General features: G+C 37.3%; 98 protein-coding genes, 2 rRNA genes, 1 pseudogene and 1 other annotated feature (2 of these 102 cut by a window edge). Of the genes and pseudogenes, 22 read left to right on the top strand and 79 right to left on the bottom strand.

Annotated features, from left to right (window positions below):
- The 14 genes and pseudogenes from AC4BD1_RS11475 to pth form a co-directional block, all read right to left on the bottom strand.
- A 23S ribosomal RNA gene (locus AC4BD1_RS11475) occupies window positions 1-1,845 on the bottom strand (it extends 1,069 nt beyond the left edge of the window).
- 229 nt (window positions 1,846-2,074) lie between these two features.
- A 16S ribosomal RNA gene (locus AC4BD1_RS11480) occupies window positions 2,075-3,634 on the bottom strand.
- The 16S and 23S rRNA genes sit together here, the layout of an rRNA operon.
- A gap of 693 nt (window positions 3,635-4,327) precedes the next feature.
- A complete protein-coding gene (gene lysS / locus AC4BD1_RS11485) occupies window positions 4,328-5,824 on the bottom strand; it encodes a lysine--tRNA ligase (RefSeq protein ID WP_206910856.1) in 1,497 nt (498 codons plus the stop codon).
- Between the two features lie 116 nt (window positions 5,825-5,940).
- Window positions 5,941-6,939 (bottom strand): tRNA dihydrouridine synthase DusB, encoded by a 999-nt coding sequence (dusB, locus tag AC4BD1_RS11490; RefSeq protein WP_206910853.1) that lies wholly within the window; start codon window positions 6,937-6,939, stop codon window positions 5,941-5,943.
- A complete protein-coding gene (hslO, locus tag AC4BD1_RS11495; protein ID WP_206910850.1) occupies window positions 6,940-7,827 on the bottom strand; it encodes an Hsp33 family molecular chaperone HslO in 888 nt (295 codons plus the stop codon).
- A 241-nt stretch (window positions 7,828-8,068) separates the two neighbouring features.
- Window positions 8,069-10,222 carry an ATP-dependent zinc metalloprotease FtsH gene (gene ftsH / locus AC4BD1_RS11500; protein ID WP_490466610.1) on the bottom strand — a complete coding sequence of 718 codons (2,154 nt, stop codon included), beginning with the start codon at window positions 10,220-10,222 and terminating at the stop codon, window positions 8,069-8,071.
- Window positions 10,223-10,310: 88 nt separating this feature from the next.
- The gene (gene hpt / locus AC4BD1_RS11505) at window positions 10,311-10,856 is read right to left on the bottom strand and encodes a hypoxanthine phosphoribosyltransferase (protein ID WP_206898982.1); all 546 of its coding nucleotides are present in this window, start codon (window positions 10,854-10,856) and stop codon (window positions 10,311-10,313) included.
- Window positions 10,850-12,258, bottom strand: a pseudogene (gene tilS / locus AC4BD1_RS11510) (tRNA lysidine(34) synthetase TilS). Before tilS ends, hpt begins: the two are co-directional and overlap by 7 nt.
- Window positions 12,259-12,405: 147 nt before the next feature.
- Window positions 12,406-12,888 (bottom strand): S1 domain-containing RNA-binding protein, encoded by a 483-nt coding sequence (locus AC4BD1_RS11515; RefSeq protein WP_206898984.1) that lies wholly within the window; start codon window positions 12,886-12,888, stop codon window positions 12,406-12,408.
- Window positions 12,889-12,932: 44 nt separating this feature from the next.
- Complete coding sequence (locus AC4BD1_RS11520; RefSeq protein WP_206910838.1) at window positions 12,933-13,358, bottom strand: FtsB family cell division protein; 426 nt, start codon at window positions 13,356-13,358, stop codon at window positions 12,933-12,935.
- Window positions 13,359-13,429: 71 nt separating this feature from the next.
- Entirely contained in the window at window positions 13,430-13,696 is a 267-nt protein-coding gene (locus tag AC4BD1_RS11525; protein ID WP_206910836.1) for an RNA-binding S4 domain-containing protein, read from the bottom strand.
- 9 nt (window positions 13,697-13,705) lie between these two features.
- Window positions 13,706-15,304 carry a putative polysaccharide biosynthesis protein gene (locus tag AC4BD1_RS11530; RefSeq protein WP_490485628.1) on the bottom strand — a complete coding sequence of 533 codons (1,599 nt, stop codon included), beginning with the start codon at window positions 15,302-15,304 and terminating at the stop codon, window positions 13,706-13,708.
- 15 nt (window positions 15,305-15,319) lie between these two features.
- Window positions 15,320-18,841 carry a transcription-repair coupling factor gene (mfd, locus tag AC4BD1_RS11535; RefSeq protein ID WP_490485629.1) on the bottom strand — a complete coding sequence of 1,174 codons (3,522 nt, stop codon included), beginning with the start codon at window positions 18,839-18,841 and terminating at the stop codon, window positions 15,320-15,322.
- 14 nt (window positions 18,842-18,855) lie between these two features.
- Entirely contained in the window at window positions 18,856-19,416 is a 561-nt protein-coding gene (pth, locus tag AC4BD1_RS11540) for an aminoacyl-tRNA hydrolase (RefSeq protein ID WP_490466613.1), read from the bottom strand.
- A gap of 344 nt (window positions 19,417-19,760) precedes the next feature.
- On the opposite strand from pth, the gene AC4BD1_RS11545 reads away from it, so the two are divergent.
- Together AC4BD1_RS11545 and AC4BD1_RS11550 are read left to right on the top strand one after the other, a co-directional pair.
- The gene (locus tag AC4BD1_RS11545) at window positions 19,761-20,732 is read left to right on the top strand and encodes an L-lactate dehydrogenase (RefSeq protein WP_206898990.1); all 972 of its coding nucleotides are present in this window, start codon (window positions 19,761-19,763) and stop codon (window positions 20,730-20,732) included.
- Window positions 20,733-20,933: 201 nt separating this feature from the next.
- Window positions 20,934-22,334 (top strand): L,D-transpeptidase family protein, encoded by a 1,401-nt coding sequence (locus AC4BD1_RS11550; RefSeq protein WP_490485630.1) that lies wholly within the window; start codon window positions 20,934-20,936, stop codon window positions 22,332-22,334.
- Window positions 22,335-22,382: 48 nt separating this feature from the next.
- Here AC4BD1_RS11550 and AC4BD1_RS11555 read toward each other — a convergent pair whose 3' ends face one another.
- Both AC4BD1_RS11555 and AC4BD1_RS11560 read right to left on the bottom strand, forming a co-directional pair.
- Window positions 22,383-23,108, bottom strand: a complete 726-nt coding sequence (locus tag AC4BD1_RS11555) for a YebC/PmpR family DNA-binding transcriptional regulator (RefSeq protein ID WP_206910828.1) — start codon at window positions 23,106-23,108, stop codon at window positions 22,383-22,385.
- Window positions 23,109-23,176: 68 nt separating this feature from the next.
- On the bottom strand, window positions 23,177-23,683 hold the full coding sequence (locus AC4BD1_RS11560; protein ID WP_490466614.1) for a VanZ family protein: 507 nt from the start codon (window positions 23,681-23,683) through the stop codon (window positions 23,177-23,179).
- 119 nt (window positions 23,684-23,802) lie between these two features.
- Between AC4BD1_RS11560 and AC4BD1_RS11565 the strand changes: the two genes are divergently transcribed.
- Window positions 23,803-25,620 (top strand): M3 family oligoendopeptidase, encoded by a 1,818-nt coding sequence (locus AC4BD1_RS11565; RefSeq protein ID WP_490485631.1) that lies wholly within the window; start codon window positions 23,803-23,805, stop codon window positions 25,618-25,620.
- Between the two features lie 122 nt (window positions 25,621-25,742).
- Here the strand turns inward: AC4BD1_RS11565 and AC4BD1_RS11570 are convergent, their stop codons facing one another.
- The 18 genes from AC4BD1_RS11570 to AC4BD1_RS11655 form a co-directional block, all read right to left on the bottom strand.
- The gene (locus tag AC4BD1_RS11570) at window positions 25,743-27,290 is read right to left on the bottom strand and encodes a C40 family peptidase (protein WP_490485632.1); all 1,548 of its coding nucleotides are present in this window, start codon (window positions 27,288-27,290) and stop codon (window positions 25,743-25,745) included.
- 174 nt (window positions 27,291-27,464) lie between these two features.
- Window positions 27,465-27,974, bottom strand: a complete 510-nt coding sequence (gene mreD, locus AC4BD1_RS11575) for a rod shape-determining protein MreD (protein ID WP_206910823.1) — start codon at window positions 27,972-27,974, stop codon at window positions 27,465-27,467.
- Window positions 27,975-27,977: 3 nt separating this feature from the next.
- The gene (gene mreC, locus AC4BD1_RS11580) at window positions 27,978-28,835 is read right to left on the bottom strand and encodes a rod shape-determining protein MreC (protein WP_490485633.1); all 858 of its coding nucleotides are present in this window, start codon (window positions 28,833-28,835) and stop codon (window positions 27,978-27,980) included.
- Window positions 28,836-29,002: 167 nt separating this feature from the next.
- Window positions 29,003-29,641, bottom strand: coding sequence for a thiamine diphosphokinase (locus AC4BD1_RS11585; RefSeq protein WP_206910820.1), 639 nt, complete (start codon window positions 29,639-29,641; stop codon window positions 29,003-29,005).
- A gap of 1 nt (window position 29,642) precedes the next feature.
- On the bottom strand, window positions 29,643-30,293 hold the full coding sequence (gene rpe, locus AC4BD1_RS11590) for a ribulose-phosphate 3-epimerase (protein WP_206910818.1): 651 nt from the start codon (window positions 30,291-30,293) through the stop codon (window positions 29,643-29,645).
- A gap of 11 nt (window positions 30,294-30,304) precedes the next feature.
- Entirely contained in the window at window positions 30,305-31,201 is an 897-nt protein-coding gene (rsgA, locus tag AC4BD1_RS11595; RefSeq protein ID WP_490466617.1) for a ribosome small subunit-dependent GTPase A, read from the bottom strand.
- A gap of 183 nt (window positions 31,202-31,384) precedes the next feature.
- Window positions 31,385-33,433, bottom strand: coding sequence for a Stk1 family PASTA domain-containing Ser/Thr kinase (gene pknB / locus AC4BD1_RS11600; protein WP_490466618.1), 2,049 nt, complete (start codon window positions 33,431-33,433; stop codon window positions 31,385-31,387).
- Window positions 33,430-34,170, bottom strand: coding sequence for a Stp1/IreP family PP2C-type Ser/Thr phosphatase (locus AC4BD1_RS11605; protein ID WP_206910813.1), 741 nt, complete (start codon window positions 34,168-34,170; stop codon window positions 33,430-33,432). Before AC4BD1_RS11605 ends, pknB begins: the two co-directional genes overlap by 4 nt.
- A gap of 12 nt (window positions 34,171-34,182) precedes the next feature.
- Window positions 34,183-35,541, bottom strand: coding sequence for a 16S rRNA (cytosine(967)-C(5))-methyltransferase RsmB (gene rsmB / locus AC4BD1_RS11610; RefSeq protein ID WP_490485634.1), 1,359 nt, complete (start codon window positions 35,539-35,541; stop codon window positions 34,183-34,185).
- Window positions 35,541-36,482, bottom strand: coding sequence for a methionyl-tRNA formyltransferase (gene fmt / locus AC4BD1_RS11615; protein WP_490485635.1), 942 nt, complete (start codon window positions 36,480-36,482; stop codon window positions 35,541-35,543). Before fmt ends, rsmB begins: the two co-directional genes overlap by 1 nt.
- Window positions 36,475-36,966: a peptide deformylase gene (def, locus tag AC4BD1_RS11620; RefSeq protein ID WP_206910808.1), complete on the bottom strand. Its 492-nt coding sequence runs from the start codon at window positions 36,964-36,966 to the stop codon at window positions 36,475-36,477. Before def ends, fmt begins: the two co-directional genes overlap by 8 nt.
- Before the next feature lie 13 nt (window positions 36,967-36,979).
- Window positions 36,980-39,388, bottom strand: coding sequence for a primosomal protein N' (gene priA / locus AC4BD1_RS11625; protein WP_490485636.1), 2,409 nt, complete (start codon window positions 39,386-39,388; stop codon window positions 36,980-36,982).
- A 181-nt stretch (window positions 39,389-39,569) separates the two neighbouring features.
- Window positions 39,570-39,875 carry a DNA-directed RNA polymerase subunit omega gene (gene rpoZ, locus AC4BD1_RS11630; protein WP_490466622.1) on the bottom strand — a complete coding sequence of 102 codons (306 nt, stop codon included), beginning with the start codon at window positions 39,873-39,875 and terminating at the stop codon, window positions 39,570-39,572.
- A gap of 4 nt (window positions 39,876-39,879) precedes the next feature.
- On the bottom strand, window positions 39,880-40,494 hold the full coding sequence (gene gmk / locus AC4BD1_RS11635; RefSeq protein ID WP_206899008.1) for a guanylate kinase: 615 nt from the start codon (window positions 40,492-40,494) through the stop codon (window positions 39,880-39,882).
- A gap of 231 nt (window positions 40,495-40,725) precedes the next feature.
- Window positions 40,726-41,010: a hypothetical protein gene (locus tag AC4BD1_RS11640; RefSeq protein WP_206910804.1), complete on the bottom strand. Its 285-nt coding sequence runs from the start codon at window positions 41,008-41,010 to the stop codon at window positions 40,726-40,728.
- 32 nt (window positions 41,011-41,042) lie between these two features.
- Window positions 41,043-41,933: a YicC/YloC family endoribonuclease gene (locus tag AC4BD1_RS11645; protein WP_206910801.1), complete on the bottom strand. Its 891-nt coding sequence runs from the start codon at window positions 41,931-41,933 to the stop codon at window positions 41,043-41,045.
- A gap of 16 nt (window positions 41,934-41,949) precedes the next feature.
- Entirely contained in the window at window positions 41,950-42,168 is a 219-nt protein-coding gene (locus tag AC4BD1_RS11650) for a YdbC family protein (RefSeq protein ID WP_067484668.1), read from the bottom strand.
- Window positions 42,138-43,850 (bottom strand): patatin-like phospholipase family protein, encoded by a 1,713-nt coding sequence (locus tag AC4BD1_RS11655; RefSeq protein ID WP_490485637.1) that lies wholly within the window; start codon window positions 43,848-43,850, stop codon window positions 42,138-42,140. Before AC4BD1_RS11655 ends, AC4BD1_RS11650 begins: the two co-directional genes overlap by 31 nt.
- A 264-nt stretch (window positions 43,851-44,114) precedes the next feature.
- On the opposite strand from AC4BD1_RS11655, the gene AC4BD1_RS11660 reads away from it, so the two are divergent.
- A complete protein-coding gene (locus AC4BD1_RS11660) occupies window positions 44,115-44,891 on the top strand; it encodes a hypothetical protein (protein WP_206910798.1) in 777 nt (258 codons plus the stop codon).
- A gap of 172 nt (window positions 44,892-45,063) precedes the next feature.
- Here the strand turns inward: AC4BD1_RS11660 and AC4BD1_RS11665 are convergent, their stop codons facing one another.
- The 6 genes from AC4BD1_RS11665 to AC4BD1_RS11690 all read right to left on the bottom strand — a co-directional run bounded on the left by AC4BD1_RS11665 (window position 45,064) and on the right by AC4BD1_RS11690 (window position 51,086).
- Window positions 45,064-46,032: a ribose-phosphate diphosphokinase gene (locus AC4BD1_RS11665; RefSeq protein WP_067484661.1), complete on the bottom strand. Its 969-nt coding sequence runs from the start codon at window positions 46,030-46,032 to the stop codon at window positions 45,064-45,066.
- A gap of 92 nt (window positions 46,033-46,124) precedes the next feature.
- Window positions 46,125-47,498, bottom strand: a complete 1,374-nt coding sequence (glmU, locus tag AC4BD1_RS11670) for a bifunctional UDP-N-acetylglucosamine diphosphorylase/glucosamine-1-phosphate N-acetyltransferase GlmU (protein ID WP_490466624.1) — start codon at window positions 47,496-47,498, stop codon at window positions 46,125-46,127.
- A gap of 157 nt (window positions 47,499-47,655) precedes the next feature.
- On the bottom strand, window positions 47,656-48,477 hold the full coding sequence (gene purR / locus AC4BD1_RS11675) for a pur operon repressor (protein WP_206899014.1): 822 nt from the start codon (window positions 48,475-48,477) through the stop codon (window positions 47,656-47,658).
- Window positions 48,478-48,640: 163 nt separating this feature from the next.
- Window positions 48,641-49,468, bottom strand: a complete 828-nt coding sequence (locus AC4BD1_RS11680; protein ID WP_490466625.1) for a metal ABC transporter permease — start codon at window positions 49,466-49,468, stop codon at window positions 48,641-48,643.
- Window positions 49,441-50,121, bottom strand: coding sequence for a metal ABC transporter ATP-binding protein (locus AC4BD1_RS11685; protein WP_206910794.1), 681 nt, complete (start codon window positions 50,119-50,121; stop codon window positions 49,441-49,443). The genes AC4BD1_RS11680 and AC4BD1_RS11685 overlap by 28 nt, the downstream gene beginning before the upstream one ends.
- Before the next feature lie 20 nt (window positions 50,122-50,141).
- Window positions 50,142-51,086: a metal ABC transporter substrate-binding protein gene (locus AC4BD1_RS11690; protein WP_490466626.1), complete on the bottom strand. Its 945-nt coding sequence runs from the start codon at window positions 51,084-51,086 to the stop codon at window positions 50,142-50,144.
- Window positions 51,087-51,422: 336 nt separating this feature from the next.
- Between AC4BD1_RS11690 and AC4BD1_RS11695 the strand changes: the two genes are divergently transcribed.
- Complete coding sequence (locus AC4BD1_RS11695; protein WP_490485638.1) at window positions 51,423-52,631, top strand: multidrug effflux MFS transporter; 1,209 nt, start codon at window positions 51,423-51,425, stop codon at window positions 52,629-52,631.
- Between the two features lie 220 nt (window positions 52,632-52,851).
- On the opposite strand, the gene ispE is transcribed toward AC4BD1_RS11695, so the two are convergent.
- Together ispE and mprF are read right to left on the bottom strand one after the other, a co-directional pair.
- Window positions 52,852-53,703, bottom strand: a complete 852-nt coding sequence (gene ispE / locus AC4BD1_RS11700; protein ID WP_206910791.1) for a 4-(cytidine 5'-diphospho)-2-C-methyl-D-erythritol kinase — start codon at window positions 53,701-53,703, stop codon at window positions 52,852-52,854.
- Window positions 53,704-53,875: 172 nt separating this feature from the next.
- On the bottom strand, window positions 53,876-56,449 hold the full coding sequence (gene mprF / locus AC4BD1_RS11705; protein ID WP_206910790.1) for a bifunctional lysylphosphatidylglycerol flippase/synthetase MprF: 2,574 nt from the start codon (window positions 56,447-56,449) through the stop codon (window positions 53,876-53,878).
- 143 nt (window positions 56,450-56,592) lie between these two features.
- Here mprF and proC point away from each other — a divergent pair, with 143 nt between their 5' ends.
- Window positions 56,593-57,408, top strand: coding sequence for a pyrroline-5-carboxylate reductase (gene proC, locus AC4BD1_RS11710; protein WP_206910788.1), 816 nt, complete (start codon window positions 56,593-56,595; stop codon window positions 57,406-57,408).
- A 41-nt stretch (window positions 57,409-57,449) separates the two neighbouring features.
- Here proC and rny read toward each other — a convergent pair whose 3' ends face one another.
- From rny to yfmF, 8 genes are all read right to left on the bottom strand, one after another.
- The gene (gene rny / locus AC4BD1_RS11715; RefSeq protein WP_206910768.1) at window positions 57,450-59,006 is read right to left on the bottom strand and encodes a ribonuclease Y; all 1,557 of its coding nucleotides are present in this window, start codon (window positions 59,004-59,006) and stop codon (window positions 57,450-57,452) included.
- 482 nt (window positions 59,007-59,488) lie between these two features.
- Window positions 59,489-60,535 (bottom strand): recombinase RecA, encoded by a 1,047-nt coding sequence (gene recA / locus AC4BD1_RS11720; RefSeq protein WP_490485639.1) that lies wholly within the window; start codon window positions 60,533-60,535, stop codon window positions 59,489-59,491.
- A 104-nt stretch (window positions 60,536-60,639) separates the two neighbouring features.
- Entirely contained in the window at window positions 60,640-61,884 is a 1,245-nt protein-coding gene (locus AC4BD1_RS11725; RefSeq protein ID WP_490485640.1) for a competence/damage-inducible protein A, read from the bottom strand.
- A 95-nt stretch (window positions 61,885-61,979) separates the two neighbouring features.
- The gene (pgsA, locus tag AC4BD1_RS11730) at window positions 61,980-62,558 is read right to left on the bottom strand and encodes a CDP-diacylglycerol--glycerol-3-phosphate 3-phosphatidyltransferase (RefSeq protein ID WP_206910762.1); all 579 of its coding nucleotides are present in this window, start codon (window positions 62,556-62,558) and stop codon (window positions 61,980-61,982) included.
- Window positions 62,559-62,712: 154 nt separating this feature from the next.
- A complete protein-coding gene (locus tag AC4BD1_RS11735) occupies window positions 62,713-63,597 on the bottom strand; it encodes a helix-turn-helix domain-containing protein (RefSeq protein WP_490466629.1) in 885 nt (294 codons plus the stop codon).
- A gap of 22 nt (window positions 63,598-63,619) precedes the next feature.
- Window positions 63,620-64,345: an elongation factor P 5-aminopentanone reductase gene (gene ymfI / locus AC4BD1_RS11740; RefSeq protein WP_206910758.1), complete on the bottom strand. Its 726-nt coding sequence runs from the start codon at window positions 64,343-64,345 to the stop codon at window positions 63,620-63,622.
- 1 nt (window position 64,346) lies between these two features.
- The gene (gene yfmH, locus AC4BD1_RS11745) at window positions 64,347-65,639 is read right to left on the bottom strand and encodes an EF-P 5-aminopentanol modification-associated protein YfmH (RefSeq protein WP_490466630.1); all 1,293 of its coding nucleotides are present in this window, start codon (window positions 65,637-65,639) and stop codon (window positions 64,347-64,349) included.
- On the bottom strand, window positions 65,632-66,900 hold the full coding sequence (gene yfmF, locus AC4BD1_RS11750) for an EF-P 5-aminopentanol modification-associated protein YfmF (RefSeq protein ID WP_490485641.1): 1,269 nt from the start codon (window positions 66,898-66,900) through the stop codon (window positions 65,632-65,634). Before yfmF ends, yfmH begins: the two co-directional genes overlap by 8 nt.
- 149 nt (window positions 66,901-67,049) lie before the next feature.
- Between yfmF and mscL the strand changes: the two genes are divergently transcribed.
- Window positions 67,050-67,514, top strand: coding sequence for a large conductance mechanosensitive channel protein MscL (gene mscL, locus AC4BD1_RS11755; protein ID WP_490466631.1), 465 nt, complete (start codon window positions 67,050-67,052; stop codon window positions 67,512-67,514).
- 40 nt (window positions 67,515-67,554) lie between these two features.
- Here the strand turns inward: mscL and AC4BD1_RS11760 are convergent, their stop codons facing one another.
- From AC4BD1_RS11760 to AC4BD1_RS11815, 12 genes are all read right to left on the bottom strand, one after another.
- Entirely contained in the window at window positions 67,555-67,986 is a 432-nt protein-coding gene (locus AC4BD1_RS11760) for a GNAT family N-acetyltransferase (RefSeq protein ID WP_206910750.1), read from the bottom strand.
- 87 nt (window positions 67,987-68,073) lie between these two features.
- Complete coding sequence (locus AC4BD1_RS11765; RefSeq protein WP_067484607.1) at window positions 68,074-68,319, bottom strand: Veg family protein; 246 nt, start codon at window positions 68,317-68,319, stop codon at window positions 68,074-68,076.
- A gap of 105 nt (window positions 68,320-68,424) precedes the next feature.
- A complete protein-coding gene (locus tag AC4BD1_RS11770; RefSeq protein WP_206910747.1) occupies window positions 68,425-69,006 on the bottom strand; it encodes a sigma-70 family RNA polymerase sigma factor in 582 nt (193 codons plus the stop codon).
- Between the two features lie 75 nt (window positions 69,007-69,081).
- Window positions 69,082-69,612 (bottom strand): NYN domain-containing protein, encoded by a 531-nt coding sequence (locus AC4BD1_RS11775; protein WP_067484601.1) that lies wholly within the window; start codon window positions 69,610-69,612, stop codon window positions 69,082-69,084.
- Window positions 69,613-69,616: 4 nt separating this feature from the next.
- Window positions 69,617-70,474, bottom strand: a complete 858-nt coding sequence (gene rlmB / locus AC4BD1_RS11780) for a 23S rRNA (guanosine(2251)-2'-O)-methyltransferase RlmB (RefSeq protein WP_490485642.1) — start codon at window positions 70,472-70,474, stop codon at window positions 69,617-69,619.
- A complete protein-coding gene (locus AC4BD1_RS11785) occupies window positions 70,467-70,862 on the bottom strand; it encodes a Mini-ribonuclease 3 (RefSeq protein ID WP_206910738.1) in 396 nt (131 codons plus the stop codon). Before AC4BD1_RS11785 ends, rlmB begins: the two co-directional genes overlap by 8 nt.
- Window positions 70,859-72,271 carry a cysteine--tRNA ligase gene (gene cysS / locus AC4BD1_RS11790; RefSeq protein WP_490485643.1) on the bottom strand — a complete coding sequence of 471 codons (1,413 nt, stop codon included), beginning with the start codon at window positions 72,269-72,271 and terminating at the stop codon, window positions 70,859-70,861. The genes AC4BD1_RS11785 and cysS overlap by 4 nt, the downstream gene beginning before the upstream one ends.
- A complete protein-coding gene (epsC, locus tag AC4BD1_RS11795; RefSeq protein ID WP_206898077.1) occupies window positions 72,268-72,804 on the bottom strand; it encodes a serine O-acetyltransferase EpsC in 537 nt (178 codons plus the stop codon). Before epsC ends, cysS begins: the two co-directional genes overlap by 4 nt.
- Before the next feature lie 79 nt (window positions 72,805-72,883).
- Window positions 72,884-73,095: a binding site (T-box leader), on the bottom strand.
- Window positions 73,092-74,552, bottom strand: a complete 1,461-nt coding sequence (gene gltX, locus AC4BD1_RS11800) for a glutamate--tRNA ligase (protein WP_206910733.1) — start codon at window positions 74,550-74,552, stop codon at window positions 73,092-73,094. (Overlaps the previous feature by 4 nt.)
- Window positions 74,553-74,727: 175 nt before the next feature.
- Complete coding sequence (locus tag AC4BD1_RS11805; RefSeq protein WP_206910730.1) at window positions 74,728-75,879, bottom strand: PIN/TRAM domain-containing protein; 1,152 nt, start codon at window positions 75,877-75,879, stop codon at window positions 74,728-74,730.
- Window positions 75,880-75,907: 28 nt separating this feature from the next.
- Window positions 75,908-77,281 carry a DNA repair protein RadA gene (radA, locus tag AC4BD1_RS11810; RefSeq protein WP_206898080.1) on the bottom strand — a complete coding sequence of 458 codons (1,374 nt, stop codon included), beginning with the start codon at window positions 77,279-77,281 and terminating at the stop codon, window positions 75,908-75,910.
- A gap of 40 nt (window positions 77,282-77,321) precedes the next feature.
- Window positions 77,322-77,855 (bottom strand): dCTP deaminase/dUTPase family protein, encoded by a 534-nt coding sequence (locus AC4BD1_RS11815; RefSeq protein WP_206910728.1) that lies wholly within the window; start codon window positions 77,853-77,855, stop codon window positions 77,322-77,324.
- 237 nt (window positions 77,856-78,092) lie between these two features.
- Here AC4BD1_RS11815 and proB point away from each other — a divergent pair, with 237 nt between their 5' ends.
- The 3 genes from proB (at window position 78,093) to AC4BD1_RS11830 (ending at window position 80,662) form a co-directional block, all read left to right on the top strand.
- Entirely contained in the window at window positions 78,093-78,893 is an 801-nt protein-coding gene (gene proB, locus AC4BD1_RS11820; protein ID WP_490466633.1) for a glutamate 5-kinase, read from the top strand.
- Between the two features lie 59 nt (window positions 78,894-78,952).
- Window positions 78,953-80,200 carry a glutamate-5-semialdehyde dehydrogenase gene (locus tag AC4BD1_RS11825; protein ID WP_206910725.1) on the top strand — a complete coding sequence of 416 codons (1,248 nt, stop codon included), beginning with the start codon at window positions 78,953-78,955 and terminating at the stop codon, window positions 80,198-80,200.
- A 117-nt stretch (window positions 80,201-80,317) separates the two neighbouring features.
- Window positions 80,318-80,662 (top strand): hypothetical protein, encoded by a 345-nt coding sequence (locus AC4BD1_RS11830; protein ID WP_206910723.1) that lies wholly within the window; start codon window positions 80,318-80,320, stop codon window positions 80,660-80,662.
- 47 nt (window positions 80,663-80,709) lie between these two features.
- On the opposite strand, the gene AC4BD1_RS11835 is transcribed toward AC4BD1_RS11830, so the two are convergent.
- Entirely contained in the window at window positions 80,710-81,039 is a 330-nt protein-coding gene (locus tag AC4BD1_RS11835) for a hypothetical protein (protein WP_490466634.1), read from the bottom strand.
- Window positions 81,040-81,495: 456 nt separating this feature from the next.
- Window positions 81,496-82,692, bottom strand: a complete 1,197-nt coding sequence (locus AC4BD1_RS11840) for an MFS transporter (protein ID WP_490485644.1) — start codon at window positions 82,690-82,692, stop codon at window positions 81,496-81,498.
- Between the two features lie 111 nt (window positions 82,693-82,803).
- Here AC4BD1_RS11840 and AC4BD1_RS11845 point away from each other — a divergent pair, with 111 nt between their 5' ends.
- Window positions 82,804-83,319, top strand: a complete 516-nt coding sequence (locus AC4BD1_RS11845; protein WP_206910717.1) for a PadR family transcriptional regulator — start codon at window positions 82,804-82,806, stop codon at window positions 83,317-83,319.
- A 40-nt stretch (window positions 83,320-83,359) separates the two neighbouring features.
- Here AC4BD1_RS11845 and AC4BD1_RS11850 read toward each other — a convergent pair whose 3' ends face one another.
- From AC4BD1_RS11850 to AC4BD1_RS11870, 5 genes are all read right to left on the bottom strand, one after another.
- On the bottom strand, window positions 83,360-83,803 hold the full coding sequence (locus AC4BD1_RS11850) for a DUF2798 domain-containing protein (protein ID WP_206908433.1): 444 nt from the start codon (window positions 83,801-83,803) through the stop codon (window positions 83,360-83,362).
- Between the two features lie 119 nt (window positions 83,804-83,922).
- Window positions 83,923-84,552: a nitroreductase family protein gene (locus tag AC4BD1_RS11855; RefSeq protein ID WP_206908436.1), complete on the bottom strand. Its 630-nt coding sequence runs from the start codon at window positions 84,550-84,552 to the stop codon at window positions 83,923-83,925.
- Complete coding sequence (locus AC4BD1_RS11860; RefSeq protein ID WP_490466637.1) at window positions 84,553-84,993, bottom strand: MarR family winged helix-turn-helix transcriptional regulator; 441 nt, start codon at window positions 84,991-84,993, stop codon at window positions 84,553-84,555.
- A gap of 285 nt (window positions 84,994-85,278) precedes the next feature.
- Window positions 85,279-85,956, bottom strand: a complete 678-nt coding sequence (locus AC4BD1_RS11865; protein ID WP_490466638.1) for a type 1 glutamine amidotransferase domain-containing protein — start codon at window positions 85,954-85,956, stop codon at window positions 85,279-85,281.
- 1 nt (window position 85,957) lies between these two features.
- Window positions 85,958-86,287 (bottom strand): ArsR/SmtB family transcription factor, encoded by a 330-nt coding sequence (locus AC4BD1_RS11870; RefSeq protein ID WP_206908455.1) that lies wholly within the window; start codon window positions 86,285-86,287, stop codon window positions 85,958-85,960.
- A 183-nt stretch (window positions 86,288-86,470) separates the two neighbouring features.
- Here AC4BD1_RS11870 and AC4BD1_RS11875 point away from each other — a divergent pair, with 183 nt between their 5' ends.
- A complete protein-coding gene (locus AC4BD1_RS11875; protein ID WP_490485645.1) occupies window positions 86,471-89,023 on the top strand; it encodes an HAD-IC family P-type ATPase in 2,553 nt (850 codons plus the stop codon).
- Window positions 89,024-89,035: 12 nt separating this feature from the next.
- Here the strand turns inward: AC4BD1_RS11875 and mafR are convergent, their stop codons facing one another.
- The 3 genes from mafR to rplM form a co-directional block, all read right to left on the bottom strand.
- Window positions 89,036-90,484, bottom strand: coding sequence for a global transcriptional activator MafR (mafR, locus tag AC4BD1_RS11880; protein ID WP_490485646.1), 1,449 nt, complete (start codon window positions 90,482-90,484; stop codon window positions 89,036-89,038).
- 433 nt (window positions 90,485-90,917) lie between these two features.
- A complete protein-coding gene (gene rpsI, locus AC4BD1_RS11885) occupies window positions 90,918-91,310 on the bottom strand; it encodes a 30S ribosomal protein S9 (RefSeq protein ID WP_067484493.1) in 393 nt (130 codons plus the stop codon).
- A gap of 15 nt (window positions 91,311-91,325) precedes the next feature.
- Complete coding sequence (gene rplM / locus AC4BD1_RS11890) at window positions 91,326-91,754, bottom strand: 50S ribosomal protein L13 (RefSeq protein ID WP_306294856.1); 429 nt, start codon at window positions 91,752-91,754, stop codon at window positions 91,326-91,328.
- Window positions 91,755-92,133: 379 nt separating this feature from the next.
- Between rplM and AC4BD1_RS11895 the strand changes: the two genes are divergently transcribed.
- Complete coding sequence (locus AC4BD1_RS11895) at window positions 92,134-93,348, top strand: argininosuccinate synthase (protein WP_490466641.1); 1,215 nt, start codon at window positions 92,134-92,136, stop codon at window positions 93,346-93,348.
- Window positions 93,349-93,433: 85 nt separating this feature from the next.
- Window positions 93,434-94,828, top strand: coding sequence for an argininosuccinate lyase (gene argH / locus AC4BD1_RS11900; RefSeq protein ID WP_490466642.1), 1,395 nt, complete (start codon window positions 93,434-93,436; stop codon window positions 94,826-94,828).
- A 110-nt stretch (window positions 94,829-94,938) separates the two neighbouring features.
- On the opposite strand, the gene AC4BD1_RS11905 is transcribed toward argH, so the two are convergent.
- Window positions 94,939-95,406, bottom strand: a complete 468-nt coding sequence (locus tag AC4BD1_RS11905; protein ID WP_067484481.1) for a Dps family protein — start codon at window positions 95,404-95,406, stop codon at window positions 94,939-94,941.
- A gap of 221 nt (window positions 95,407-95,627) precedes the next feature.
- On the opposite strand from AC4BD1_RS11905, the gene AC4BD1_RS11910 reads away from it, so the two are divergent.
- Window positions 95,628-96,308: a prepilin peptidase gene (locus AC4BD1_RS11910; RefSeq protein WP_206908557.1), complete on the top strand. Its 681-nt coding sequence runs from the start codon at window positions 95,628-95,630 to the stop codon at window positions 96,306-96,308.
- Window positions 96,309-96,373: 65 nt separating this feature from the next.
- Here AC4BD1_RS11910 and msrA read toward each other — a convergent pair whose 3' ends face one another.
- The 3 genes from msrA to rpoB form a co-directional block, all read right to left on the bottom strand.
- The gene (gene msrA, locus AC4BD1_RS11915) at window positions 96,374-96,919 is read right to left on the bottom strand and encodes a peptide-methionine (S)-S-oxide reductase MsrA (protein WP_206908566.1); all 546 of its coding nucleotides are present in this window, start codon (window positions 96,917-96,919) and stop codon (window positions 96,374-96,376) included.
- Window positions 96,920-97,230: 311 nt separating this feature from the next.
- Window positions 97,231-100,887 (bottom strand): DNA-directed RNA polymerase subunit beta', encoded by a 3,657-nt coding sequence (gene rpoC / locus AC4BD1_RS11920; protein WP_067484475.1) that lies wholly within the window; start codon window positions 100,885-100,887, stop codon window positions 97,231-97,233.
- Window positions 100,888-100,966: 79 nt separating this feature from the next.
- Window positions 100,967-104,584 (bottom strand): DNA-directed RNA polymerase subunit beta, encoded by a 3,618-nt coding sequence (gene rpoB / locus AC4BD1_RS11925; RefSeq protein ID WP_206908569.1) that lies wholly within the window; start codon window positions 104,582-104,584, stop codon window positions 100,967-100,969.
- Window positions 104,585-105,303: 719 nt separating this feature from the next.
- On the opposite strand from rpoB, the gene AC4BD1_RS11930 reads away from it, so the two are divergent.
- From AC4BD1_RS11930 to AC4BD1_RS11945, 4 genes are all read left to right on the top strand, one after another.
- Window positions 105,304-106,275 carry an ABC transporter substrate-binding protein gene (locus AC4BD1_RS11930; RefSeq protein ID WP_206908571.1) on the top strand — a complete coding sequence of 324 codons (972 nt, stop codon included), beginning with the start codon at window positions 105,304-105,306 and terminating at the stop codon, window positions 106,273-106,275.
- Window positions 106,276-106,297: 22 nt separating this feature from the next.
- Window positions 106,298-107,203 (top strand): ABC transporter permease, encoded by a 906-nt coding sequence (locus AC4BD1_RS11935; RefSeq protein ID WP_490485647.1) that lies wholly within the window; start codon window positions 106,298-106,300, stop codon window positions 107,201-107,203.
- A complete protein-coding gene (locus tag AC4BD1_RS11940) occupies window positions 107,200-108,003 on the top strand; it encodes an ABC transporter ATP-binding protein (RefSeq protein ID WP_490485648.1) in 804 nt (267 codons plus the stop codon). Before AC4BD1_RS11935 ends, AC4BD1_RS11940 begins: the two co-directional genes overlap by 4 nt.
- 110 nt (window positions 108,004-108,113) lie before the next feature.
- The gene (locus tag AC4BD1_RS11945) at window positions 108,114-109,082 is read left to right on the top strand and encodes a biotin--[acetyl-CoA-carboxylase] ligase (RefSeq protein WP_490485649.1); all 969 of its coding nucleotides are present in this window, start codon (window positions 108,114-108,116) and stop codon (window positions 109,080-109,082) included.
- 54 nt (window positions 109,083-109,136) lie between these two features.
- Here the strand turns inward: AC4BD1_RS11945 and menA are convergent, their stop codons facing one another.
- From menA to pplA, 3 genes are all read right to left on the bottom strand, one after another.
- Window positions 109,137-110,090 carry a 1,4-dihydroxy-2-naphthoate polyprenyltransferase gene (gene menA, locus AC4BD1_RS11950; RefSeq protein WP_490466646.1) on the bottom strand — a complete coding sequence of 318 codons (954 nt, stop codon included), beginning with the start codon at window positions 110,088-110,090 and terminating at the stop codon, window positions 109,137-109,139.
- A gap of 10 nt (window positions 110,091-110,100) precedes the next feature.
- Complete coding sequence (locus AC4BD1_RS11955; RefSeq protein ID WP_206908594.1) at window positions 110,101-111,198, bottom strand: FAD:protein FMN transferase; 1,098 nt, start codon at window positions 111,196-111,198, stop codon at window positions 110,101-110,103.
- Window positions 111,199-111,324: 126 nt separating this feature from the next.
- A complete protein-coding gene (gene pplA / locus AC4BD1_RS11960) occupies window positions 111,325-112,257 on the bottom strand; it encodes an extracellular electron transfer flavoprotein PplA (protein WP_206908602.1) in 933 nt (310 codons plus the stop codon).
- 277 nt (window positions 112,258-112,534) lie between these two features.
- Here pplA and AC4BD1_RS11965 point away from each other — a divergent pair, with 277 nt between their 5' ends.
- The 3 genes from AC4BD1_RS11965 to AC4BD1_RS11975 all read left to right on the top strand — a co-directional run.
- On the top strand, window positions 112,535-114,469 hold the full coding sequence (locus tag AC4BD1_RS11965) for an NAD(P)/FAD-dependent oxidoreductase (protein ID WP_490485650.1): 1,935 nt from the start codon (window positions 112,535-112,537) through the stop codon (window positions 114,467-114,469).
- Window positions 114,470-114,568: 99 nt separating this feature from the next.
- Window positions 114,569-114,979, top strand: a complete 411-nt coding sequence (locus AC4BD1_RS11970) for a NusG domain II-containing protein (protein WP_206898144.1) — start codon at window positions 114,569-114,571, stop codon at window positions 114,977-114,979.
- A gap of 11 nt (window positions 114,980-114,990) precedes the next feature.
- Window positions 114,991-115,343: the 5' portion of a Gx transporter family protein gene (locus AC4BD1_RS11975; RefSeq protein ID WP_071869254.1), read on the top strand. 214 nt of this gene lie beyond the right edge of the window; the window shows 353 of its 567 coding nt (coding positions 1-353); the start codon lies at window positions 114,991-114,993; its stop codon lies beyond the right edge, outside the window.

Here is a 115,343-nt window from a genome sequence, read left to right on the forward strand (position 1 = left end):
CGTCAGCCCCTATACTTCATCTTACGATTTTGCAGAGACCTGTGTTTTTGATAAACAGTCGCTTGGGCCTATTCACTGCGGCTGATCTGACGATCAGCACCCCTTCTCCCGAAGTTACGGGGTCATTTTGCCGAGTTCCTTAACGAGAGTTCTCTCGCTCACCTTAGGATTCTCTCCTCGACTACCTGTGTCGGTTTGCGGTACGGGCCATTGTTTTCTCACTAGAAGCTTTTCTTGGCAGTGTGACATCAGGAACTTCGGTACTATTATTTCCCTCCCCATCACAGCTTGTCCTTAAAAGATTAAGCATTTGACTCAACCTAAGACTTACTGCTTGGACAGACATTTCCAATCGTCTGCTTTCCTTAGCCTCCTGCGTCCCTCCATTGCTCAAACAAAAACAACGGGTACAGGAATATCAACCTGTTATCCATCGCCTACGCCTTTCGGCCTCGGCTTAGGTCCCGACTAACCCTGGGCGGACGAGCCTTCCCCAGGAAACCTTAGTCATTCGGTGGACAGGATTCTCACCTGTCTTTCGCTACTCATACCGGCATTCTCACTTCTAAGCGCTCCAGTAGTCCTCACGATCTACCTTCAACGCCCTTAGAACGCTCTCCTACCATAACACCATAGGTGTTATCCACAGCTTCGGTAATATGTTTAGCCCCGGTACATTTTCGGCGCAGGGTCACTCGACTAGTGAGCTATTACGCACTCTTTAAATGGTGGCTGCTTCTGAGCCAACATCCTAGTTGTCTGTGCAACCCCACATCCTTTTCCACTTAACATATATTTTGGGACCTTAGCTGGTGGTCTGGGCTGTTTCCCTTTCGACTATGGATCTTATCACTCACAGTCTGACTCCCGGATATGAATGAATGGCATTCGGAGTTTATCTGAATTCGGTAACCCGAGATGGGCCCCTAGTCCAAACAGTGCTCTACCTCCATCATTCTCAATTCCGAGGCTAGCCCTAAAGCTATTTCGGAGAGAACCAGCTATCTCCAAGTTCGTTTGGAATTTCTCCGCTACCCACACCTCATCCCCGCACTTTTCAACGTACGTGGGTTCGGTCCTCCAGTGCGTTTTACCGCACCTTCAACCTGGACATGGGTAGATCACATGGTTTCGGGTCTACGACTACATACTCAAACGCCCTATTCAGACTCGCTTTCGCTACGGCTCCGTCTCTTCGACTTAACCTCGCATGCAATCGTAACTCGCCGGTTCATTCTACAAAAGGCACGCCATCACCCATTAACGGGCTTTGACTTGTTGTAGGCACACGGTTTCAGGTTCTATTTCACTCCCCTTCCGGGGTGCTTTTCACCTTTCCCTCACGGTACTGGTTCACTATCGGTCACTAGGGAGTATTTAGCCTTGGGAGATGGTCCTCCCGGATTCCGACGGAATTCCTCGTGTTCCGCCGTACTCAGGATCCTCCTAGGTGCTTTCCAAATTTCATCTACGGGGTTTTTACCCTCTTTGACTGACTTTTCCAAGTCATTCGATTATCTGAAAAAACTACCATATCGGAGTCCTACAACCCCAACAAGCAAGCTTGTTGGTTTGGGCTTTTCCCGTTTCGCTCGCCGCTACTCAGGGAATCGAATTTTCTTTCTCTTCCTGCAGGTACTTAGATGTTTCAGTTCTCTGCGTCTACCTCAAATATGCTATGTATTCACATATTTGTAACATCCTATAAAAGATGCTGGGTTCCCCCATTCGGAAATCTCTGGATCATAGCTTACGTACAGCTCCCCAAAGCATATCGGTGTTAGTCCCGTCCTTCATCGGCTCCTAGTGCCAAGGCATCCACCGTGCGCCCTTATTCACTTAACCTTATCAACCTTACGGTTGGGTTTTGACTTCATTTCTAGCGATAGAAACGTGTCAAGAAAAATAAGCAATTGAACTTATTAAAAAACTCATTCAACGCGGTGTTCTCGGTTTGTTTTGATCTTACTTCAAATATCCAGTTTTCAATGAACAAAATGTTTTGAGAGTAAACCTCTCAAAACTGAACAAAGTAATAATGACAAACCTGTGTAGTCTCCGTAATATTCCTTAGAAAGGAGGTGATCCAGCCGCACCTTCCGATACGGCTACCTTGTTACGACTTCACCCCAATCATCTATCCCACCTTAGGCGGCTGGCTCCAAAAGGTTACCTCACCGACTTCGGGTGTTACAAACTTTCGTGGTGTGACGGGCGGTGTGTACAAGGCCCGGGAACGTATTCACCGCGGCGTGCTGATCCGCGATTACTAGCGATTCCGGCTTCATGTAGGCGAGTTGCAGCCTACAATCCGAACTGAGAGAAGCTTTAAGAGATTAGCTTAGCCTCGCGACTTCGCGACTCGTTGTACTTCCCATTGTAGCACGTGTGTAGCCCAGGTCATAAGGGGCATGATGATTTGACGTCATCCCCACCTTCCTCCGGTTTGTCACCGGCAGTCTTGCTAGAGTGCCCAACTTAATGATGGCAACTAACAATAAGGGTTGCGCTCGTTGCGGGACTTAACCCAACATCTCACGACACGAGCTGACGACAACCATGCACCACCTGTCACTTTGCCCCCGAAGGGGAAGCTCTATCTCTAGAGTGGTCAAAGGATGTCAAGACCTGGTAAGGTTCTTCGCGTTGCTTCGAATTAAACCACATGCTCCACCGCTTGTGCGGGCCCCCGTCAATTCCTTTGAGTTTCAACCTTGCGGTCGTACTCCCCAGGCGGAGTGCTTAATGCGTTAGCTGCAGCACTGAAGGGCGGAAACCCTCCAACACTTAGCACTCATCGTTTACGGCGTGGACTACCAGGGTATCTAATCCTGTTTGCTCCCCACGCTTTCGAGCCTCAGCGTCAGTTACAGACCAGAGAGTCGCCTTCGCCACTGGTGTTCCTCCATATATCTACGCATTTCACCGCTACACATGGAATTCCACTCTCCTCTTCTGCACTCAAGTCTCCCAGTTTCCAATGACCCTCCCCGGTTGAGCCGGGGGCTTTCACATCAGACTTAAGAAACCGCCTGCGCTCGCTTTACGCCCAATAAATCCGGACAACGCTTGCCACCTACGTATTACCGCGGCTGCTGGCACGTAGTTAGCCGTGGCTTTCTGGTTAGATACCGTCAAGGGATGAACAGTTACTCTCATCCTTGTTCTTCTCTAACAACAGAGTTTTACGATCCGAAAACCTTCTTCACTCACGCGGCGTTGCTCGGTCAGACTTTCGTCCATTGCCGAAGATTCCCTACTGCTGCCTCCCGTAGGAGTTTGGGCCGTGTCTCAGTCCCAATGTGGCCGATCACCCTCTCAGGTCGGCTATGCATCGTGGCCTTGGTGAGCCGTTACCTCACCAACTAGCTAATGCACCGCGGGTCCATCCATCAGCGACACCCGAAAGCGCCTTTCAAATCAAAACCATGCGGTTTCGATTGTTATACGGTATTAGCACCTGTTTCCAAGTGTTATCCCCTTCTGATGGGCAGGTTACCCACGTGTTACTCACCCGTTCGCCACTCCTTTTCTTTCGTTGGAGCAAGCTCCGGTGAAAGAAAAAGCGTACGACTTGCATGTATTAGGCACGCCGCCAGCGTTCGTCCTGAGCCAGGATCAAACTCTCATAATAAAAGTTAGAACAATCTTTCGATTGTTAAGCTCAATTTGTTTGCTAGCATATTGCTTGCTGTTTAAAAATGTTTGTTGTCTTGAATTGAATCAAGACGCCCTACACATTTGGTTTGTCTTACTTTGTTCAGTTTTCAAAGGTCTACTTGAATTGCCGTAGCAACTTTCATATCATATCAGAGCGACGTTTAAATGTCAACTCTTTTTTGAAAAAGTTTTTTCGATTTCGTTTAAGAAATCTTTCAGCAACTCATTTATCATATCGCATCGTTTGTTATTTGTCAAGAACTTTTTTGAAGTTTTTCTTGATGAAATCAAGCTTCATAAGAGGTTCTTTCTAAACGACTTAGTTATCTTATCATGTGATAACTCACACGTCAATAACTTTTTGAAATTTATTTTCTGAAAAAACTTTCATCTTTCAGTGGTTGTCCGTCTTACGAACAAATAATAATATACCAACTAAAACAAGTCGGGTCAATGAATTTTTTTGTTTTTTTTCGTTTTTTTTATTTGTCCGATCATTACTATTTATAATGTATTTTTCGTTCGCTTTTCAACCAAATATCAATGATATCAATTTAAATAAAGAGATAATTTTCGTTAAAACTATTTTTAAATTCTTGAACGACAAAAAAGACAGCTATCTGGATAATCAGACAGCCATCTTCTATTATTTATTTTACTATTTGGCTTAGCGCATTGTCGGGAACAACAAAACATCGCGGATTGATTGTGCATCTGTAAGCAACATTACCAAGCGATCAATTCCAATTCCTAATCCACCAGTTGGTGGCATTCCGTATTCTAAAGCTTCCAAGAAATCTTCATCTACACCATGCGCTTCATCATTACCTAGTTCACGCTCTTTTTCTTGCGCTTCAAAGCGTTCTCTTTGATCAATTGGATCATTCAATTCAGTAAAGGCATTTGCAAATTCTCTACCAATGATAAACAATTCAAAGCGATCAGTAAAACGTGGATCTTCAGGATTTTTCTTCGCTAATGGTGAGACTTCAACTGGATGTCCATAAATAAAAGTTGGTTGTGTCAAGGTTTCTTCAACAAATTCTTCAAAGAATTCATTGATTACGTGTCCCACACCCATTGCATCTGTTACTTCCACGTTATGTTCTTTAGCAATTGCAAGAGCCTCATCTAATGTCATTTCTTTCCAGAAATCAACCCCAGTTTGTTCTTTAATTGCGTCTACCATATGAACACGTTTGAAGTCACTTTCAAGGTCAACTGCTTGACCATCATAAGTAATACGCGCTGTTCCTAAAACTTTTTCAGCTGCATTACGAATAATTCCCTCAGTTAGATTCATGACATCGCGATAATCTGTATAAGCAGTATAAGCTTCTAACATTGTGAACTCAGGGTTATGTGTTGTATCGATTCCTTCATTACGGAAAACTCGACCAATTTCATAAACTTTTTCCATTCCACCAACAATTAGACGTTTCAAGTGTAACTCTAGTGCAATACGTAAATATAAATCAATATCTAGAGCATTGTGATGTGTAGTAAATGGACGGGCTGCCGCTCCACCAGCTTCATTGTGTAAAACAGGTGTTTCTACTTCAATGTAGCCATTTCCATCTAGATAACGGCGAATTTCACTAATGATTTGACTGCGTTTCATAAAACGATCAAAGCTTTCACGATTACTAATCAAATCTAAGTAGCGCTGACGGTAACGTTGCTCAATGTTTGTCAATCCGTGATATTTATCAGGTAATGGACGTAATGCTTTTGAAAGAATTGTAAATTCTGTTGCTTTGATCGTTACTTCACCTGTATCAGTCTTCATAATTTGACCTGTAACTCCGAAGAAGTCCCCTAAGTCAGCATGTTTAAAAATCTCATAAGCATCATCACCCACTTGATCTTTACGCACGTAAATTTGGATTTGGCCTTCACGATCTTGAAGATGCGCGAAGCCCGCTTTCCCTTTTCCACGGCGAGTCATCATTCGTCCTGCTACGCTAGCAGTCAAACTCATCTCAGCTAATTCTTCTTTTGTTCTTGAATCAAATAATTCATGTAACTCTTCTGAGTTATGTGTACGTTCAAATCGCTTCCCGAACGGATCGATTCCAGTTTCTCTTAGTTCTTCCATCTTTTGGCGGCGAACAAGCATTTGATCATTTAAATCTTCTACTTGATGTTGTTGTTCCTCAGTCACAAAAGTTCCTCCATTCTCCTAGTAGTTCTCAGTTCTAATAATGCCAATGAAACACAAAAAAAGCAAGCCGAACTTAAATTTTCGGCTTGAAATTCACAAAAATCTTAGAAATCAGTTTAATGTTTTACAGCAACCTTTTCTGTTTTTTCTAAAAAAGCGTCAAGCAAATCATTGATCTCTCGTTGGTTTTCAGAATGATTGATTGCTACTTTTACTTTAGCTGCGCGAGGAATTCCTTTTAAATAGTAGGAAGCATGTGTTCGGAATTCACGACATGCTATTTGTTCACCTTTTAAATCAGCCAAACGTCGCAGATGAAGTTTCGCTGTTGCGATTTTCTCAGCAGGTGTTGGCTCAGGAATCAGCTCACCTGTTTCCAAATAATGTTGCGTACGATGAATCATCCAAGGATTGCCTAAAGCTGCACGCCCAATCATCACACCATCTGCTCCGACATACTCCAACATACGTTTCGCATCTTCAGGCGTTTTTACGTCCCCGTTTCCCATAAAAGGAATCGTCAAATGTTGTTTGACTTCTTTCAAGACTTCCCAATCAGCTTGTCCTTCATACATTTGCACTCTAGTACGACCATGCATAGCAATCGCACCTGCACCAGCTGACTCTGCAGCTAAGGCATTTTGAACGGCAAAAACGTGTTGATTATCCCAACCAATTCGCATCTTAACTGTGACAGGTATGTCTACAGCAGCAGAAACAGCATGAACCATTTCATAAACCTTATCTGGATCAAGTAACCACTTAGCTCCCGCTTCTGCCTTGATCACTTTGTTTACTGGACATCCCATATTGATATCAATAATATCTGCCGTTGTATTTTCTTGAACAAATTGTGCCGCTTCAACTAAGCTGTCTTTATTGCCGCCAAAAATTTGGACGCTTAGTGGATGCTCTGCCTCTTCAATATGAAGCATCTCTAGCGTTTTTTTGTTCCGAAAATGGATGCCTTGATCACTAATCATCTCACAAACGACTAGTCCTGCACCAAATTCTTTAACCGTTACTCGAAAAGCAGAGTTACTAATTCCAGCCATTGGTGCAACAACTACACGATTTGGAATTTCAACATTCCCAATTCTCCATTGATGTTCCAACTAAATTCCTCCTACTGCTTCTGCCTTCAGATCTAATAGTTCTTGTTCAGAATACTCATATTTATTATTACAAAATGAACAAACAGCTTCTGCCCCATGATCTTCATCGATCATCGCCTGAATTTCTTCTGTACCTAGTGCAATGATTGCCTCTGCAAATTTTTCTTTTGAACAATCACAAGCAAATTGAACAGGCATTTTTTCTAAAATATTTAATTCTTCTGTTCCCAGTAACCCTTTTAAAATTTCTTCAGGTGTGTGCCCTTCATCAAGCAATGTTGAGATTCTCGGTGTTGTTTTCAGTTGTTCTTCGATTTTAGAAATCATTTCTTCATCCGCACCAGGCATGATTTGAATCATAAATCCACCAGCAGTTTTAATACTGTCATCTGTATTCACTAAGACGCTTAGACCAACCGCTGATGGAATTTGCTCAGAAATAGCTAAATAGTAAGTAAAGTCTTCTGCGATTTCACCCGAGACGATGGGAGTTTGCCCAGAGAAAGGTTCTTTTAATCCCAAATCCTTAGTTACTGTGAACATCCCTTGTGTTCCCACTGCACCACGGACATCAATTTTCCCCTCGGGGTTCAACGGTAAGCTTAAATGCGGGTTTTTAATATATCCTTTTACATCACCTTTCCCATTTGCATCAACAACAATTCCAACAGCTGGACCGTCTCCTTGAATACGAACCGTTAATTTATCTTCACCTTTTAGTGTCGCTCCTAATAATAAACTACCAACTAGTGTGCGACCTAACGCTGCCGACGATGTATGCCATGTATCGTGGCGACGCTGTGCTTCTGCGACTGTATTTGTTGCTTGTACTGCATAAGCACGAACAAAACCATCATGTGCTAGTGCTTTAACTAAATAATCTTCCATTATTGTATGTACCCCTTTTTTGGTTTTTCAGCTCCTAGTGAATCATACTAGCAACTTTCATTTTTTTCAACTTTTGAAATCAGAGCTTAATAATAAATCAAATTAAACAAAAGAGAAAACAATTTTTTACATATAAGTTTTTGCTTCAATTTGCTTCAAGCTGCTCAATAGAAAACTAAATTGAATGGATTCAAAGAAAAAAAGCTGGGACATTGATTTGTCCCAGCTTCAAAACATTTTACTATTTATAACGATCTTCAAAGTTGTTTTTGTCGTAATCAGACTTTTTGTCTTTTTCTTCTTTTGCAACTTCCGAACCAGTTTCTTCACTAGCCAATTTTACTTCTTCGGCTTCATCTTTTAGTTCTTGTTTTGTTTCTTCAAAATCTTGTTTTTCTTCTGCTTGTTTTTCCGCATCTTTCTCTTCTAAAGCACGTTTTGCTTCTTCAAATGTTTGTGCTTCTTTTTCACTTGGATAATCAGCAGATTCTGTTCCTTCTGGCATCACACCATGTTCGAACAATGATTTAATTGCTTTTGCATCCAGTGTTTCAAATTCAAGAAGTTTTTCTGCGATCAATTTATGTTGTTCACGGTGTGCTTCGATAATTTCATGTGCTTTTTGATGAGCATCCATCAAAATCTTGCGAACTTCTTGATCGATTTCAAATGCAACTTGTTCAGAGTAAGCTTTTGTTTGACCATAATCACGGCCAACAAATACTTGATGGTTTCCTTCGTATTGAACTGGTCCAAGTCGATCACTCATTCCATATTCAGTAACCATGCTTCTAGCTAATGAAGTCGCTTGTTCAAAGTCATTTGAAGCACCTGTTGATTGAACGCCAAAAATAATTTCTTCAGCTGTACGACCACCAAGTAATCCAACGATTTGTTCAAACATATCTTCTTTGGTCATCAAGAATTGATCTTCTTTTGGTAAAGCAATCATGTACCCGCCAGCACGACCACGAGGAATGATTGTTACTTTATGAACGATACGTGCGCGACTTAAGACTAAACCAACGATTGTATGTCCAGCTTCATGGTAAGCAACCATTTCGCGTTCTTTTTTGTTGATTACGCGATCTTTCTTAGCAGGACCAGCGATAACACGATCTTCTGCTTCATCAATATCAGATGCGTCAATTTTCTTTTTATTACGACGAGCAGCTACTAAAGCAGCCTCGTTTAAAACATTTTCTAAATCCGCACCAGCAAATCCTGGTGTTTGTTGTGCAACAACTTTTAAATCAACGTCGTCAGCTAAAGGTTTATTTTTAGCATGAACACGTAAAATGGCTTCGCGACCTTTGACATCTGGACGACCGACCAAAATTTGACGGTCAAAACGACCTGGGCGTAACAACGCTGGATCTAAGACATCTGAACGGTTCGTTGCAGCAATCACAATTACGCCTTCATTTCCATCAAATCCATCCATCTCCACCAATAATTGGTTCAATGTTTGTTCACGTTCATCGTGTCCGCCACCCATACCTGCTCCACGTTGACGACCAACAGCATCAATTTCATCAATGAAAATGATTGCTGGTGCATTTTTCTTCGCTGTTTCAAACAAATCACGTACACGACTTGCTCCAACACCGACGAACATTTCAACGAAATCAGAACCAGAAATTGAGTAGAAAGGTACACCAGCTTCACCGGCAACAGCTTTCGCTAATAACGTTTTACCTGTTCCTGGAGGTCCTTCTAAAAGAACACCAGCTGGAATTCTTGCACCTAATTCAACAAATCGACGAGGATCTTTCAAAAACTCAACGACTTCAACAAGTTCTTGTTTTTCTTCTTCCGCACCAGCAACATCAGAAAAACGAACACGGTTCGCTTTTTTGTCGGCTTCTTTGGCTTTTGATTTACCGAAGTTCATCACTCGGCCACCGCCGCCACCGCCACCGCCTTGTTGACCCATCATCATATAGAAGAAGAAAATGATGATTACAATTGGCAAGAAGCTTAATAGTAGAGATACCCAAATACCACTACTTGACTCTTCTTTAATTGTTGTTCCTACATCATGTTGTTTTGCCAAATCTGTTACCTGACTTAACGTCGTGTCATTTGGCAAAATGATTGTTGTGAAGTGTGTTGTTGATACATCAGTTGAGCCTAGGATTGCTAAACCGCCACTGTTGCTGACTGTTTGTTTCTCCTTGTATTCACCAGTGATTTTATACACACCATTTGCAGGTTGAACACTAAATTCTTTGATTTTCCCTGACTCTAATTGTTCAGTGAATTTTGAGTACTCGATGTCTGACGACTGCTGGCCATTGTTACCAAAGATAAAATAGACCACCATGACCATCGCCAAAATCACGAGGACATAATATAAGGCATTTTTCATCATGCCGTTATTCTTTTTGTTCATAGTTACCCTCCTTAAACACTAATTTGATTTAGAAATTTTTATCAATCCTGACCATTTCATTGTAACATAACTCATTTCAGAAAAGGCACTAATTTGACTGATAAACACTAGGTTTTAAGACCCCAACATAAGGAAGGTTTCGATAAGCTTCTGCATAGTCCAAACCGTAGCCTACAACAAATTCATTAGGCACATTAAACCCAACATAATCAGCTTCAATGTTCACAACGCGTCCTTCTGGTTTATCTAATAAAGTAACGATTTTCACGGAATTGGCTTTACGATATTTAAAAAGATCAACTAAGTACGCAAGTGTTCGACCACTGTCGATGATATCTTCAACAATCAGCAAGTCGCGACCTTCTACATTTGTATCTAAGTCTTTTACGATTTTTACTTCACCGGAAGACACAGTAGCATTTCCGTAACTTGAAACATCCATGAAATCTAGCTCTAAATAAGTGTCAATTGAGCGCACGATGTCCGCCATAAAAGGAACGGCTCCTTTTAATACGCCGACTACTAGTGGATTTTTATCACGATAAGTTTCAGTTAATTCTTTGCCCAGTTCTTCACAACGAGCTTGTATTTCTTCTTTTGAAATCAAAACTTTCTCAATATCCTTTTCTAACATTGGGTTCTCCTTCCAGTTGCTTCTTTTGATATTTGTAAAGAAGTATGTAGTGTATTTTATCAGTTTCTTTGGCAATACTCAAATAAGAAAAGACAAAAGGAGCAACACTATACACGTTTCTTTGTTCATCTGTAATCAAGTACGCTTGTTTCCTTTGTACATCAGGGATTTTTTTGTCGATAAAGTAACGAGAAATTTTTTTCGTAAGCGTTTCAGTCAAACGAATCCGATCACCAGGTTGTCGTTGATCTACCTGAAGTTCTGTTCCCTTTTCGAGCCACAAATCGTGTCTAAATTCTGACCAATCAGCAAGATTTTCTGGTACAGCTATTTTGTCACTCGAAAACAAGCCAATCCATTGTGAATCACTTAAATAAATCGGTTGGTTTGGAAGCAGATCTCTTGGTGTGAAACTTTGCACTGGTCGTGACTGTTCAATTCTTACATTCATATATTCTTTTTTGAACACCCAACCTTTACCTAGATCAACCTGCCATTGGCTTTTTTCACTTTGCCACTGATTGACTAGAAATAAAATTTGTTGCTCTTTTACTGCGACAGTCGTTTCGTTGAACAACCGTTCGAAAAGTGTGTGGAGAAAAAAGTAACGTTCACTTTCAGCCATTGCCGAAATGTTTGTCGCGGAAATTGCCCAGCCATTAGCTAATGGTTGAAGAAGTTCAGTTACCTTTTTACTCATCTGTTTTCGGATCAATTCATCTGCCCATTGAATCTGATTTGAAAATCGTTGGAAATGACGTAAAGCTTGTGTATTTTCTTCTTTTAATTGTGGAACAACTAAATGACGCAGTCGATTTCTTTGTATATCTAATTCCTGATTTGTTGCGTCTTCAAAATAAATCAGCTGTTGTTCGTTCGCATATTCATATAATTGTTCCTTGCTATAACTTAGTAATGGACGAATCAATTTTCCTGTTGCGAACGGTTGAATTTCTTTGATTCCAGCAAAACTATTCAATTGTCCCCCTCTTAAAATTTTCATCAAAATCGTTTCAATTTGGTCATCTCCATGATGGGCGGTCATCAACGTGTCATACCCTTTCTCGTACATGATACGAGAGAAGGTTTGGTAACGAAATTGCCGTGCAGCTGTCTCAACACCAGTTTCAGCAGGTAGCTCCCACGTAACGGAATAAAAAGGAAGATTCTTTTCTTTCGTATACTTTTGTAAATACTGTTCTTCCTCAACAGATTCTACCCGTAATTGATGATTGACATGAACAACGCCCAAAGTAAAGGAATCTTTTTGTTGTGCAGCTAACAATAAATCCAACAAAACCATTGAATCTACTCCGCCAGAAACAGCAACTAAAATTTTGGTTTTTTCTGACCAGAAATGTTTTTGTTGTCCTAATTGGCCAAACCATTCTTTCAAGACAATCTTCCTCCTTTCAAAAAAGAAAAGCCGAGACAAAACGAAGCCAATGTTTTGTCCCAGCTATATTTTTATTTGGTACGAATAATGATGTGTTCAATAAATGTTCACCTTAGCTAGTAAGAAAAACGTTAGGGTGATTATTCATCTTTATTAGCTACGACGTCCGCCGCGACCACCACGTTTTCCTTCAGTGTTACGTTTTAGTGAAGTTAGTCGATCATCACTATCTTTCAAAAATGAACTCATCAATGAATCGAAGTCTTCTTTCGTATTTGAAGGTTGACTGCGAGAAAAAGATTTTTTTTGTGTTGAGCGCGTACGATTTTCCCGAGGTTCCTTATTTTGATGTTGAAATTTCTTTGCATTATGATTTGTTTCTTTACCAGCACTTTCTGGTTGTTCTTGTGCTTTACGAATGGATAATCCAATTTTTCCGTCATCACCAACAGATGTAACTTTCACTGTCACCTCATCGCCAACACTTAATACATCATGAATATCTTTTACAAAACCGTTTGATACTTCACTGATATGGACTAAACCTGTTTTACCAGAACCTAAATCAATAAATGCACCAAAATTTGTAATACCTGATACTTTTCCTTGCAGTTTTGCTCCTACCTCGATTGACATAAAAAAAATGTTCCTCCTATTTATTACCCAATTTATATTCCTGCTTATTTTGCAGTTGTAGAACTCGTTGATTGGTTTGTTCCTTCTGTTGAACTGCTTGTATTAGATTCCAATACTGGATAAACTTGCTCGCCTTCTTTGGAATAAAAGAATTTGCTTCTGGCAAGTTTTGCCACATAGTCGTCATCCTTCAGCAGCGAGACATCTGCTTTTAATTGCGTGACGTCTGCTTTGACTTCTTTCATTTCCGTGGTAGCTTCGACCTTTAACTCGGCTAGTTTATCTAGACGTTGCATATCCCGGAAAATTTGCACACCAATGATTGAAAAAATGAACAAAGCGCCTAATAAGATGACCGCTAACCGACGTCTACGAAAAACGAGCTGTCGTTGTTGCTTTTGAAATTCAGCATATTTTTTCTTTGTGTAATCTGTATCTAACGCAGCAATTTTATTGCCTTTTTTTGCCACTTGCTTTCGCTCCAATCTGTTTTGGCTTGTCTTTTCTATTATACCAATATCAATAAAGCTTGTCTAATCTATTAATTTGTGTTTTCTGTTCTTGTTTCTGAAATAATTTCATACATTTTTTGTGCATCTTCTTTTTTTGTTGATTCGTGAAGTTCATTGACTTTGACTTCCATTGTTTTGTTTCCAAACTGGATTTTTAATATATCGCCAACTTTGACATCACTCGAAGATTTTGCTAACTTACCATTCACCTGAATTCTACCTTTATCAGCCACTTCTTTTGCTACGGAACGTCGCTTGATAATACGAGAAATTTTCATAAATTTATCTAATCGCATAATATATCCTCACTTTTTCTTGAATTTTTGATTGAATCGTAGAATTTTTTTACCAAAAGGCAACAACAACCATTCCCGAATCGTAAAAACTTTCAACGAGATGACCGCAAAGACAAATGTTAATCCGCCAATCACGACACCAATAAGGCTGATGAATAATGCACCTGAACGATGTGTGACTGGTCCGACAATTACTTGGATCACTCCATAATAAGTGAATAGCACAAAGATCATCCAAGCTAAACTCTGTAATAATTTTTTTCCAAAAGCCCGTTCTTTCCAAAAAGCATTTACTTCAGTTGTTTCTATATGAATAAAATACCAAAGAGTCACGACTAGACCAAGCAAGGTTGATAAACTTGCTCCAACCGTCCCAAACCATTGAGTAAATACTGCCGTTGTTAATAATTTGACTAATAGTCCCCAGCCCGCACCTTTCAACGATGGACGAAAAGAGTTTTTGCTTTGCGCAATGCTTTGATAAGCTTGAATCACAGCTGTTAAAACAATCGCAAACACAAACAACACTAAAGTAGCATTCCCAGCGTAATCTTTAAACAACGCATAGTTGATATAAGGAAGCAGCATTGCTAGACCAGCGGAAGCCGCCAAAGCTAATGCCGTCGTTAATCGCAAATACATCTTAGCAGTCTTCACGAATTGTCCATAGACGGAGCCTGCTAAATACCTAGTCAATGTCGGTAAAAAAGTAGCACTTAATGCCGTTGCAATGACCAGTCCTAATTGTACTAATGGCTGTCCACGATCGTAAACCCCTTTAGCTATTTTAGACGCATGTTCACTTAAGCCATAGATTTGTAACGCATTCTTTACAAAAAATGAATCAATTAATTGAAAGAAAATCAATAACCCACTGTAAATCGAAACTAAACCACCCTCAACCAAGAAACGACGTATCAACCATTTACTCGGTTGTGAGAAGATGGGAAAACTTCGGAAACTCATTGCTCCTCCATGAATTTTTTGTTCATAATAATAAAGAACAAGGTATGCACATAGCCCACCTGCCACAGCGCCACTCATTGCTGCTGTGCCAGTTTCATAAACATTCCAACTATACTGTTTAAATGCGAATGCGCTAAACACGATAATCGACACGCGAACGATTTGTTCCACCACTTGTGATATAGCAGTTGGTTCCATCAAAAAATGTCCTTGGAAATTCCCTCGATAAAAAGATAACCCTGGCATCAATAGAAATGTGAAAGAAACGACTTCAATCAAAGGTTTCAGTTGATAATCACCCATCATTTGTGCTAAAACACCACTAAATAACCAGACACCTAGCCATAAACAAACACCTGTCCAAAAGACCAAAGGGTATAATTCTTTTAACGCCTCTCGTTGTTTCAATGGCTCCTTTTTTTCTGCGACATATTTTGAAATGAATTGGGGTAACCCTGATAAAGCCAAGGTCATCGCGATTCCATAAATCGGATATACTTGTTGATAAACGTAAAATCCTTCATCACCAACCAAATTTTGAAGGGGAATTCGATAAAGCGCGCTTAAAACTTTAGCAATAAAAGAAGCTACGGTCAAAATCACCGCTCCTTGCATCACTTGACGCATTTCTTTGTGGTCCAAGGGAATCGCTCCTTCCTATACCGACAAATATTTTTGTTGTCGTAATGCTTTAACAAATTGTTGGATTTCTAATAACCAAACAGCTTCGTTCATTGTTTTTGGGATGGTTAAACGGATAACCATCTTTTCCTTTTCCACACCTAATCCTGCTTTCAACGTTGTTTCACTTAATGCTTCAAACAATTGTTCAACAGAATAACGCTTTGTGCCTACCTTACTTAACGTGAAGACCACTGTATCTTGTTGCTTACGCATCGTTTCTAGCAGTGCACGATCTCCGTCCATTTTTAATTGTCCGACTGTTAATAAATGGGCAACTTCTTCAGGATATTCACCGAAACGATCCAATAGATCATCTTCAAGCTCGTCCAACATTTCTTGTGATTCAAGTTCCCGGATTCGTTTATAGATTTCAATTTTTTGGCGTTGATCTGAAACGTAAGTATCTGGTAAATAAGCGTCCACACCAAGGTCGATTTCCACCGTTGTTTTTTCAACTTGATTATTTTTCCCTTGTTTACGAGCAACAGCTTCACTTAACATTTGTGAATACATATCGAAACCAACCGCATCAATAAAGCCATGTTGTTGTGCACCTAATAGGTTTCCAGCACCACGAATCGATAAATCACGCATGGCAATTTTAAAACCTGATCCTAGTTCTGTAAAATCTTTGATTGCTTGCAATCTTTTTTCACTCACTTCATTGAGAATCTTTTGTGGTTCATACATAAAGTAAGCATAAGCTACTCGATTGCTTCGCCCTACTCGACCTCGTAACTGATAAAGAGTTGATAATCCCATATAATCAGCATTTTCAACAAATAAAGTATTCGCATTGGGAATATCTACACCTGTTTCAATAATTGTGGTCGTTACTAACACATCGTATTGTCCTTCAATAAAATCAAATAATGTATTTTCTAATTGAACTTCTGTCATTTGACCATGAGCGTAGCCAATCCTCGCTTCTGGAACTAACTCTTGGATTTCTTCCACTTTTTGCTCAATCGTTTCCACTCGATTATAAAGATAAAAAACTTGCCCGCCTCGTCCCATTTCACGATGAATTGCTTCTCGTATTGCTCCAGGATTCTTCTCCATAACGTAAGTTTGAATGGGGTAACGATTTGCCGGTGGTGTTTCAATAACTGATAAGTCTCGTACGCCAAGCATCGACATATGCAGTGTTCTTGGTATTGGTGTCGCTGTCAACGTCAGTACATCTACTTGCGCCCGAAGCTGTTTCAATCGTTCTTTATGCTTCACGCCAAATCGTTGTTCTTCATCTATAATCAATAAGCCCAAGTCACTAAATTCAATATCTTTTGATAAAATACGATGCGTTCCGACAACAATATCTACTTGCCCTGTACGCAATTGTTCAATCGTTTCTTTCTGTTGCTTTTTCGTTCGAAAACGGCTCAACAAACCAATATTAATTGGAAAACCTTCAAAACGTTCCAGCATCGTCTCGTAATGTTGTTGTGCAAGAATGGTTGTTGGAACTAAAAATGCCACTTGTTTACTTTCTTTCACTGCTTTAAAAGCAGCACGCAAAGCGACTTCTGTCTTACCATACCCTACATCGCCTACAAGCAAACGATCCATCGGTTTTTCTTTTTCCATATCACGTTTGATTTCTGAAGAACTACGCAATTGATCATCCGTTTCAGAATAAGGAAACGCTTCTTCAAATTCTTTTTGGTAACCATCGTCTGGGCCAAAAGCATAGCCGATCTCAGATTCTCTAGCTGCGTATAGTTTGATTAGATCATCCGCGATATCTTCAATTTTAGAAGAAACCTTACGTTTGGTTTTCGTCCACTCACTACCACCTAGCTTATTAACTCGTGGAGCTTTTGATTCAGACGCAACATATTTTTGAATCAAATTTAATTGAGTGACAGGAATAAATAATTTGTCATCATTTTGGTATAGAATCGTCATGTAATCTTGATGGACGCCATCAACTTCGAGCGTCTCCATCCCAATATACTTTCCAATCCCATGATTTGCATGAACAACATAGTCACCAGCTTTTAATTCATTATAACTTTTTAATCGTTCTGCATTCGTAACTGTTTGTCGGCGAGCTCGTTTTTTCGTTGTCTTTTGGAAAATTTCTTTTTCAGTAATAACCACGATTTTTTCTTGTGGTAATTCAAAACCATTTTGTAATGCACCTTCAACTAACTGTACTTGACCAACGATTAACTCATCACTTGCCGTTTCAATGGCTAAAATGTCATCGTCGCGCAATAATTCTTCTACTTTGCGAATTCGTTCTTTGGTTGGAATGTAGATTATAACTGTCTGTTTTTGCTTACGCCAACGATCGATTTCCGTTTTCAATAAAGGCATTTGCCCAAAAAATTGCTGCATCGTTCGATATTGGAACGAATGAATGGCATGAAACTTCAAATTGCCCATCCCTTTTTGGAACAAAGCAAAAAAAGTTGTCGAAAAATGTTCTTTTTGGATCAATTTATGAACATCTATAACAAAAACTTGTTCAGAAAAAACACGCAGTTCACTAATTTTTTGTGTCTGCCATTCGGCGGCTTCTCGTTCAATTTCTCGATTTGTTTCCATCATTCTCGGATAATCATCCACCATCAACAAACTATCAGATTGAAAATAATCTAAAATCGTGGTTGATGTTGGATAAAGCAGATCTGTGTAAAGTTTTGCCTCCTCCGTCGGTACTCCCGCTTGCCAATTTGACAAAATTTGTCCGAAATAGTCTTGTAAAAATACTTGATCGACCTTTTCAACAGTTGTAGCTAATCTTTTTTCAAGTAATTTTTCTAACTCTTTCATCCCATGTTCCAAATCAGTTTCTGTATAGACTTGCTCTGATGTTGGCGAAATCCAAATTTCTTCTGTTGGCCCAATAGAGCGTTGCGTTTCTGCTTCAAAGTAACGCATCGAATCAATTTCAACATCAAACAATTCGACTCGTACAGGATGTTCCATCGTTAAAGGATAAATATCGACAATGCTTCCACGAATACTAAATTCACCCGGTTTTGCAACCATTTCTTGTCGCTCATATCCCATTAGGACTAATTGACGTGGTAGGTTTTCTGCATTAATCTCATCGCCAACTTTCCAGTTGAGTTGTGCTTCAATCCAAGACTTCTTACTTGGTAATTTCTTGTGTAACGCAGCTACTGGCAAAAGATAAATTCCTGTACGATTTTCTTGTAATGCATTTAACGTTGCTACTCGTTCTGCTCTTGCTTCTGGTGAAGAAAAAGCCATCTCTGCAGACAAAACTTCATCCACTGGAAACAAATGAATGCTATTTGGGTCAACGATGTGTTGTAAATCTTCCGCTAATTGATTTGCGTAATATAGATTTGGTAACAAAACAATTATATTTTTGTCCGTTTTTTCGAAAACGTGAGCAATCAGCAATGTTTTAGCAGAACCTGCTAGCCCAGTAATCAATTGCCGTGGCGTATTTGCTTCTAATTGAGCCACCCATTCTTTTACTTGAGGTTCTTGGCCCACTAATTGAACAATATCCATTATGTTTCTCCTTCTTAGTTAAACTGATTCATTGTATCAATAAATGAATGCCCATCGAGAACAAAATTGATTGCTTGAACCGATCGATGAATACTTTCTTCTATTAAAGGTTGTGTTTCTTTGCTAAATGGGCTAAGCACATGTGAAACCACCGTTTTCTTACCTTCTGGTCGACCAATCCCAACTTTTACACGATCAAAAACATTCGTATCCAAGTGTGAAATAATACTTTTCATTCCATTGTGGCCGCCAGCACTTCCTTTTTGACGCAAACGAATCTTTCCGATTGCTAAATCCAAATCGTCATATACAACAATCAATTCCTCTGGGTAAATACCAAAGTAAGTCATTAACGGTCCAATTGAACGACCCGATTCATTCATAAACGTTTGTGGTTTTACAAGTAAAATCTTTTCTCCTTTGTAAAAAAATTCTGCGACTTCCGCCTCAAAACTATTTTTTTTAAATGTTGCTTGATGCTCTTTTGCAAGACGATCAACAACCATAAATCCAATGTTGTGTTTTGTTTGTTCATACTTCGTTCCTGGATTACCTAATCCTACGATCATTTTCATTTGTTTATTCACCTAATTCTAAAGAACACAAAATGCTGGACAGCTAACGAGCAGTCCAGTTAAAAGGTTCATTCTTCTTTTTTATTTTAAAAACAGTATAACACATAAACAGCTGTTTCGACTAAAACAGAATGTTTAATAAATGATAAAAATATTAAAAAATTCTTCAAAACTTAATGAAATCATTGGTTTCAAGAAATAGTGAAATAACGCACATGTAAGCTTTTACATATGATACAACCTTGTTATCTGTTATATTTCCTGGCCAAATAGCGTGACAGCAAGCCTGATCCATGATAGCATAGTCAAGGGAAAAACAAATCAATGGAAGGATTGATACACATATGACTGCAACTGCAGAAATTAAAGATCACAAAAAAGTTATTCTTGTTGGAGACGGTGCCGTAGGTTCTAGTTATGCTTTCGCTCTAGTTACTCAAAATATCGCTCAAGAAGTTGGAATTGTAGATATTAACACAGCTAAAACTGAAGGAGACGCATTAGACTTAACTGATGCTCTTGCTTGGACACAGCCTAAAAAAATCTACTCAGCTACTTATGCAGATGCACATGACGCTGACCTTGTAGTTATTACTGCTGGTGCTCCACAAAAACCAGGTGAAACTCGTTTAGACTTAGTAAACAAAAACTTAAAAATCAACCGCGACGTTGTTACACAAATCGTTGAATCAGGTTTCAATGGTATTTTCTTAGTTGCTGCTAACCCAGTTGATATCTTAACTTACTCAACTTGGAAATTCTCTGGATTCCCTAAAGAACGCGTTATTGGTTCAGGTACATCTCTTGATTCAGCTCGTTTCCGTCAAAAGATTGCTGAATTAGTTGATGTTGATGCTCGTAACGTTCATGCTTACATCCTTGGCGAACATGGTGACTCAGAATTCCCAGTTTGGTCACACGCAAACGTTGCTGGACTACAAATTTACGAATGGGTTAAAAATAATCCAGAAGTAGATGAAGAAGCATTAGTAAATATCTTCTTCGGCGTACGTGACGCAGCTTATACAATCATCGAGAAAAAAGGCGCTACTTTCTATGGTATCGCAGTTGCATTAGCTCGTATCACTCGTGCTATCCTTGATGATGAAAATGCTGTATTACCTTTATCAGTTTACATGGAAGATCAATATGGATTGAATGACATCTATATCGGTGCACCTGCTGTTATCAATGCTCAAGGTGTTCAAAAAGTTATCGAAATTCCTTTATCTGATGCAGAACAAGATCGTATGAACGCTTCAGCTAAACAATTAAAAGAAATTTTAGACGAAGCATTCTCAAAATTAGAAGACTAATTACTTTCTTTTTTGTAAAAATTAACTATCTAGTCGGGACAAATGATTGTCTCGGCTTTTTTAGTATTTTGAAACAATTATCAAAAAAGATTTTGTTTAATTTTTTTTATAATGAATATTTAAATTTCGTCTTTTCAAATAAACTGTGCTATGATGAACTCGATATGCACCCTATTCTATTATTCAAGGAGTTATCGTTCTATGACAAGATCTTCTCAACATAAAAAAAAGATACACATTGGCATTCTTTCTGCACTTGGTGTTTTGTTAATATTAGTCAGCTTCTATACCTTCCGCAGTACATATTACACGAGTCATTTCTTACCTCATACTGAGATCAACGAAATTGATGTAAGTAATATGACTGTTGATCAGGCAAACAATAAATTAAAAGAGACTTATTCTAATACAACTCTATCTATTGAAGAAAATGGTAAGGTTTGGCAAGAAATCGCCAAATCAGAATTAGGTTATCGTGATGATTTCTCAAATGATTTAAGTAAACTCTTATCCAAACAAAACGGCTGGACTTGGGGTATGACTTATGTTTCCGCAGCTGAAAAACAAGAAATTGATCCTGTTAGTCAGGACCATTCAAAACTAGACACTACAATTGATGAACTGACAACAAAGCTAAATAATTTAAATAGCAATCGAAAACAGACCCAAGATGCAAGCATCAAAAAAACAGACGACGGATTTGCTATTACACCTGAAGTCAATGGTGATTCAATCGATGTAGATGCAACAGTAAAAGAAATCAAAGAAGTTGCTGCTACAAATGAAAAGAAAATTGATTTGAATGATTTTAAACCAAAAGCTAAAGTTACTGCTGACGACAAAGAGCTAAACCAACAATTGACATCTATGAATAACATTGCTAAAGTCAAAGCAACTTATAGTATCAATGGAAAAACATTCCAAATTCCTACAAATGATTTAGCTAATTGGCTAATTTATTCCGACGGAAAAATCGATTTAGATACTGACAAAGTGACACAATATGTAACTGAGTTAGGTCAAGAATATAATACAAGTACAAATGATACTGTGTTTAACAGTACAAAACGTGGCGAAGTAAATGTTCCAACAGGAACGTACAGTTGGACTATTCAAACAGAAGACGAAGTCGCAGCTCTAAAGAAACAAATTTTAGCTGGGCAAGATTTTACTCGCTCACCGATTGTCCAAGGTAGTACAACTGCTGATCATGCTTTAATTGAAGATACTTACATTGAAGTTGATTTACAAAATCAACACATGTGGTACTACAAAGACGGCAAAGTCGCACTTGAAACAGATATCGTTTCTGGTAAGCCAACAACACAAACCCCAGCTGGTGTCTTTTATGTTTGGAACAAAGAAACCAATTCCGTTCTAAAAGGAACCAACGATGATGGCACACCATATGCCAGTCCAGTAGATTACTGGATGCCAATTGACTGGACAGGCGTCGGAATTCATGACTCTGACTGGCAACCTGAATACGGTGGTGAATTATGGAAAACCCGTGGATCACACGGTTGTATCAATACGCCCCCAAGTGTCATGAAAGAGTTGTTTGGAATGGTCGAAGTAGGTACACCTGTTTTGGTATTCTAATAGTCAAAAGGAGTCAAACGAACATAATTGTTCGTTTGACTCCTTTTTTTACATCTCAGCAGAAGTAAAGACTTCTGAAACGTCATCATCATCTTCCAATTTGTCGACTAGTTTATCTAGTTGTTCGCGCTGCTCCTCTGTTAGTGCAATCATCGTTTGTGGAATCATTGTCAACTCAGCCTGTACAAAATGAAAGCCATCTTTTTCTAATTGATCACGAACAGCTACAAAATCTTCTGGCGCTGTATAAATCTCAAAAACTTCAGCTGAAGTCTGCAAATCTTCTGCTCCAGCCTCCAAGACATCTTCAAACATTGTCTCCTCATCTACTGCGAGACCTTCACGTTGAATCACTAGGTAACCCTTTCGATCAAATAAATAATTAACAGACCCAGTTTCTCCCAATGATCCTCCATTACGTGTAAAAGCTACACGCACGTTGGTTGCTGTCCGATTTCGATTATCTGTCAACGCATGTACCAAGATAGCCACACCACCTGGACCATATCCTTCATAAGTAATTTCATCATAGTTTGCTTCATCCGCCGCAGTTGTTGCTTTTTTGATGGCACGTTCCACATTGTCATTTGGCATATTAGCAGCCTTTGCTTTATCTACCACTAAACGTAGTGCAGGATTCATCGCAGGATCAGGTCCACCTGATTTTGCTGCCATATAGATTTCTCGTGAAAGCTTTTGAAAAATTTTACCCCGTTTTGCATCTTGGGCATTTTTTCTTCCTTGAATATTGTGCCATTTGCTGTGTCCTGACATTCCTATTCCTCCTTTGTGTTCACACTACTCATTTTAGACCCTCTGGTAGAAAATGCAATCACACAAATCTACAATTTCTTTTTCCAAGCTTTCATCAAGATACATAAAAAGACAGCCGTCAATGCGCCCATTGAATCAAGCATCACATCTTGAAACATCGGTGACCTTCCACCAGTCACCATTTGATGAAACTCATCTAACCCTGCGTATCCTGTAGCTGATAACCAAGCTAAAATCCCAGTCAACCACCAAATCTTTAGTTTAGGAAATACACCCAAGAACAAGCTACCGCCTAAAATAAAATACGTGCCAAAATGAGCAGCTTTTCGCATAAAGAACTCTACAAATTTGAAATAACCTAAATGCTCGATACTTACTTCACTTCCACCATAATCAAAGCGAATCGTTGTCAATGCATCTTTAAACGGCTGCGAAGATAACCAGCTCTCTAAACGGGAAACTTGTGACTGCTCTACATACGTTTGCGACGAACTATAAAACAATATAGCTGCAATCAGCAAAGCAACGACCAAGTAAAAGTTTCCACTTTTCATTTGTTTTTGAATTGAATTCATAAGTCACCTCTTTAACCTATCTTAGCTTTTTTTTACGGAAACAACAATCTAAAAAAAGACTTCTTTTACTAGATAATGCTATACTAAACGTTGAACAAAAAATTGAAGGGAGATTTTTTATGAACTATTCATTAAACTGGGATCTTGACTCTATTTTTTCTGGAGGAAGTAATTCTTTAGCATTAAACGAACGCCTGACTGAGCTTGAATCACAAATGAATGACTACTATGAATTAGTCGGTGATTGGGAATTTTCATCAGAGAATTTTGAGCAACTACAAACTATTTTACAACTACAAGCTATTTTACAACTACAAGCAAAAATTTCTGATGGATTTACTCAATGTGATAGTTACATCACAGCCTTGTTATCTGCAAATGTAAACGATTCACAAGCAAAAATTTTATCTGGAAAACTTTATGCACTTCTTCCTCAACTACAATCAGCAGAAACAGTTCTTTCGACAAAATTTGCAAAAATAAATGAAGAACATTGGCAAACCTTACTCGCAAATTCAGATTTTCAACCACTTGCATTTCGTTTAGATGAAATTCGTCGTGATGGCGCACAATTATTATCAGAATCTGAAGAAAATATTATCAATACTCTATCACTTGATGGACTAAATGCTTGGAGTAGCCATTACGATACCATCGTTGCCAGTATCACAATTCCTTTCACTCAAAATGGCGAAACAATCGAGCTTTCTGCTGGACAAGCATTCAATAAAATGATGAGCGATCCTGATTCCGAAATTAGAAAAACTTTATTCGTTGCTTGGGAAGCAGCATGGAAAGAAAAAGCACCACTATTTGCCGATACGCTAAATCATTTAGATGGTTTCCGCCTATCTACTTACAAACTTCACGGTATTACTGATTATCTGCAAAAGCCGCTAGAGTACAATCGTTTGAAAAAAGAAACTCTTGATGTTATGTGGTCAACAATTGAGAAAAACAAACAACCTTTAGTAGACTATTTGACAAGAAAAGCAAATCTTTTCGGTAAAGAAAAAATGGAATGGCAAGACCAAGATGCGCCAATTATTTTAGGTGATCTGGAAGAAAAAACTTTTACCTTTGATGAAGCTGCAGCATTTATCATCGAAAACTTCAAAAAATTCAGTCCTAAAATGGCTAACTTTGCTCAAGCAGCATTTGAAAAAAGTTGGATTGAAGCGGAAGATCGTCCTGGAAAACGCCCAGGTGGTTACTGTACCGAATTGCCTGAAACAAAAGAATCAAGAATCTTCATGACCTATAGTAACTCCGTAAACGAGGTTGCTACCTTAGCACATGAACTTGGTCATGCCTTCCACAGTAGTACGATGTGGGATCTTCCTTCGTTGAACCGCGAATATGCAATGAATGTCGCAGAAACTGCGAGCACTTTTGCAGAATTGATAGTAGCTGATGCCACTTTAAAAGCTGCAAAATCCAAAGAAGAACAAATCAACTTACTAGATACTAAGTTGCAAAATGCTTTAGCAATGTTCATGAACATTCATTCACGTTTTATTTTTGAAAATAATTTTTATGCAGCACGTCAAAAAGGATTAGTTGCCGCAGAAGAGATAACATCAATGATGGTTGATGCACAAAAAGAAGGCTATCAAAATTCATTAGCTAGTTATCATCCATATTTCTGGGCAGCAAAACTACATTTCTTTATTGATGATGTACCATTTTATAACTTTCCGTACACATTTGGTTATCTATTCAGTATGGGAATTTATGCTTATGCTAATCAAAAAAGCACAAACTTTGAACAAGAATATATTGATTTGCTAAGAGATACAGCATCCATGACGACTGAAGAATTAGCTGAAAAACACCTTGGTGTTGATTTAACAAAACCAGATTTCTGGCAAGCTGGAATTGACATGGTTTTAGATGATATTCAGCAATTTATGGAATTAACAGAAGAATTTGTATAATCATTTTTCTATCATAAAAAGCATGGGCGACTTTCAATCAAAGAGTCATCCATGCTTTTTCGTTAAGCAAAAACAAAAAAGCGTTAGGCCTTTGCCTAACGCTTTTACTTTTTCAATTAAAATTACATGCTAACTGCAAAGTCAGGTGCAAACCATTGAACTGAGCCAACTTTTACACTTTCACCTGGTTGAGGTGCGTGGATATATTGTCCGCCACCTAAAGCAATTGCTACGTGGTAAGTTCCACCAGCTGAACCCCAGAATAATAAGTCTCCTGCTTTAGCTTGAGAAACTGAAATTTTTGTTCCAGCTTGTTCTTGAGGAACAGTATAGCCGCCGATATCACGACCAGTTACTTGTAAGTATACATAGCGTGTGAATCCTGAGCAGTCAAATCCTGCTGGAGTTTTTCCACCCCAAACATACGGTGTACCAATATATTTATAAGCTTCTGCTACGATAGCTGAACCATTAACAGATGATGAACCACCAGTTGATGGAGGTGTAACAGGTGTAGATGGTGTAGTTGAACCACTGTTTCCAGTATTTGAACTGTTGTTACCAGTATTTGAACTGTTATCGCCAGTACTTGGTGTTGTTGGTTCTTGAACTACAGGAGCTTCTGAAGATGAATCTTCTGTTACAGGAGCTTCCGGTGTTGTTGATTCTTCAGGTGCTGAAGTTTCAGGTGTAGTTGACTCTTCAGGTACTGAAGTTTCAGGTACTGTTGATTCTTCAGGTGTTGAAGTTTCAGGTACTGTTGATTCTTCTGTTACTGAAGATTCTGGCGTTGTTGATTCTTCTACTACTGAAGACTCAGATGTTACTGCTTCTGAAGATTCAGATACTACAGTTGATTCAGTAGCTGTAGATTCAGAAACTGCTGTTTGAGCTTCTGCTTGTTCACGTGCTTCTTTTTCAGCTTTTTCTTGAGCAGCTTGTTGACGTGCTTGTTCTGCTAAACGTTCTTGTTCGCGAATACGAGCTTGTTCCGCTTCAGCTTCTGCTTTTTGACGGTTTAATTCAGCTTTCTTATCTTCAGCAGTTGCTTGTTCAGCAGCTAATGAAGTTTTCATTACGTTTAAGTCAGCTTGCGCAGATAGAAGATCACCTTTTTGAGCTTCTAAAGTTGCTTGATTTTCAGCAAGTTCTTGTTGTTTTTGTTTGTTTTCAGCTTGTTTGTCTTCAACAGCTTTTTTGTCTTCTTTTTGTTGTTCAATTAGTTCATTGTTTGCTTTAACGATTGTTGTCATCGCATGGATACGACCAACAGCATCTGCCAATGAATCTGCATCCATTACAGCATCAATGTAATTTGAACTTGTATTTTTTACTTGTGCTTCACGCGCCTGGTTTTGAATTGTATCTTGGCGTTTTTCAATACGTTCTTGTAAATCTGCAATTTCTTTTTCTAATTGTGCAGATTCATTACGCAAAGTTTCTTGTTTTGATAATAAATCTTGAGCTTGTGTGTTAATATCAGTAATTTGACTTTCCAAAGCATCAATTTGTGATTGTGCATCTAATTGTTGGTTTTGTAGGTCCGCAATTTTCTTATCTTGTTGTTGGATCTGTGAATCGAAATCATCTGCCGCGGCAGCGATCGGTGATGCTACGGCAGTTAAAGTCATTGAACAAACCATTACTGCTGATAATAAACTCTTTTTCACTCTTCATTCCTCCGACTGGCTTAATTTAATAAATATCTAAAAATATTTAAGTCTTTCTTAACGATATGAAAATTGTACCATAGCTGTATGTCAACGATATAATAGTTATGTTACAAAAATATTTCAAAATACAATTATAAAATGACAAAACTGTTAGGAATAAAAAAAAAGAAATTATTCATCGCTGAATAATTTCTTAAATGGGAATACAAATATAGCAAAAATAATCATATTTAATAGCAATGTTGGTCCTAAAAACTGGGTAATAAAGTAATTCGTATTAACTATTGCAAGTTTGAAAATCAACTGGATGATTAACGTGAATAGTTCATACCCAGTCACAAAAATAATCATACTAAAAAATTCAGTAAATATGTTTGTATGAATAGTTTGACTCATTGAGTACATAATAAAAATAATTAGTGGAAGTGCTACAGCGTAGATGCCAATGACGCCAATATAATACATATCAAAAACAGCGCCTAAAATAATTGTCGTAATCAACAGGTATCTTTTTGAAAAACTCAGGCTGCAAAATAGTAACGCCAGAATCAAAAAATGTGCATTTGCCATGTAGACACCCTTGGTCCACTCACCTAAAACTCTAGTTACCTGTCCATCTAAAAGCATAAGGAAGAATAAGACAACAGGCAAGTAATACTTCATCGTTTCTTTTTTCAGCATAAACTATTCATCCTCCACTAAACGTTGGATGATCGTTACAACGGATAAGTCATACATCTGTGCATAAGGTTTGATATAAACTTCTCGATCTAAGCCATTACTGTCAGGTTTGACTTTTGTAACTGTTCCGATTGGCAAGTTAGCAGGTGAATTACCACCTAAACCAGATGTCTGTACAACATCGCCTTCTTTGATGTCTGTATCACCAGTCAGTTGTGTTGCAACCAATGCTTGTCCAGTTTCATCGTATCCCTTAAGCAAACCAAAAGCATCCCCATTTACAGAGTTCACTTTTACTGGAAAATGATCTGAGCTTTCATTAGCTGAAGTTAGTAATTCAACTTTGGAAGAAGCTACATTTACCTCAACTACTCGTCCAACTAAACCTTTTTGTGACATAACAGCCATATTTGTTTTGACACCATCTTTCGAACCCTTATCAACAGTCAGCATATCTTGCCAACTATCAGGTGAACGGGTAATCACGTTAGCCGTGACTTTCTCATAACTAGTCAAGGTTTGATTCAAATCAAGCTCTTTCTTCAATGATTCAATTTCTTTTTGATAATTTTTATTTTGCTGCGCCACTTCATCATAACTGTCTAAGCGCTCTTTTAGTCGCTCATTTTCAGAATAAGTAGAAAATAAATTGTGTACAGAATTCACACCGTTTCCGACCCATCTTGCTGGTGCAAAAACGGCTTTGTCAATAATTGCAACACTGTCATTGACAACAGATTGAAATAAATTGGTTTTTCCTTCATTTGCTCGTTGAGCAGCTGTTACACTTAAAATTGTCACCACAATAATGACAATAATCAACGTAATAATAATATTTTTATTGGGATTGAACTTCTTCACAAAGACACCTCGAATTAATTAGACTCTTACATTTAATTTTAGCACTAAACACCTTGAAACAAAAGGCAAGTTGCTTCTCTTAATCTTTTTTTAGCAAATCTTTTTCACTCTACTTACTTTAGTTGTTCAAGTGTCCACATTTGTGAAATTCTAGCCAAGGAAGTGCCTTAATCTTTGCTTTGAATTACAGCTACTACACCCGTTTCAAATGAAAATTTAGCTGTATCAGAAACAAATTCATTACTTGCATATGAAGTTGGCTGAGCAACAGTGGTATCTTCCAATTCGTATTTACTTTCTTTGATATTCAGATGACTGACAGGCGTCAAACAACAGTAAGCCAAGTATTTCATTTCTGGTATTTTTTTAATCGAATAACTGCCTGGCAAATAATAACTCAAATTGTTTTGACGATCTGCCAAAGTCAATCGCTGGATATATGGCTGAAATCGTGGTTCCAGTCCCAACCACAAGTTAGATAGCAAATGATCTAAGCGACCACCAGTAGCTCCCACTAAAGTGTATTCTGCCTCAGGGTAGCGTTCGAATGTGGAAGCCAATGCTAATTGAGTGTCCGTGTCGTCTTTTTCTGCTGGTGATTGGATGATCAACTCTGCTTGCGAAAAAACATAAGTACGTTCTTCCTCGTTCAACGAATCAAAATCACCTACAGCGATTTCCACAGATAACCCTTGTTGCAACAAATATAACGCTCCACGGTCAATACCAACATGATAGTCATACTCAGAGCTTGTTATCTCTGGCCATTTTCGAGGTGACCCTCCTGCTGCTAACAAAATTTTCATTTTAGCTCAATGCCTCTTTTAATTGATTGATTTGATGGATTGGATCTTCTGAGGCATAGATGTAGGAACCTGCTACAAAAACATCCGCTCCTGCCTCTTTACAAATTTTCGCTGTTTCTGGAACAATTCCACCGTCAACTTCGATTGCGTAATGATATCCGTTTTCTTGACGAAGCAAATCTAATTCAACGATTTTAACAACTGTTTCTTCAATAAAACTTTGACCTCCAAAACCAGGATTTACCGTCATAACCAAGACTTGATCCACAATAGACAATACATGTTGAATTGCAGAAACCGGTGTACCAGGATTGATTACCACACCCGATTTTACTCCCAGATCATTGATCATTTGAACAGCTCGATGAATATGTGGTGTTGATTCAGCATGGACAGTAATAATGTCGGAACCGGCTTTCGCGAAATCCGTAATATAATTTTCTGGATTTACAATCATTAAATGGACATCCAAAGGTAATTTGGTCACTGGACGGATTGCTTGAACAACATTGGGTCCTAATGTAATGTTTGGTACAAATTGGCCATCCATAACATCGACATGGATGTAATCTGCTCCACCTTTTTCTACCAATTCAATATCACGTTGTAAGTTGGCAAAGTCTGCGCTTAAAATTGATGGTGCTAATTTCATTTGATTTCCCCCTATTTTCTTTTACTCTCTTTTTTGTAAATGGGTCTTCGTTTTTCAACCTCTTGTAAAAATTGCAAATAGTTATCATAGCGTGTTTGTGCGATTTCTCCATTTTCCACTCGATGCTTGACCTCACACCCAGGTTCTTTCGCGTGCATGCATTCACGGAAACGACAGTGTGTAGACGCTTCAACAAATTCTGGAAATTGCTTTGGTAATTCCGTTGCTTCAATCGTCAGAAAGTCAATCGAACTAAAACCTGGTGTATCAGCGACTAATCCATCGTACAACGGAATTAATTCAACATGACGCGTTGTATGCTTTCCTCGGCCAAGAGAATCTGAGATTTCTGCTGTTGCTAACTGTAATTCTGGCGAAATTTGATTAAGTAAAGTTGATTTACCTGCCCCTGACTGCCCCATAAAAACAGTTAACTGGTCTGGAAAATAACGAATTAATTCGTCTGTATCTCCTGGTTGTTTCGGTACTATGACTGGATAACCAATTTTTTCATAGACTTTTTTGATCTCTTCAATTTTTGGATCGTTCGGTGCTAAGTCCGTTTTTGTTAGAAAAATAATTGGTCGGATCATTTCATATTCGAGCATCACTAAAAAACGATCCAATAAATTCGCTGAAAAATTCGGTTCAACTAAACTTGTGACGATCACACCTAAATCAACATTCGTCACAGGCGGTCTTACTAATTGATTTTTTCGTGGCAAAACTTCTAGTAAATAGCCATCTGTTTTATTTTCACTTTCAAAAATGACTTGGTCACCAACTAATGGACTGATATTTCGATTACGGAAATTCCCTCTTCCTCGTGTTTGGTAGGTTTCCCCATCTGCATAAACATAATAAAAACCACTGATTGCTTTTCTAATTTGTCCTCTGATTTGTGCCACCTCCGTTTTTTATTTATTTTAACACAGGAAAAAGAATTCTTATGCCTTAACAAGCAAACTTATTACGCTCTAAAAAATTTCTTTTTTCCTTTGTGCACAAAAAAAAGAATTATGTCATTAGATTTTCACTAACAACATAATTCTTTTGTACTTAATTCAGTTACTGTTTCAAGACATCTGCATTTACTCTTGTGATTTATTTTCTTCAGTTGATTTTTCTGACCCATCTGTTGTTTCTTTTGTTGAACTACTTGAGGAATTTTTTTCCGAAGAATCTTTTGAAGAAACTTTCGTTGGATCTGGTCCCTTAGAATAAACAACGCTTACGATGTCACCTTTATTAATACTTGCACCGACTCCTGGATTAGTTCGAATAACTTTATCCTTGTCGACAGTATCCGAGTATTCAGAAGTTTCGTGTCCAATATATTCAGCACCAATTCCAGATAAATAATTTTGTGCTTCGCTCTTCGAATAACCTGAGATATCATTTAGACGACTTGGTTTTTCTTCGGCGCCTTGGCTGACTACAAAACTAACAGCTGTTTCAGCCGCTGTAAATTCTCCTGAGCTAGGAGTTTGGCTAATAATATTTCCCGCAGCTATTGTATTACTATAGTCATAACTCACACTAATATTTGATGCTAAAAATCCTGCAGCTAGGAGTGTACTATAAACTTCATCATAGTTTTCACCCGTATGATTATATAAAAAGACAGGTTTGACTCCCTTGCTCACTTTGAAAGTAATCGTATCAGAATCTGGATCAACTTCTCCGTCTATAGGTGTCTGAGAAATAATCATGTCCTTCTCAACTTCAGAACTATACTCTTCTTCCGACTTAATTTGTTCCTCTGAAAATCCTAAGTCAATTAAGTTGGCTTTCGCCTCATCATAACTTACGCCTGTGTAATCTTTTAATTTGATTTTTTTAGAGCCACTACTTAAATATAATTTTATTTCGCGATTCTTTTTCACAGTTGTTTCTGCTGCAGGATCTGTTTTAACCACATTTCCTTCTTCAATTTTATCATCAGCAATTTCTTCTGTTTTACTTGCTACTTTTAGATTCGCATTTTCCAAAACTGTTCGAGCTGCTGCTTCTGTTAAATCTGAAACATCTGGCACTTCCACTTCACCTCGGCCGCCAGAAGCAAAAAACACACCAGCACCGATACCTAATCCGAGTAAAACAAGAAGGAGTAAAATCCACCATTTTTTTCGTTTTTTCTTTGGTTTTTCTTCCTCTTCTTCTGGCGGTTGATTCGGTTGTTCCCAAACGTCATGTTCATCTGGTAAACGCATCGATTTAAATGAATCTGGCATTGGCGAATCTGCATCAATTGGCGTCAGCACTTTTGTCTCGTTCAACATAGCTTGTGGTTCCCATTTCGGCTCATTCGCACGCGCAGGCGAAAGAACGGTTGCTAAATCTTCATTCATTTCATCAGCTGTCAAATAACGATCAGTTGGTTCTTTAGCAGTTGCTTTCAATACAACGTTTTCCAATGCTTGTGGCGCTCCAGGGTCAATTGCTTTAATCGAAGGTAATTCATCTTGAAAATGTTTCAAGGCAATCGTTACTGCTGATTCACCATCAAACGGCACGCTTCCTGTCAACATTTCATAAAGAATAATTCCAAGCGCATAAATATCAGATTGCTTAGTAGCCATACTTCCTCTTGCTTGTTCAGGTGACAAGTAATGTACGGATCCTAGCATTGTATTTGTTTGGGTAATTGATGTTTCAGATAATGCAATCGCAATACCAAAATCAGTAATCTTCACGACACCTTCGTGGTCAATCAAAATATTTTGAGGTTTTAGATCGCGATGAATGATTTGGTGATTATGTGCCAACGAAATCGCTGATAAAATTTGTTGCATAATATCAACAGCTGTTTGATAAGGAATTGGATAATGGGTTTGGATGTATCGTTTGAGATCCATCCCTTTCACATATTCCATTACTAAATACTGCATATCCGCTTCTTCCCCAACATCGTATACACTCACGATGTTGGGATGGACCAATTCAGTTGCTGCTAACGCTTCTCTTTGAAATCTACGGATAGCAGTTTTGTCGTTTTGAAAGTCAAATCGCAAAACCTTGACAGCGACATCACGATCTAAGATTAAATCATGGGCTAAGAAGACATTTGCCATTCCGCCACTGCCAATATTGCCAGTAATTTGATAACGTCCATTTAGTTTCTTGCCTAACTCGATCATGCACAGTCCTCCTTATACTCGATAAGGAGTGCAGTAATGTTATCAGCACCACCTGCCTCATTTGCACGATCAATCAATTCTTTTACTTTGTCCGTAAGCGAACCTGTACCATCAATAATTGATCCAATCATTTCTTCCGACAACATATTAGTAAGCCCATCTGAGCAAAGTAATAATCGATCCCCAAGTTGCCAAGAATAAGTTGCGACATCTACTTCAACCGTTCCCGGCATTCCTACCGATCGTGTCAAAATATTTTTTCTTGGATGGTTCACCGCCATTTCTTGACTGATTTCACCAGACTTAACTAGTTCATTTACTAATGAATGATCCTCTGTTAACTGTTTTAGTTGATCTTCGCGCACTAAATAGGCACGACTATCTCCAACATTTGCAATCGTAAATCTTGTATCTGATAAAGCAACAGCAACAATTGTTGTGCCCATCCCATTGTATTCTGACTTTTCCTGTCCTCGCTGATAAATTTTAACATTTTCATTTTGGATTGTTTGAATAAACCACTGGGCAATTTTCTCACTATCTTTTAGTGTTTGTTCTTCCCAGTCAGCACCTAAATTGGTCACAGCCATTTGACTGGCAATGTCACCTGCACGATGCCCCCCCATTCCATCAGCTAAAACTGCCAGCTTAATTCCTTCTTGATTAGTAAATACATTCGCATAGTCTTGGTTTGTATTACGGCGTCTTCCTACATCTGATTGAAATTCAATTTGCATTTCTTCACCTCATTACTTTTTACGCAAACAACAGATAAAAAAGCCATCTGTATTAAATTGATGTGGATACAAAGTTAACATTTTATCTTCGATTGATGATTTTAGCACAGGACTCACTAAAACATCAATCCTTTCAAATTCAGGGTGGCGTTTCAAGAAAGCCGCAATGACCCCTTGATTTTCATCAGCTAGAATGGTGCATGTGCTATAAGTCAAGATTCCTGACGATTTTAATGTAGGAGCACAGCTTTCCAAAATTGCTAATTGAATTTTAGGTAAATTTTCTAAATCTTGTGGATTTTTTTTATAGCGGATGTCTGGTTTTCGACGTAACAAGCCTAAACCTGAACATGGCGCATCGACTAAAATACGATCGAATTGTTCTGGTTCAAAAGTTTGTTGTACTTCTCGCGCATCCATTTTTTGTGCAAAAACTGCTGAAGAGACATTTAAACGAGCTGCATTTTCTTCAATGAGTTTTACTTTATGATCATGGACATCGAGAGCAATCACTTCGCCGCCACATGTTGAATCTAAAAATGTCGCAATATGCGTCGTCTTGCCACCAGGCGCAGCACACGCATCCAGTACGTGATGTTCTGGTTCAATTTGCATTGCTGGTGCAACTAGCATTGAGCTCTCATCTTGAACTGTTAGCAAACCGTCATGAAATAATGAACTAGAAGCTAGGTGACCTTTTTCGGCAACAACACCATAAGGGCTAACTTGGCTTTCTTTCACAGAAATCTCTTCTTCATTTAAAACAGCAATTGCTTGTTCACGTGAAAGACGACGAACATCAACGCGTCCGCTTGCATGACTCGGCACATAAAGTGAATGACCCAGTTTTTCTGTTTCATCAAACCCAATTTGATCGATAAAACGTTGCGTCAACCAAACAGGTAAACTGATTTTCACTGCCAATCGTTCTATGGGATCCTTGATTGCTTCTATATCAGGTTTTCCTTGACGTTGGTAGCTTCTCAATACGCCATTCACGAATTTTCCTGTGCCTGGGTTTCCTTTTACTTTTGCAATTTCTACTGCTTCATTCAAAATCGCATGGTCTGGAACCTTGTCTAAAAATTCCAACTGGTAAACAGACAAGAGTAGCAATGTTTTGACCCATTCATCTACTTTTTTTGCTTTAGCAATAAAAGGCGTGATATAAAATTCAAGTAATAATTGGTGACTAATCGTTCCATAAACAAGTTCTGTAAATAAGCCAATGTCTTTTGGATTAAGCTTTCCTTTGTTAATCATTTCATTTAATAAAAGATTGGAGTACGCCCCACCTTTAGAAACTCTTTCTAAAGTCATTAAAGCCATATAGCGTACAGATTTCTTCATACTATTTGGGATTTTTGCCATTATTTCACCTGCTGTCCAACCGTTACATGTTGTCCGCTGCCATTTAGAAACGCTTGAATGGTCTGCTTCCCTTTACCTGCAGGTTGTAATTCTTTGATTGCTAATACTGTTTGATTACCACACGCGATCCAAAGATTCTTCTTGTCTTTGCGAATAATCGTACCGGGAACTTCGGTTGTTTTCTCTTGAAGTGGTTCCACCACTAGTAATTTCCAACGAACATCTTCATACGTTGTAAAAGCAATTGGCCAAGGTCGCATTCCGCGTACTTGATTATCAACTTCTTCGGCTGTTTTATTCCAGTCGATTGCTTCTTGCTCTCTTGTAATATTAGGAGAAAAGGTCACTTTTTCTTCATCTTGAGGAGTTGGTGCTAAACTACCATCTAAAATACTTGGTAATGTTTTTAATAAGAGTTCTTTTCCCAATAAACTTAATTTACCAAACATTGTTCCAACATCATCTTGTTTGGTAATCGGCAAACTTTCTTGCGCAAAAATGCCACCTGCATCCATTTTTTTTATCATTTCCATGATGGTTACACCAGTTTCTTTTTCACCATTGATAATCGAATAGTGCACAGGTGCTCCTCCACGATATTTAGGTAATAAAGAGGCATGCACATTGATTGCTCCGTGTTTAGGAACTTGAAGTAGTTTTTCTGGCAAAAATTGACCGAACGCAGCCGTAATCAAAATGTCTGGTTGTAATTCGATGATTTTTTTCATTTCTTCTGAGCCGGAGATTTTTTCTGGTTGTAGTACCAGTAACCCATGCTTTAATGCCGCTTCTTTGACTGGTGTTGGCGTGATCACTTTTTTTCTACCGACTGGTCGGTCAGGCTGTGTCACTACAGCTTGAACTGTATAGCCAGCTTCCAATAATCCTTCTAGTATTGGGACAGAAAAAGCTGGTGTTCCCATAAATACAATATTAGTCATTTAGGTGCTCCTCCATATATTTTTCAAGTTCTTCCTCAGGAATTTGTTCAATCATTTTTTCAACAAACAAAACACCATCTAAATGATCGATTTCATGCTGAAATGCTCGTGCTAAGTAGTCGAATGCTGTTACTTCCATTTCTTGACCTTCACGATCAAAATAACGCACGGTTACTTCATCTGCACGTTTCACAGTTCCATAAACATGCGGAATACTCAGGCAGCCTTCCACATCTAAACTTTCTCCTTTTGCTTCGATAATTTCAGGATTGATCAATTCAAATTTGTCCCCTTCGTCAACTTCAACGATTGCTAAACGAAGATTTTTTCCTACTTGTGGTGCTGCAATACCAATACCGTCCATTGCAACCATTGTTTCATACAGGTCGTCTAGTAGTGCAACTGTTTCATCGGTGATGACATCGATGGGTTGAGCTGTTCGTTTTAACTTATCATTTGGGTGAATCAAGATTGGGTAGCGCATATAGTGTCCTTTCTCAAATAAAATGTAATGGTTCATTATCGATCGCCACAAATAATCCTTGGCGTTGTTCTTTTTGGCTTTTATCTAAAATATCATCCAACACATTTGCTAGCTGAGGTTCGTGCTTGTATTTAATAATCAATTGATAATAATAACGATTCTTCACACGCAAAATCATACTTGGTGTTGGACCTAAAATCAAACTCTGGTTACTTAACGTCTGTTTGAGCAATTGCGCAATCTGGAAGATTTTTTTTGCAGCTACTTGTTCTTCTGGATGGCTCGTAGTAATTTTCACTGTAAAGTAATACGGTGGATAGCCCCCACGATGACGAACTTGCATTTCCTTTTGATAAAAACGTTCGTAATTCTGCTCTTTTACTAACTCGATCGCGTAATGTTCTGGATTAAAGGTTTGGATAACTACCTCACCAGCTTTTTCAGCTCGTCCAGCTCGTCCTGAAACTTGTGTTAACAGTTGAAAAGTATGCTCACTTGATCGAAAGTCAGGCAAGTTTAGTGACGTATCCGCATTTAAAACGCCTACCAAAGTTACATCTGGAAAATCTAGTCCTTTGGCAATCATCTGTGTTCCTAGAAGAATATCTGCTTCTTTCGCACCAAATTTTTGCAAAATCCGTTCATGTGCTCCTTTTTTCCGAGTAGTATCAACATCCATTCGTAAAATACGAGCTTCAGGATACAAAGTTTGTAATTCTTCTTCCACTTTCTGTGTACCTGTGCCATAATAGCGAATTTTATTCCCACCACAATTTGGACAACGATGTGGAATTGCTTCTTCGTGTCCACAGTAATGGCAACGCATTGACTTACTGTCCATGTGCAATGTTAAAGAGATATCACAGTTTGGGCAAGGTAAAACAAAACCACAGTCGCGACACATAACAAATGAAGAATAACCGCGACGATTTAATAATAGAACCGTCTGCTCCTTCTTCTCTAAACGATCTTGAATTTTATCTTGTAGCTGGCTAGAAAAAGTTGCGGCTTTATGTTTTTGAAATTCTTCTCGCATATCCACAATGTCAATTACAGGTAATTGCGCACTACTTTTTGCTCGTTTATTCAAAGTCAGAAGTTGATATACACCCTTTTGTGCTCTTGCACGTGATTCAAGAGAAGGTGTCGCACTTCCTAATAATACTGGACAATGGTGGTATTTCCCCCGCCAAATAGCTAAGTCCCTTGCATGATAGCGTGGTGTTTCGTCTTGTTTATAACTCGACTCATGTTCTTCATCGATAATAATCAGACCAATATTTTCTAACGGTGCAAAAATCGCTGAGCGGGCACCAACGACTACTTGTGCCTCATTTCGTTCGATCTTACGCCACTCGTCATATTTTTCTCCTTGCGATAGTCCACTATGTAACACCGCAACGGCTTCTCCAAAACGTCCTTTGAATCGCTCAACCATTTGTGGGGTCAATGCGATTTCAGGTACTAACATGATAGCTGTCTTTTTTGCATCTAAAACTTCGGCAATACTTTGCAGATAGACTTCTGTTTTTCCACTTCCGGTAATACCTTCTAATAAAAAAATTGTTTCTTTTTGTGTTTGACACGCATCAGTGATTTGATCGACTGCGAATTGTTGTTCTTGGTTCAAATCTAACGCACTAGTTTGTTCAAACGAACGATGTTGATATGGATCACGATAATGCTCGACTTCTTCAAAACGAAGCCAGCCCTTCTCTTTTCCTTGATTCAATACAGCGCTACTGATTCCTTTATCTTTAAAGTACGCAAGTGGTTCATCCTTAACTGCTTCAGACAAGCAAAGTAATAATTCTTTTTGCTTTTTAGCATTTTGACGTAGTTTTCCCCACTCTTCTTCGATCTGCTCTTCTTGTAAAAGTGAGTGAACCATTCGAATTGTCTTCACTTTATTTTTAGTATGAACTTCATAACGGATATCAACTAATTTCTTTTTTCGCCAATGCATCAACTGCGAAACAACACCTAACGACTCTGCTTCTTTCCAAGAAATCACTTCTCGTTCTCGAAAAAATTCTTGTGTTTCAACTGATGGTTTCAAAGGATAAATGATTTTATCATACTCTGCCTTCATTACACTTGGTAGCATCGTTTGAAGACAAGTGATTTTGAATGCGTAGGTAATTGTTTTCATGTAGTCGGCTAATGCTAATAGTTCTTGATTAACAACGGGTGCTAAATCCAGCACGCGAATAATTGATTTCAATTGAACATCAGTCTGAGCAACTTCATTATTCAAACCAATAACAAATCCTTGAACATGACGATCTCCTTTTCCGAAAGGAACCTCCACACGCATTCCCACTTGTAACTCCGCTTCTAACACGAAGGGAACGAGATACGTGAAAGGTTGATCCGTTTGCATCGTCGGTACGTCTACAATCACTTCTGCAATTACTCCCACAACTTTCCCCTCCTTTGATACCCATTTTTAGTGAAAAAGATCCGAGCTTATTTTACTAGAAAACCCTTGTTTTGTCCTAATTTCTACTATTTCGTAACAAAAAAATAAACTAGCTAACTCACTTCTTCTTTTATTTAAAAAATTAAAAAGAGAGCCGTGACTCTAGTCACAGCCCTTGAAATTATAGTTTTTGTTCTTCGAGAATACGTGATTCTAATTCTTGTTGCTCACGTTCTTTTTTTGCTTGGCGTTCTTCATTTTCCATACGTAGACGTTCACGTTTCAATTCGGGATGTGGATCGTTGATCACATTTCCTGCATCGATTTCTTCAAGTGCTTGTCCAACACTTTTTACAGATTCAAATGAATCTAATGTTGGCTGTGCTCCAGCATCTAATTCATGGGCACGTTTACTTGATAAAATTACTAATGAGTATTTTGAATTTACTCGGTCTAACAATGAGTCAATTGAAGGCTTCAACATCATAAGACTACATCTCCTTTAACATTTTAATATATTTTCCGATTACCCGATCTACTCGAAAGTGTTCGCTAGCAATGATTTCTTTAATCCGATTAACAGCTAACGGAACTTCATCATTTACAACGGCATAATCATAAAGGGCCATCATTTCGATTTCTTCTTTAGCAACTCTCATACGTTCTTCAATTACTTCTTCTGCATCCGTTCCACGACCGACAATTCGTGATTTTAATTCTACTAGATCGGGCGGTGTCAAAAAGATAAATACACCATCTGGCACTTTATCTTTCACTTGCTGTGCTCCCTGAACCTCGATTTCTAAAAATACATCTTTTCCTTCGTCCAAGGTTTGATTCACATATGATAATGGTGTGCCATAATAATTTCCAACATACTCTGCGTATTCAAGCATTTCACCAGCTTCAATCATCGCTTCAAATTCTTCTTTGCTTCGAAAGAAATAGTCCACTCCTTCGACTTCTCCTTCTCGCATTTTACGAGTAGTCATTGAGATTGAATATTGAAAATCATTATCCTCACTCTCAAAAATTGCTTTACGTACGGTTCCTTTTCCTACACCGGATGGACCTGACAATACGATTAATAATCCACGCTCTGACATGACGACGTCCTTTCAACTAGTCTTTTCTTGCTTATCGTTTATTTTGCACTTTTTTTCTGCAACTTTCAAGGTTCTCTTTATTATAGACAGATTTTCCTAAAAAAGCCACCTTTGCTTGAAACTAGAGAAGAAAAGCTTGTTTCTTTCACAAAACAAAAAAGCTGCAACCAAGCTTCTGGTGCAACTTTTGATATCATTGATAAGCCAACACAATTGATTTTAATTAAAAAATTAAAAGCCCATATTGGACAAAGTATTCACGACGCCAATGATTTCGTCCTTGCGGCTGAGTACTTTTTCTGTTGGATCACTAACTTCTTGTGTATCTATGCGTACAATAAATTTTCGGTTAAGCGTTACATATGTCCCGTCATTGATTAAAATATTTAGTTCTTGGTCTGAAATTTTTACGCATGCGTCTTTCCAAACATCGAATCCTTCTTTATCTGATGGGACATTTCTTTTAACCACACTTTTGCCACTTAATTCATGAAAAGTAATATCATAATAGTTCATTATAAACTTCCTCCTTTTTTTGTTTCGTGCAATTATTCAATATTTTGGACTTGCTCACGAATTTTTTCTAAAATCGTTTTTAATTGGACTACTTGGTTTTTGATTTCAATTGCACTTGATTTTGATCCAATCGTGTTCACTTCTCGATTCATTTCTTGGATTAGAAAATCAAGCTCTCGACCAACTGGTGTAGGCATCAAAATTAAGTCATTTAATTTTCCGAGATGGATAAACAAACGATCTAGTTCTTCATGAATATCCCCACGCTCTAATAAAATGGCCAACTCCGTCAACAATCGTTGCTCATCAACTTTATCACCTAAAAATTCTTCCAATTTTTTTTGGTAACGTATTTGGAATTCTTGTTCATATGTTTCAACAAAGGCTGATAGATTGTCTAGCACTTGCGAAAATTCGGCTTGATTCTGCAATAATACAGCAGCTAACGCCTGACCTTCTGCTTCACGACTACGTTCAATTCCACCTAATGCTTCAGACAATGTTTCTTGAACTAGTAGCCTTAGTTCTTCTTCATCTGCTTTTTCTGGTTCACTGACCGAGACAAATTTTTCTTGTAATGCTAGACGCTCAATCAAGGATGCTACCGAAAGTTGAACTTCTCCACCGAAACGATCATGTACCCCTTGAGAAAGTTGCGTCACTAATGAATCAATCAATGACCAGTCGATTTCAACTTGTTTCGCATTCTCTCCAATGTGCGTTATATTTACAAAAACTTCAACACGTCCACGAGTAAGCTGTTGTTTAATCAACTGTCGCATGTCACCTTCGAGAAAATTTAGAAGTTTCGGACTGCGTAATTGAATATCTAAAAAACGTTGGTTGACACTTTTAATCTCGATATCTAATTGATACTCTTTTGTTTCGCGGATTGCTTTGCCAAAACCGGTCATACTTTTCATTCGACAGGGTCCTTTCTTACATGTTTTCTATTGCTTTTTGCAGTGCTTCAAATTCTTCATTAGTCAATGTCAATCCTTTACCCATCTTTTCATGTTCTGGTGACCAGTCACGCAAGTCAAATTTTGGCGGACGACCATTCCAACTAACCAAATTTAATTCTTTACGCCAACCTTTTGCGTTCTCAGATAAAATTGCAATCTCTTCTATGATTTCATAGGAAAATTCTTGTGCCATTCTTGTTCCTCCTTAAGATAATGTGCATATAAAACAAATAATGTGTCCACTGGTTGTTCGTTAAGTAACACTTGAACCTTTTCTTGTGTACTAGCATAAAGCTTTTTTGCTAGTATCGTCAATTTTTGTTCTAAACGTTGTTCTCTCGAAGAAGACCACCACTCTTCCAGACTCAGCAACCCGATTTCTTTCTTAACAATTTCTGTAAAAGGGCGTTGCTCTTTCTCACGAATCAACGCAAGCATTTCTGGTACTCGATAAACTTTATTAGGTAGTAGATACATTTGTTTTGCCAAAAGTTCTAGCATCGCTAATCCGCATGTTTCAATGACGACCCTGTCTTTATATACATTACGCAAATCCTCCCAAAATTTTACGTCATAGAAAAAAGAAAGATCTAATTTTTTTTCCTTGGCTAATATACGTAAGAATTTTTTCCAAACTTTTTCAGCCAAAACAGTCGAATCAAAGGTATACCAATGTCCTTCATATTGGTGTAGCTGCTTCTGTGTTTCCAAATAACCTAATTGTAAATTCAATGAATTACGCTGTCCATCAAAAATCAAAAATGTCCCCAGTGTCCAAAGTGAGCGACAATGCCATTCAACAAATCCTAATGGTTTTTTGACTTTTTTCGTAATCCCAGGGCCCTGAACATCTACCACAAAAGCTTCAGTTGCTCCTTGTTCAATCGCAACATCTACTGGCAGATTATTTTTATACCCGCCATCAATATACCGATCTTTGTCAATTTTTTTATAGGTCATCGCTGGATAAAAAGAAGCAGAAGCAACGATCCAATTAGGAATTTGTTCTGGTGGCATCTTTTGAATAGGCACCACTTTCTCAATCATTTCAGGGATTTTAGTCGTAACTGTAAATAGTTGTGGTTTCGTTTTTTGAACGAGATATTTCAAATCCAATGATTTTCTCAGCAATTCTTCTAACGGCATTGAAGAAATACCGCGAGTCAAAAAAGCCGTCTTAGTCATTTGACGAATATCATTCAACAATTGTTGGCGCAAATCAGTTAAAGGTAAGTTTTCTGGCACAGCTAAAATCTGATTGGTCGATAAATTCGTCCATAAAAATTCGGCTTGATTCAAATCACCTTGCAACATCAAAATACCATTGATTGCACCGACTGACGTACCCGTAATGATCTCAACTGAAAATCCAGCTTCTTGCAAGGCTTTCCATACACCAATTTGATACGCGCCGTGTGCCCCACCCCCACCAAAAACCACAGCAAGATGTCCAGAAATATTTTTCACCCATCGAGTTGCCGTAGTATCAACTTTCTGATACCCAAACTGGATAAATAGTTCAGTCATTTGTGAAGAAACTGATTGCGAAAAAGAAAATTGACAAGTAGACTTCAAAAAGTAACGCGTACAGCTTTCTAGCAACGTAAATAGTTGGCGCCATTGTTGAAAAGCTTCATTGACCAATACATTCGTTATAACTAAATGATCTGACTCACTTGCTTCTCCCATTTTCTTTTCAAAATAGAGGACTAGCTTACCGACTTTGACTCGCCATGCATTTTTCTTTTTGGTCGTTTGCCAAAAAGAGTCGCGACTTTTTTGTTGTTCACTGAAAAATGGAAATGGTTGCGTCATTTTTTGACTTTCGCTGTGTAGTCGTTGCCTTTCTGACCAATAAATCGGTTGAATATCCATTGCTCTCTCCTTTTTCTTCAAGTATAGCAGTCTCTTAAAAAAAATTCTTGTCTGAACAAATACATCTAAAATGTATGAAGACAAAATAATTCATTATTCTTTTCTGAAAAATAACTGACACCAAATTTCCAGCGATTTGAAAGCTACGGTTATTTTCAATGAAAGCGTGACTTTGTAATGGAATTTTAAAATAAAAGAAACAAGCTTTTTTCTTACAATTGTTGTAAAATAAAATAGTTGAGAAATCAAGTGAGGAGGGGCATGATGACTGATTCAGTTTATGTACATATCGATACAACGAGTAACGCTGTTTTGACCAAAGGATTAACTGCGAATGATTTTTCAAACAGCATCGTGCATTATCCTCAAAACTTGCTACTGTTAGATCCTGCTGCTTCAGCAGGAGAATATGAGCCTCACACTGGCTTAAAAATTATTCGTGGGACAGAAAACATACAACATTTCTTTTCCTCACTTCGTAATCGCCACAACACAGACGATTTAAAGTGGATAGACTTTACAGATTTAACAATGTTAAAAGAATTATCCCCATTAGAGATTTCAGAATTATTGTATTTTGGGCATATGAAAACCCATCTGCACTCACCATTTTTCTATAAATTACAAAATAATTTTGTCTATTTTGATTTAAGCGATCAGTTGAACCGTATTTATTATCGCTATTTAGACGAATTTTATCGAATTTTTGCAGACAAAATGAGCCAAATTCTTGCGGATAAAATTAACGAAAAGAAATCATTCTTTCGTCGTGGCATCACTGTTGAAAAAATCAATGGGGATTTACTAAAAGAAATGCGTCCATTGATGCAAGAAGGAATCATTTTTTCATTTGAACAAGCTGGTTTGATCAATGATGAGTATCGAATCCCTATCTATGTGATTGAAGACTACATTTGGAAACTAAAAGGGACTCGCTATCGTGAAGAACCTGTAATTGGAACACTGGTTTACAATACACTTGACCGACGTTGGCGTTTAATCAGTGAAGTTGATGACCTTGCTTACAGCACATTAAGTTAAAAAAGTTTTATCTGTGTGAAAGAACGTAGCATCTAGATGTTACGTTCTTTTTTTGCAAAAAAGAAATAGGTATGACAAAAATTTTGTCATACCTATTTCTTTCGAATGAGCACTGTTCTCAGAACAACTTGTCGTAGCTGAGTATTTTGTACCACAGCCTCATTTTAAGTTCTTATTTTTTTGTTTCAAAAAGTGGGCTAACTGGTTTGTTTTCGTGAATGCGTTTAATTGCATCACCCATCAAACCACCTACGCTAACTTCGTCGATTTTATCAATTTTACGATCTTCTGGTAGATAAATTGAATCCGTTACAACTAAGCGTTCGATTGCTGAATCTTCAATTCTTTGCAAAGCTGGACCAGATAAAACTGGATGTGTACAAGAAGCATAAACACTTGTTGCTCCTGCTTCTTTCAACGCATTAGCTGCTAATGTGATAGTACCTGCCGTATCAATCATGTCATCGATCAAGACACAAGTTTTTCCTTCAACTTTACCGATGATATTCATTACTTCAGCAACATTTGCTTTAGGACGTCGTTTGTCGATGATTGCAATTGGTGCTTTTAGGAACTCAGCCAATTTACGTGCACGAGTTACGCCACCATGGTCAGGTGAAACAACAACAACATCGTCCCCTTTGATTCCTTTTTCTAAGAAATAATTAGCAATTAATGGTGCACCCATTAAATGGTCAACAGGAATATCAAAGAAACCTTGAATTTGAACAGCGTGAAGGTCTAGGGTCAACATTCTTGTTGCTCCTGCTTTTTGAATCATGTTTGCAACTAATTTAGCGGTAATTGGTTCCCGAGCACGCGCTTTACGGTCTTGACGTGCATAACCATAATACGGCATAACTACATTAATTGTTTTTGCGCTAGCGCGTTTCAAAGCATCGATCATAATCAACAATTCCATTAAATTGTCATTTACTGGGCTACTTGTTGATTGGATAACATACACATGTGAACCACGGATACTTTCTTCAATGTTTACTTGAATCTCACCATCACTGAATTGAGTAACAGATGACTTTCCTAATTCCACACCAACAGCTGCTGCGATTTTCTCAGCTAACGGGCGATTTGAGTTTAACGCAAAAATCTTTAATCTTGGATCAAAATAATGATTTGACATGGGGACCTCCACTTTCTTTTTCACAACTCTGAAATTCTTCCTAGTAAATAGTAGACATATTTTTTAAATAAATCAAGTTATTTTAAAAAAAACTAATTGAGATAAGGGAGTTTTTTCGCATATCCTTCTTTATTTACTTGTCGCGCACGTGCGATTGCAAGTGCATATTCAGGAACGTCATTTGTAATTGTTGAACCAGCTGCAATCGAACTGTTCTCTTCAATCGTCACAGGTGCAACAATGTTTGAATTTGAGCCGATAAAACTATGTGCACCGACTTTTGTATGGTGTTTTTGTTTGCCATCGTAGTTAACGAAAACAACGCCACAGCCAACATTGATGTCTTCACCTAGCGTTGCATCCCCAACGTAAGTCAAATGACCAACTTTTGTATGATTACCAATTTCAGCATTTTTGACTTCAACAAAGTTCCCAATATGTGCGCCTTCGCCAATTTCAGCATTTGGGCGCAAATGAGCAAATGGACCGATATCTGCTGATTTTTTGACATGGCTACTTTCAACCACAGAATTGGTAATTACAACGTTATCTTCAATTACACTATCTACGATTCGTGAATGTGCGCCAATCATGCAATCCATTCCAATGACCGTTTCGCCTTGCAATTGTACGCCTGCTTCAATCACTGTGTCTGAACCAATCACGACACCAGCATCAATATAAGTTGACGCTGGATCAACAAAACTAACACCATTAGTCATGTGTGCTTCATTAATTCGGTTACGCATAATTTCATTTGCTTTTGCCAATGCGATACGATCGTTCACACCCATAGACTCTTCAAAATCTTCCGTTTGATAAGCAGCAACTGTATTTCCATCTTCTTTTAAGATTTCAATAATATCGGTTAAATAATATTCACCTTGAGCGTTATTCGTCCCAACTTTATTCAATGCAGTAAATAAAGCTTCATTATCAAAACAGTAAGTACCGGTATTGATTTCTTGTACACGAGCTTCTTCTGGTGAAGCATCTTTTTGTTCAACAATTTTTTCTACAATCCCAACATGATCACGAATAATTCGCCCGTAACCGGTAGGATTTTGTGCATGTGCTGTTAAAATCGTTGCACTAGCATTTTTCCCTTGATGGTATTCAAATAAATTATTTAGTGTTTCCGTCGTTAGTAAAGGTGTGTCCCCACTGATGACTAAAGTCGTTCCTTTTTTGCCTTCTAGGAAAGAAGCTGCTTGTAAAACTGCGTGTCCAGTTCCTAATTGTTCTGCTTGTAAAGCATATTCACTACGTTCACCCAGTTGTGCTTTCACTTGCTCAGCACCATGACCTACGATTGTGATGATTTCGTCAGGGTTTGTTTCGCTTACTCGATTGATGATGTGTTCGACCATTGGTTTTCCAGAAACTGGATGTAATACTTTATAGAGTTTTGACTTCATGCGGGTTCCTTTCCCCGCTGCCAAAATAATTGCATAACGTGCTTCCACTTACTTCACTCCTAGTTATCATTTCCTGTGTTAAGTTTAGCCCAGTGCTCGCTTTTTTTCAACTAACGATTATTTTAAAAAATTCAATTAAAAACAAAAAGGTTGGGACAAATTTTTGTCCCAACCTCTTCTACACTTAGTTCATTTCGCTAAAAATTTATTCTTCTGAAAAATAATTTCCAGGAACAACAGTAATATTTTTCGTTTTTGTATCCACATCTTTCACATAAAGTAGAGAAGTATAATCATCGATTGCACGATGTCCGTGGAATTTTGATTCGGCAAAAACAGTGATACCAACTAATTCAGACTCGAATTCTTCAATCAAACTCTTCATCCCGTTCACTGTTCCGCCACCTTTCATAAAGTCATCGACGACAAGAACTCTTGAACCACGTTTTAAACTTCTTTTAGAAAGCTCCATTTTTTCAATTCGTTCTGATGAACCTGAAACGTAATTTACGCTTACAGTTGATCCTTCCGTGATTTTTGAATCACGTCGAACAATGACAAATGGCGCATTTAAATAATAAGAAACAGCTTGGGCAATTGGTACGCCTTTTGTCGCAACTGTCATCACCGCATCAATTTTTTCACCTAAATATTTTGATGCAATGATTTTTCCAACTTGTCTTAATAACTCAGGTTCCCCTAATAAATCCGATAGGTAAACATAGCCACCTGGCAACAAACGATCTTGCTCTGATAGGCGTTCGGCTAAAGATTCAATATATTTTTTTGCTTCTTCATAAGGAATCTCAGGAATAAACAAGACACCACCCGCCGCACCAGGAATTGTCTCTAGTGTGCCGTAACCTCTTTCTTTAAATGTTTTCTTGATAATCCCTAAGTCCTCACTGATGGAAGATTTAGCAGATTCATAACGTTCGGCAAAACTTGTTAACGAAATCAATTCATGTGGATGATCTAATAAATATTGAGTCATATCAACAAGACGCTCACTGCGACGTACTTTCACATATTCCAGCTCCCTTTTTTAAAATTGTCGTTTTTCATTATATAAGTTTTTTTTCAAAAATTCGAGCATTTTATAAAAAAAGAAGAAAATAGTTCGGTATTTCTGATTTATAAAAAAAGAAACAGCGGAAATATTTCGTTTCCACTGTTCCTCTCAGGCTATTTTATACTCGATTTTTTCGTTTTACACCAATCGATAGTCGTTTGACTATATTAACGAGTAAGAATAAGCCAATAAAGACTAACGTGATTGTTGCTCCAGGTGGTGTGTCCAAATAAAAGGAACTACCTAACCCAGAAAGCATCCCGATAAATCCAACAAAAATACTAATCGCAATTACGACGTTAAAGCTTCGACCTAAACGCATACCAATTGCTGCAGGTAACACCATGATTGCAGAAATCAACAATGCACCTGCTATTGGGATCATCACTGCAATTGCAACACCAGTTATCACGTTGAACATCATTGACATTGCATGAATGGGTAGCCCATCAACATGTGCCACATCTTCATCAAAAGTTAAGACATACATTGGACGTTTGAATAAAACAAACATGACACCAATGACCACAAATAAAATGCCCAAGAAAATGACTTGGTCCCATGTGATCGTCACGATTGAGCCAAATAAATAAGATTGGATACTCGTTGCAGAATTTCCACCACTTAAATTCATCAAAACTAACGCTAACGCTAATCCACCAGCCATTAAAATTGCAATCGAAATCTCAGAGTATGTTCGATAAATCGTACGTAAATATTCTAAAACAATTGCAGCTAAGACTACAACAATCATTGTGGTAACTGTTGGGTTCAAATTGAGAAAGAACCCCAACGCTACCCCTGCTAACGAAACATGAGAAAGTGTATCAGCCATCAACGACTGTCTTCTAATTACTAAGAAAACCCCCAACATCGGAGCAATCCCTGCAATAAAAATTGCAGCCAGAAAGGCTCTTCTCATGAATTCATATGAAAGCAACGCCATTGTGAGTCCTCCTTCCTTACCAAACGAATTTGTCGATCTGCATACTGTTTGATGTCTTCATGGTCGTGAGTGATCATCAAGACAGATTTTCCATGTACATGTGCGCTATGTCGCAACAATCGATAAAATTCATTTCTAGATTCTTCGTCCATTCCTGTCGTTGGCTCATCTAAAATAAATAAATCTGGATCAGTTGCAAACAAACGTGCCAAACTAATTCGCTGTTTTTGTCCGCCTGATAACTCCCCAATACGACGATGCCGCATATCCCACATTCCAACAGACTCTAAGGCAAGTTTTACATATTCGTGATCTTTTTTAGTTAAACGTTTGAACCATTTACCTCGAGGAAATCGTCCTGAACGAACTAACTCAATCACTGTGCTTGGAAATCCCGCGTTAAATGATGCCACTTGTTGTGGAATGTAACCAATCTTCAATTTTTTTCCTTCTTGATTTTCTGCAGCAATCGTGACAGTTCCTTTGGTTGGCTTCAATAAACCCAAGGTTGCTTTAATCAGCGTTGACTTTGCTGCTCCGTTCTCTCCAGTTAAAATGACAAACTCCCCAGCATCGACATGATAAGATACATCCTCTAACACTGGCTCTTCTTCATAATAAAAGGTCAAATCAGATACTTCGATATAATGCATCACTAGACCTCCTTCTAAACTTACTTGATACTTTCTTTCAATGCCGCTAAATTTTCTTCCATCACAGAAATATAATTCTCACCCGCAGCTATTTGTTTTTCCGTTAGACTTTCCAGTGGATTTAATACTTCAAGCTTCACGCCTGTTTCAGCGGCTAGCGTTTCCGCCACTTTCGAAGAAGCATTTTCTTCAAAATAAATGACTTTTGTTTGATTTTCTTCAACAAATTCTTTCAATTTTGCCAAACGACTTGGGGTCGGCTCTTGATCTGGTGAAATACCTGAAATCGATTTTTGAGTTAACTGATATTGATTCGCTAAATAGGCAAATGCAGCATGTTGCGTAACAAAAGTTCGATTTTTTGCGTCTTTTAGTTCTGTTACATATTTTTGATTTAACTCTTCTAATTTTTTGATGTAAGCTTCCGCATTTTCTTCAAATGTTGCTTTCTTCTCAGGATATTTATCTCCCAACTCTTTCGCAATTGTTTGAACTTCTTGGATTGCTAGGACTGGATCTAACCATACATGAGGATCATATTCATGGTCATGCGCATCATGCTCCGCTTCGGCTTCGTGATCATGGTCTTCTGATCCTTCTAAGCGTTCGATTCCTTTAGCTGCCTCAATCATCAATGTTTTTTCCTGATCGACCGACTTCTTCATTGAATCAACAAAAATTTCCATGTCTGAACTATTATACACGAAAACATCTGCATCCGAAATTTTCGCCATTTCTTTCGCACTCGGTTCAAAGTCATGTGGCTCTGTTCCTGCAGGTATCAGTAACTCAACGTTTCCTTCGTCACCAACAACTTCCTTCGTAAAATCATACATTGGATAAAAAGAAGTAATAATGGTTAATTCGTCTGTCTTTGACTCACTTTTCTTTTCAGTTTGTCCGCAAGCAGCAAATAACAACATTCCTGCAACAGCTATCGTTGCCCATACATATTTTTTAATCATTGTTTACCCCTCTCTAAAATAGCAAATCGTAATTTTACGATTTATCAACGTGAACTAATGTATCAAAATAAAAAATTACAGTCAATAGAATTCGGAAATCTTCTGATTTACGACGTATATTTGGAGATAAACCGTAAAACATTTGAATACTTTCTCATAGAATGGACTAGTTTTCTACAAACTAGACAATCATTCTCATCTCGGATAGAATGGCGGTGAACTTTACGAAAGGGGTGATTCCATGAATTTTTACAATTGGATAAAAATCATGATTCCACCATTTCCCTGGAATGGATGTTTTTTCCCTAGATAAATAAACTAGTAGGAGTTTTAACATTGGAAAAAAACATCGAAAAAAATAAAAATAAAAAAATAAATTTATCGCTACTAATTTGCTTAGTTGGGTTTCCACAAATCAGTGAGACAATCTATACGCCATCTTTGACAGAAATCGCTCAGAAATATGGTGTCCAACTCAATATTGCTCAAATGACGTTGAGCATCTATTTCATTTCCTTTGCACTTGGTGTCTTCTTTTGGGGAATTGGATCAGATTTTTTTGGCCGAAGAAAAGCAATGAACCTAGGAATTCTAGTGTATGTTCTTGGTTGTTTCCTCTGTTTAGCATCTAAAACTATCGAACTACTTTTTGTTGGTCGTTTCATTCAAGCATTTGGTGCAAGTACAGGATCTGTAACCACACAAACCATTTTACGTGATAACTACTCAGGCAACGAAAGACATCAATTATTTGCAAAAATTTCTGCGGCGCTCGCTTTTTCGCCAGCCATTGGTCCTTTGATTGGTGGACTTCTGGGTGAATTTTATGGATTTAGAGCTGTCTTTTTGTTCTTAGTGATTATGGGGATGATTCTTCTTTTCTGGAGTCTTAAAGGATTACCAGAAACAGCTATGTTTACTCAAACTAGAGTCGATACGAAAAAAGGTTTTTCAGTAGGTAAAAAAATGTTGTTAGATCGTTATACAATTTCATTTGGAATACTGATTGGGATTTTTAATGGGATTCTTTTTAGTTACCATTCAGAAGCACCCACGATCTTTATCGAAAAGTTTCATTTTACTCAGAGCCAATATGGGTTCATGGGAAGCATCGTGGCTTTAGCCACAGTAGTTGGTGCGTGGCTATCAAATCGCGAATTAAATCATTTAGCACCTGAAACCATTATTACAAATGGAATTAAACTTGCCTTGCTTGGAGCTATTTTCCTTGGACTAACAGCGTCTCTGCCAGTTCATTTCGTCAGCCAAGTAACGATGTACATTCTTGGGATTTTTATTTTACTGGCTGGTGTAGGTATGGCATTACCTAATTGTCTAAGCCTAGCACTTGTAAAATTTGCATCGATAGCTGGCACGGCTGGCGCATTTCTTAGTCTTGGATACTACATTGTTGTCAGCCTCTGTACTTTTTTGATCAGCTTGTTGCATAATGGTTCTCTTTTTGTACTACCACTCTTTTGCCTCGTTTTACTACTGATTTCACTGCTTTGTATCAAAAGTGTAACGATAAAAAAAGAAAAATAAGAGCCATTAATAAAAGTTGTACGAGACAATCCATTGTTTCGTACAACTTTTTAATTTATTCGATTACTCATTAATTAGAATTAACAACTTATAGCTAGTATAAATAGAGAAAAAAAGCACATAAGTTTAGTCGCAAAAGAAAACTAAACGTATATGCTTTTTTAATTGATTTACAGTTAGTCAATCGACTACAAAGAAGCTTTTACTAAACTCGTTATACTTAACGCAATGTGCGTACAAGATAAACTTCATCACAAAATCCCTTTAATCCGTTATATACTCGTTGTGCTCTCGAATAATGCTGACATAAACCAAAAACAGTTGGTCCACTACCGCTCATCAATGCCACATCCGCCCCATACTTAATCATTCGCTCTTTGATCTGATGAATCACAGGATGCCTTTTACCCGTCACATCTTCTAAACTGTTGCCCATTTTTTGAATCATTCGTTGATAATCCTGCTGCTGGATTGCTTCCACCAATCCGGCAACATCCTGATGCTGAATGGCTTGCGTGTCAAGATCTCTGAATACCGTTCGCGTGGAAACACTCATTCTTGGTTTGACTAAAATGACCCAACATTGTGGCATAGATGGAATCAGGTTTACTTTCTCCCCTTTGCCACCAATAAATGCCGTATTCCCATATACGCAGTAAGGAACATCTGTGCCAACCTCTAATCCAATTTCTGCGAGTTCTTCTAAAGAACAACCCAAATCCCACAATTGATTGATTCCGCGCAAGGCTGCAGCACAATCGGTACTACCTCCACCTAAGCCAGCAGCCACTGGAATGTTTTTTTGAACAACGATTTTAACACCCTTTTTGATTTTAAATTTATTTTTTAATAATAAGGCTGCTTGATAGACATTATTTCGTTGATCTACAGGCAAGAAAGCTTTATTTGTTTCTACAATGATTTGATCTTCAGGTAATTCTTCAAAAATCAAATGGTCTGCTAAGTCCACGCTCGACATAACCATTTCAAGTTCGTGATACCCATCTGGTCGCTTATATAATACATCCAATCCTAAATTTATTTTGGCTGGTGCTTTTTCAATTAGTTCCATACCTCTCACCCATTCGAAAAGTCTAAGTCGAAAGTATTCTATCATAGGGGAAAATAAAAGTATAGCTAACTTCCGCCTTAAATTCCTATTTCAACTAATACAAAAAGAAAAAGGAGAGGACTAGAATGAATGACATCTTATCCTCTCCTTATATCTCATACTCATTTCATTTTTATAATTCAATCAAAACTTCTTGAGCTAAACTTGGATTTTTTCCTTTTCCTCGACCAATCAGAATAAATAATTGAAGAGTTGCGAATACAAAATTGCTCCCTTTCATATAAGCAAAGTAACGACCTTCCCAATGACTGACATACTTTGATTTTCTTTCATATGTTGTTTGAAAAGCATAGAAAAAATTCCCATAATTATAAACGATATTCATCATTTTTTCTTGAATAAATGAAAAGTCTGTTTCTCCAACATTCGCCAAAGGTGCTAAACCAAGATTTGCTTCCAAGTACCCTTGTTTTTGATATTCAACAAACAAATTGGCTAACAAGTAATCACTCAATGCAACAGGTTCTCCCGGCAACACACGTAGCAAATCATATCCTACTTGTGTTTGTGTCATTGGTTGTGCTGTCACAAATCCAACTACTTGTTGCTCTTTTCGAACAACGCCCACACCACTGGTCTTCACGTACTCTGTGTCAAATCGCCCAACAGAAAAATGTTTTTCTGTTTCACCATTCAGCCAAGCTTGCGAAACCTCTTCCAGCGTTGGAAGTAGCTCATCAGGAATTTTATCATACCAAGTAAAATGATAACCCTCATTGGTTAATCGTTGGTATTCTAATTGTTGATTGAACCAAGGAACATCTGCAACCGTTAAGTCAGCAATCCCAGCTTCCCCTACTTTGACAAAACGGAAACCAACTTCATGCAACATCACGACATATTTTTCCGAAACTTTATAAAAAGCCAGTTGATAACCCAAGCAATCAGCTTTTTTGAGGAAACTTTTGGTTGCTGTTCGCCACATAGCTGGATTGCCAATTGGATTTCCCAGCACAAAGCATTTATTCCCTTTTACCTGATAGCCGAAAACTACTTGATCCTCACCTTCTTCTTGATAATAAAAATATTTATAACCAGGCAGTTGCAAATAATGACTAGAAGCAGTTCCACCATATCGATCAATCAGTCGATTCAATCTTTCTACCTCTAACTCCGTTCCAAGTTCATTCGTTGCCGTTGCTAAATATTGATATAATGCCACCAACGCTAACAACGAGATACCTAGGCCAATCAGTCCAGAAAACCAGACTTCATCTGAAGGAAACAAAATAAAATTATTTGCAGTCATTCGTCCTACCCAAAATTGTCCACTATGATAACCTGCAATTGCATAAACAATAAACAAGAAACCAAACAAGCAAGCATCAAAAACAATTGCGCCCCAAGAATAGACAAACTTTTCGCGATAAAATTCTTTGCGTGCTAGCCAAACTGCTAACAAAATGAGTACATAAACTAAAATCAATTCCCATGACAAGGTTCGAGTAATTGTATTCAAAATACCAAAAATCAGTAAGATGATAGTTGGCAAATAAGCTTTTTTCACCTTCATTGCTAAACCACGAGCCAAACCTAACAGTAAAAATCCGACAAGTAAATTGAGTGTCTGATCTAAAAAATTAAATGAAAAAGGCAATAATATTTGAAACAAGCGACTAATTGCAGATAAATTTGTAATTGTTGACAATAAAACCATCATAATTCCCGCAAAATAAACAGCACTAACTAAAATAATATGTGCCACTTTTTGGAAAAACAAGCGTGGAATATTATCAAGAAATCGGTTTACTTTTACACCTGTATGCGTAATAAACAGAAGAATCCCTGTTAAAAACGGAACTACATAATAAAATAAGCGATAATACAATAACCACACAACTGCAACATCTTGACGAACAGATAATTGACTCATGCCAAGAATCATCAACACATCAAATGTTCCCATGCCACCTGGTACCATCGTTAACATACCAATCAACGTTGCTACAATAAACATGGGATATATCGAATGAAGTGATATGTCGATTCCCATCAGCTTGCCAATCAATAAAAACACGGTTAACGCACCTGTCCACTGACCAAATGAAGCAAAAAACAAACCTGCTAAGCCTTTGGGATAAAACTCTGAAAACAGTGTTCTTCTTTTAAGATATGCAAAAAAGAAAATAACTGGTGCAACGAAACTGCCACCTAGTAGCCAAATCCAGTAACTTCGAAAAATACTTTCTGTTTGAATAAAAAAGACATCTACAAAAGTGAACAGCGACCAAACTGATAGACCCGTTATCATAAACACTGCCACTTTTGAAACGGTTGCTAGTACCTTTTTTCGATCCGTCTGTTTGCCGTAAAAATTAGCTCGCAAACTAGCGCCCACGACACCGCCAAATCCTGCCAAATTGTTGATTGTATTCGTGATCCAAGCTGCTAGAAAAAACTCTTGCCTTGGCATCTTGGGTTTTCCTTGCTTTTCCAATACGCTAAGTGTCACCCAATCATATAAAAGCATCGGCAACACGCCAAGCAATCCCAGTAACGTCATCAAAACAATGGTTACGTGATTCTGTTTATCCATCGTTTCCCAAATATCTTGCCAGCTCATGCCGTTTGCAATATTAGCAACCTGATTTGCGACAAAGACTAACACTGAACCAAAAAAAATCAACTTTAAAATCAGACTATGATTTTTCATCCATTGAAGGATCCATTGTATTTTATTTTTCACATTTTTACCTTCCATACTCATGTACTTTCATTTCATAACACTAATGTTAGCTTATTTAATTATAATTTTCCACTTTTGCTTAACACGTTACTTGCGATTCCTAGCAAACAAAGCTATTCTAAAATCAAAAGGGAGGAATTAAAATGAATATTGGATTTATTGGAACAGGAAATATGGCACAAGCAATCATTCGTGGTCTACTCGAAAAAGAAACCTTTTCAAAAAATGAGATTTTTGTTTCGAGTGGTCATTTTGAAAACGCACAAGCCTTTGCCAAACAAACAGGAGTCACTGCTTGTCAAACAAACCAAGAAGTTGCTGAACAAGTAGACATTCTTTTACTCGCAGTAAAACCCAAAATTATTTCAACCGTACTTCATGAATTACAAGACTACAGTCAAAAAATCCTTTTCATTTCTATTGCATCTGGTACAACTTTAAGTGATCTTGAAGCAGCTTTAAATAGCTCACAAGCCGCGATTGTTCGTGTTATGCCAAATGTGAATGTGAGTGTTGGTGCCGGAGTCTCAGCCATTTGTAAAAATTCTGTTGCTACAGAAGAACAATTAACACAAGCAACACAGATTTTTGAAGCAATTGGTAGTGTGTATCCTTTACCTGAATCAGATTTCAGTACTTTCATTGGCTTAGCTGGAAGTTCGCCTGCATTTGTTTACATGCTCATTGATGCTATGGGAAGAGCCGGGGTGCTCAACGGATTACCCAAAAAAATAGCCACTGAAATCTCTGCCAAAGCAATTTTAGGTTCATGTGAAAAATTCCTTGAGAGCAATGAAAATCCTTGGGAATTAGTTGACCAGGTCTCTTCTCCAGGAGGAACGACAGTTGCCGGAGTCGTTGCCCTCGAAGAAGCTGGATTTATTCCAGCAATCATCAAGGGGATCAATACTACTATTGAAAAAGATCAAGAAATGCTTGCACAAAAAGATCAAAAATAAATAAAAAAAGACCAATGACTATTTTAGTCATTGGTCTTTTTTTATTTAGCGTAATCTGTTGCTCGCGTTTCGCGAATAACGGTTACTTTAATGTGTCCAGGATAATCCAATTCTTCTTCAATTCGTTTACGGATATCTCTAACCAAACGAACTGCCTCTAAATCAGAAATCTCTTCAGGTTTTACCATTACACGTACTTCACGTCCTGCTTGTACAGCAAAACTTGAATCTACACCAGCAAAACTATTAGAAATATTTTCTAAGTTTTTAAGACGACGAATATAGTTTTCTAACGATTCACTTCGTGCACCAGGTCGAGCAGCAGATAATGCATCAGCTGCTGCCACAAGCACCGAAATAACCGATGTTGCTTCCACATCACCATGATGAGAAGCAATGGCATTGATAACCACTGGATTTTCTTTGTATTTGGCAGCTAGTTCTGCACCAATCTCAACATGGGAACCTTCAATTTCATGATCAAGTGCTTTCCCAATGTCATGTAGTAAGCCTGCGCGCTTAGCTAATTGGATATCTTCGCCTAATTCTGCAGCTAAAATCCCAGACAACTTAGCAACTTCTACTGAGTGCTTCAATACATTTTGACCATAACTTGTTCTAAATCGTAACCGTCCCAAAATCTTAATCAAATCTGGATGGAGTGTATGCGCACCAACTTCAAATGCAGCCTCTTCACCATATTCACGAATACGTTCATCCATTTCCTTACGTGATTTCTCAACCATTTCTTCAATACGAGCTGGATGGATACGCCCATCTTGAATTAATTTTTCCAACGTCATTCTTGCGATTTCTCTACGAATTGGATCAAAACCAGAAAGAACAACTGCTTCAGGAGTATCATCGATAATCAAATCAATTCCTGTCAGTGTTTCTAATGTGCGGATATTGCGTCCTTCTCTACCAATAATGCGACCTTTCATCTCATCGTTTGGCAAAGTAACAACTGATACTGTAGTTTCAGAAACTTGATCTGCTGCACAACGTTGAATAGCTAATGAAAGTAAGTTCTTCGCTTTACGATCAGCCTCTTCTTTTGCACGTTGTTCAGATTCTTTCACCATAACAGTTAACTCATGATTCAACTCTTCCTCGGTTGACTTCATGATAACATCCTTTGCATCTTCTTTAGATAAACCAGCAATTTTCTCTAATTCTTTTTGTTGATCTTCAATCAATTTTTCAACGTCTTGTTCTCGCTCTTCAATTAATTGCTGTTTTGAACTAAGTATTTCTTCTTTGCTTTCAAGTGAGTTCTCACGTTTTTCCAATGAGTCATCTTTACGATTCAATGTTTGTTCACGTTGAATCAATCGATTTTCTTGAGATTTTAATTCTAATTTACTTTCTCTCAGCTCACTTTCAACTTCAGAACGATATTTCTGATTTTCTTCCTTAGCTTCCAACAATGCTTCTTTTTTTAGAGTCTCTGCTTCTTTCTTTGCACTTTCGATAATACCCACAGCCGATGTTTTTGCACCGGCTATCTCTTTTTCGTGACGTGACTTCGCAACGACCAACCCTAAACCAAGACCGACAATTAAACCGATGATAGCGAGGAGAATGTTGAATACCATAAAATCCACCTCCATACTATCTTTTTCATTTTATCAATCACGTAGTTTTTCTGATAAACTATTTTAATCTTATCAATATGCCTACTTGCATATGTGTATAAAAAGTACACAAGTTTATTCTAATGTTTGTACCCCTTAGTGTCAACTTTAAATAAACAAAGAAACTGCTTTCTAAATTTATATTAAACGGTGGTTTTTTATTTATGAAATCAAAAAAAAGACTGACAACACTTAATTTATTAGCTGGACCTAATCTTTTTTTCTTCTCAAATATAAAGATCAAGTATTTGATTATTCTAATTGAACGAGTTAGCCATAACTGTTATATCAGAGTGCAGATCATTTAAAATATACATCAGTAATTACAAACGTTCTTTTATTTTTAACCATTTTTACTCTTGATGAGATTCTTTAAATTTTAACCATCATGTCCGACAAAAAAGGCCGAGACAGCTTGTCCCGACCTTTGAAAATCAAATCAATTATTCTTCTGTTAAAGGTAATTCTTCCTGCTCCGTTTTTTCCTCTGTTTCAGTGCCATCGCCAATGCCATAAGCTTCGCGCACTAAGCCAGAAATTTCATTCATCATTTCTGGATGTGTAGACATATAGATTTTCGCATTTTCGCGTCCTTGACCAATACGATCTTCTTTATATGAATACCAAGCACCACTTTTATCAACGATATCTTTTTCTACCGCCATATCAAGTAGCTCTCCTTCTTGTGAAATTCCTAGTCCATACATTACATCGACTTCTGCTACTTTGAATGGTGGTGCCACTTTATTTTTAACTACTTTGATTTTTGTACGGTTTCCGACAATATCTGTCCCTTGCTTCAATTGTTCTGCGCGGCGTACTTCTAAACGAATCGTTGCATAGAACTTCAATGCGCGTCCTCCAGGTGTTACTTCTGGATTACCAAACATTACGCCTACTTTTTCACGAATTTGATTGATAAAAATTGCAATGGTTTTTGTTTTATTAATTGAACCTGATAATTTACGCAAAGCTTGAGACATCAAACGAGCTTGTAATCCAACGTGAGCGTCCCCCATTTCGCCATCAATTTCTGCTCGTGGAACTAACGCTGCTACTGAATCGACAACAACGATATCTACTGCGCCACTTGAAACTAATGCATCAGCAATTTCTAATCCTTGTTCACCTGTATCTGGCTGTGATAACAGCAATTCATCAATATTGACGCCTAATTTTTGGGCATATTGTGGGTCCAATGCATGCTCAGCATCAATAAAAGCAGCTGTCCCCCCATTTTTTTGTACTTCGGCAATTGCATGAAGTGCAACAGTTGTTTTACCAGAACTTTCTGGCCCATAAACTTCAATGATTCTGCCACGCGGATAACCGCCTACTCCTAATGCTACATCTAAAGCAAGTGAACCACTTGGAATTGTTGAAATTTGTTGGTCGATTTTCTCGCCCAACTTCATAATAGAACCTTTACCATAACTTTTTTCGATTTTTTTTAACGCAGCATCTAAAGCTGCTTTACGATCATCTGCCAATACGATAATCCTCCTTATATTCACATTAACAACGTCATTTCAATACAATTATCATAGCGGTTTTAGAATTAAAAAGCAAGAAAAACCGAACAAATATTCGCATTTTATTTTTTTCTTAAAATCCGCTTACGTAACATGCTCAATCCTTCCATTACTGCACTACGACGAATCGCTTCACGTCCGCGTGTAAATTGAAACTTAGCTGCACTTACATCATTAACTGAAGCTACAGCAATCCAAACTGTCCCAACAGATTGATTTTCTGGCATTTCTGGTCCTGCGACCCCTGTGAACGAAACTGCATAGTCCGTCTTCGCTAACTTTCTTGCTTGCTCCGCCATTTTTTCGGCGCATTCTTGACTAACTGTCCCATGTTTTCTCAAAAATTGTGGGTCGATTTTTAAAAAATCGGCTTTTGTTTCTTCTGAATAGGTCACGAATCCTCCAGGAAAAACTTCAGAAACACCAGAAATTTTTCCTAATGTTGCTTGGAACTCTCCTGCAGTCAAACTTTCAGCCGCAGTCACTGTTTTTCCTCTTTCTTTTAGCAAATCAACTACAACTTTCTCCAAAGAATTATCATCCCCATAACCATAGAAATATTCGCCCACTCGCTCTTGAATTTTTTCTTCAAGTGCAAGTAACGCTTGGTTACCAGCATGTACATCATTTGTTTTAACTGTTAAACGTAAGGTAACTTCATTGGGTTTCGCATAGGGTGCAATTGTTGGATTGATTTGGCTGGAAATCAGTTCAGCTAACTCTGTCACTAATTGGGATTCACCAATTCCATAAAAGCGTAGAACACGTGAAATCAATTTTTCTTTTGAAGGAAATTTTTCAATTAATAATGGGCGCACTTGCTCAATGAACATTGGCTTCAGTTCATTCGGTGGTCCAGGGAGTAGGATATAAGCATGTGATTCTTTTTGGATAAATGTCCCGACAGCTAGCCCCGTACGATTAGGTAACACAATCCCTCCTTCAATAGTTTGCGACTGTTGTAAGTTATTCACAGTCATTTGACGTTTGGTTGTTTCAAAAAATTCTAATAACTTTTGGTAAGCCTCTCTATCTTGAACTAACTCTTTACCTAAATGGTCAGCTGTTACTTCTTTTGTTAAGTCATCTTCAGTAGGACCTAATCCACCACATAAAATAATCAACTCGCTCCGTGACTCTGCTAATTCTAACAACTCATCTAATCTTTGTCTGTTGTCTCCAACCACTGTCTGATAATAAACCTCGATACCAAGATCTGCTAACTGCTCAGCCAAAAAAGTTGCATTTGTGTTGACTACTTGACCAAGAAGTAGCTCTGTTCCTACTGCAATAATCTCTGCTTTCATAAATTTGCCTCTCCCTAATAATTAATACGCTGTAACGCAAATATTTTTTATTTAAAAAAGCTTGGGACACAATTGTCGCCAAGCTTTTTTTGGAATTACATCGAACCCTTAAACACACTACTATTTTTGGCAAAGTAATCAACACCAGAATAGATAGTAAATACTAAACATGCATAAAGCATAATTTGATCTAATGGAAGACCAATCAAATTAAATGGAATATTATTGATCAGCAACAAAATAATTGCAACCATTTGTGTAGCAGTTTTCACTTTTCCAGGCCATGCAGCTGCCATTACTTCACCATGTTCAACTAATAATAAGCGTAAACCCGTTACCGCTAATTCTCGACAAACAATAATCGCAACAACCCAAGCTGGTGCCTTATCTTGTCCAACCAGCATAATAAATGCCGTCATAACTAGCATTTTATCTGCTAAAGGATCGGCAAATTTTCCAAAGTTTGTTACTAAACCTTGAGAACGAGCAATTTTTCCATCAAGCCAGTCCGTAATACTTGCAATTGCAAAAATGATTGCTCCGACTACTTGTGTTACAGCAACAGTTGTTGTTCCCACCGTTAATTGTCCCCAATCCAAGGGTACCCCTACAACAAGGATAAAGATTGGGATCATACAAATTCTTATCACAGTTAATTTATTTGGTAAATTCACACTATTGCACTCCTTTCTTGTTCATTTTACGTGAGTCTCTTTAAAGTTTCCACAGAAATAACTTACTTTTTCTACTTACAAAAAAATTATTCGTTTTACGATTGAAAAACTGCAATAAAAATCGAATGGATTTTTATTGCAGTTTTTGTCTGAACTATTCTGCATATTGGACAGTAAGGTTAACATTTTTGGGACTTAAATTATTTTCTCCAGCGTTCACTGGCACATCTTCACCATTTGCTTTAATTGCAACATTACTTGCTGCACCGATTGTCACGACTGCATTAGGTACATTGGCAGCAAGCTGTGTACTCTGTGATTCACCAACTGCAAGTGTTCCTTGGTAAACATATGCCCCGTTTACCATCACACCTACCCACACGCGATCTTTCGCTGTGAATTCCAGCGTCAAAGGCTCCGTTGCATCTGTAACATTCACATCAATCGCGTTTGCTGTATCTGTACCAGCAATAATCGTCATTTTCTTTTCCTCAGTCGTTGATTCAACTGTTGAAGATTGTACTGGTGATGACTCACTTACATGTGAAGATTGTTTTGTTTCCTCAATTGAGCCATCAACTGTCATTGATGAGCTTGCTTCACTAATAATTGGTGCTGCTTGTCGATCTTGCCACGTCATATAGCCAACCACAATCACGATTGCAACTGCGACCAATCCTAATAAAAGAACAGGCAGACTTGTCCAAAATTTACTTGGTGCAAATTCTTCTTGGTGCATTGCTTTTCGTGAACCACTCACAGTTTCCGGTTCTGGTCTTTTAATTTCTGAGCCATCAGATAATTTTCTTTTTCCATCGAAAACATCTACAAGTTTATCGCCATCTTCTCCAACAGCTTGCGCATACTGGCGAATAAATGCACGTACATAAAACTTACCAGGAAGTTGATCGAATTCGTCGTTATCAATTGCTTCGAGGTAACGTTTTTGAATTTTTGTAATTTGTTGTAATTCGTCTAAAGATATTTTTTTATTTAGACGAGCTTGCCGTAATTTTTCCCCAATGGTTTCAAAAGCCACTCGTTCATCTTCTCCAGTCTTTTTATTCTAGCCAACCACCCGTTATTGGTAATGTAATTCCGGTGATATAGGCCGCCTCTTTTTGTAATAAAAATGTCACAGCAGCAGCAATTTCTTTTGGCTGAGCTAGTCTTCCTAACGGGATCGACTCTTTTAACTCCGTTAATTCTATTTCAGACCAGTCATGATTCATCGCTGTTGCGACAGCTCCTGGCGCTATGACATTGGCCGTTATTCCTAATGTTGCCACTTCTTTTGCATAAGCCTTAACAAAGGCTTGTTGGGCACCTTTAACAGCACTGTAAACTGTTTCCATACTGCTTCCTTGCATCCCATAAACAGAACCAATAAACACAATTCTGCCATAATCAGACCGAGCAAGTTTTGATTCCAGTCTTTGCAAAAGCAATAGTGGAGATTTCACATGAATTTGCCACAGCTGATCCATATCTGGTCCCGTATATTCCTTAAACAAAGCATATTTCGTAAATCCTGATGCAAAAATGACACTGTCAACTTGAAATAATCCTTGTGTAAATTTCGGTATTTCTTCCATGTTTAACATATCTAAGGATACCATAAAAAAATCTTGCAGCGGATAACATTTTTGCAAGTCTAAAACGAAATTTAATACTTTTTTTTCATTACGATGATAGTGACAATACAATGACCAGCCCTCTTGTGCCAACTGACGACAGATTGCTTCACCAATGTCCCCACTAGCTCCCATAACTAACGCTGTTGGCATCTTACTCACCTTGTGGTTCCATATAAAATTCACTAAACGTCTCAGCTGCTAAGAAAGCTGAACCAACTGCTAATACATCAGCTAATCGAATGGATTCAATCACTTCTGGTAAATCAAATAAAGTGTACTCACCATAAAGGCTTTGCGTAAATTGATTAGCAATATACTCAATGGAATTAAGTGATTGGAAGTATTTACCTAGCATTTTTTTCTTCAATAATTCAAGATTTTTTTCATTTACTTCTGGATCCTTCTCAAATCCAAGAACGATTTTCCGCACTTGTTGCGCAGCACGTTTTGGTTCGTCCGTATCACCACTAAAATCAGCAAAATGAAATTCACGATCTAGACTAAATTCAAAACCAAAACTATCATCAATGATTCCTTCATTGTAAAGTTTCAAATAGTTTTGAGACGTGTTTCCCAACAATAATTGGAATAAGAGATTCAATGCTGTTTTATAGCGCATCAATTGATAGCCATCTGCTGGTAACTCGTCAACACCTTTAATCCCCAAAACGAATTTTTTACGTGTTACAGCCGCTCTTAGATGACTTTCTTCAATAATTTCATCGTTATTTTCAGGAAAATATCGCTTGATTTCTTTCACTGGTGGAAATTCTTTGCTCATTTGATTTTCTCTGATAACTTCCATTATTTTCTCTGGATCCAAATTCCCTACTAAAAACAAGACCATATTACTTGGTTGATAAAATGTGTGATAGCAAGTATACAAATCATCTGCCGTGATTTTATCAATACTATCAACCGTCCCTGCAATATCGATGTGTAAAGGATGTTTTGGATATAAGTTATTCAAAATACCAAAAAATAGACGCCAGTTAGGATCATCTTCATACATTTGGATTTCTTGTCCAATGATTCCTTTTTCTTTGTTGACTGTCTCCTCAGTAAAATATGGCGCCTGCACAAAGTCTAGTAATGTCAACAAGTTTTTTTCTACTTGATCTGTCGTTGAAAATAAATAACTTGTTTTGGTAAAGCTAGTAAAGGCATTCGCAGAAGCGCCTTGTTGCCCAAACAATTGGAAAACATCTCCGTCTTCTTTTTCAAATAACTTGTGTTCTAAGAAATGTGCAATTCCATCCGGTACCTTTGTCTTTTCATTCGCTCCATAAGGAATAAATTCATTATCGATTGAGCCATAATTCGTGCTAAATAAGCCATAGGTCTTGTGGTACTCATTTTTGGGTAATAAGTAAACGGTCAATCCATTTGGTAGCACTTCATGATAAAGCGTTTCATTAATTTGTGAATACTCGGTTTTATTCATTCATGCTTCCTCCATCTAAAAAGAAAATTGCTTGAAGCTCCACTTGATCTGCAATTTTTTGAACATCTTTGATTGTGATACTTTCTAGTCGAGCTAACCACTCGTCATCTGTTAATTTAGTTTCCGGCAGCCAGTTGTCTAAATAAGTCGATTCGATTGCAGCTTGTGGTGCATCAAGTGATAGCAAGTATTGATTTTTCAACATTGCTTTTGTTTGAGATAAATCGAGGTCAGTGATTTCACCATTTCGTAAGCTTTCTAATTGTTTATGAATCAAATTTAAAACCTTTTCGCGATTTTTCCCATCAATTCCTGTTTGAACAGTCATAAATCCGCGGAACGTGTCTACACTGCTAGAAGCATAATAAGCCAAGCTTTCTTTTTCGCGCACATTCATAAATAATTTTGAATGTGGAAAACCACCAAATAAGCCATTGAACACCATCAGTGAAAAACGCTCAGGCTGGTTGTAGTAAACATTTGTTTGATAGGCTAAGTTTAACTTTGCTTGTACAACAGGTTCGTGCATTTGGCGTTCTTTGATTACATTTGATTGTGGTTGCGCATAAAATATTTCTGGATGTGTAAATTCGCGATCAGTAAATGGCAAAGTTTGAATTGCTTTGATGACTTCCTTCTCGTTCACATCTCCAATGACAAAAATATCGACTTGATCTTCTGCCAAGACTTTCTTGTAATACGTAGCAAGTGACTCTGCCGTAATTTCTTTTAGGTCTCTTACGGTTCCAAAACTAGGGATTCTTTGAGCATCTGCTTGCTCAAAATAGAGCCGTTGCAGTGCTAATGATGCTAATGTCTGTTTGTCTTCATCTAAACTTTCTAAATAAGTTTTCAAATTGTTTTTTTCTAAATCAAACGTTTGATTATCGAACTGCCCATCTACAATGTTTGGCGCAAAGATAACCTCTTTCAAAAAGTCAACAACTTGGAGCAGAATTTTTGAGTCATTCACATAATCACCATTAACAAAACTGATGCCTGCGTTCAGCCAATGTAAATTTCCTTTTTTGCTTACACTCCAGCCAAAACTTGCACCATATAATTCAGCTAACTTTGCGCTAAGTTGTGTCTGGTCTGGATAATTTAAGCTATTTGTTTCTAATAAACTGCTCAGTAATGATCGCTGCGTAATGACTGCTCGATCAAGACGTGTTGTGAATCGAGTAAAAATTCGAATCGTTTTATATTTTTTTGTTTGTAAGACATGTAAATTCACGCCTTCTGCCAATTTATTCGTCATAAGTCGTTGCTCCTTTTATCGTTACAGTTGATTCTAGTATAGCATAGAAGCTTAGTATTCAAGCATTTAGCGAACAAAAGCGTTTATTGTTTTTATATTTTTTTATTGTTAGATATACTAAAGGTAATGAAAAAGAAAGTAGGGGTTTTATGATTAAAGAATTTAAAGAGTTTATTGTGCGAGGCGATGTGCTCGATCTAGCTGTTGGGGTTGTCATCGGGAGTGCGTTCACAGGAATCGTTAATCAAATCGTAGAAGGATTGATTACACCATTAATTGGTTGGATAGTTGCTCTTATCACTGGTACTTCCGATTTGGACGGAGCGCTGTCTGTGTTAGACGTCACACCTGTCAAAGGCGTAACTTTTTCATTTGGTAATGTCGTTAGTGCTATTATTACATTTTTAATTACAGGTTTTGTTTTGTTCTTAGTGGTCAAAGCAGCAAACAAGGCAAAAGATTTACGTAAAAAAGAAGATGAAGAAGTTCTTGATGAACCAACAGCTGAACAATACTTAAGTGATATCCGCGATTTATTGGCACAACAGGTAGCTGAAGATAATGGTCGTTCAACACTTCAAGCAAAAATAGAAGACGAATCAAATACAAAATAAAAAAAGTTGAAACAACAAAAATTTGTTGTTTCAACTTTTTTTATTTTTTCATATCAATGTGAGGAATATCATCTTCCAAATAAACATCTGAAATCGCTTGAAAACCAAATGATTCGTAAAATGAACGTAGATAATCTTGAGCACCAATAATAATTGACGCAGTTGGATACTTTTGTTCAATAACTTCCAAAGTCTTTTGAACGATTTCCTTTCCTAATCCTGATTTACGATGTCCTTTAGCTACCAAAACTCGTCCAAAATGTACGGCATCTTCTTGTTTGTAGATTCGTGTATAAGCAACTATGTTTCCCTGGTCATCTGTCAAAAACGTATGCAGCGCCTCTGGATCAATTTCGTCAACTTCTTGATATGGACACTTTTGTTCAACCACAAAAACGGCAATTCTCTCTTTTATTAGCAGATAAAATTCTTTTGTTGTTAATTCATCAAATGCTTTCACTTGGTAATTCATTCAGTAGCCTCCTAACAATTTATCTTTTTATAGATTACTTGTTAAAAAATAAAAAAGCAAACGAACCATACAAGGGCCCGTCTGCTTTTAAACTGCTTCTGTCAAAAATTCAATCTCTACTGTACGAGTTAATACATCAGAATAGCTGTAAGAAACTCGCTCAAAAGAGTTTTCTTCAGGATCTAAGTCAACGACAAAGACTGAAGGATAGGTTTCTGTTAAAACGCCGCGGCGTTCTGTTTGACGCTTTCTTCCTGTCTGAGCAACCAACATGATTTGGCTGCCGATACGACCTTCTAAATCTTTCTTGATTGTAGCTAAAGTTGTTGGCATACAGTTCACCTCATTACCCATTATAACAGATAATGCAAAACTTTTCAAGTCTACCATATAAAAAAAGGAAATGCAATAAAAAAATAGTTGACGCAGAAATGTTAACTAGTATTCTTCGCTGTACCCTTTCAAATGCTTCTTAATTTTCTGTTTTACACGGTTGTAACCACTCATTACCTGCTGAATATCCATTGATAGATCTTTAGCTATGTACGAAAAATCACTTCCTTGCATATAATGATGAAAAATCTGTGCTTCTCTTTTTGAAAAATGGATTTCACATGTTTCAATTGCTTCGTTCAACAGTAGCTGTTGGACTGCTACAGGTTCTTGAGTTGTCACTTCCGCTAAAAAATCTGGTCCCTCAGATTCAATTTTTTGTTCCATAGAAACCTCGTCTTTTTGATCTCTACGTTTTAATGCGTTTTGTTTTCTTAATAACGAATAGATTTGATTAGTAATAACACTTTTGTAATAACTACCAAAGCTAACTCCTTTGTTGTTTTCATAGGTTTTTAAAGCTTGATATAACGCGACACGTGCTTCTTGTTCCCAATCTTCGTTCATAAAATTCCGCACATAATAACTATTTTTCAAACGTAATAAAAGTGGATAATATTTCTGATAAAGGGTAGAAAATGCTTCTTCATCACCATCTCGTGCAGCATGTAATAACTCCTCAGGCATAAATAAATCCTCCATAATCTCTATTATGGAGGAATATTAGCATCAAAAATTACGTTATTTAATCTGATAACAAGGTTATCTGTCCTTTTTCATTAAATCGTCTAGCTTTTTAGACAATTTATGCAATTGTTCATCATTCCAAGGAGAATTACGTCGAAAATCAATAAAACGCATATTTATATTTTCTTGAGCTATTGTTTCTTCTGTCTTCTTGATTGTTTTATACAATTCATACGCAGAAGTTCGTAAGGCGCCTTGTGAAAATACTACCCACTGTTCCGCCAAATCACTTGTAGCCACTGTCACTTGTGTCAATCGATCATTCAATGTGCCTGCTACTCGCTCAATATAACTATCCGCTGTTTCATCTTCTTTGGTGAATACAACTTCTAACTGATATTTTTTATAGTTTTGTTGGATTCCTGGGACCAGTTGCGCATCAAAAACCACGATTACTTCAATTCCTTCAAACTTTGCATAATTAGACAAACGATGGAGCAAAGCTTCACGTGCATCAGCCATTTTATCTTGTTTTTTTAACAAAACAAGTTCTGGCCAAGAACCAATCATATTGTAGCCATCGACAATCAATAACTGCTTTTTCATCAGCTTACTCCCCCTGTCGTTGGGAAAATGCCTGATACATCAGTAGACCGGCTGCAACACTTGCATTCAAGCTTTGAACATGCCCTACCATCGGGATCGTCAATAGCTCATCCATTTCCTTTTTCAATCCTTGACTCATGCCACGTCCTTCATTACCAATTACTAATGCGATTGAACCTTTTGCATTCCAATTCTGAAAATTTTTCCCAGACATATCTGTTCCAAAAATCCAAAACCCAGCTTCTTTTAGTTGTTGAGCAGCTTGAATCAGATTAGTTACTCTTGCTACCGGAACATATTCAACTGCTCCAGTAGACGTTTTGGTAACGATTGGTGTGATACCAACTGCACGATGTTTAGGAATAATAACACCATCCACGCCGCTTGCATCGGCTGTTCGCAAAATAGAGCCAAAATTATGTGGATCTTCTAGACTATCTAAAATTAAAAAGAAAGGATTTTCTTTTTTTGCTTTTGTTTGGTCAAGCAATTGTTCTAACGACAAATATTCATAAGGTGTGATAGCTAAAACTACGCCTTGGTGCACACCACGATCACTTAGCGTATCCAATTTTTGTTTAGGAACCCATTTTACGGGTACTGCTTGGTCACGAGCAATTATTTTTAATTCATCTATCTTTTCTCCATGAGCATCTTCTTGAAGAAACAACTTGTTTCCTCGTCCTTGTTGTAGTGCTTCCACAGCAGCATGATGGCCAAAGACAAAATTATCTTCAAGTGACTCGTCTTTTTCTTGCGTATGCCTTGATTCTTCTTTTGTTCTTTTTTGAGGTTTTGTTGATTGTTTCTTCCAGTCATTGCTCTGTCTTTTTTTATTTTTAAAATTATTTTTTCTATCCATTTTTTTCACCTATTTTCTGAATACACCAGTCAATCAATTCTTCCATTCGTTCAGTTTGCTTTGTTAGATGTAAATACCCCATCAACGCTTCAAAACCTGTAGCAATTCGGTAAGTCGTGATGTCTGCATTTTTAGCACCTGTATGACTCTTTGCATTTCTACCACGACGATAATAAATATCTTCTGTGTCTGTTAAAATATTTTCTTCTAGCATCTTTTGAATCAAGTAAGCTTGTGCTTTAGCAGATACATAATTTGTCGCTGTATGATGTAATTTATTAGGCTTTGTTTGACCTTGATCAATTAAGTAGTCTCGAATATAAATCTCATAAATGGCATCACCAACATATGCAAGAGCTAAACCATTTAACTGCGTGTAATCTCTCATACTTCTCTTCTCCAACGGGTTCCTTGGGGAGTGTCTTCCAAGATAATCCCTTTTTCTTTAAATAAGTCCCGAATTTCATCGCTACGTGCGAAATTTTTTGTTTGGCGTGCTTGGTTTCTTTCCTCAATCAGTTGTTCGATGTCTTCATCTAATAACTCTTTTGAGGTAAAGAAAATCCCAAAGATTGCTAACCATTGTGTATATAAAGTTATACCTTGCTCTAAAACTGGTAGGGAAACTTGTACTTGTTCCAAATAAGTGTTTAACCATTTTGCAAGTTCATAAACAACTGTGATTCCATTTGCTGCATTGAAATCATCATCCATTTCTTGAACAAATCTTGCTTTCAACTCAGTTAATTCTGCCATTTTGTTACTATCATCTGCTGACGAACTAGCAGCGCTGTCTTTACGGAATTGAACGTTATCATACGTATTTTTTAAACGTTGCAGATTGGTTGCAGCTTCTTTTATTGTTGCCTCACTATAACGAATTGGTCGGCGATATTGCGTCGTTGCCATGAAAAAACGTAGAACTTGTGGATCCACTTTTTGGATCATTTCATGAACAGTGATGAAATTACCAAGAGACTTACTCATTTTTTGATCTTCTTCACCAATCGTTACATAACCATTATGCATCCAATAATTTGCGAATTTTTGTCCTGTTTTAGCCTCACTTTGGGCAATTTCATTCTCATGATGAGGGAACTCTAAGTCTTGTCCACCGCCATGAATATCAATCGTTTCCCCCAAATGTTTTGTAGCCATAACAGAGCATTCAATATGCCAACCTGGCCGACCATTCCCCCATGGTGACTCCCAAGAAATTTCTCCAGGCTTGGCATTTTTCCATAAAGCGAAATCTAAAGGATCTTCTTTCAACTGTTGTTCATCACCTGTTCGCTGACTAGCACCAATTTCAAGTTCATCAATTGACTGATCGCTTAATTGGCCGTAATCTTTAAAGCGACGTGTGCGATAATAAACATCACCTTGTGCTTCGTACGCATAACCTTTTTCAATCAATACTTGGATAAACGATAAAATATCTGGCATGTGATCCATTACTCGCGGATGCAAGGTTGCTGGTTCCACGTTTAACGCTTTAGTATCTTCCTCAAATGCTTGAATAAAACGATTTGCAACTTCTGGTGCTGTGATTCCTAAGTCTTTTGCCGCACGGATGATCTTATCATCTACATCTGTAAAGTTCGAAACATACTTTACTTGATAACCACGGTATTCGAAATAACGACGAATTGTATCAAATGCAATGGTACTGCGTGCATTTCCAATATGGATGTAATTATAAACTGTTGGACCACAAACATACATTCCAACCTGACCTTCTTTAATAGGCACAAATATTTCTTTCTCTCGAGTAAGTGTATTATATATTTTTATCATTCTGTTCTCCTTATCTTTTCACCTTTAATCCGAACAACTTTTGCCGGAATACCAACTGCTGTAGCATCATCTGGTATGTCATTAAGTACCACGGCTCCTGCCCCTATTTTTGCATATCGACCAATTGTCACTGGGCCTAAAATTTGTACATTTGCAGAAAGCAACGCGCCTTGTTTAACTGTAGGATGTCGTTTGCCTGTTTGTTTGCCTGTGCCACCTAAAGTCACTCCATGGAATAAGACCACATCATCTTCAATTTCCGCCGTTTCCCCGATTACTACGCCCATTCCATGATCAATAAAAACACCTTTACCGATTTGGGCGCCAGGGTGAATTTCAATTCCAGTCAGAAAGCGCCAAAATTGGGCAATGATTTTAGCCAACAAATACAAACGGTGTTGATATAAGAAATGTGAAAGACGATGCCAAAGTAACGCATGAAATCCTGGATATGTTAGAACGATCTCTAAAGTCGAACGGACAGCAGGATCATTTTTTTTGGTAGCAGTAATTATTCGCGTAAACCAATTCACTCACTTTCACTCCTTTCTATAACATATTTATGTAATCAAAACTATAAACAAAAAGCGCCTTTTAAATAAGTTTCCTTAAATAAAAGACGCTAACGGCGTGGTTCCACTTTTTTTCATAATCAAAACAGATTACCTCGAAGCAAGATAACGTCTGCTACCCGTTTTTAGCTACTTATGTTCGCTAAAACCACTCCCAGAGGCATTTCAACACCTAATTTGTAACGACTTTCACCTTCCGCCGTCTCTCTATGAACAAACTACCTGTTTACTTCTTCTGTTCTTTGTGTTTATTTTATTACTTGGCTCAAATGAGCAAGTGCTTTTTCACGACCCAATAATTCGACTGTGTCTGGTAATTCAGGCCCATGCATTTGACCTGAAACAGCCACACGAATTGGCATAAATAAGTTTTTGCCTTTTACACCAGTTTCTTTTTGGACTGCTTTGATAGCTGCTTTAACTGTTGGCGCATCAACAACTTCCATTTCTTCTAATTGAGCTTTGAATGCTGTCAAGACGGCTGGAACTGTTTCACCAGCTAAAACTTCTTTTGCTGCATCATTTAAAACGGGATGTTCATTAAAGAATAACTCTGATACTTCAACGATTTCCGCAGCATAGCTCATTTGTGGTTGATACAATTGAACGATTTTTTTCACCCACTCAATTGTTTTTTCATCTGGATCTTTTTCAACTCGACCGTCTGCAATCAAATAAGGTAGACACATATCTGTTAGTTCGTCTAAATCCATTTCTTTCATATAATGGTTATTTACCCATTGTAATTTTTTTGCATCGAATGCTGCTGGTGACTTGCTCAAACGTTCTGGATCAAACATTTTCACTAATTCTTCTTGACTGAAAACTTCTTCTTCACCTACTGGTGACCAACCAAGCAATGCAATGAAGTTGAACATTGCATTCGGTAAGTAACCTAATTCACGATATTGTTCGATAAATTGAAGAATTGATTCGTCACGTTTACTTAATTTTTTACCAGTTTCGCTGTTAATAATCAGCGTCATGTGACCAAACGTTGGCGGTGTCCAACCAAATGCTTCATAAATCATCAATTGTTTTGGTGTGTTTGCAATGTGGTCATCTCCACGTAAAACATGAGTAATTTTCATTAAGTGATCATCCACTGCTACAGCAAAGTTATAAGTTGGCATGCCATCACGTTTTTGAATGACGAAGTCTCCGCCGATATTATCTGATTCAAATGAAATTTCACCTTTGACCATATCATTGAATTTATATTCTGTATTGCGCGGCACACGGAAACGAACAACTGACTCTAGACCTTGCGCTTCTTTTTCAGCTTGTTCTTCTGGAGTTAAGTTGGCACATTTCCCACCATAGTGAGGCATTTCACCGCGAGCGCGTTGTGCTTCACGTTCAGCTTCTAATTCTTCTTCTGTACAGTAACATTTGTAAGCTCGATTGCTTGCAAGTAATTGATCAATCAGTGGTTGATAAATTTCTTTACGTTCAGACTGACGATAAGGACCATATTCTCCTGGATTTTCAGGAGATTCATCCCAATCCATTCCTAACCAAGCTAGATTTTCTAACTGACTTTTTTCTCCATCTTCAATGTTACGTTTTTGGTCAGTATCTTCAATACGAATGATGAATTCTCCATCATTGTGGCGAGCAAATAGATAATTGAATAATGCAGTTCGTGCATTTCCAATATGCAGATGCCCTGTTGGACTTGGTGCATAGCGTACGCGTACTTTCGTCATTTTCTTCCTCTTCTTTCAAACTAGACTTATGTGACTAACAGCAAAAATCCGTCAGCTTTGACCTTAAAAACATTATTTATTTAAAGTCACTCAGCAAAATTTTACCTTTTCTAGTGCAAATAGTAAAGCCAACCGATTGAATTTCCTCATCAGTTGGCTTATTTTATTTATAAAATTAAGATTTCGTCTTCGTTTCTGAATTTTTTTTGTTATCAATTCCTCGACCTGCATGTGCTGGTTTGGCAAAAATCATTCGACCAGCCGCTGTTTGCAATGCACTAGTTACAACAACTTCAAGATGCTCGTTCATATAATGCTGGCCATCTTCAACAACAACCATAGTTCCATCATCTAAATAAGCAACACCTTGCTGACGCTCTGTTCCGACTTTTACGACTAAAACATTCATTGTCTCACCAGGAATAACAACTGGTTTGACTGCATTTGCTAAAGCGTTGATGTTCAACACTGGCACATTTTGAAACTCAGAGACTTTATTCAAGTTATAATCATTAGTGACAATCACACCATCTAAAAGTTTAGCTAATTTAATTAATTTACTATCAACTTCACTGATTTCCTCAAAGTCTCCATCATACATTTCAACAGAAATACCTTCTTCTTTTTGTAAAGCATTTAAAATATCTAGTCCACGACGCCCTCGAACTCGTTTTAAACTATCACCAGAATCTGCGATGTATTGCAATTCATATAAAACAAAATTTGGAATCATTAATGTTCCTTCTAAAAAACCTGTTTTAGCAATATCATAAATTCGACCATCAATGATAACGCTCGTATCCAAAATTTTATATTTATGGAAATTGTCTCCTGATTTACGTTCCAATAGTTGGCTTTCAAATTGAGTTGGTGATTCTTGTTCTACTTTCTTGCTTCGTGGTGCAAAAATTTTCTTCCATTCATCGATTCGAGTTGTCCCCATTCTCATACCAAAATAACCTAAAAAGATCATCAATAAAATGGGTAAAACGCTATTTACAAATGGAATTTCCATGTTGTAAAGAGGAGTTGAAATAATCACCCCTAAAGTTAGACCAATAATTGTACCAATTGCTCCAAACAATAAATAAGTTAAACTAATCTCACTTAATTTTTCTTCTACTTGTTTCAGCACAGCAGCAATATGTTTTGCTAATAGCAGAGATAAAATAAAGAAAATAAGTGCACCTAACAGGCTATTAGTAAACGTATTGTTCAGCCAGCCATTGGTTTGTTGACCGATTGCTTGCCAAGCAGTTGGTAAAAAAGAAATACCTAAACTTGCTCCGGCAATAATCATCAACAACGTAATGACGCGTTTTTGCATAGTTGTTCCTCCATTTCAATTTTTTATTTTATGATTGAAATACTTTTTTAAGTGTTTCGCCCAATGTTGCGACTCCAATAACTTCAATACCCGTTGGAGCCTTCCACCCACCTAAATTATTTTTTGGTAAATAGACTTTCGTAAATCCTAATTTTTGAACCTCTTTGACACGTTGTTCAATATGACTTACACGTCGAATCTCACCAGTAAGCCCAATTTCGCCAATAAAACATTCTGTTGGCTGTGTTCCTTTTTCTTTATAACTTGATGCAATACTTACCGCAATCGCTAAATCAATTGCTGGTTCATTTAATTTTACTCCACCTGCCGCTTTTAAGTAAGCATCTTGATTTTGTAATAATAAACCGGCTCGTTTTTCTAAAACTGCCATAATCAAAGAAACTCGGTTAAAATCTAACCCGGTAGTCGTGCGTTTCGCATTTCCAAACATAGTTGGGGTAACTAAAGCTTGGATTTCTACTAAAATTGGACGAGTGCCTTCCATTGCAACAACGATTGCTGATCCTGTTGCACCATCTAGACGTTCTTCCAAAAAAATCTGAGAAGGATTAGATACTTCTTCTAGCCCGTGTTCACGCATTTCAAAAATACCAATCTCATTGGTTGAGCCAAAACGATTTTTCACTGCACGTAAAATTCGGAAACTATGATGTTTTTCCCCTTCAAAATACAAAACAGTATCCACCATATGTTCCAACATTCTTGGTCCTGCAATCGAACCTTCTTTAGTAACATGTCCGACAATAAAAATAGCAATGCCATTCGTCTTCGCAATTTTCAATAATTCTGCAGTTGTTTCTCTTACCTGGCTAACGCTCCCAGCAGCACTTGTAATGTCTGGTTGAGTCATTGTTTGAATTGAGTCAATAATGACATAATCTGGTTTAAGTTGTTCAATCGCATGACTAATTTCGTTCATATCTGTTTCTGCATATAAATAAAACTCGGTATCAATATTTCCTAAGCGTTCCGCACGAAGTTTGATTTGTTCTGCACTTTCTTCACCAGAAACATATAAAACTTTTCCCCCAATAGCTGCTAATTGCTGAGATACTTGTAAAAGCAGTGTTGACTTCCCAATCCCTGGATCTCCACCGATCAGTACCATTGAACCTGGGACTACTCCCCCCCCAAGTACACGGTTCAATTCAGTTAATTTCGTTTGCACACGAGGTTCTTTTTTAGGGACCACCTCGTCGATTTTTGTGGGCTTTGCTCGTTCGCCAGTTAAACTTGTACGGACTCGACGATCACTTGTATCTTGTTCAATCTCTTCGACCATCGTATTCCATTTCCCACAATTTGGGCAACGTCCCAAAAATTTAGGCGACACATACCCACAATTTTGACAAACAAATTGTGTCTTTGATTTTTTTGCCATTGCCTCGCCTCCTTTAAATAGCTAGTAAATACTGGCCAAGTTAATCTTTATTGGAAGAACCAAATCCGCCTTCTCGACTTGTTGTTGTTTCATCTTGATCTGCCTTCAAAAACGGCAAGAAAATACCTTGCCCAATTCGTTCACCTTTTTTGATTGTCACATCTTTAAAACCAAAATTAGTAAACTGGAACATGATATGCCCCTCATTATCTGGATTATTGTAGTAATCACTATCAATGACCCCAACGCCATTTGTTAAAACTAAAAATCGTTTTAAAGGATTACTTGAACGATTAGCTAACTGTAAGAATTCATCTTCTCCCATATAAGATTTGATACCTGTTGGCACCAAAATAGGTTTTAGTTGTTTTTCATCAATTGTTATTGCATTTTCCCCCATTGATCCAATCAATGTAGTAAGACCATTTTTTATCCCTGATTTCCAAATACTTGGAATAATAATATCTGCCGCAGCTTCAAAATCATATCCTGCAGCATGGTGTGTTGCTCTTTTTGGTAAATTGATTTCTTGACTCGCATAGTTAGAAACGACTTCAAAACCTCTTTTTTTCACGAATCTTCCCCCTAGAATAAACTATGTTTTATTTTACCATATTCACACTACCAAAGACCTTTCTTTGCAAAATCTTCAAAAAATTCTGCTATCCTATAGCAAAGTCTTCAAAGATCGTCCTTTTTTTCTTCTTAATTAAAAAAGTTCTTCTTTTAAACATGACTTTAGACACTAAAACAAGTAGAATAGAAAAAAATTACATACAAAATTTATTCAATTAATTATTAGAGGTGTCTCATGCGCAAAGAACTAACTCAAGCAAAACGAATTATCATCAAAGTAGGTACAAGCACATTGATTTATCCAAACGGAAAAGTAAATCTAGCGGCGATTGATCAACTTGCTTTTGTTTTAACTGATTTACGCAATCGTGGAAAAGAAATCATCTTGGTTTCCTCTGGTGCTGTTGGTGTTGGAATGACAAAAATGAATTTGAATAAACGACCACAAACGATTCCTGAACAACAAGCAATCGCAGCGATTGGTCAAGGTGAGTTAATAAACATTTATAATCAACGATTCGCAACTTATGGTCAGCAAACTGCACAGGTTTTAGTTACGCGTGATGTAATCGATTTTCCAGAAAGCAGAAAAAATGTAACCAACACTTTAGAGCAACTGTTTTCCCTTGGCGTAATCCCAATTGTAAATGAAAATGACACCGTTGCAGTCGATGAGCTAGATCATTCGACAAAATTTGGAGACAACGATCAACTTTCTGCAATCGTAACTCAATTAGTTACAGCGGATTTGTTGATTGTCTTATCTGACATTGATGGCTTTTATTCTGATAATCCCACAACTAATGCTCAAGCTGAACTATACTCATTGGTTACTGAGATCAATGATGATTTGATGGCCAAAGCTGGTGGTGCGGGAAGTACCTTTGGAACAGGTGGCATGCACAGCAAACTACAAGCAGCAAAACGAATTTTTGATGCGAATCGCTCCATGGTCCTTGCAAACGGGAAAAATCCAGCAATTATTTTTGATATCTTAGCTGGTAAAGAAATCGGTACATTTTTCAAGCAAAACTAAAAGACTATTTTTGATGAGAGAACTCGACTAACTTTTATAAAAACAAAGGAGGATTTACGATGATCGACTTAAGACAGCTCGGAGAAAATGCTAAAAGCAGTGCTACTACCTTGGCTTTAATGAGCACGACAGATAAAAATAGCTTGTTACTTAAAATGGCGGATGCTATTGAAGAAAACCAAGCAACCATTCTTGAAGCTAATAAAGAGGACTTGGCTCATGCAACACAAAATAAAATTAGCGAGACAATGCAAGATCGATTAAGACTTACACCTGAAAGAATTCATTCGATGGCAGAAGAGATAAGAAAGGTTGCCCAACTGGAGGATCCGGTCGGAAAAGTTGATCATATGTGGAAAAATGAGGACGGCTTGCTGATTGGAAAAAAACGTGTACCACTTGGTGTTATTGGAATTATTTATGAATCACGGCCAAATGTCACAACAGATGCTTCCAGCTTAGCCTTCAAATCTGGAAATGCAGTTATCTTGCGTGGTGGAAAAGAAGCTTTTGTTTCCAATCAAAAACTAGTCGAAATCCTACAACAAGTTTTGGTGGACAATGGGCATTCTCCTTACGCAATTCAATTTGTAACAGATACTTCTCACGAGGTTGCTGATCAATTAATGAACTTAACCGATTATTTAGATGTTTTGATTCCTCGTGGAGGAGCAAATTTGATCCAACGGGTAAAAGCTCATGCTACTGTGCCAATTATCGAAACTGGTACAGGAAACAATCACATTTATATTGATAAAGACGCGCAATTAGAAATGGCAAAAAAGATTATTGTTAACGCAAAAGCATCTCGTCCTTCTGTTTGCAACGCTGCTGAAACGTTATTAATTCATGCAGAAGTCGCTCCTTTTTTCTTGCCAGTACTTGAAAAAGCATTAGTTGACAGTGGTGTGGTACTGCATGCAGATCAACGTTCACTAGAATTTTTAGAAACAGCATCTTTAGCAACAGATGAAGATTGGGATACAGAATATCTTGATTATATTTTAGCAGTAAAAATCGTTGACTCTATCGACGAAGCGATTACCCACATCAATCGCCATAACACGAAACACTCAGAAGCAATCGTTACAGACAGTTATTCTGCTAGTCAAAAATTTTTAAATCAAGTTGATGCTGCTGCAGTCTATGTAAATGCCTCTACCCGATTTACTGATGGTGCTGTTTTTGGATTTGGCGCTGAAATTGGTATCTCCACGCAAAAACTACACGCAAGAGGGCCAATGGGTCTTAATGAACTAACTACAACTAAATATATCATTTACGGTGACGGTCAAGTACGTGAGTAACATCTAATTTGTTTCACAAGAAACATTTGTTATCATAGATTGTTCCCTCTAACTGTAAATTATGCAATAAAGGTGAATTATTTTTTTAAATGATTCACCTAATAGAAAGGTATTCTCATGTTTGAAATTTTAACCATCTTTTTAGTCTATTTATTTTCCCTAAACATTGCCGCTTTTTTTGGTGTCGCTTTACTAACACTTTTCTTTCAGATAAAAAAAAGAAGTCAAGGCATGCAGCGAGAAAAATGGACAAAGTATTTTGAAAAAATTGGACCTAAAGGATTACTGATTCGGCTTTATATAAGCTATATGTTAGCCTTAAGTTTATTAGCAGCGATTAATTACGTGTCATTTTTTAATCATTCATTACCGTATACGGTCACACTTTTAATTGCAGGCTTTTTTCATTTAACTTACAAATATCAATTGAATAAAGATCAATTGAAACACAGATTTCATTAGATTAGGGAGTGTGTAGTTGATAGAATCGCTACACACTCCCTAATTGATTAATTCCAGTAGTTTTCTGAATCTGTCTCAAAATTTCCTTCATGAATCGAAAAACCATCAAATGTCTCACCATCATAATATCGAAGTAATTCATCGACAGATAAGTTCATCGTCTTTTCTTTTTCTTCATCTAATTCTTCCAGCATTTCTGTACGATACGCTTGATAAATCGTTGCTAATCTTTGTTGCATGGCTTTTCTAGATTCACCTTGTGCATTGATTATTGGTAATTCTTTTAAATAGCCTCGATACACTGGTCGTCCATCGACCAATTCAATGGGTAACTCGACGAACGTTAGCCCTACTTCACGAAAATTTTCTTCAAACATTTTACTTTACTCCTCACTATTTTGTTACAGGTTACTCACTGAATCATTAAGAGAAAAAATATTTACCTTATGGTTAATTTCCATTTTAGATTTTTGTTTAATCCTTTATAGTTGGCAAGCAATTAATTTACCTTTAATGAACCGGCGCATATGGCTATTGCTCTCTCACTTCTCTTTTAAATACTATCCTTGCTAGCTTATATGCCTTGATTTTAGCGGATATTATTCTTTTTTACCAGTGGCTCAAACATGCTGGCTATATTATGCGAGTGAAGACACTCAATTGGCTTAGCTGGATTCCCTTAAGTATTACTTCAGTACTGACTTCCATCCATTAGTTGTCTGACGCACATTCAATCCGTGAGATTCTTAAAAACGAAGGTACGGATCCGTGTAGCAGAAAAATAAAAAATCCTAGAAACTTCGTTTATAAAGTTTCTAGGATTTTTTTCATTTTTATTTTTGGTCTCCTTCTTCTGTTACAAAGTATTGTCGATGATAAATAATAAATCCTAAACTTAACAAAACAATGATTGCTGCAAAATAAAACGAATATTTTTCATCAAAGATTTCGCCTATTTTACCCGCAATAAATGGTGCCAGAGCTCCACCAAAAAAGCGGACAAAACTATAGCTAGAAGAAGCTACATTTCTTTCCAAGCCTGGAATTTCCATAGCAATAGTCGTTAACAATGTATTAATAATTCCCTGAAAAAATCCAGCTAACACAATACTGATTGGTACGAGTATCGAGATTGATGTTCCTAAACCAAGTAATATTAAACAAAGTGTAAAGAAAACAAAAGCAGTCATAATCGTGCGGTAGGTTGTATATTTTCTTTCTAAAAATGGTGCTACAAAAATAGAAGAAATTGCTAACAATACGCCCCAACCAAAAAAGACAAATCCAACTTGCATCTCAGTGTAACCTGTTAACAGAAATGGTGCATATGCAAGCAAAGTAAAAAAGCCAAAATTGTAGAGTAACGCGATTAATCCAACTGAACGTAATTTATAATTAGCTAAAGCTTTCACTCCTTCTAAAAATTGAACCTTACGTTTTGGTTTTTCAATTTCAGGCAATAAAATAGCCAACGCAATAAAGGCACACAACATTAAAAAAGCAACGCCAAAGAATGGGTATCTCCATGATCCACTTCCGAGTACGCCACCTAACAATGGACCAATGGCCATTCCACAGCCAATCGCAGCTTCATACATCATAATTGCTTTTTCTGTGTTTCCTACCAAAATGCTAACGATTGTCGCCAGTGCTGTTGAAACAAACAGTGCATTACCAATTCCCCAGCCAGCACGCAAACCAATCAATAAGCCAATATTATTTGATAACCCACCTAGTCCGGCAAATAACACAATAATCAATAAACCCATCATCAATGTTTTTTTCAAACCAATTCGACTAGATAAGAATCCCGTGAACAACATAACTACACCTGTTACTAGCATATAACTTGTAAATAAAAGCGTAGTTTCTGCAGGTGTTGCATTTAATTGTAAAGCAATTGTTTTTAAAATGGGATCAACCAATCCTACTCCCATGAATGCAATCATACAGGTCGCAGCCACAACCAATGCCGAATTTTTCTCGGAAGTCTGCTCTTTCATTTCAATTTTGTTTTCCAAATTTATCATTCCTCTCTAACTAGCATCATACATGACTTAAATTACATGTCAATATGCACATGTAATTTAAGTATATTTTTTGTGATATAATAAAAAAAACAGAGAAAGGAGTATTACTCAATGAATACTTTATCTTATATTCTATTGTGTGTTCTTTTAACAAAGCCACGATCTGGCTATGAGTTAAAACAATTGATTAATATTTTCTGGGAAGCACACCATAGTCAAATTTACACAACCTTAGCGAAACTCGAACAACAAGGTTATTTATCTATCTTAGATAACGAGCAGCATTCACAGAAAAAAATTTATGAACTAACGAATGAAGGACGCTTACTCGTTGAAGAATGGATCAGGGAAGAAACTCCTTCACCTACACAAAAAGATGAGTTTTTAGCAAAAATCTATGCCTTTTCTACATTAGATAAAAATACAGCAAATGGTTTGCTATTTACGCGTGAACAACAGTTGAATAAAATACTTCAAAAAAACCAAGCAAAATTAGATGGTCTTACCTCAACGAAAAAAGAAGATTTTGGACGCTATGTCGTCATCAAACGAAAAGTTCTTCTTTGCCAACAGGAAATTTTATGGTGCCAACAGGTAAGAGATCAAATGCAAGCTTTCTTTGCATAAAAATAGAGTGTGTCATCTCTGCAGATGACACACTCTATTTTTATTTTGTTTGGATGATGTTCAATACTTTTCGAGAAATAGGCCCTACGAAAAGGAGTTGTAAAGGTAACGCTGCAACAACATTCATTTTCCAAGCGTTCAGATATGCTGGTAATAAATTATCCGAGATTCCTTGTTCCATTATTACACCAAAAAGTGACATACAAGTAACCATGCCAGCGACCATTAAACAAGAAATCGTTAAAATAATAGGTACTTTTTTTTCTGGATCCAACGGTAATTTAAAAGCAATTTTCTTTGCTAAAACACCGATAACAAAAACATCTAAGATGAAGGCAACAATAAAACCTGGGATTAGTCCTGTCATAAATTTCGTCAAATACAGCTCCTGATGTAACCATAAATTATAGGCACTCATTCCAAAAACCATTGAAAAGCACATCATCGTAGTAAAAATAATTCCTTCTTTTTTATTTGTAGGCACTCAAATCATTCCTTTCATTTTGTCACGAGGATTATCGTAGCATAGATAAAAAATTCTCGTAAGCATTTATTTATCATAAAATCAATGAAAGTTGACTTGAGCACTTAAAAGATTGGATTTTATTTGAAAGTAGTCACTTTATCAGCTGCTAAGCGAACAGACTCGTATCCTTCTTCTACCGCTTTTCCGATGGATAAAATGATAACTGGTACATATCTTTCTTTATCTAAACCAAAAGCTTCTGCGAGTTGATCTGCTTCAAACCCACCAATTGGATTCGTTTCATAGCCATGTTCACGTGCAACTAACATGAATTGCATTGCCGCAAGACTAGAATCAACTTTTACGACATCATTCATTTGCGACTTAGAGAATGATTTGTAATAAGGAATAATTGTTGCTAATTGTTGATCGCGGACTTCTTTTGGCATCTTGCCAGCTTCATAAGCTTGATTATAGATTTCTTCACCATATTCATAACATTCTAGATCCCCAAAAATCATCACCATAGCTGAAGATGTATCATTCTGCTTTGTATTAAAACGAATCAGTGGACGTAATTTTTCTTTTGCTTCGTCACTTTCCGCAACTACAAAACGCCATGGTTGCATATTCACTGAAGAAGGAGCTGTTGTTGCTTCCTGAATCATGGTTAACATTTCTTCGTGGGAAATTTTGTATGTTTCATCGTACACCCGGACAGATTTTCTGCCATACATAATTGTTGAAAAATCTTTTGCTTGTTCCATTTATTCCACTTCTTTCGTTTTGATTGCTGATAATTGCGTATTTAATTTATTAAGCAACACTAATAACTGTGACATTTCTTCTCGATCGAATGCCTGTGATAAAATGCTAGCCATATCCGTGTGCTCTCTTTCGCAGTTTGAAAGTTTCTCTTCTGCTTTAGCGGTTAAAGTGACCACTACTTCGCGATTATTCAAAGGATTTCTTTGTCGTGTAACGTAACCTTTTGTTTCTAATAATTTTAAGTGCCTAGTCACCGCTCCTTGATCAATTTGTAATAAAGATTGTAACGTGTTTTGTGAACAAGGATTCTTTTCTCTTAAAAGCGTTAATAATTCATAACGCGTCAAGCTCAACCCAATATTTTCTTCAAAAATTTGGATAATCTTTTGATCTGCTACTTTGATTTGATATAAAACATGACTAACTTCTTCTAAAGACATCTGTTCCTCCTCACACTAACAATTGACTCGTCAACTATTGACTCGTCAATGATAAAACGATTTGTTGAGAAAGGCAAGAATTTTTGTTTGTTAAATGAATTTTTTTATTGGCGATTCAAGATATGATCGCTAAAAATTCTTTAATAATAAATGAACAAGTTAATAACTTAGTAATGATTTTAGTAAGCAGGTTTTAGTTTACTGCACAAAAAAACTAACTAACAACTCTTCCCAAATGCCAAAGCACATTTTTTAGTAACTGGCGTTTGCTAGCTAGTTCGTTATTTAAATTAGTTCATTAATCAATAACTTGGCAACTGCTCGCACAGAAAATGGATTTTGCCCTGTCAGAATTCTGCCGTCTTGTATTGCATATTCTCGATAAAATCTTTTCTTCTTAAAATGTCCTCCTCTTTTTTCCACCGCTACTTGATTCAAAAATGGGACAACCGATTTTTTCCCTGCGAGAATTTCTTCTGCCGTAGTAAACCCAGTAATATTCTTACCTTCAATCAAATAATTACCACTCTTATCTTTAATATTCAATAATCCTGCTACTCCATGACACACAGAAACAAGATATCCACCATTATCATAAATAGCAGTTGCCAGATTTTGAATGGTCAAATCCTCTGGAAAATCCCACATAACACCATGTCCGCCAGTATAATAAATAGCCGAATAGTCAGTTGGATTCACTTGATCTGGACGCAAAGTGTTCGTTAATCCTCTATGAATAAAATCAGGATCTTCATAAATTTCAAGAATTGATTCATCTGTGTATTTCATACTTCGCGGATCAAGTGGTACAAATCCACCGTTTGGACTAACGAAATCGAATTCAATCCCAACCTTTTGCATTTCATCCACAAATTCAGCCGCTTCACCTAGCCATAATCCAGTTGGCTCAGTTGTTCCCTGATAGCGAGTAACATTTGTTTCAATAATCAATACTTTTTTCACATTAATCCACCTCTGCGATAATTTGGGTCACATCACCCAATAATTTTTGCAATTTATTGATTTCGGTTGTTTCATGCGTTAAATAATAGAAATTTTTCGTTCCTTCACTACGATAATCAATGATTTTTGCTTCTTTTAAAATTTTCAAATGATGAGATACTGCTGGGCGAGAAAGATTTGTTGTTGCTGTTAACTCATTCACCCTAACTCCTTGGCAAGCACGGTCTTCTAGTAATCGAATGATAATTGCCTGACGTTTTTCATCGCCCAAAGCGATTAAAAAATTACTCACTTCTGAAAATTCTTTTTTTAAATTTGTAAAGTCAGCCATCTGTCACCCTCCGTTTATATTTTTAAACCATTAAACCACCAAAGTAATCTTCTTGTCAAATTAGTTATTCCTTTCTAACTAACAACGCATCTTTTTCAGTCTTCCCTGAAATTATCGACCAGAAATCAAAAAATTTCTCTATATACTTAAGGTATCAAGTAAATGATCACAGGAGGAAACACAATGAAATGGTATAAACTTTCAACTGAACAAGTGAAGCAAAAAACTCGTGCTGAAACAACTGGCCTTACACAAAAGGAACGTCAAACTCGTTTAGAAACTGATGGATTAAATAAGATTGAAAAACAGGAACAATTAAAACCATGGCAAAAATTTGCGAAACATTTTACGGATTTATTGATGATCGTTTTGATGATTGCTGCATTACTTAAATTTTTCACCGGAGATATCATTGGTGGGAGTATTATTTTGCTAGTAGTCGTTATCAATGGGTTGATTAGTTACTGGCAAGAGAGAAAAGCGGAAGATTCTTTGGATGGACTGAGAAATATGATGGGACAAGAATCAGTCGTCCTTAGTGATGGTATTCAAGAAACAATTGATGCGGAGCAACTCGTTCGAGGAGATATTATTATCTTAAAAGCAGGCGATGTTGTCCCAGCAGATTTACGTTTGATTGACACACACGATCTAACGATTGAAGAAGCTATTTTAACTGGTGAATCTTTAGCTGTTGAAAAGCAAAGCGCCACGATTGAAGAAACATCGCCAACAGGAGATCAAGTGAACATGGCATTTTCTGGGACATTGGTCCAAACGGGCTCTGCTCAAGGGATCGTTGTCGAAATTGGAAATCAAACTGAGATTGGGAAAATCAACCAAGCACTTCAGTCTGTAAAAGTACAGACAACCCCGCTTATCAAAAAAATGCACCAACTAAATAAGTACATTTTCCAAGGTATCTTGGCCTTGATCGTGTTCTTGCTTTTCTTCTCTAGTTTAAGATACGGGCTAGAATTGAATTTGATGTTCTCTGCTTCTGTCGCATTGATCGTCTCAATGATTCCAGAAGGATTACCTGCTGTCTTAACAATGATCCTTTCAATGGGCGTCAAAGAAATGGCAAAAGAAAATGCCATCATCAAAGGCATGCCAACAATTGAAACATTAGGCTCGATGACCGTTATTTGCTCTGACAAAACAGGAACATTGACCAAAAATGAAATGACCGTGATGGACGTCTTAACTGATGAACCACAAATGATGAAAGAAATTATGAACAACTGCCAAGAATTAAAGACTAAGGACGATCAACCAATCAAGCAATTAAAAGGAAACCCAACAGAATTAGCCTTACTAAACTATGTGAAAAATGATGCACTATCTTTAAAACCAGTTCTAGGCAAGATTCCTTTTAGTTCAAGTTACAAATACATGGCAACTGCACATTCTGTCGACAACCAATTTCTTGTTTTTGTCAAAGGTGCGCCAGAAATTTTGATGCAAAAATCACAATTGACTGAAACTGAAAAATTAAATTGGGAAGAACAAGCTACACAATTAGCAGAAAAAGGGCAACGTGTTCTTGGATTTGCCTACAAGGCGTTCAATGAGTCGACAGAGTTGACCCATGAACTTTTAACCGAGCTAACCTTCGTTGGTTTGTCTGGTATCATTGATCCACCAAAAGAAAGTGCGATCCAAGCAGTCAGAGAAGCACAACAAGCTGGAATTTCAGTTAAGATGATCACAGGTGATCACAAAGAAACAGCTAAAGCCATTGGGATTCAAATTGGATTGAAGCATACAGAAAATGTATTAGAAGGAGTCGACATCGACTTATTATCAGATGAAGAACTTGCTAAACAGGTCCAAAAGGTGGATGTTTTTGCCCGAACGACACCTGAACATAAATTACGAATCGTCACCACTTTACAAAAAAATGACGAAATCGTTGGTATGACGGGTGATGGTGTCAACGACGCACCTGCCCTAAAGAAAGCAGACGTTGGTATCGCTATGGGAATCAAAGGTAGCGAGGTCAGTAAGCAAGCTGCCGACATGGTCTTAGCTGATGATGACTTCCATACAATTGCTAAAGCAGTCAAAGAAGGACGTAGACTCTTTGATAATTTGCAAAAAACCATCAACTTCTTCTTACCCACTGCATTAGCACAAGGGCTAATCGTGATCGTAGCCTTATTATTAAACCGCCCACTTCCCCTAACTACTGTACAAATTTTATGGGTAAATATGGCTACAACGATTACACTTTCTTACGCTTTAGGATTTGAAAAAGCAAGTCCAAACGTGATGAAACGTCCTCCTAGAGAAACAAATGCTGGAATCTTGTCACTTTACAATGTCTTTCGAATATTCTATGTATCCTTGTTAATCATGGTACCCGCCTACCTATTATCCATTCAGTTCGATGGCACTGCATTACAACAAACGATCTTGTTACAAAGCATCGTTTTAGGTCAAGCAGTCTACATGATTAACTGTCGCGAATTACTTGATTCTTCACTCAACCAAGGAATTTGGAAAAACAAAGCTCTGTTCATTTCATTAGGAATCTTGTTCATCCTACAAACAATCGTGATTTTCTTACCGACTGCTCAACAATTGATTGGCACAACTAGCTTATCCCTCAACCAACAATTATTGATTTTTGGAAACGCATTGGTTCTTTTCCTCATCGTTGAGTTTGAGAAAAAAATCAGTAAAAAACTTTTAAGCAAAAAAAAAGCACCTAACCATGGGTCTACCTCCTAAGAGAAAACTTGGTTAGATGTAAGAATGATTCGTGAGTTCAGTCAATCGGCTGAGCTCATTTTTTGTAGGTATCAATGAAAGATAAAAAACCGGAAGCGGAGAACTGTCAATGGGGATATTTGAAACAATCAAATCCCCTGCTTGATACTTGATTGCGTTTAATTGTGTCAGTTCAATTGGTTCAATCCGAATCCGTTTGCCTAAGTAATCAGATAGTTCTTGTTGTAAAAATAACTTCCAGGCAGGTTCACTTTGAAAAATAAGATAGATAGTTATGGTGTGTGTTTTGATTGAGAAAATTGCTTGCTGGCACAACAAAAGAAAAATATTTACAAAATATGCTTGTTCTTTAATGGATGCGACTTGCAATAATTCTTGAAATAGCTCGTCTCCGACCATTTGGACGATGGGATATGCTTCATTCTGTTGGATCAATAGCTCTTGATACTCTAATTGAAATTGCTCTGAAAGGCTAGGCGACTCAGCATATTTCAATAACAGCACCAGTAAATTACACTGCAAGTGTGTGTCGTGTAATTTGGGAAGGTCTAGTTTTTCAGCTAATTTTTGAACCGTTTGTTGTGCTTTAGCAAGTAGGTCAGGATAGTCAGTATCTAATACTGTCTTCACTTCTTCACCAAAGTCATTGTTATAATTCCAACTTTCAAAAAAACAGAAAAAAGCAAAAAAAAGTTCTGATTCTTCAAGATAAATGCCCTCTTTTTTATATAAACTCTTTAATGATGACGCATATAAACATAACAGAGGATCCTCCTGATCAAATGAAAACTGGTTGATCTGGCACCCCGCCTTGATTCTGATAGTATTGATAAAGAACCAGCAAATACCAAATATCTGTTCCGTTTCAACTTTCAGTTTAGTTGAGATATCTTTCGCTAAAAAATAGTGATAATGATCTTCGTGAATAAAATAGTCTTCAAAAAAATAATTATTATGAGTGAACGGTAAAAGTAACCTGTGGTAAAAAATCCGAATGGAGCTTTCTTCTCCAACCAGCTGTGCTTTTCCGCCCTTTAAACGAATTCGAATATGATAACTTTTTAGATTCTGATTAACCTTTGTGGTATGACGTTTGAGTGTTTCCATGGAGATTCCTGTGTTATACAAAAAATCAGATAAATTTAATTCCTTTGTAAAAAGTAACTCTTTGACTAGTTGAAGCGTAATCGAATGCGGCAAGAAAACTTCCCAGATATCATTTGTTGCAACTGTACTTTCACTAATCAATTTAATACCGTTATTATCTGTAGCAATTTTCCATCCAGAAGGTAAATAACTACGAACAGAATTCAAATCTGAAAAGACTGTACGTTCTGTCGTGTCGATTTTTTCAGCTAATTCTTTGACCGTAATCTGTGAATTATTCAGAAGTTGTTCCAACAATAACACTTGTCGATATAAATCTTTCTCTGTTATAAATTGTTTCACTAATGAGTACATGAAAGGTCCCCTTCCCAAAAATAATCAATTCGTAAAAATTGGTGTGATAAATTTTTTATGTGTAACAGAACTGAAAAAAATAGCTATTTCATCTTTTCGACATGTATCTACCCAAACTTTGATTAAATGATTGAAGGTTGATTCGATATTACCTGATTTACATCAGTCTCATGGTTTCCGATATCGTTTTCATTCCTTTACTAAGTATAATTTTAAATAAATAAAATGAAAAGACTTAACTTGATAAGGCATAAACTAAATTTGAACTTTGGTAATCAATTAGTACGCAAATTCTAGAATAATCGCTAGTATAGATAACTTCATAAAAATAAACTTTTTATCACTTCGTCAACCAATCGCTAACCAGTGTGAGCCTCATCATATACAAAAAAGACATTCCAAAAATGGAATGTCTTTTTGAACGATAACAATATTAACGTTTTGAGAATTGAGAAGCTTTACGAGCTTTCTTAAGACCTGGTTTTTTACGTTCAACCATACGTGCGTCACGAGTAAGTAAGCCAGCACGTTTAAGAGCTGCACGGAAGTCAGGATCAACTTCTAGCAATGCACGAGCGATACCATGACGGATAGCTCCTGATTGTCCAGCATAGCCTCCACCGTTTACGTTAACAAAAACGTCATATGCGCCTTTTGTTTCAGTAACAGCGAAAGGTTGATTGATAACTTCACGCAAGTCAGCATGTGGGATGTATTCTTCAACATCTTTTTTGTTTACAATAACTTTACCAGTTCCTGGTACTAAGCGTACGCGAGCAACTGCATTTTTACGACGGCCTGTGCCGATATATTGAACTTGTGCCAATGAAATTCCCTCCTATTAGATTAAGTTTGTGATATCTAAAACTTCTGGTTGTTGAGCAGTATGTGGATGTTCTGAACCACCATATACGTTCAATTTAGTAAATTGTTTGCGACCTAAAGTATTTTTAGGAAGCATTCCTTTTACTGAAGTTTCGATTAAACGACGAGAATTTTTAGCACGCAATTCGCCAGCTGTGACTGATTTCAATCCACCTGGGTAGTTGCTGTGACGGTAATAAATTTTGTCAGTCGCTTTTTTACCTGTTAATTTCACTTTATCTGCATTGATGACAATGACGAAATCGCCAGTATCCACATGAGGTGTGAAAGTTGGTTTATTTTTACCACGTAGTACAGATGCAACAACTGTTGAAAGACGTCCCAATGGAACATCAGTTGCGTCTACTACATACCATTTACGTTCTACTTCGCCTGGTTTGGCCATATATGTTGTACGCACGTTAGTTTCCTCCAATTTAAGTTCTGATGTTTGACATACACTTCGAGTTTCCGGGGCTCTTTGTGGGGCAAACAATACCATTTAACATATTACCTGCTACTTCGCATAATGTCAACGTTTTTCTGCTCGCATGAAAAATTTTTCAAAAGTTTACATCTTTGATCTATTCTCCTATCTGCCTCTATACTTCCAATTTCAATTACTGTATAAAAAGGAATTAAATTCCGCTATTTTTTGTATATTAAATAATTAAATTACAAAATAATGCATATTTATTTAATAAAAGTGTTGCTTTTTTATTTTTATGATGCTATTATTTGAAGCATCAATTTTCAAAAGAATGCAAAGTAAGGGGAGTTTTTTTATGAAAGAGAAAATTATTTTAGCTTATTCCGGTGGATTAGATACATCTGTTGCCATTAAGTGGCTGACGGATGAAGGCTATGACGTGATTGCTTGTTGTTTAGACATCGGCGAAGGAAAAGATACGTCTTTTATCAAAGAAAAAGCATTGCAAGTTGGTGCTAGCGCTTCTTATGCGATTGATGCTAAAGAGGAATTTGCGCAAGAATTTGCTTTGGCTGCTCTTCAAGGACATACCTTCTATGAACAATCGTATCCATTAGTTTCTGCCCTTTCACGCCCCTTAATTGCGAAGAAACTAGTTGAACTTGCTCGCACGACAGGAGCTTCAACCATCGCTCATGGCTGTACCGGAAAAGGAAATGATCAAGTTCGATTTGAAGTTGCAATCAATGCTTTAGCACCCGACTTAAAAATTATCGCTCCTGTTCGTCAATGGCAGTGGTCTCGTGAAGAAGAAATTGCTTATGCAAAAACAAATGATATTCCAATTCCTGCAAATTTAGACAATCCTTATTCAATTGATCAAAATCTTTGGGGGCGGGCATGTGAATGCGGAATTTTAGAAGACCCTTGGGCAACCCCACCTGCAGGAGCTTACGAGTTAACGACTGCTTTAGAATATACACCAGATCTACCCGATGTGATTGAGCTAACATTTGAACACGGTATCCCAATTGAATTAAATCAAGAAAAGATGTCTTTATCACAACTAATCTTGACCTTAAATCAACTCGCTGGTAAACATGGAATCGGTCGAATTGATCATGTTGAAAATCGGTTAGTTGGTATCAAATCACGTGAAGTTTATGAATGTCCCGGGGCGGTGGTCTTGATGCAAGCGCACAAAGAATTGGAAGATTTGACTTTTGTACGTGAGCTTGCCCACTTTAAACCACTAATTGAGCAGCAGCTCAGTCAAATGATTTATGATGGTTTATGGTTCAATCCATTAACAGAAGCCTTGTTACAATTTCTAAAATCAACACAAATTTATGTAAATGGGACCGTCCGGGTCAAACTCTTTAAAGGAAACGTGATTGTTGAGGGGCGGAAATCATTTAATAGTCTGTATAGTGAAGAACTGGCTACTTATACATCCGCAGATACCTTTGATCAACAAGCAGCTATTGGGTTCATCAAACTTTGGGGATTACCTTCTAAGGTCCACGCAGAGGTACAATCGAAACAAGAAAACTTGTCACAAATAATTTAAATACACTAGCTAATGAAGATTTCTTTACGTTATAACAGGAAAAAGAAATCTTCATTGTTTTACATAATTTTGGGGAGGAACAGATATGGAAAAACTTTGGGGTGGTCGTTTTCAAGGCGAAAGTGAACAATGGATTGACGAATTTGGAGCATCCATTTCTTTTGACCAGAAGTTAGCAAAGCAAGATATCCTTGGCAGTTTAGCTCATGTCAAAATGCTTGGTCATACAGGAATTTTAACTACAGATGAAACGTTAGCAATTATTTCCGGTTTAGAAACTTTGCAGCAAAAATTAGCAGCAAATGAATTACAATTCACCATTGAAAATGAAGATATCCACTTAAATATCGAAACATTGCTTCATCAAGAAATTGGCGCAGTTGCGGGAAAGTTACATACCGCTCGCAGCCGAAATGATCAAGTCGCGACAGATATGCATCTTTTTCTCAAGGAGACTGTTTTGGAATTAATAACCAAACTTCACCAGTTACGAACAACTTTAGTCAAGAAAGCTGAAGAACATGTTGAAACAATTGCACCTGGATATACGCACCTCCAACATGCACAGCCAATCTCCTTCGGCCATCATTTGCTCGCTTATTATCAGATGTTGACTAGGGATGCGGAACGTTTTGAAGAAAGTTTAAAACGAATTGATTTATCTCCACTTGGCAGTGCAGCACTGGCTGGAACTACCTTTCCAATCGACCGTCAATTTTCAGCAAAAGAATTAGGTTTTTCTGGTATTTATCAAAACAGTTTGGACGCTGTGAGTGATCGTGATTTTATCTTAGAATTTCTAAGTAATTGTTCTCTTTTAATGATGCATCTTTCACGTTTTTGCGAGGAATTGATTTTGTGGTGCAGCCATGAGTTTCAATTTGTTGAATTGACAGATACTTTCTCAACAGGAAGTTCAATTATGCCGCAAAAGAAAAATCCAGATATGGCTGAACTTATTCGTGGGAAAACAGGTAGAGTTTACGGAAATCTTTTTGGTCTTTTAACCTTGATGAAAGGTTTACCACTTGCATACAATAAAGATTTTCAAGAAGATAAAGAAGGTATGTTTGACTCAAGTGAAACAGTTCTAGCTAGTTTAACGATCATGGATGGCATGATTGCAACGATGAAAGTCAATCAATCACGTATGCATGCTTCCACACAACAAGATTTTTCTAATGCAACAGAATTAGCTGACTACTTAGCTACCAAAGGAATGCCTTTCCGTCAAGCACATGAAATTGTCGGAAAACTTGTCCTCCATTGTACACAAAGAGGCTATTTTTTACAGGATATTCCATTAACTGAATTCCAAGCCATCAGTTCACTGATTGAAGACGATATTTACGATACTTTACGGTCAGAAGTAGCCGTTCAAAGAAGACATTCCGAAGGTGGAACTGGCTTTGACCAAGTAAGAGCACAAATCGACTACGCATTTTCTCAATTAGCATCTGAGATCGTTCCCTTGTCCTGAATTGCTTTGCGAAAGGTTAGTAATGCATAGGGCTCCCTTCTTCCACACAAAAAGACACACAACTTAATGAGTTGCGTGTCTTTTTCTTCTATTATTATAGAAATAAATTTCTAAGCATCAATTTCTGGAGCTTTTCCAAGATGTGCTTGGATCATCCAGATGCGTTTTTCAGTTGCTGTTTTAAATTCAATAAAGATATCTTGTGTAGGATCGTCGCCTTCTTCACCAGAAACTTCAATTCCTTTTTGGTAAAGATCAGCTAGATAACGATAATTTTTCACTAATGTTTCTAAACGTTCTGGAATCGTACGGTCCCAACGACCTACTTCATCAGAAATTTTTGTATTGTCTGCAAACTCACGTAATGTTGAGTAAGGTGCGCCATCAAGGGTGATCAAACGTTCTGAGATCTCATCTAATTGATCATTTAGATCATCCATGAATTCGTCCATCATTGGGTGCAAAGTAAGGAAACCTGGACCTCTCATGTACCAATGTGTTTGATGCACAACAACAGACATTTGACTTAAATCTGCAACTAATTGGTTCAATACTTCTTTTGTTTTTGGAAATTTCATTTTGTTACCTCCCTACATTTATTTACATATAAAATCATAGTCAATTTTCAATTAAATGTACACTAAAACCAATTACCTGAGAATGATTTTCATCCAAGTGATCTTTAAATCATAAAAATCATCGAAAAGTAAATGATATATCATTTACTTTTCGATGATTTTAACTAAATAATTTTCTGCTTATCACTTTGCGTATTTCATTTTAGAAAGGAGCAAATCAGATGATACTTCATTTTATTCTTGGTAGTTGTTTCGGGTCATTCTTTTGTTTAGTTGCACAACGGATTCCCATTAACGAATCCATTCTATCGCCTGGCTCACATTGCAATCACTGTCAAACACGTTTAGCTTGGTATGAGTTAATTCCTTTATTATCAATACTTTGGCAAAATTTTCACTGCCGTTATTGCCATTGTAAATTACCAATTAGTTATTTTTTAGCCGAGGTAGTTTGTGGCGCATTATTTAGCTGGCATTTTTATTTTTATTCATGGGATCTTCTTCTTTTATTTTGGATTAGCATGGCTTTTCTGCTAAGTCTAATGGATATCTTTTATCTGTTAATTGATTCTTTACTTCTTTATCTCATGTGGGGAATCTTGTGGTTATCTTGGTTTTTGAATGCCAATTTTCATTGGAAGAGTGTTCTCCTAGTCATTTTTGTTATGTGTTTGATTTTATCTTTTGTGCCTAGATCATTAGGAATAGGGGATTGTTTACTACTGATTTGTTGGAGTGGTGGATTGTCATTAGTTTCCTTAGCTCAATTACTATTTGTCGCTAGCTTGCTAGGCGTAACATACTTTGTTTTCTATTATGTGTGTTATCGTAAACAACTGGTGCATCTGCCTTTTATCCCTTTTCTAACTATGGGATTAATTATTGTTTTAAGCAGCAAGTAAATAAAAAACGATGACCAGAGTCATCGTTTTTTATTAGCAATTATTCCAAATAGAAATTATTTTCGTTATTTTTTAGATACCTTATCTGACCACTTTTTTCGGATAAAACCAGCGCGTCCAGAACCTTCACGATATAAATTATAATGTACACGATTTTTTTTGTAATAGTCTTGATGATATTCTTCAGCCGGATAAAAAGTTACTTTTGGTTCAATTTTAGTTACAATCGGTTGTTCAAATCGACCACTCGCTTCCAATCGTTGCTTAGATTCTTCAGCTAGTCGTTGTTCTTCTTCACTTCCATAATAAATAACTGGTCGATACGAGTCTCCTCGATCAGCAAATTGTCCTAATGCATCCGTTGGATCTGTTTGTTGCCAATAAATATCCAGTAATTGTTCATAACTGATGATTTCCGGATCATATTCAATTTCTACAGCTTCTGTGTGTCCTGTTGTCCCCGTTGTTACTTGTTCATACGTTGGATTTGGAACATGTCCGCCAGTGTAACCAGAAGTGACGGAAATAATCCCTGGTTGCGTATCAAAAGGCTTTACCATGCACCAAAAACATCCGCCAGCAAAAACTGCTGTTTTCGTTTTACTTGTCATTTTATATCATCTCCCTTTTCTTTATCATACTCATTTCTAAGAAAAGGAACATTATTTTGCTTGAAACCAAAAAAATATTGTTAATCGCACTTACCCTCTGGGGGTATATTTTAAAAGATGGACTTTACTTCTCTAAAAGCCACGAACCAATAAGTTGTCCACATGTGGACATTTTATTTTTCTTTTTATTTATCATTCTTGTGGATATTTCTCCTTAAACTTCGCCAAAATTTATCCACAAAACACAAAAGAGGTCGAACGTCATGACGTTCGACCTCTTATTTCAATCCAAAATTCTCAAACGAATTGATTTATTTTGTTTGATTGTTGTTCATTGCATCTTCAGCAGCCATTTGTGCTTCAATATCAGAAATACTGTACACATTTTCGCTAGCCACACCAACTTCTTTTGGTTCCATGTCACGGTAACGTTGCATACCAGTACCAGCTGGGATGATTTTACCGATGATAACATTTTCTTTCAAACCAAGAAGTGGATCTTTCTTACCGCGAATTGCGGCATCCGTCAAGACACGAGTTGTTTCTTGGAATGATGCAGCAGATAAGAAACTGTTTGTTTCCAATGAAGCTTTTGTAATACCTAGCAAGACTGGACGAGATGTCGCAGGAACACCACCAGCAACTAAAGTATTGTAGTTTTGATCTTTAAAGTCTGCAATATCCATTAAAGTACCTGGTAAGATTTCTGTGTCACCTGGGTCCATTACGCGAACTTTACGCAACATTTGACGTACCATTACTTCAATATGTTTATCTCCGATTTCTACCCCTTGCATGCGGTACACGCGTTGTACTTCACGCAATAGATAATTTTCAACAGATAAAACATCACGAACTTGCAACAATTGTTTAGGATCGATTGAACCTTCTGTTAATGGTGCACCACGATGGATCATATCGCCTTCAGCTACTTTCATACGTGCTGTATAAGGTACAGTGTACGTACGAGTATCTGTTTTACCTTTAATTGTTACTTCTTTTGTACGTGTCGCAGGATCTTCTGAAATGTCAATAACATCCCCAGTTACTTCTGTGATCACAGCTTGTCCTTTTGGATTACGTGCTTCAAAAATTTCTTGGACACGAGGAAGACCCTGAGTAATATCATCTCCGGCAACCCCACCCGTATGGAACGTACGCATTGTTAACTGTGTACCTGGTTCACCAATTGATTGAGCAGCGATCGTACCAACTGCTTCACCTACTTCAACGTCAGAACCAGTTGCAAGGTTACGTCCATAACAATGTTTACATACACCATGTTTTGTATTACATGTGAATACTGAGCGAATCGTTACCGTTTCAACACCAGCATCAACGATTTGTTTTGCAATATCTTCAGAAATCAATTCATTTCCTTCAATAATTAGTTCGTCTGTTTCCGGGTTACGGATTTCTTTACGAGTGTAACGTCCAATTAGACGATCTTCTAATGATTCAATGATTTCGTTTCCTTCACGAATTGCACGAATTTCAAGACCACGGTCAGTACCACAATCTTCTTCACGAATAATAACATCTTGTGCTACGTCAACTAAACGACGAGTCAAGTAACCTGAATCGGCTGTCTTCAAGGCAGTATCGGTCATCCCTTTACGAGCCCCGTGAGTTGAGATAAACATTTCTAAGACAGATAGTCCTTCGCGGAAGTTAGAAATGATTGGCAATTCCATGATTCGACCATTCGGAGCAGCCATCAATCCACGCATACCGGCAAGCTGAGTAAAGTTGGAGATGTTACCACGAGCCCCAGAATCAGACATCATGAAGATTGGATTTTTTGCTTCCAAACCTTCCATCAGTTTTTGTTGGATTTCATCTTTGGCAGCATTCCAAACAGCGATTACGCGTTCATAACGTTCGTCATCTGTGATCAGACCACGACGGAATTGTTTTGTAATTGTTTCAACTTGTTTGTGTGCATTTTGGATAATTCCTTGTTTTTCTTCAAGAACACTAATATCCGCAATCCCTACAGTGATACCTGCATGAGTTGAATGTTTGTATCCTAAGTCTTTCATACGGTCAAGCATTTTAGATGTTTCAGTCACTTTGAAACGTTTAAAGACTTCAGCGATGATGTTTCCTAAGTTTTTCTTCTTGAATGGCAAGATCAACTCTTGTTCTTTGATGTGTGCAGGAATATCTGTACCCGCTTCAACAAAGTATTTATCTGGCGTTTGAACTGTTAAGTTAAAGTCAGTTGGTTCATTCAAGTAAGGAAACTCTTGTGGCATGATTTCATTGAAGATAATCTTACCAACAGTAGTAATCATTGTGCGTTCTTTTTGCCAATCAGTAAATGGTTTGTCACCTAATGTGTTAGGATTTACACCAATACGAGAGTGTAAATGAACATAGCCATTACGCCATGCTATTACAGCTTCATTTTGATCTCTGAAGACCATTCCTTCGCCTTCACGACCTTCTTCTTCCATAGTTAGATAGTAGTTACCTAAAACCATATCTTGAGAAGGTGTTACAACTGGTTTACCATCTTTTGGATTCAAAATATTTTGTGCAGCTAGCATCAACATACGTGCTTCAGCTTGTGCTTCTTCATTCAATGGAACATGGACAGCCATTTGGTCTCCATCGAAATCGGCATTGTAGGCTTCACAAACAAGTGGATGCAAACGAATTGCACGGCCTTGTACCAATACTGGTTCAAATGCTTGAATACCAAGTCTGTGAAGTGTAGGTGCTCGGTTAAGTAATACTGGGTGTTCTTTGATTACGTCTTCTAAAACATCCCAAACTTCATCTTCTTGACGTTCGATTTTACGTTTTGCATTTTTGATGTTTGATGCAAGTTCACGTTGAACTAATTCACGCATTACAAATGGTTTGAACAATTCGATAGCCATTTCTTTTGGAAGACCACATTGATACATCTTCAAGAAAGGACCAACAACGATAACTGAACGACCAGAATAGTCAACACGTTTACCTAGTAAGTTTTGACGGAAACGACCTTGTTTCCCTTTTAGCATATGAGAAAGAGATTTCAATGGACGGTTACCTGGTCCAGTAACTGGACGGCCACGACGACCATTGTCAATCAATGCATCAACGGCTTCTTGTAACATACGTTTTTCATTTTGAACAATGATTCCTGGTGCATTCAAATCTAACAAACGTTTCAAACGATTGTTGCGGTTGATTACTCGACGATACAAATCGTTTAAATCACTTGTTGCAAAACGTCCACCTTCTAATTGAACCATTGGACGTAAATCAGGAGGGATTACAGGAATAACATCCATAACCATCCAGCTTGGTTCATTTCCAGAAGCACGGAATGCTTCTAAAATGTCTAAGCGACGAATAGCACGTGTACGTTTTTGTCCTTGTGCTGATTTCAATTCTTCTTTTAATTCTGCAACTTCTGCATCCAAATCAACATTATCTAATAATTGTTTGATTGCTTCCGCACCCATTGCAGCTTGGAATTCTTGACCATACTGTTCACGTTTCTCACGATATTCACGTTCAGTCAATAATTGTTTCTTCTCTAAATTAGTATTACCTGGTTCGATAACTACATAAGAGGCAAAATAAATGATTTCTTCCAATGCACGTGGGCTCATATCTAAAACAAGACCCATACGTGAAGGAATACCTTTAAAATACCAGATATGTGAAACAGGAGCAGCTAATTCAATGTGTCCCATACGTTCACGACGAACTTTCGAGCGAGTAACTTCTACTCCACAACGGTCACAAACAATTCCTTTATAACGGATACGTTTGTATTTTCCGCAGGCACATTCCCAGTCTTTTGTAGGACCAAAAATCCGCTCACAGAACAACCCTTCGCGTTCAGGTTTTAAGGTACGATAGTTAATCGTCTCAGGCTTTTTAACTTCGCCGTAAGACCAGCTTCTGATTTTTTCGGGAGAAGCCAAACCTATTTGCATACTTTCGAATTTATTTACATCGATCAAAAGGGGTTCCCTCCATTTCGTTTAATGGCAAAACCACAAGGCGGCTGATCATCGACCGCCTCGCAGCCCATAGACCGGATTAGTCTAATTTATCTTCTGCAGTTTCAAAGTTTTGGATTGCATCTTCATGCACTTGTTCAACTTGTTCTGCAGCTTGTTTTTCTAATTCTTTTGCAGATTGTTGTTCAGCAAATTTTGTTAAAGCATCTACTGTAATCAAATCATCATCTTCGTCATCCATGTCGCGTAATTCAATCTCTTCATCTTGGATATCTAAGACGCGCATGTCTAAACCTAATGATTGTAATTCTTTAACTAATACACGGAATGATTCTGGTACACCAGGTTTTGGAATTGGTTCGCCCTTAACGATTGCTTCGTATGTTTTCACACGACCAACAACGTCATCCGATTTGTATGTCAAGATTTCTTGTAGGGTATAAGCAGCACCATAAGCTTCCAGTGCCCAAACTTCCATTTCCCCAAAACGTTGTCCACCAAATTGAGCTTTACCACCCAATGGTTGTTGCGTAACCAATGAGTAAGGTCCAATTGAACGAGCATGTAATTTATCATCAACCATGTGGGCAAGTTTAATCATATACATAACCCCAACAGATACACGTCCATCGAAAGGTTCCCCAGTACGACCATCATAAAGAACTGTTTTAGCATCGCTAGCCATACCAGCTTCACGAACTGTTGCCCAAACATCTTCATCAGTCGCGCCATCAAATACAGGAGTTGCTACGTGGATTCCTAATTGACGTGCAGCCATACCTAAGTGTAATTCTAATACTTGTCCGATGTTCATCCGAGATGGTACCCCTAATGGATTCAACATGATATCGATTGGTGTTCCATCAGGTAAGAATGGCATATCTTCTTCTGGCATAATACGGGATACAACCCCTTTATTACCATGACGACCGGCCATCTTATCTCCTTCATGAATTTTACGTTTTTGAACGATATAAACACGAACGAGCATGTTAACACCTGGTGATAATTCATCGCCAGCTTCACGAGTAAAGATTTTTACATCATGAACGATTCCGCCACCACCATGTGGTACACGTAATGAAGTATCGCGAACTTCACGAGCTTTTTCGCCAAAGATTGCATGTAGCAAACGTTCTTCTGCTGATAATTCAGTTACACCTTTTGGAGTAACTTTACCAACAAGTAAATCGCCATCTTGAACTTCCGCACCAATGCGGATAATACCCATTTCATCTAAGTCTTTCAAAGCATCTTCCCCAACGTTAGGGATTTCGCGAGTAATTTCTTCAGGTCCTAATTTTGTATCACGAGCTTCTGACTCATACTCTTCAATATGGATTGAAGTATAAACATCATCTTTTACAAGACGACGACTCATGATAATCGCATCTTCATAGTTGTAACCTTCCCAAGTCATGAAACCAACTAAAACGTTTTGTCCTAGTGCCATTTCACCTTGTTCCATAGAAGGTCCATCTGCTAAAGTATCACCTTTTTCAACGCGTTCGCCTAAAAGAGCGATTGGGCGTTGGTTATAACTTGTTCCAGAGTTTGAACGACGGAATTTTGTTACAACATATTTATCTAATGCACCATTGTCACGACGAACACGGATTTCTGAAGCATCTACATACTCAACGACACCATCATGTTTACACAATAATGCAGCACCTGAGTCATGCGCAGATTTATATTCCATACCAGTACCAACCCATGGTGATTGTGGATTGATCAACGGAACAGCTTGACGCTGCATGTTAGCACCCATCAAGGCACGGTTGGAGTCATCGTTTTCCAAGAAAGGAATACATGCTGTCGCAACAGCTACTACTTGCTTAGGAGAAACGTCCATATAGTCAACTTTATCAATAGAAACTTCTAAGTTTTCACTTTGTGCACGAGCCATTACAACGTCTTCAGCAAATGTGCCATCTTCATTTAGAATACTATTTGCTTGGGCAACGATATAGTGGTCTTCGATGTCTGCAGTTAAGTAATCAATTTGATCAGTAACACGTCCTGTCGCACGATCAACTCGGCGATATGGTGTTTCAATAAAACCAAACTTATTAACTTTTGCATAACTTGACAAACTGTTAATCAATCCGATATTCGGACCTTCAGGAGTTTCAATCGGACACATACGACCATAGTGAGAATAGTGAACGTCACGAACTTCATAACCAGCACGGTCACGAGTCAAACCACCAGGCCCTAAGGCTGATAGACGACGTTTATGTGTTAACTCACCCAATGGATTTGTTTGATCCATGAACTGTGACAACTGTGAAGAACCAAAGAATTCTTTGATACTTGCCACAACTGGACGAATATTAATCAATTGTTGTGGTGTTAATGTTTCTGTGTCTTGGATAGACATTCTTTCACGTACCACACGTTCCATACGAGCTAAACCAATACGGAATTGATTTTGCAATAATTCACCAACTGAACGGATACGACGATTACCTAAGTGATCGATATCATCAACATTTCCAATATCTTCCATTAAGTTCAAGAAGTAGCTCATTGAAGCAACAATATCTGCGGGACGAATAGTCTTAACAGCTGCTTCTGGGTAGCCATTACCGATTACGTTAACTTCACGTTCTGGATCTTTTGGTGAAAATACTTTAATCACTTGGACAGTCATTGGATCAGTGACTACACCATCTTCTGATGGGTAATAAGTAACTGAGTTCAAACCATTGTCAATAAATGGAGCTAATGTTTCCATCACTTGGTGTGTCAACACAGTTCCTTTTTCAACGATGATCTCACCAGTTTCTGGATCAACTAACGTTTCAGCTAATGTTAAGTTTAATAGACGTGTTTTTAAATCTAATTTTTTATTTACTTTGTAACGACCAACATTTGCTAAGTCGTAGCGTTTTGGATCGAAGAAACGAGCATTTAATAAGTTACGAGAACTATCTGCTGTTTTTGGTTCTCCTGGACGTAAACGTTCGTAAACATCTTTCAAACCTTCTTCTGTACGTGAATCACTTGCATTTTTGTGCAAATCTTTTTCAATAGTATTACGCAATGTTTCGCTATCACCAAATATTTCAAAAATCGTATCATCAGAACCAAATCCTAATGCACGAACTAAAACAGTCAAAGGAATTTTACGTGTACGGTCGATACGTACGTAAGAAATATCTTTTGCGTCAGTTTCCATTTCCAACCAAGCGCCACGGTTAGGAATAACTGTTGATCCAAAGCCTTCTTTTCCGTTTTTGTCTACTTTCCCATGGAAGTAAACACCAGGTGAACGAACTAATTGAGAAACAATTACACGTTCAGCACCATTGATAATAAATGTACCTTGTTCAGTCATTAGTGGGAAATCGCCAAAGAATACTTCTTGTGCTTTGATTTCACCTGTTTCACGATTTGTTAAACGCAAAGTAACATGTAATGGTGCAGAATAGTTAGCATCATGTGCGCGAGCTTCTGCTACTGTATACTTAGGTTCCTTAAGTTCATAATCCACAAATTCCAAAGATAAGTTGCCATTAAAATCATCGATTGGCAAAATGTCTTCAAACATTTCTCTAAGTCCTTCATCTAAGAACCATTGGTAAGAGTCTGTTTGAATTTCAATCAAATTTGGTAATTCCAACACTTCACTGATGCGTGCGAAACTTCTACGTTCGCGATGTTTTCCGTATTTTACTACGTGTCCAGCCAAGCTCTTCACCCCTCTAAAATGTCATTCAAAAAGACTACCCGACTAATTGTTACAAAAACATTTCATATATTTTTTTTAGGTAACAACAGACATTTTTTGCGGCTTTTAGGCAAAAAAAAACCAAAAATAGAACAATCTCTTGAAAACTTACTTTCGTGAGCTCCTACTTTTGTTTCTCTTATAAAGCCGAAACGGACAATATTTCGTTTCTGCCTTTCATTCATCAGATAGTTTTTGCAACTTCATATAATACACGTATTTCGTACAAAAGTCAACCTCTCATCGCTTTGCTCACTTGCTTTCGCAACCTTTTCTTAATTCTTTCATCTACTATCAATTTTTTTCATTGATCACTTTTGTATTGACAGACCAAAACCCCTTTGCTAAGATTGAGGAAATTCATTTTGTGGAGGAATTACTATGATAACTAATCGAATAAAACCAACACAACTGAATAACTTTTTCTTTAGCTACTTTAGATAGGTTTGTATTCATCATGATGGATACAAACGTTAAACAACTTGTTTGTATCTATGATGGCTAAAGAACTTTGTATTACGCAAAAAGCCACGTAGACATTACGCTAAGTGGCTAAGCAAAGAAAATACAAAGTATTTCTGGTACCATACTTTTCTATTTATTTTCTCGCTTTTTCGAATCCATTTAGACGTCATGTCTGAATGGATTTTTTTGTTTCTTAAAACTAAGGAGGAAATCAAATGAAAAAGAATGTATTAATTGGACTTGGACTAACAGTATTACTTGCACTAGGTGGTTGTGCTCAAAAAAGCGAAGCAAAAAATGGCGATGAAGAAATGAAAACGGTGGGCGTACTTCAACTTGTACAACATAATTCTCTTGACGATTCTTATAAAGGTTTCAAAGAAGGTTTGTCAGAAGGTGGTTACGTTGAAGGAAAAAATTTAACAATTGATTATCAAAACGCTCAGAACAATCAAGATAACTTAAAAAGTATGAGCGAAAAATTAGTCAAAGAAAAACCTGATTTATTGTTGGGAATCGCAACACCTGCTGCTCAATCATTACTAAATGAAACGACAACTATTCCGATTACTGTTACTGCAGTGACTGATTTGAAAGAAGCCAAACTAGTTGCGTCCAACAAAGAACCCGGAGGAAATGTAACTGGCACTTCTGATATGGTTCCAATCAAAAAACAAATTGATTTATTACTAAGCATTGTTCCGAATGCAAAAAAAATCGGAATCATGTACAACAACGGCGAAGCAAACTCTAAACTTCAAGGTGATCTTGCTCAAAAAGAATTAGAAAAAGCTGGAATTAAAGTAAAAGTTTTAACTGCTAACTCAACCAACGATGTTCAACAAGTAACGAAAAGTTTAGCCAAAGACGTTGATGGCATTTATATTCCAACAGACAATACATTCGCTAGTGCCGCAAGTGTCGTTGGTGAAGTAGCAAAAGAAACAAAGACTCCTGTCGTTGCTGGTTCAGCTGCACAAGTAAAAGAAGGTGGACTTGCAACTGTCGGCATTGATTATGAAAAACTTGGAAAACAAACTGGAATCATGGCTGCAAAAATCCTTGATGGAAAAGCAACACCTGACTCACTTCCTGTTGAATCTGCAAATGATTTAGAACTAATTGTAAATGAAAAAATGGCTGATGATTTAGGAATTGATCCTGCCAGTATTAAAGCAGCTGAGTAGCAAACAATAGGAGGAACAAAATATGTTAAATCTATTTTCAATTTTCTTATCTTCTGCCTCACAAGGTGTTCTTTGGGCATTATTAGCAATTGGTGTTTATATTACGTTTCGTATTTTAGATATTGCTGATCTAACTGCTGAAGGAAGTTTTCCTTTAGGTGCTGGGATAGCGGCAATGAGTATTACAACAGGCATCCATCCTTTACTTGCTTGCCTACTAGGATTTTTAGGCGGTGCGTTGGCTGGATTGGTTTCCGGATTGCTTCATACAAAACTCAAAATTCCTGCATTACTTGCAGGAATCATCACCATGACAGGCTTGTATTCTGTGACTTCACGAGTGATGGGCGCACCTAATATCTCACTGCTTGGACAGCCCACTATTTTTGAATGGGTTGAGTCATTGGGCGTCTCAAAAACAACCGCCGTTTTAATTGTAGGTTTGTGTATCGCTTTACTGATTATTTTTCTACTAGTGTTTTTCTTAAGAACAGAAACAGGACTTGCAATTCGAGCAACGGGAGACAACTTAGCGATGAGCGAAGCAAATGGCATCAACACAGATAACATGAAAATTATTGGCTATATGATCTCGAACGGTTGCATTGCTTTAGCTGGCTCCTTACTTGCACAAAACAATGGTTTTGCTGACTTAAACTCTGGAATTGGCACAATCGTTATTGGCTTAGCTTCGATCATCATTGCAGAAGTCTTGTTCCGTAATCAGCCACTACTTTCACGTTTCTTGACAGTCATTCTTGGTGCAGTGATTTATCGTTTTATTTTAGCACTCGTTTTCGAATTAAATGTCGAACCTAGTGACTCCAAATTGGCTTCTGCTTTAGTTTTAGTTATCTGTTTATCTTTCCCACAAATTCAAGAAAAATTGCGTATTCCTAAATTCAATCGAGGAGGGAACAACAAATGAGTGCCGTACTGACAATTAAAGATTTACACCATACTTTTGAAAAAGGAACAACAAACGAAAATCACGTACTAAAGGGAATTAATCTCTCACTTCAACCAGCTGATTTTGTAACAATTATTGGCGGGAATGGTGCTGGAAAATCTACCTTACTTAATAGTATCGCGGGAACTTTTACCGCTGATCAAGGAAAAATTATTTTGCGTGAACAAGACATTACCAAAAAATCGGTAGTAGAACGTTCTAAAAATATCAGCCGTGTATTCCAAGATCCCAAACTAGGGACAGCTGTTCGTTTAACTGTTGAAGAAAATTTAGCTCTTGCAATGAAACGAGGAAAGAAACGTGGCTTCTTTCGTGGCGTAAAACCTCGGGATCGTCAATTTTTTAAAGAGCAACTAGCAAGTTTGAATTTAGGATTAGAAAATCGTTTGACCACAGAAATCGGCTTATTATCTGGCGGGCAACGCCAAGCAATCACATTGTTAATGGCAACGCTACAACGCCCCGAATTGATTTTATTAGATGAACATACCGCTGCACTTGATCCGGCAACTTCTGCCACTGTAATGGAATTGACTCAGAAATTAATTCAGGAACAAAAATTAACAGCTTTTATGGTTACGCATGATATGGAAGATGCTATTCGTTACGGCAATCGTTTAATCATGTTGCATCAAGGGCAAATCGTTGTGGATATTACAAATGAAGAAAAACAACAATTAACTGTTGCTAAATTACTTGATCTTTTCAAAAAAAATAGTGGTACCACACTCAAAGAAGACACCGTTCTTTTAGCTTAAACATTCTTTGTAATCTACAAAAATTCAATCAGCGGAAATTAACTTTTTACTATTGTATACGAAGAAAGTCAGAATTTGATACAATAGCAAAAAAGGAGTTGGATAACCAGATGGCTACAAAAGATACTGTACTTCGCTTATTAAAAAATTCAACGACATTTCTTTCTGGAGAAAAAATCGCCCAAGAACTACAACTTTCTCGTACCAGTGTTTGGAAAGCAATCAAAGAACTAGAAAAAGCTGGCTATCAATTCGAACACGGTCCTATCGGCTACCGCTATTTACCTTCTGATGTACTAGATGCAACGGAAATCAAACAGGAACTTCAGAACGATCAACCACGTTTACACGTGAAGACAATGACTACTTCTCAATCAACAATGCAAGATGCAAAACTAGCTGCCGCAAAGGGAACCGACGATCCAACATTATTTGTTGCAGACATGCAGGAAAACGCACGTGGACGCTTCGGTCGGCCTTTTTTTGCCGAACCAGGACGTGGCATTTACATGAGTTTACTTTTGCATCCTAACCAAGAATTTGATGAGTTACCTCAATACACTTTGGTTGCAGCTAGCGCTTGTGCCAAAGCAATTGAAAAACTTACAGGAGTATCAACTCAAATCAAATGGGTCAATGATATTTATGTCAATGGTAAAAAGATTTGTGGCATTTTATCAGAAGCAATTAGTGATATGGAATCTGGCAGGATCAGTCACGTGATTATTGGGATGGGCATTAATTTTTCATTGCCTCAAAACGAATTTCCCCAAGAAATACAGCAAAAAGCAACTTCAATATTTCCTGATGGACATGCTTTGATTACTCGTAATCAATTAATCATTGAAATTTGGAAAGAATTATTTACTTATTTACGTGAACCAGCAAATAAAGAATACTTGTCCTTCTATCGAAAAAAATCATTTGTGTTAGGTAAACAAGTCTCTTTTATCCAAAAAGGCACCACCTACCATGGGGTTGCTAAATCAATTACTGATACAGGTGAATTAGTCGTTCAAACACCTCAAGAACTTAAAGTATTATCTTCTGGGGAGATTAGTCTTTCATCAATCAATTAAAAAATACGCATACCTTATGACAAAATTTTTATCATAAGATATGCGTATTTTTTATTAAATATTTTGAAAAAGAATGGTTAACAATAATCCTAGAACATAACTGCCGTTAAATAAAATCATATTTTTGATAGAGTAACTAAAACTGATTGGCTGTGGCAAACTCTTTTTGAATGCTTGCAAGTTCCCATGAATTTTCGGAAAAGTTGCTAGTATAATCAAGATCGGCCATTCAAACACACCTGTTAACAGTCCTAATAATATAGCTATATAACTAGCATACATTAAGCTTTGAAAAAGGACTGTGCCCACTGGACGACCAATATAAAACACTAAGGTATAACGATGATTTTCAATATCTCGATCAAGATCTCTTAAATTGTTGGCTAGCATGATATTAGCAATTGTAAAAACTAATGGTAATGAAGCAAGAACAATAGCTGCAACTGCCCAAAAATTCCCTTCCAAAGCAAAATTACCGGTTTGAAAATCAATCATTAAATCATATACATTTGTACTATGAGTATTGACATATACGACCATTGCAAAAATTCCTAGGCCCATCGTAAATCCACTAAAAATTTCTCCCAGTGGCATACGTGATAACGGAATTGGCCCAAAAGTATAAAACACACCAATAAAGCAACAAATAGCACCCATCACTAACAATAACCAACCCGTTTGAATCGTTAAAATGATGCCGATAATAAAAACAAATGCAATCATTCCTAAAATCATATTTCGAATAATTTTCGGTGAAGTTTTTGTTCGACCGATTACATTTTCTTGATATTTATAAACTTCTGAATGCGCTTTTTGATAATCCATATAATTATTGATTGCCGTTGTTGCCAAATCAAAAACTAACATTCCTATAAAAAATAAAAGTGTACTTAACCAGTGTACTTCATGAAAAAAAGCGATAGAGAATAAAACCCCTATCGCAAAAGGAAATACACTTGCCACTTTTGTTCGAATCTCAACGACTTCTAAAAAAATTTTCAGTGACATCTGCTTACTCCTACTCTAGCTTTGAACGATCACCCATTGCGTAATCTGAGTCTTCTGCTAACTTAAATTCATCTTTGATTGGATCAGTCACATAGACTTTTCCTTCTTTGGTAACAAAAATAGCATTTGTTCCATTGTCTAGTTCTTCAACATAAGATAACCCTTTTTTCACACCCATTGAGAAAACAGCTGTTGAAAGACCATCCCCATCAATCGATTTGTTTGTGATGATTGTCACACTGGCAATGTCATTATCAAAAGGATAACCTGTTTTAGGATCAAATAAATGATGGTATTTCACGCCATCTACTTCCAAATACCGTTCATATATGCCTGAAGTTACCAATGTTTTATTTTTTTCTTTGATTGTTCCTAAAACAGAACCGCGAGCAAGATTAGGATCCTGAATGCCTACATTCCAATCTTGATTTTTTCCACGAGGACTGTGTCCCAAAACATACACATTTCCACCTAAATCAACAATTGCTGTTGTTACACCATTATCTTTAAGTACTTTGATAACTTCATCAGTAATGTACCCTTTAGCAATTGCACCTAAGTCAATGATCATTCCTTTTTCTTTTAAGTAAACAGTTTTCTCTTCATCGTTTAGTTCAATTTTATGATAGTCAACTAATTTTAAAGCTTGATCAATTTCTTCTTGCGATGGCTTTCTTGCATCATCAAAACCAATGCGCCACAGCTGTGTTACTGAACCAATTGCCATGTCAAAACCGCCGCGAGAATCTTCACTATATTCATACGCTTTTTTTACAAGTGAATAAACATCATCAGAAACTTTAACAGGTTTAATACCTGCTTGTGCATTGACCTCATCAATCTCAGAGCCTGATTGATTAATTGTAATTTTATCGCCCAATTCTTTCACACGATCAAAGGCTGGTGTTAATACAGACTCTTTTCCTTCATCATATACTCGTATTCGCACATAAGTTCCTAACAAAAATTTTTCTTGTGCATATGGTTCACTTAGAATTCCTTTGGCTGGTTTATCACTTTCTACTGTCTTTTCAGATGATGAACCACAACCAACTAGTGCAACTAAAGTACATACGGCTAGTAAGGAAAGTAGTAATTTTTTTCGCATAATTTTCCCCTTTTTACTTATTCTTAAGTTATCATACCTTCTTTTTTTCTAAATGAAAAGGTCGATATCAAAAAGAAAGAGGCTGATCTCAATTAAGTGATCAGCCCGTCATCATTTCTTGTTTAATTATTTAGTTACGATGTTGTCAACTTCAATTGTCTTTGTGTCGCCTTTTTCAGCAGCATTGATCAATTGTTGACCATACATAATAAATGAATGTGAGCTATGTGTAGCACCTGTTACTACTTCTACATCAGCTGGTGAACCGTCTTCTTCACTCATCACTTTAACTAATTCTTCGTTTAGTTCTGGGATGTATGTTTCTGGAGCAGTTCCGCTTTTTTCTTTCATTGATTTGTTGTATTCTTCATCATCTTGTTTTGATTTTCCATCTGCATTGATGTAATCAAAGTTTGATTTTGTAACTTTACCGTCAGCTACAGTTAATTCAAATGTTGTACGGTAACCATTTTTTTCATTTTTTTCTTCTAATTTATAAGTACCGTCTTTCAAGTCAGCACCATTATCAATTTCAATTGTTTCTGTGTTTCCAGCTTGAGCAGCTTGAACTAATTGTTGAGCGTAGTTTTGGAAGCTTTCTGATGAGTGAGTTGCTCCTGTTACTACTTCTACATCACCTGGGTTTTGTGCTTCAACAAATTTTTCATTTAATTCAGGAATAAATGCTTCTGGATTTGTGCCAGATTTTGCTTTCATATTTTTATTGTAATCAGCATCTTCTTGTTTTGATTTTCCATCTTCATTTACATTATCATAGTTTGATTCAGTGATCTTTCCATCTTTAACAACCATTGTGAACACTGTACGATAACCATTTGAATAATTTTTTTCTTCCAATTTATATGTGCCATCTTGTAATTCTCCACCTGCAATTACTGTTGCAGTTGATTCTGTTGTTGAACTTTGTGAAGATTGTGCAACTGAAGACTCTGAAGTTGAACTGTCTGAACTACTGTTGTTATCTGCTCCACAAGCTCCTAATACCAAGGCTGAAAAAGCTAAAACAGCAAATCCAGTTACAAAACGATTCTTTTTCATTATTAACCCACCAATCCCTTTTTATAATTCTTATAAATAATTTGTGATTCATTATACATTCTAATGAATCATACCAATAAGTCAACCGTTTTCTAAAAAAAAATAACACGAACGTATAAATCGTTTTCTTTCAGTAATTTTCGTGAAAAAAACGCTTAATAATCTTTTGATTAAAAAATGAAAAAGGAGTTAGACAAATTTACATAACGTATATATAATGTAAAAGGATTGTGTAACAATTATCAAACTGAAATGTTTACTAAGGAGCGGATTATCAATGACAAAGCAAAATATTGTCGTTGTAGGTGCAGGGTATGCCGGTGTGTCAGCAACAAAATTACTGGCAAAAAAACTTAAAAAAGAAGACGTAACGATCACTTTGATTGATCGCCATTCTTATCACACTATGATGACAGAACTACATGAAGTTGCCGGAGGGCGTGTTGAGCCAGAAGCCATTCAATATGACTTACAGCATTTATTCTCTCGCCAAAAAAATGTGCAATTAGTCACCGATACAGTAATTGGTATCGACAAAGAAAAGAAAATTGTTAAAACAAAACTAGGTACTTATCCATTTGATCAATTGATTTTAGGTATGGGTGGCGAGCCAAATGATTTCGGAACTCCTGGAGTGAAGGAACATGGATTCACGCTTTGGTCATTTGAAGACTCAGTAAAAATTCGTGAACACATTGAAACAACGGTTGCTAAAGCTGCAATTGAACCAGATGATGCTTTACGAAAAGCAATGCTAACATTTGTTGTCTGTGGTTCTGGATTCACTGGAATTGAAATGATTGGTGAATTAATCGATTGGAAAGCGCGTTTAGCGAAAGACTATAAATTAGATCCAAACGAAATCACTTTAATGGTGGTTGAAGCAATGCCAACGATTTTAAATATGCTTGATCGTAATGACGCCGCTAAAGCAGAGCGTTACTTACAAAAACATCAAGTTGAGTTGTTACTAAACTCTCCAATCGTTGAAGTTGATGCCAATCATATTAAATTAAAAGACGGACGTCAAATTCCAACACATACATTGATCTGGACAGCTGGTGTCAAAGGTACAACTGATGCTGCTGACTTTGGTCTTGAAACAGCTCGTGGCCAACGTCTTGTTGCTAACGAATACATGCAAGCTAAAGGATACGAAGATAAAAATATTTATATTATTGGTGACTTGGTATTCTATGAAGAATTTCCAAATACACCAACTCCTCAAATTGTTCAAGCAGCTGAACAAACAGGTCATACTGCTGCTGCTAACATCGTCGCTTCTATCAAAGGTGGCGAGAAACATAAATTCAAAGGAAACTATCAAGGATTTATGGTTTCGATCGGTGCTAAATGGGGCGTCGCAAACTTATTTGATAAAATTCATTTAAGCGGATTTTTAGCTATTATCATGAAACATATCGTCAACTTGAAATATTTCTTTGATATTCGTTCTGGTTACTATATGTTCCAATACTTGATGCATGAATTCTTCCATATCAAAGATGATCGTAATGTTGCCCGTGGACATTCTTCACGCTACGGAAATGTTTTATGGAGTGTTCCACTTCGCGTTTTCTACGGTTTGGTATGGTTTATCGAAGCTGGCAAGAAAATTGTCGGTGACGGTGAAGTACTAAAACCTAGCACTTGGTTTGGTGAAGGTTCATGGTTCCAAGGAAATAGTGTATTCCCTTGGACATGGGAATACAATGTTACTGATGTAGCAAGTGGTGCATCAGCAGCCGGTGATGCAACAACAGCTGCAAGTGGCGCTGGTGAAGCAACTGCAGAAACAGCGACGCAAGCTGCGCATTTTGGTTTAAGTTACGCTTATGGTGAACAGCCAATGGCTGTTATCGAAAAATCACCAAATTGGTTTACAAAAATCATGCAATTTATTATGCCAAATAATGATGTTGCAATGTTCTTCCAAAAATTTATGGTCTTCTTCGAAATTGCTTTAGCATTAGCATTGATTGCAGGATTGTTTACATGGTTATGTAGTGCAACAACAATCGTTCTTGTCATTACTTTCTGTCTATCAGGTATGTTCTATTGGGTAAACATTTGGTTTATCTTTGTAGCATTCGCACTTATGAATGGTTCTGGTCGTGCAATTGGTTTAGATCGTTGGGTCATCCCATGGTTGCAACGTACACTAGGTAGTTGGTGGTATGGCAGACCAAAAGCTCGCTACGGCGAAAAATAAAATGATTTTAGAAGAAAGTTCTAGGGAAGCCTAGGACTTTCTTTTGTTCCTATGCTAAAATTGGAGCAGTTATTCTGGAACAAGGAGGTCAATTACAGAATGAAAGATTTTATCAAGAAAAGTTTACTCAAACCATGGGATATCTTCATCATTATGCTTTTGATTGTCCTTTCTTTTTTGCCAATTATTATTTTTGGTAGTCAACAAAGCCAGTCCGTTGCAGAAAAAGAAGCTGTTTTACGCGTAGATGGAACAGAAATCAAAACATTTCCTTTAATCAGTGGAAATAAAAGCTACACTTACACATATACAGATGCAGATGGTGACTACAATATTATTGAAATCGCCGGTGATAAAATACGAATGAAAGAAGCAGATTGTGGGGATCAAATTTGCGTTCGTCGCGGATGGGTAACGAAAAACGGCGAAACAATTGTTTGCTTACCTCATAAATTAGTGATCGAAGTTCGATCAACAGACGGGAGTGAGGAAGACAGCTTGATTTACTAGCTGAAAAAATTATGAGCAAACTACAAAAATTGATTTATATCTCCTTACTCGTAGCCCAAGGAGTCATTATTGGCTTGTTAGAAAATATGATTCCTTACCCGTTTGCTTTTGCTCCTGGTGCAAAATTAGGATTAGCAAATTTGATTACCATCGTAGCTATTTTTACAATGAAAAAAAGAGATAGTTTCCTCTTGATTTGGTTGCGATTATTTCTAACAACTTTACTTGGTGGAACAATTTCAACTTTTCTTTATAGTATGAGTGGTGCTTTATTAAGTTACTTTGGCATGCTTTTGATAAAACAATTAGGACCAAAACGTGTCAGCATTATTGGAATCAGTGCTACAGGTGGTTTTATGCATAA

This window comes from Enterococcus sp. DJ147D b, from assembly GCF_058216655.1.

What these genes read in the sequence shown, in the direction of transcription:
- rlmB (WP_490485642.1), bottom strand. Translation starts at nt 70,474, where the DNA reads ATGGATAGAAAAAATAATTTTAAAAATAAAAAAAGACAGAGCAATGAC.
- AC4BD1_RS11935 (WP_490485647.1), top strand. Translation starts at nt 106,298, where the DNA reads ATGTTAAATCTATTTTCAATTTTCTTATCTTCTGCCTCACAAGGTGTT.
- rny (WP_206910768.1), bottom strand. Translation starts at nt 59,006, where the DNA reads ATGGTATTCAACATTCTCCTCGCTATCATCGGTTTAATTGTCGGTCTT.
- AC4BD1_RS11690 (WP_490466626.1), bottom strand. Translation starts at nt 51,086, where the DNA reads ATGATTAAAAAATATGTATGGGCAACGATAGCTGTTGCAGGAATGTTG.
- AC4BD1_RS11550 (WP_490485630.1), top strand. Translation starts at nt 20,934, where the DNA reads ATGACAAGATCTTCTCAACATAAAAAAAAGATACACATTGGCATTCTT.
- mafR (WP_490485646.1), bottom strand. Translation starts at nt 90,484, where the DNA reads ATGTACTCATTAGTGAAACAATTTATAACAGAGAAAGATTTATATCGA.
- AC4BD1_RS11895 (WP_490466641.1), top strand. Translation starts at nt 92,134, where the DNA reads ATGAAAGAGAAAATTATTTTAGCTTATTCCGGTGGATTAGATACATCT.
- AC4BD1_RS11555 (WP_206910828.1), bottom strand. Translation starts at nt 23,108, where the DNA reads ATGTCAGGACACAGCAAATGGCACAATATTCAAGGAAGAAAAAATGCC.
- AC4BD1_RS11860 (WP_490466637.1), bottom strand. Translation starts at nt 84,993, where the DNA reads ATGTCTTTAGAAGAAGTTAGTCATGTTTTATATCAAATCAAAGTAGCA.
- AC4BD1_RS11825 (WP_206910725.1), top strand. Translation starts at nt 78,953, where the DNA reads ATGATCGACTTAAGACAGCTCGGAGAAAATGCTAAAAGCAGTGCTACT.
- AC4BD1_RS11805 (WP_206910730.1), bottom strand. Translation starts at nt 75,879, where the DNA reads ATGCAAAAACGCGTCATTACGTTGTTGATGATTATTGCCGGAGCAAGT.
- radA (WP_206898080.1), bottom strand. Translation starts at nt 77,281, where the DNA reads ATGGCAAAAAAATCAAAGACACAATTTGTTTGTCAAAATTGTGGGTAT.
- hslO (WP_206910850.1), bottom strand. Translation starts at nt 7,827, where the DNA reads ATGGAAGATTATTTAGTTAAAGCACTAGCACATGATGGTTTTGTTCGT.
- mfd (WP_490485629.1), bottom strand. Translation starts at nt 18,841, where the DNA reads ATGGATATTGTTCAATTAGTGGGCCAAGAACCTCAAGTAAAAGAATGG.
- proB (WP_490466633.1), top strand. Translation starts at nt 78,093, where the DNA reads ATGCGCAAAGAACTAACTCAAGCAAAACGAATTATCATCAAAGTAGGT.
- fmt (WP_490485635.1), bottom strand. Translation starts at nt 36,482, where the DNA reads ATGACTAATATTGTATTTATGGGAACACCAGCTTTTTCTGTCCCAATA.
- AC4BD1_RS11655 (WP_490485637.1), bottom strand. Translation starts at nt 43,850, where the DNA reads ATGGATATTCAACCGATTTATTGGTCAGAAAGGCAACGACTACACAGC.
- AC4BD1_RS11855 (WP_206908436.1), bottom strand. Translation starts at nt 84,552, where the DNA reads ATGGAACAAGCAAAAGATTTTTCAACAATTATGTATGGCAGAAAATCT.
- ispE (WP_206910791.1), bottom strand. Translation starts at nt 53,703, where the DNA reads ATGGAACTAATTGAAAAAGCACCAGCCAAAATAAATTTAGGATTGGAT.
- AC4BD1_RS11680 (WP_490466625.1), bottom strand. Translation starts at nt 49,468, where the DNA reads ATGGCGTTGCTTTCATATGAATTCATGAGAAGAGCCTTTCTGGCTGCA.
- AC4BD1_RS11830 (WP_206910723.1), top strand. Translation starts at nt 80,318, where the DNA reads ATGTTTGAAATTTTAACCATCTTTTTAGTCTATTTATTTTCCCTAAAC.
- AC4BD1_RS11955 (WP_206908594.1), bottom strand. Translation starts at nt 111,198, where the DNA reads ATGCGAAAAAAATTACTACTTTCCTTACTAGCCGTATGTACTTTAGTT.
- hpt (WP_206898982.1), bottom strand. Translation starts at nt 10,856, where the DNA reads ATGTTAGAAAAGGATATTGAGAAAGTTTTGATTTCAAAAGAAGAAATA.
- yfmH (WP_490466630.1), bottom strand. Translation starts at nt 65,639, where the DNA reads ATGAATAAAACCGAGTATTCACAAATTAATGAAACGCTTTATCATGAA.
- pplA (WP_206908602.1), bottom strand. Translation starts at nt 112,257, where the DNA reads ATGAAAAAGAATCGTTTTGTAACTGGATTTGCTGTTTTAGCTTTTTCA.
- AC4BD1_RS11640 (WP_206910804.1), bottom strand. Translation starts at nt 41,010, where the DNA reads ATGAACTATTATGATATTACTTTTCATGAATTAAGTGGCAAAAGTGTG.
- AC4BD1_RS11525 (WP_206910836.1), bottom strand. Translation starts at nt 13,696, where the DNA reads ATGCGATTAGATAAATTTATGAAAATTTCTCGTATTATCAAGCGACGT.
- cysS (WP_490485643.1), bottom strand. Translation starts at nt 72,271, where the DNA reads ATGATAAAAATATATAATACACTTACTCGAGAGAAAGAAATATTTGTG.
- AC4BD1_RS11545 (WP_206898990.1), top strand. Translation starts at nt 19,761, where the DNA reads ATGACTGCAACTGCAGAAATTAAAGATCACAAAAAAGTTATTCTTGTT.
- gmk (WP_206899008.1), bottom strand. Translation starts at nt 40,494, where the DNA reads ATGTCAGAGCGTGGATTATTAATCGTATTGTCAGGTCCATCCGGTGTA.
- AC4BD1_RS11930 (WP_206908571.1), top strand. Translation starts at nt 105,304, where the DNA reads ATGAAAAAGAATGTATTAATTGGACTTGGACTAACAGTATTACTTGCA.
- argH (WP_490466642.1), top strand. Translation starts at nt 93,434, where the DNA reads ATGGAAAAACTTTGGGGTGGTCGTTTTCAAGGCGAAAGTGAACAATGG.
- def (WP_206910808.1), bottom strand. Translation starts at nt 36,966, where the DNA reads ATGCGCTACCCAATCTTGATTCACCCAAATGATAAGTTAAAACGAACA.
- AC4BD1_RS11585 (WP_206910820.1), bottom strand. Translation starts at nt 29,641, where the DNA reads ATGAAAATTTTGTTAGCAGCAGGAGGGTCACCTCGAAAATGGCCAGAG.
- yfmF (WP_490485641.1), bottom strand. Translation starts at nt 66,900, where the DNA reads ATGACGAATAAATTGGCAGAAGGCGTGAATTTACATGTCTTACAAACA.
- AC4BD1_RS11765 (WP_067484607.1), bottom strand. Translation starts at nt 68,319, where the DNA reads ATGCCAACAACTTTAGCTACAATCAAGAAAGATTTAGAAGGTCGTATC.
- AC4BD1_RS11965 (WP_490485650.1), top strand. Translation starts at nt 112,535, where the DNA reads ATGACAAAGCAAAATATTGTCGTTGTAGGTGCAGGGTATGCCGGTGTG.
- AC4BD1_RS11940 (WP_490485648.1), top strand. Translation starts at nt 107,200, where the DNA reads ATGAGTGCCGTACTGACAATTAAAGATTTACACCATACTTTTGAAAAA.
- pknB (WP_490466618.1), bottom strand. Translation starts at nt 33,433, where the DNA reads ATGATCGAGTTAGGCAAGAAACTAAATGGACGTTATCAAATTACTGGC.
- AC4BD1_RS11970 (WP_206898144.1), top strand. Translation starts at nt 114,569, where the DNA reads ATGAAAGATTTTATCAAGAAAAGTTTACTCAAACCATGGGATATCTTC.
- AC4BD1_RS11760 (WP_206910750.1), bottom strand. Translation starts at nt 67,986, where the DNA reads ATGAATTACCAAGTGAAAGCATTTGATGAATTAACAACAAAAGAATTT.
- rsmB (WP_490485634.1), bottom strand. Translation starts at nt 35,541, where the DNA reads ATGGCAAAAATCCCAAATAGTATGAAGAAATCTGTACGCTATATGGCT.
- pth (WP_490466613.1), bottom strand. Translation starts at nt 19,416, where the DNA reads ATGAAAATGATCGTAGGATTAGGTAATCCAGGAACGAAGTATGAACAA.
- rpe (WP_206910818.1), bottom strand. Translation starts at nt 30,293, where the DNA reads ATGAAATTAGCACCATCAATTTTAAGCGCAGACTTTGCCAACTTACAA.
- ftsH (WP_490466610.1), bottom strand. Translation starts at nt 10,222, where the DNA reads ATGAACAAAAAGAATAACGGCATGATGAAAAATGCCTTATATTATGTC.
- AC4BD1_RS11660 (WP_206910798.1), top strand. Translation starts at nt 44,115, where the DNA reads ATGACTGATTCAGTTTATGTACATATCGATACAACGAGTAACGCTGTT.
- AC4BD1_RS11605 (WP_206910813.1), bottom strand. Translation starts at nt 34,170, where the DNA reads ATGCAAATTGAATTTCAATCAGATGTAGGAAGACGCCGTAATACAAAC.
- AC4BD1_RS11845 (WP_206910717.1), top strand. Translation starts at nt 82,804, where the DNA reads ATGAATACTTTATCTTATATTCTATTGTGTGTTCTTTTAACAAAGCCA.
- AC4BD1_RS11725 (WP_490485640.1), bottom strand. Translation starts at nt 61,884, where the DNA reads ATGAAAGCAGAGATTATTGCAGTAGGAACAGAGCTACTTCTTGGTCAA.
- gltX (WP_206910733.1), bottom strand. Translation starts at nt 74,552, where the DNA reads ATGACGAAAGTACGCGTACGCTATGCACCAAGTCCAACAGGGCATCTG.
- AC4BD1_RS11665 (WP_067484661.1), bottom strand. Translation starts at nt 46,032, where the DNA reads ATGTCAAATCATTATTTTGATCCAAGATTAAAGATTTTTGCGTTAAAC.
- AC4BD1_RS11870 (WP_206908455.1), bottom strand. Translation starts at nt 86,287, where the DNA reads ATGGCTGACTTTACAAATTTAAAAAAAGAATTTTCAGAAGTGAGTAAT.
- AC4BD1_RS11515 (WP_206898984.1), bottom strand. Translation starts at nt 12,888, where the DNA reads ATGTCAATCGAGGTAGGAGCAAAACTGCAAGGAAAAGTATCAGGTATT.
- menA (WP_490466646.1), bottom strand. Translation starts at nt 110,090, where the DNA reads ATGTCACTGAAAATTTTTTTAGAAGTCGTTGAGATTCGAACAAAAGTG.
- AC4BD1_RS11840 (WP_490485644.1), bottom strand. Translation starts at nt 82,692, where the DNA reads ATGATAAATTTGGAAAACAAAATTGAAATGAAAGAGCAGACTTCCGAG.
- AC4BD1_RS11645 (WP_206910801.1), bottom strand. Translation starts at nt 41,933, where the DNA reads ATGAAAAGTATGACCGGTTTTGGCAAAGCAATCCGCGAAACAAAAGAG.
- AC4BD1_RS11905 (WP_067484481.1), bottom strand. Translation starts at nt 95,406, where the DNA reads ATGAAATTTCCAAAAACAAAAGAAGTATTGAACCAATTAGTTGCAGAT.
- mreD (WP_206910823.1), bottom strand. Translation starts at nt 27,974, where the DNA reads ATGCTGAAAAAAGAAACGATGAAGTATTACTTGCCTGTTGTCTTATTC.
- mscL (WP_490466631.1), top strand. Translation starts at nt 67,050, where the DNA reads ATGATTAAAGAATTTAAAGAGTTTATTGTGCGAGGCGATGTGCTCGAT.
- AC4BD1_RS11945 (WP_490485649.1), top strand. Translation starts at nt 108,114, where the DNA reads ATGGCTACAAAAGATACTGTACTTCGCTTATTAAAAAATTCAACGACA.
- msrA (WP_206908566.1), bottom strand. Translation starts at nt 96,919, where the DNA reads ATGACAAGTAAAACGAAAACAGCAGTTTTTGCTGGCGGATGTTTTTGG.
- proC (WP_206910788.1), top strand. Translation starts at nt 56,593, where the DNA reads ATGAATATTGGATTTATTGGAACAGGAAATATGGCACAAGCAATCATT.
- AC4BD1_RS11785 (WP_206910738.1), bottom strand. Translation starts at nt 70,862, where the DNA reads ATGAGAGATTACACGCAGTTAAATGGTTTAGCTCTTGCATATGTTGGT.
- AC4BD1_RS11565 (WP_490485631.1), top strand. Translation starts at nt 23,803, where the DNA reads ATGAACTATTCATTAAACTGGGATCTTGACTCTATTTTTTCTGGAGGA.
- rplM (WP_306294856.1), bottom strand. Translation starts at nt 91,754, where the DNA reads ATGGCCAAACCAGGCGAAGTAGAACGTAAATGGTATGTAGTAGACGCA.
- AC4BD1_RS11560 (WP_490466614.1), bottom strand. Translation starts at nt 23,683, where the DNA reads ATGAATTCAATTCAAAAACAAATGAAAAGTGGAAACTTTTACTTGGTC.
- AC4BD1_RS11910 (WP_206908557.1), top strand. Translation starts at nt 95,628, where the DNA reads ATGATACTTCATTTTATTCTTGGTAGTTGTTTCGGGTCATTCTTTTGT.
- AC4BD1_RS11770 (WP_206910747.1), bottom strand. Translation starts at nt 69,006, where the DNA reads ATGCCTGAGGAGTTATTACATGCTGCACGAGATGGTGATGAAGAAGCA.
- AC4BD1_RS11835 (WP_490466634.1), bottom strand. Translation starts at nt 81,039, where the DNA reads ATGTTTGAAGAAAATTTTCGTGAAGTAGGGCTAACGTTCGTCGAGTTA.
- AC4BD1_RS11875 (WP_490485645.1), top strand. Translation starts at nt 86,471, where the DNA reads ATGAAATGGTATAAACTTTCAACTGAACAAGTGAAGCAAAAAACTCGT.
- AC4BD1_RS11650 (WP_067484668.1), bottom strand. Translation starts at nt 42,168, where the DNA reads ATGGCACAAGAATTTTCCTATGAAATCATAGAAGAGATTGCAATTTTA.
- AC4BD1_RS11685 (WP_206910794.1), bottom strand. Translation starts at nt 50,121, where the DNA reads ATGCATTATATCGAAGTATCTGATTTGACCTTTTATTATGAAGAAGAG.
- ymfI (WP_206910758.1), bottom strand. Translation starts at nt 64,345, where the DNA reads ATGCCAACAGCGTTAGTTATGGGAGCTAGTGGGGACATTGGTGAAGCA.
- rpoZ (WP_490466622.1), bottom strand. Translation starts at nt 39,875, where the DNA reads ATGATGTTGAAGCCTTCAATTGACTCATTGTTAGACCGAGTAAATTCA.
- AC4BD1_RS11775 (WP_067484601.1), bottom strand. Translation starts at nt 69,612, where the DNA reads ATGAAAAAGCAGTTATTGATTGTCGATGGCTACAATATGATTGGTTCT.